Origin of the sequence: Dyadobacter fermentans DSM 18053 (assembly GCF_000023125.1) — a bacterium.
GTDB classification, from domain to species: domain Bacteria; phylum Bacteroidota; class Bacteroidia; order Cytophagales; family Spirosomataceae; genus Dyadobacter; species Dyadobacter fermentans.
On the sequence record NC_013037.1, the window covers coordinates 3,344,950 to 3,460,292 of the forward strand.

At 51.3% G+C, this 115,343-nt stretch carries 92 protein-coding genes and 1 tRNA gene (2 of these 93 only partly in view); 62 read left to right on the forward strand and 31 right to left on the reverse strand.

Annotated features, from left to right (window positions below; all coding sequences use genetic code 11):
• The 8 genes from DFER_RS13380 to DFER_RS13415 form a co-directional block, all read left to right on the forward strand.
• Positions 1 to 433: the 3' portion of an isopenicillin N synthase family dioxygenase gene (locus DFER_RS13380; RefSeq protein WP_015812172.1), read on the forward strand. 524 nt of this gene lie to the left of the window's left edge; 433 of the gene's 957 nt are visible here — the last part of the coding sequence; its start codon lies beyond the left edge, outside the window; it ends in the stop codon at positions 431 to 433.
• Between the two features lie 58 nt (positions 434 to 491).
• The gene (chrA, locus tag DFER_RS13385) at positions 492 to 1,634 is read left to right on the forward strand and encodes a chromate efflux transporter (protein ID WP_050774695.1); all 1,143 of its coding nucleotides are present in this window, start codon (positions 492 to 494) and stop codon (positions 1,632 to 1,634) included.
• 123 nt (positions 1,635 to 1,757) lie between these two features.
• Complete coding sequence (locus tag DFER_RS13390; RefSeq protein WP_015812174.1) at positions 1,758 to 4,736, forward strand: serine hydrolase domain-containing protein; 2,979 nt, start codon at positions 1,758 to 1,760, stop codon at positions 4,734 to 4,736.
• A gap of 66 nt (positions 4,737 to 4,802) precedes the next feature.
• Positions 4,803 to 5,123, forward strand: a complete 321-nt coding sequence (locus DFER_RS13395; RefSeq protein WP_015812175.1) for a DciA family protein — start codon at positions 4,803 to 4,805, stop codon at positions 5,121 to 5,123.
• 54 nt (positions 5,124 to 5,177) lie between these two features.
• Positions 5,178 to 5,396, forward strand: a complete 219-nt coding sequence (locus DFER_RS13400) for a DUF2683 family protein (protein ID WP_015812176.1) — start codon at positions 5,178 to 5,180, stop codon at positions 5,394 to 5,396.
• A 91-nt stretch (positions 5,397 to 5,487) separates the two neighbouring features.
• Positions 5,488 to 5,643, forward strand: coding sequence for a Txe/YoeB family addiction module toxin (locus DFER_RS30550; protein ID WP_229206265.1), 156 nt, complete (start codon positions 5,488 to 5,490; stop codon positions 5,641 to 5,643).
• 54 nt (positions 5,644 to 5,697) lie between these two features.
• Positions 5,698 to 6,630, forward strand: coding sequence for a S66 peptidase family protein (locus tag DFER_RS13410; protein ID WP_015812177.1), 933 nt, complete (start codon positions 5,698 to 5,700; stop codon positions 6,628 to 6,630).
• Positions 6,631 to 6,639: 9 nt separating this feature from the next.
• Positions 6,640 to 7,440 (forward strand): SDR family oxidoreductase, encoded by an 801-nt coding sequence (locus DFER_RS13415; RefSeq protein ID WP_015812178.1) that lies wholly within the window; start codon positions 6,640 to 6,642, stop codon positions 7,438 to 7,440.
• A gap of 2 nt (positions 7,441 to 7,442) precedes the next feature.
• On the opposite strand, the gene DFER_RS13420 is transcribed toward DFER_RS13415, so the two are convergent.
• From DFER_RS13420 to DFER_RS13440, 5 genes are all read right to left on the reverse strand, one after another.
• Entirely contained in the window at positions 7,443 to 8,792 is a 1,350-nt protein-coding gene (locus tag DFER_RS13420; protein ID WP_015812179.1) for an amidohydrolase, read from the reverse strand.
• 85 nt (positions 8,793 to 8,877) lie between these two features.
• Positions 8,878 to 9,360 carry a lipid-binding protein gene (locus DFER_RS13425; RefSeq protein ID WP_015812180.1) on the reverse strand — a complete coding sequence of 161 codons (483 nt, stop codon included), beginning with the start codon at positions 9,358 to 9,360 and terminating at the stop codon, positions 8,878 to 8,880.
• Positions 9,361 to 9,373: 13 nt separating this feature from the next.
• A complete protein-coding gene (locus DFER_RS13430) occupies positions 9,374 to 9,955 on the reverse strand; it encodes a DUF5011 domain-containing protein (RefSeq protein ID WP_229206247.1) in 582 nt (193 codons plus the stop codon).
• 76 nt (positions 9,956 to 10,031) lie between these two features.
• On the reverse strand, positions 10,032 to 11,510 hold the full coding sequence (locus tag DFER_RS13435) for a SusD/RagB family nutrient-binding outer membrane lipoprotein (RefSeq protein ID WP_015812182.1): 1,479 nt from the start codon (positions 11,508 to 11,510) through the stop codon (positions 10,032 to 10,034).
• An 11-nt stretch (positions 11,511 to 11,521) separates the two neighbouring features.
• Positions 11,522 to 14,728: a SusC/RagA family TonB-linked outer membrane protein gene (locus DFER_RS13440; protein WP_015812183.1), complete on the reverse strand. Its 3,207-nt coding sequence runs from the start codon at positions 14,726 to 14,728 to the stop codon at positions 11,522 to 11,524.
• Between the two features lie 810 nt (positions 14,729 to 15,538).
• Between DFER_RS13440 and DFER_RS13445 the strand changes: the two genes are divergently transcribed.
• The 6 genes from DFER_RS13445 (at position 15,539) to DFER_RS13470 (ending at position 27,380) form a co-directional block, all read left to right on the forward strand.
• Positions 15,539 to 18,760, forward strand: coding sequence for a SusC/RagA family TonB-linked outer membrane protein (locus tag DFER_RS13445; protein WP_015812184.1), 3,222 nt, complete (start codon positions 15,539 to 15,541; stop codon positions 18,758 to 18,760).
• 5 nt (positions 18,761 to 18,765) lie between these two features.
• A complete protein-coding gene (locus tag DFER_RS13450) occupies positions 18,766 to 20,232 on the forward strand; it encodes a SusD/RagB family nutrient-binding outer membrane lipoprotein (protein ID WP_015812185.1) in 1,467 nt (488 codons plus the stop codon).
• Between the two features lie 206 nt (positions 20,233 to 20,438).
• A complete protein-coding gene (locus DFER_RS13455; protein ID WP_015812186.1) occupies positions 20,439 to 23,657 on the forward strand; it encodes a SusC/RagA family TonB-linked outer membrane protein in 3,219 nt (1,072 codons plus the stop codon).
• A gap of 31 nt (positions 23,658 to 23,688) precedes the next feature.
• A complete protein-coding gene (locus DFER_RS13460) occupies positions 23,689 to 25,137 on the forward strand; it encodes a SusD/RagB family nutrient-binding outer membrane lipoprotein (protein ID WP_015812187.1) in 1,449 nt (482 codons plus the stop codon).
• A 164-nt stretch (positions 25,138 to 25,301) separates the two neighbouring features.
• Positions 25,302 to 26,546: a pyridoxal phosphate-dependent aminotransferase gene (locus tag DFER_RS13465; protein WP_015812188.1), complete on the forward strand. Its 1,245-nt coding sequence runs from the start codon at positions 25,302 to 25,304 to the stop codon at positions 26,544 to 26,546.
• A 42-nt stretch (positions 26,547 to 26,588) separates the two neighbouring features.
• Positions 26,589 to 27,380, forward strand: a complete 792-nt coding sequence (locus tag DFER_RS13470) for a queuosine precursor transporter (RefSeq protein ID WP_015812189.1) — start codon at positions 26,589 to 26,591, stop codon at positions 27,378 to 27,380.
• A gap of 2 nt (positions 27,381 to 27,382) precedes the next feature.
• On the opposite strand, the gene DFER_RS13475 is transcribed toward DFER_RS13470, so the two are convergent.
• Positions 27,383 to 28,144 carry a TrmH family RNA methyltransferase gene (locus DFER_RS13475; protein ID WP_015812190.1) on the reverse strand — a complete coding sequence of 254 codons (762 nt, stop codon included), beginning with the start codon at positions 28,142 to 28,144 and terminating at the stop codon, positions 27,383 to 27,385.
• Between the two features lie 32 nt (positions 28,145 to 28,176).
• Here DFER_RS13475 and tamL point away from each other — a divergent pair, with 32 nt between their 5' ends.
• The 6 genes from tamL to secG all read left to right on the forward strand — a co-directional run bounded on the left by tamL (position 28,177) and on the right by secG (position 35,326).
• Positions 28,177 to 30,597, forward strand: a complete 2,421-nt coding sequence (gene tamL / locus DFER_RS13480) for a translocation and assembly module lipoprotein TamL (protein ID WP_015812191.1) — start codon at positions 28,177 to 28,179, stop codon at positions 30,595 to 30,597.
• A 93-nt stretch (positions 30,598 to 30,690) separates the two neighbouring features.
• A complete protein-coding gene (gene miaB, locus DFER_RS13485) occupies positions 30,691 to 32,160 on the forward strand; it encodes a tRNA (N6-isopentenyl adenosine(37)-C2)-methylthiotransferase MiaB (protein ID WP_015812192.1) in 1,470 nt (489 codons plus the stop codon).
• Between the two features lie 77 nt (positions 32,161 to 32,237).
• Positions 32,238 to 33,533 (forward strand): sigma-54 interaction domain-containing protein, encoded by a 1,296-nt coding sequence (locus DFER_RS13490; RefSeq protein ID WP_015812193.1) that lies wholly within the window; start codon positions 32,238 to 32,240, stop codon positions 33,531 to 33,533.
• On the forward strand, positions 33,523 to 34,077 hold the full coding sequence (locus DFER_RS13495) for an LptE family protein (RefSeq protein ID WP_229206248.1): 555 nt from the start codon (positions 33,523 to 33,525) through the stop codon (positions 34,075 to 34,077). Before DFER_RS13490 ends, DFER_RS13495 begins: the two co-directional genes overlap by 11 nt.
• 60 nt (positions 34,078 to 34,137) lie before the next feature.
• The gene (locus DFER_RS13500) at positions 34,138 to 34,791 is read left to right on the forward strand and encodes a DUF8458 domain-containing protein (RefSeq protein WP_015812195.1); all 654 of its coding nucleotides are present in this window, start codon (positions 34,138 to 34,140) and stop codon (positions 34,789 to 34,791) included.
• Between the two features lie 127 nt (positions 34,792 to 34,918).
• Complete coding sequence (secG, locus tag DFER_RS13505; RefSeq protein ID WP_015812196.1) at positions 34,919 to 35,326, forward strand: preprotein translocase subunit SecG; 408 nt, start codon at positions 34,919 to 34,921, stop codon at positions 35,324 to 35,326.
• A gap of 61 nt (positions 35,327 to 35,387) precedes the next feature.
• On the opposite strand, the gene DFER_RS13510 is transcribed toward secG, so the two are convergent.
• Positions 35,388 to 36,095 (reverse strand): hypothetical protein, encoded by a 708-nt coding sequence (locus tag DFER_RS13510; protein ID WP_015812197.1) that lies wholly within the window; start codon positions 36,093 to 36,095, stop codon positions 35,388 to 35,390.
• Positions 36,096 to 36,321: 226 nt separating this feature from the next.
• Here DFER_RS13510 and DFER_RS13515 point away from each other — a divergent pair, with 226 nt between their 5' ends.
• Positions 36,322 to 36,618: a co-chaperone GroES gene (locus DFER_RS13515; RefSeq protein WP_015812198.1), complete on the forward strand. Its 297-nt coding sequence runs from the start codon at positions 36,322 to 36,324 to the stop codon at positions 36,616 to 36,618.
• A 57-nt stretch (positions 36,619 to 36,675) separates the two neighbouring features.
• The gene (groL, locus tag DFER_RS13520) at positions 36,676 to 38,307 is read left to right on the forward strand and encodes a chaperonin GroEL (protein WP_015812199.1); all 1,632 of its coding nucleotides are present in this window, start codon (positions 36,676 to 36,678) and stop codon (positions 38,305 to 38,307) included.
• A gap of 360 nt (positions 38,308 to 38,667) precedes the next feature.
• Here the strand turns inward: groL and DFER_RS13525 are convergent, their stop codons facing one another.
• Entirely contained in the window at positions 38,668 to 39,339 is a 672-nt protein-coding gene (locus tag DFER_RS13525) for an ABC transporter ATP-binding protein (protein ID WP_015812200.1), read from the reverse strand.
• Between the two features lie 85 nt (positions 39,340 to 39,424).
• Between DFER_RS13525 and sucC the strand changes: the two genes are divergently transcribed.
• From sucC to DFER_RS13540, 3 genes are all read left to right on the forward strand, one after another.
• Entirely contained in the window at positions 39,425 to 40,648 is a 1,224-nt protein-coding gene (gene sucC / locus DFER_RS13530) for an ADP-forming succinate--CoA ligase subunit beta (RefSeq protein WP_015812201.1), read from the forward strand.
• 89 nt (positions 40,649 to 40,737) lie between these two features.
• Positions 40,738 to 41,145, forward strand: coding sequence for a HEPN domain-containing protein (locus tag DFER_RS13535; RefSeq protein ID WP_015812202.1), 408 nt, complete (start codon positions 40,738 to 40,740; stop codon positions 41,143 to 41,145).
• Entirely contained in the window at positions 41,118 to 41,447 is a 330-nt protein-coding gene (locus DFER_RS13540) for a nucleotidyltransferase domain-containing protein (protein WP_015812203.1), read from the forward strand. Before DFER_RS13535 ends, DFER_RS13540 begins: the two co-directional genes overlap by 28 nt.
• Here the strand turns inward: DFER_RS13540 and DFER_RS13545 are convergent.
• The 3 genes from DFER_RS13545 to DFER_RS13555 all read right to left on the reverse strand — a co-directional run bounded on the left by DFER_RS13545 (position 41,439) and on the right by DFER_RS13555 (position 45,120).
• A complete protein-coding gene (locus DFER_RS13545; protein WP_015812204.1) occupies positions 41,439 to 42,773 on the reverse strand; it encodes a GntP family permease in 1,335 nt (444 codons plus the stop codon). The genes DFER_RS13540 and DFER_RS13545 overlap by 9 nt on opposite strands.
• 8 nt (positions 42,774 to 42,781) lie before the next feature.
• Complete coding sequence (locus DFER_RS13550; protein ID WP_015812205.1) at positions 42,782 to 43,930, reverse strand: alpha/beta hydrolase family protein; 1,149 nt, start codon at positions 43,928 to 43,930, stop codon at positions 42,782 to 42,784.
• A gap of 287 nt (positions 43,931 to 44,217) precedes the next feature.
• Positions 44,218 to 45,120, reverse strand: coding sequence for a diacylglycerol/lipid kinase family protein (locus DFER_RS13555; protein WP_015812206.1), 903 nt, complete (start codon positions 45,118 to 45,120; stop codon positions 44,218 to 44,220).
• Between the two features lie 45 nt (positions 45,121 to 45,165).
• Here DFER_RS13555 and DFER_RS13560 point away from each other — a divergent pair, with 45 nt between their 5' ends.
• The 6 genes from DFER_RS13560 to DFER_RS13585 all read left to right on the forward strand — a co-directional run bounded on the left by DFER_RS13560 (position 45,166) and on the right by DFER_RS13585 (position 54,179).
• Complete coding sequence (locus tag DFER_RS13560; RefSeq protein ID WP_015812207.1) at positions 45,166 to 46,203, forward strand: App1 family protein phosphatidate phosphatase; 1,038 nt, start codon at positions 45,166 to 45,168, stop codon at positions 46,201 to 46,203.
• A 106-nt stretch (positions 46,204 to 46,309) separates the two neighbouring features.
• Positions 46,310 to 46,996, forward strand: coding sequence for a response regulator transcription factor (locus tag DFER_RS13565; protein WP_015812208.1), 687 nt, complete (start codon positions 46,310 to 46,312; stop codon positions 46,994 to 46,996).
• Positions 46,997 to 47,003: 7 nt separating this feature from the next.
• Positions 47,004 to 48,371: a HAMP domain-containing sensor histidine kinase gene (locus tag DFER_RS13570; protein WP_015812209.1), complete on the forward strand. Its 1,368-nt coding sequence runs from the start codon at positions 47,004 to 47,006 to the stop codon at positions 48,369 to 48,371.
• 116 nt (positions 48,372 to 48,487) lie between these two features.
• Positions 48,488 to 49,735: a TolC family protein gene (locus DFER_RS13575; RefSeq protein ID WP_015812210.1), complete on the forward strand. Its 1,248-nt coding sequence runs from the start codon at positions 48,488 to 48,490 to the stop codon at positions 49,733 to 49,735.
• 50 nt (positions 49,736 to 49,785) lie between these two features.
• Positions 49,786 to 50,874 (forward strand): efflux RND transporter periplasmic adaptor subunit, encoded by a 1,089-nt coding sequence (locus tag DFER_RS13580; protein WP_041735088.1) that lies wholly within the window; start codon positions 49,786 to 49,788, stop codon positions 50,872 to 50,874.
• Between the two features lie 209 nt (positions 50,875 to 51,083).
• A complete protein-coding gene (locus DFER_RS13585) occupies positions 51,084 to 54,179 on the forward strand; it encodes an efflux RND transporter permease subunit (protein ID WP_015812212.1) in 3,096 nt (1,031 codons plus the stop codon).
• A gap of 12 nt (positions 54,180 to 54,191) precedes the next feature.
• Here the strand turns inward: DFER_RS13585 and DFER_RS13590 are convergent, their stop codons facing one another.
• The 5 genes from DFER_RS13590 to DFER_RS13610 form a co-directional block, all read right to left on the reverse strand.
• Positions 54,192 to 55,622: a hybrid sensor histidine kinase/response regulator gene (locus DFER_RS13590; RefSeq protein ID WP_015812213.1), complete on the reverse strand. Its 1,431-nt coding sequence runs from the start codon at positions 55,620 to 55,622 to the stop codon at positions 54,192 to 54,194.
• 21 nt (positions 55,623 to 55,643) lie between these two features.
• Positions 55,644 to 57,104, reverse strand: a complete 1,461-nt coding sequence (locus DFER_RS13595) for a sigma-54-dependent transcriptional regulator (RefSeq protein ID WP_015812214.1) — start codon at positions 57,102 to 57,104, stop codon at positions 55,644 to 55,646.
• Between the two features lie 31 nt (positions 57,105 to 57,135).
• A complete protein-coding gene (gene rpoN, locus DFER_RS13600) occupies positions 57,136 to 58,518 on the reverse strand; it encodes an RNA polymerase factor sigma-54 (RefSeq protein ID WP_229206249.1) in 1,383 nt (460 codons plus the stop codon).
• A 531-nt stretch (positions 58,519 to 59,049) separates the two neighbouring features.
• Positions 59,050 to 59,355 carry a hypothetical protein gene (locus DFER_RS13605; RefSeq protein ID WP_015812217.1) on the reverse strand — a complete coding sequence of 102 codons (306 nt, stop codon included), beginning with the start codon at positions 59,353 to 59,355 and terminating at the stop codon, positions 59,050 to 59,052.
• Positions 59,356 to 59,366: 11 nt separating this feature from the next.
• Positions 59,367 to 59,651, reverse strand: coding sequence for a YtxH domain-containing protein (locus DFER_RS13610; RefSeq protein WP_015812218.1), 285 nt, complete (start codon positions 59,649 to 59,651; stop codon positions 59,367 to 59,369).
• 376 nt (positions 59,652 to 60,027) lie between these two features.
• On the opposite strand from DFER_RS13610, the gene DFER_RS13615 reads away from it, so the two are divergent.
• The gene (locus tag DFER_RS13615; protein WP_015812219.1) at positions 60,028 to 60,405 is read left to right on the forward strand and encodes a response regulator; all 378 of its coding nucleotides are present in this window, start codon (positions 60,028 to 60,030) and stop codon (positions 60,403 to 60,405) included.
• Between the two features lie 125 nt (positions 60,406 to 60,530).
• Here the strand turns inward: DFER_RS13615 and DFER_RS13620 are convergent, their stop codons facing one another.
• The 3 genes from DFER_RS13620 to pgmB form a co-directional block, all read right to left on the reverse strand.
• Positions 60,531 to 62,807 carry a tetratricopeptide repeat protein gene (locus tag DFER_RS13620; protein WP_015812220.1) on the reverse strand — a complete coding sequence of 759 codons (2,277 nt, stop codon included), beginning with the start codon at positions 62,805 to 62,807 and terminating at the stop codon, positions 60,531 to 60,533.
• A 140-nt stretch (positions 62,808 to 62,947) separates the two neighbouring features.
• Positions 62,948 to 65,263, reverse strand: coding sequence for a glycoside hydrolase family 65 protein (locus DFER_RS13625; protein WP_015812221.1), 2,316 nt, complete (start codon positions 65,261 to 65,263; stop codon positions 62,948 to 62,950).
• Positions 65,260 to 65,910 carry a beta-phosphoglucomutase gene (gene pgmB, locus DFER_RS13630; protein ID WP_015812222.1) on the reverse strand — a complete coding sequence of 217 codons (651 nt, stop codon included), beginning with the start codon at positions 65,908 to 65,910 and terminating at the stop codon, positions 65,260 to 65,262. The genes DFER_RS13625 and pgmB overlap by 4 nt, the downstream gene beginning before the upstream one ends.
• A gap of 132 nt (positions 65,911 to 66,042) precedes the next feature.
• Between pgmB and DFER_RS13635 the strand changes: the two genes are divergently transcribed.
• The 3 genes from DFER_RS13635 to DFER_RS13645 all read left to right on the forward strand — a co-directional run bounded on the left by DFER_RS13635 (position 66,043) and on the right by DFER_RS13645 (position 69,817).
• The gene (locus DFER_RS13635) at positions 66,043 to 67,782 is read left to right on the forward strand and encodes an alpha-amylase family protein (RefSeq protein ID WP_015812223.1); all 1,740 of its coding nucleotides are present in this window, start codon (positions 66,043 to 66,045) and stop codon (positions 67,780 to 67,782) included.
• Between the two features lie 129 nt (positions 67,783 to 67,911).
• Positions 67,912 to 68,730, forward strand: coding sequence for an N-acetylmuramoyl-L-alanine amidase-like domain-containing protein (locus DFER_RS13640; RefSeq protein WP_015812224.1), 819 nt, complete (start codon positions 67,912 to 67,914; stop codon positions 68,728 to 68,730).
• 7 nt (positions 68,731 to 68,737) lie between these two features.
• Positions 68,738 to 69,817, forward strand: a complete 1,080-nt coding sequence (locus DFER_RS13645) for a mechanosensitive ion channel family protein (RefSeq protein WP_015812225.1) — start codon at positions 68,738 to 68,740, stop codon at positions 69,815 to 69,817.
• Positions 69,818 to 69,948: 131 nt separating this feature from the next.
• Here the strand turns inward: DFER_RS13645 and DFER_RS13650 are convergent, their stop codons facing one another.
• From DFER_RS13650 to DFER_RS13660, 3 genes are all read right to left on the reverse strand, one after another.
• Positions 69,949 to 71,319: a HAMP domain-containing sensor histidine kinase gene (locus tag DFER_RS13650; protein ID WP_015812226.1), complete on the reverse strand. Its 1,371-nt coding sequence runs from the start codon at positions 71,317 to 71,319 to the stop codon at positions 69,949 to 69,951.
• Complete coding sequence (locus DFER_RS13655; RefSeq protein WP_015812227.1) at positions 71,316 to 71,993, reverse strand: response regulator; 678 nt, start codon at positions 71,991 to 71,993, stop codon at positions 71,316 to 71,318. Before DFER_RS13655 ends, DFER_RS13650 begins: the two co-directional genes overlap by 4 nt.
• A 212-nt stretch (positions 71,994 to 72,205) precedes the next feature.
• Positions 72,206 to 72,766 carry a DinB family protein gene (locus DFER_RS13660; RefSeq protein WP_015812228.1) on the reverse strand — a complete coding sequence of 187 codons (561 nt, stop codon included), beginning with the start codon at positions 72,764 to 72,766 and terminating at the stop codon, positions 72,206 to 72,208.
• Between the two features lie 229 nt (positions 72,767 to 72,995).
• Between DFER_RS13660 and DFER_RS13665 the strand changes: the two genes are divergently transcribed.
• The 3 genes from DFER_RS13665 to DFER_RS13675 are packed head-to-tail and all read left to right on the forward strand — an operon-like array spanning position 72,996 to position 76,450.
• Positions 72,996 to 73,607 carry a DUF4136 domain-containing protein gene (locus tag DFER_RS13665; RefSeq protein WP_015812229.1) on the forward strand — a complete coding sequence of 204 codons (612 nt, stop codon included), beginning with the start codon at positions 72,996 to 72,998 and terminating at the stop codon, positions 73,605 to 73,607.
• Between the two features lie 4 nt (positions 73,608 to 73,611).
• Positions 73,612 to 74,271 (forward strand): hypothetical protein, encoded by a 660-nt coding sequence (locus tag DFER_RS13670; protein WP_015812230.1) that lies wholly within the window; start codon positions 73,612 to 73,614, stop codon positions 74,269 to 74,271.
• 10 nt (positions 74,272 to 74,281) lie between these two features.
• Positions 74,282 to 76,450, forward strand: coding sequence for a hypothetical protein (locus tag DFER_RS13675; RefSeq protein WP_041735092.1), 2,169 nt, complete (start codon positions 74,282 to 74,284; stop codon positions 76,448 to 76,450).
• A 72-nt stretch (positions 76,451 to 76,522) separates the two neighbouring features.
• Here DFER_RS13675 and pheA read toward each other — a convergent pair whose 3' ends face one another.
• Positions 76,523 to 77,596: a prephenate dehydratase gene (gene pheA / locus DFER_RS13680; RefSeq protein WP_015812232.1), complete on the reverse strand. Its 1,074-nt coding sequence runs from the start codon at positions 77,594 to 77,596 to the stop codon at positions 76,523 to 76,525.
• Between the two features lie 124 nt (positions 77,597 to 77,720).
• Positions 77,721 to 79,592 (reverse strand): DNA topoisomerase IV subunit B, encoded by a 1,872-nt coding sequence (locus tag DFER_RS13685; RefSeq protein WP_015812233.1) that lies wholly within the window; start codon positions 79,590 to 79,592, stop codon positions 77,721 to 77,723.
• A 276-nt stretch (positions 79,593 to 79,868) separates the two neighbouring features.
• On the opposite strand from DFER_RS13685, the gene DFER_RS13690 reads away from it, so the two are divergent.
• The 18 genes from DFER_RS13690 (at position 79,869) to nagA (ending at position 99,530) form a co-directional block, all read left to right on the forward strand.
• The gene (locus tag DFER_RS13690) at positions 79,869 to 82,409 is read left to right on the forward strand and encodes an SLBB domain-containing protein (protein WP_015812234.1); all 2,541 of its coding nucleotides are present in this window, start codon (positions 79,869 to 79,871) and stop codon (positions 82,407 to 82,409) included.
• A 2-nt stretch (positions 82,410 to 82,411) separates the two neighbouring features.
• Positions 82,412 to 83,503, forward strand: a complete 1,092-nt coding sequence (locus DFER_RS13695; protein WP_015812235.1) for a GumC domain-containing protein — start codon at positions 82,412 to 82,414, stop codon at positions 83,501 to 83,503.
• Positions 83,504 to 83,505: 2 nt separating this feature from the next.
• The gene (locus DFER_RS13700) at positions 83,506 to 84,339 is read left to right on the forward strand and encodes an ABC transporter permease (protein WP_015812236.1); all 834 of its coding nucleotides are present in this window, start codon (positions 83,506 to 83,508) and stop codon (positions 84,337 to 84,339) included.
• 17 nt (positions 84,340 to 84,356) lie between these two features.
• On the forward strand, positions 84,357 to 85,616 hold the full coding sequence (locus DFER_RS13705; RefSeq protein WP_015812237.1) for an ABC transporter ATP-binding protein: 1,260 nt from the start codon (positions 84,357 to 84,359) through the stop codon (positions 85,614 to 85,616).
• The gene (locus tag DFER_RS13710) at positions 85,609 to 86,691 is read left to right on the forward strand and encodes a DegT/DnrJ/EryC1/StrS family aminotransferase (protein ID WP_015812238.1); all 1,083 of its coding nucleotides are present in this window, start codon (positions 85,609 to 85,611) and stop codon (positions 86,689 to 86,691) included. The genes DFER_RS13705 and DFER_RS13710 overlap by 8 nt, the downstream gene beginning before the upstream one ends.
• A 4-nt stretch (positions 86,692 to 86,695) precedes the next feature.
• Positions 86,696 to 88,744 carry an ArnT family glycosyltransferase gene (locus DFER_RS13715; RefSeq protein ID WP_015812239.1) on the forward strand — a complete coding sequence of 683 codons (2,049 nt, stop codon included), beginning with the start codon at positions 86,696 to 86,698 and terminating at the stop codon, positions 88,742 to 88,744.
• A gap of 8 nt (positions 88,745 to 88,752) precedes the next feature.
• Positions 88,753 to 89,451: a WbqC family protein gene (locus tag DFER_RS13720; protein WP_015812240.1), complete on the forward strand. Its 699-nt coding sequence runs from the start codon at positions 88,753 to 88,755 to the stop codon at positions 89,449 to 89,451.
• A gap of 2 nt (positions 89,452 to 89,453) precedes the next feature.
• A complete protein-coding gene (locus tag DFER_RS13725; RefSeq protein ID WP_015812241.1) occupies positions 89,454 to 90,110 on the forward strand; it encodes an acetyltransferase in 657 nt (218 codons plus the stop codon).
• Between the two features lie 29 nt (positions 90,111 to 90,139).
• The gene (locus DFER_RS13730) at positions 90,140 to 91,360 is read left to right on the forward strand and encodes a glycosyltransferase family 4 protein (RefSeq protein WP_015812242.1); all 1,221 of its coding nucleotides are present in this window, start codon (positions 90,140 to 90,142) and stop codon (positions 91,358 to 91,360) included.
• Positions 91,357 to 92,340: a glycosyltransferase family protein gene (locus DFER_RS13735; protein ID WP_015812243.1), complete on the forward strand. Its 984-nt coding sequence runs from the start codon at positions 91,357 to 91,359 to the stop codon at positions 92,338 to 92,340. Before DFER_RS13730 ends, DFER_RS13735 begins: the two co-directional genes overlap by 4 nt.
• The gene (locus tag DFER_RS13740) at positions 92,340 to 93,095 is read left to right on the forward strand and encodes a DUF5672 family protein (RefSeq protein ID WP_015812244.1); all 756 of its coding nucleotides are present in this window, start codon (positions 92,340 to 92,342) and stop codon (positions 93,093 to 93,095) included. The genes DFER_RS13735 and DFER_RS13740 overlap by 1 nt, the downstream gene beginning before the upstream one ends.
• Positions 93,096 to 93,101: 6 nt before the next feature.
• The gene (locus tag DFER_RS13745) at positions 93,102 to 94,055 is read left to right on the forward strand and encodes a hypothetical protein (RefSeq protein WP_015812245.1); all 954 of its coding nucleotides are present in this window, start codon (positions 93,102 to 93,104) and stop codon (positions 94,053 to 94,055) included.
• Positions 94,056 to 94,065: 10 nt separating this feature from the next.
• Positions 94,066 to 94,953: a glycosyltransferase family 2 protein gene (locus DFER_RS13750; RefSeq protein WP_015812246.1), complete on the forward strand. Its 888-nt coding sequence runs from the start codon at positions 94,066 to 94,068 to the stop codon at positions 94,951 to 94,953.
• Positions 94,950 to 96,296, forward strand: coding sequence for a hypothetical protein (locus DFER_RS13755; protein ID WP_015812247.1), 1,347 nt, complete (start codon positions 94,950 to 94,952; stop codon positions 96,294 to 96,296). Before DFER_RS13750 ends, DFER_RS13755 begins: the two co-directional genes overlap by 4 nt.
• A 50-nt stretch (positions 96,297 to 96,346) precedes the next feature.
• Positions 96,347 to 97,396 (forward strand): acyltransferase family protein, encoded by a 1,050-nt coding sequence (locus DFER_RS13760; RefSeq protein ID WP_015812248.1) that lies wholly within the window; start codon positions 96,347 to 96,349, stop codon positions 97,394 to 97,396.
• Positions 97,397 to 97,487: 91 nt separating this feature from the next.
• Positions 97,488 to 97,784, forward strand: a complete 297-nt coding sequence (gene trxA, locus DFER_RS13765; protein ID WP_041736444.1) for a thioredoxin — start codon at positions 97,488 to 97,490, stop codon at positions 97,782 to 97,784.
• A gap of 15 nt (positions 97,785 to 97,799) precedes the next feature.
• Positions 97,800 to 98,363, forward strand: coding sequence for a pentapeptide repeat-containing protein (locus DFER_RS13770; protein WP_015812250.1), 564 nt, complete (start codon positions 97,800 to 97,802; stop codon positions 98,361 to 98,363).
• A gap of 57 nt (positions 98,364 to 98,420) precedes the next feature.
• On the forward strand, positions 98,421 to 99,530 hold the full coding sequence (nagA, locus tag DFER_RS13775) for an N-acetylglucosamine-6-phosphate deacetylase (protein WP_015812251.1): 1,110 nt from the start codon (positions 98,421 to 98,423) through the stop codon (positions 99,528 to 99,530).
• Between the two features lie 3 nt (positions 99,531 to 99,533).
• On the opposite strand, the gene DFER_RS13780 is transcribed toward nagA, so the two are convergent.
• Positions 99,534 to 101,732 (reverse strand): B12-binding domain-containing radical SAM protein, encoded by a 2,199-nt coding sequence (locus tag DFER_RS13780; RefSeq protein ID WP_015812252.1) that lies wholly within the window; start codon positions 101,730 to 101,732, stop codon positions 99,534 to 99,536.
• Positions 101,733 to 101,833: 101 nt separating this feature from the next.
• Here DFER_RS13780 and DFER_RS13785 point away from each other — a divergent pair, with 101 nt between their 5' ends.
• From DFER_RS13785 to DFER_RS13795, 3 genes are all read left to right on the forward strand, one after another.
• Positions 101,834 to 102,598 (forward strand): Fic family protein, encoded by a 765-nt coding sequence (locus DFER_RS13785; RefSeq protein ID WP_187293465.1) that lies wholly within the window; start codon positions 101,834 to 101,836, stop codon positions 102,596 to 102,598.
• A gap of 3 nt (positions 102,599 to 102,601) precedes the next feature.
• A complete protein-coding gene (locus DFER_RS13790) occupies positions 102,602 to 102,949 on the forward strand; it encodes a PIN domain-containing protein (RefSeq protein ID WP_222837333.1) in 348 nt (115 codons plus the stop codon).
• Between the two features lie 429 nt (positions 102,950 to 103,378).
• Positions 103,379 to 104,776 (forward strand): purple acid phosphatase family protein, encoded by a 1,398-nt coding sequence (locus DFER_RS13795; protein WP_015812256.1) that lies wholly within the window; start codon positions 103,379 to 103,381, stop codon positions 104,774 to 104,776.
• A 52-nt stretch (positions 104,777 to 104,828) separates the two neighbouring features.
• Here the strand turns inward: DFER_RS13795 and DFER_RS13800 are convergent, their stop codons facing one another.
• Positions 104,829 to 106,700: a CocE/NonD family hydrolase gene (locus tag DFER_RS13800; protein WP_041735096.1), complete on the reverse strand. Its 1,872-nt coding sequence runs from the start codon at positions 106,698 to 106,700 to the stop codon at positions 104,829 to 104,831.
• A 119-nt stretch (positions 106,701 to 106,819) separates the two neighbouring features.
• Between DFER_RS13800 and DFER_RS13805 the strand changes: the two genes are divergently transcribed.
• Positions 106,820 to 107,926, forward strand: a complete 1,107-nt coding sequence (locus tag DFER_RS13805; RefSeq protein WP_041736446.1) for an MBL fold metallo-hydrolase — start codon at positions 106,820 to 106,822, stop codon at positions 107,924 to 107,926.
• A 71-nt stretch (positions 107,927 to 107,997) separates the two neighbouring features.
• Here the strand turns inward: DFER_RS13805 and DFER_RS13810 are convergent, their stop codons facing one another.
• Both DFER_RS13810 and DFER_RS13815 read right to left on the reverse strand, forming a co-directional pair.
• Positions 107,998 to 110,175 carry a T9SS type A sorting domain-containing protein gene (locus DFER_RS13810; RefSeq protein ID WP_015812259.1) on the reverse strand — a complete coding sequence of 726 codons (2,178 nt, stop codon included), beginning with the start codon at positions 110,173 to 110,175 and terminating at the stop codon, positions 107,998 to 108,000.
• A 403-nt stretch (positions 110,176 to 110,578) separates the two neighbouring features.
• Positions 110,579 to 110,650, reverse strand: a tRNA-Glu gene (locus DFER_RS13815).
• Between the two features lie 255 nt (positions 110,651 to 110,905).
• Here DFER_RS13815 and DFER_RS13820 point away from each other — a divergent pair.
• The gene (locus DFER_RS13820) at positions 110,906 to 113,395 is read left to right on the forward strand and encodes a M14 family zinc carboxypeptidase (protein ID WP_015812260.1); all 2,490 of its coding nucleotides are present in this window, start codon (positions 110,906 to 110,908) and stop codon (positions 113,393 to 113,395) included.
• Between the two features lie 106 nt (positions 113,396 to 113,501).
• Here the strand turns inward: DFER_RS13820 and aroQ are convergent, their stop codons facing one another.
• Positions 113,502 to 113,918, reverse strand: coding sequence for a type II 3-dehydroquinate dehydratase (aroQ, locus tag DFER_RS13825; protein WP_015812261.1), 417 nt, complete (start codon positions 113,916 to 113,918; stop codon positions 113,502 to 113,504).
• Between the two features lie 33 nt (positions 113,919 to 113,951).
• Between aroQ and xerD the strand changes: the two genes are divergently transcribed.
• A complete protein-coding gene (gene xerD / locus DFER_RS13830; RefSeq protein ID WP_015812262.1) occupies positions 113,952 to 114,848 on the forward strand; it encodes a site-specific tyrosine recombinase XerD in 897 nt (298 codons plus the stop codon).
• A 4-nt stretch (positions 114,849 to 114,852) separates the two neighbouring features.
• On the opposite strand, the gene DFER_RS13835 is transcribed toward xerD, so the two are convergent.
• A complete protein-coding gene (locus tag DFER_RS13835) occupies positions 114,853 to 115,059 on the reverse strand; it encodes a hypothetical protein (RefSeq protein WP_143828733.1) in 207 nt (68 codons plus the stop codon).
• A gap of 1 nt (position 115,060) precedes the next feature.
• Positions 115,061 to 115,343, reverse strand: partial view of a SixA phosphatase family protein gene (locus tag DFER_RS13840; RefSeq protein ID WP_015812264.1) — the 3' portion only. 224 nt of this gene lie beyond the right edge of the window; 283 of the gene's 507 nt are visible here — the last part of the coding sequence; the start codon falls outside the window, past its right edge — the gene reads right to left on this strand; its stop codon occupies positions 115,061 to 115,063.

Below are 115,343 nucleotides of genomic sequence, written 5' to 3' on the forward strand. Positions count from 1 at the left end.
ACTGCATTACTTCCCCATCCCGAATCCAGAACTCGTGCCGGAAGGTGCCGTGAGGGCAGCTGCGCACGGCGATATTAACCTGATTACATTATTGATGGGTGCCAGCGCCGAGGGCCTCGAAGTGCTGCGCCGCGACGGCCAGTGGATCGCCATTACTGCCCTGCCCGACCAGATCGTCGTGAATGTGGGCGATATGCTCGACCGACTTACAAACCACAAGCTCAAATCGACCATTCACCGCGTAGTGAATCCGCCGCGCGAGAAAATGGGCACATCGCGCTATTCAATTCCCTTTTTCATGCACCCGCGCGCCGATATGGACCTGACCAGCTTGGAAAGCTGCATTACTTCGGAAAACCCGAAATTGTACACCGACATGACTGCCGGGGAATTTCTCGATGAACGCTTGCGGGAGCTCGGTCTGAAAAAATAAAAGTACCCTCAGCTTGTCGTATCCACCCATCCGCCGATTTCGTTACATCATTTACCTGATGGACATCCTTTTGCTGTCACTCACGGCATTTGGAGGGCCACAGGTGCACCTGATGATGATGATCGAACGGCTGGTGCACAAGCGGCGCTACGTCACGGAGGAGGAGTTACTTGAATTACAGGCCCTTTGCTCTATTCTACCCGGTCCAAGCTCCACACAGACCGTCACGGCGATCGGCCTGAAAATCGGCGGGCAGCCGCTCGCCTACCTGACGCTGCTGGTATGGTCGCTGCCTGCGATGGCGCTCATGACGCTCGCCGCGATCGGCATCCATTACCTGGAAAGGAATGCTATTTCGCTCAATTTCACGCGGTTCGTGGGGCCGATGGCCGTGGCGTTCCTCATGTATGGAGCCTCTTCCATTGCCCGTAAAGTGATTCATAACACACAGGGATGGACGTTTCTTGTCATTTCTACCATCCTTGCCTATCTCTACCCCTCGCCCTACATGACGCCCGTGCTCATTGTGTGCGGCGGAGTGGCGGCTTCGCTCAATTTTAAGAAGCATGAAAAAATGGAGAAAGCTGAGATCCGGGTCAAATGGCGGCCGATCATTTTCTGGATTTCGGTGCTGATCACGGCGGCGGTGATTGGTAAGGTCACCAACTCATTGCCCGTGCGGCTTTTCGAAAACTTCTACCGGAACGGCAGCCTCGTTTTTGGCGGCGGGCAGGTGCTGATCCCCATTCTTTACAACGAATTTGTTGAATTTAAGCATTATCTCACCGAGCAGGAGTTCCTGGCGGGCATGGCGCTCACCCAGGTGGTACCCGGACCTGTGTTCTCGATCGCCACGTTTGTGGGAAGCGTGTCGCTGCAATCGCACGGCTGGTTTGGTCAGATCGTCGGCGGGTTTGTAGCCACGGCAGGCATTTTCCTGCCAGGGACATTCTTCATCTTTTTTGCCTACCCTTTCTGGGACCAGCTGAAACGCTACCGCGGCATCCGCGCCTCGCTCGAAGGCATTCACGCGGCGAGCTGCGGCCTTACCATCGCGGCTGCCATCGCGCTCTTCCAGCCGATGATGACCAGCATCCCGTCGGTTGTGACGGTAATCGCCACACTGGTTGTGGTGGCCTTCGGAAAGGTGCCCTCGTATCTGATCATCCTCGCGGGGTTGCTGCTGGGGCTGGTGTTCTGATCCTGGATTTATAGGAGAACGGGAAAGGTTGTGTATATTTACTTATACTTCGAACGTCAGTCCAAAGCGTACTCAAAGATCATAAATGAATAAACAATACCAAGAATAAGCATTCCAACCCCAATGACCAGACACCACCTAGCCCTGTTTTCATTACTTTTTCTAATCACATTCACTGCAAAAGCCCAGATCAGCACGCCGCCCGGCTTTTTACAAAAGAATAATACGAATGCATCGCGGCAATGGGTGGATTCTGTTTTTGCGACGCTTACGCCCGATGAACGCATTGCGCAGCTGATTATGGTCGCGGCGGTGTCGGATACCAAGCGGGCGCTGATTGACCCGAAAACGAGTGACCCGACCGTTGTAGAGAAGCTGATCCGTGAAAACAAGGTGGGCGGAATCGTGTTTTTTCAGGGCGGGCCGATGCCCCAGGCGCGGCTGACCAACTATTATCAATCCATTTCGAAAGTGCCTTTGCTGGTCGCGATGGACGCGGAATTCGGGCTGGCGATGCGGATCGATAGCACCGTTCGCTACCCGTATCAAATGACTCTGGGCGCCATTCAGGGGAATAATGACCTGATTTACGAAATGGGCGCGCAGCTGGCGAAGCAGGCGCGGCGGCTTGGCATGCACATTAATTTTGCCCCGGTAGCGGACGTGAACAACAACCCTGACAACCCGGTGATCAGCTTCCGGTCGTTTGGTGAAAACAAATACAAAGTGGCCGAGAAAGCCGTTGCATACATGCGCGGAATGCAGGATAACGGATTGCTAACCAGCGCCAAACATTTTCCGGGCCACGGCGATACCGGCACCGACTCGCATTACGACCTCCCGCTGATCCCGCATTCAGCACAACGCATTGATTCCCTGGAACTTTACCCGTTCCGCGCGCTGATCGACAACGGTTTGAGCGGGATGATGATCGCGCATTTGAGCATTCCTGCGCTCGATAAGACGCCTAATCTGCCTTCTACCCTCTCCAAACCCATTATTTCAAACCTGCTCCGCCACCAGCTGGGATTTGAAGGGCTGATTTACTCCGACGCAATGAATATGAAAGGAGTTACCAAATATTTCCCTAACGGCAAAGCCGATGCAATGGGACTTGAAGCGGGAATGGACCTGCTGGAATTTACCGAAGATGTCAACAAATCCATCGCCGAGATCAAAAAGAGCATTGCAGAGGGTAAAATCACCCAGGCGGAGATCGATCGGCGTTGCCGTAAAGTACTCGAAGCCAAGGCCTGGGCGGGACTTAACCATTACAAACCCGTTGATCTCAACAACTTATACGAAGACCTGAACCCCAAAGCAGCCGAACTAACCAACCGGTTGCTCACCGAAAAAGCCCTTACTATACTTAAAAATGACAACAGCATTCTGCCGCTGCGCGAACTGGACACATTGAAAATCGCCTCCATTTCCTTGGGCGCCGACACCATCACCACTTTCCAGAATACGCTCGGCCTTTATACCACCGTCGACCATTTCCAAATCCCCGCGAAAGCCACCGCTGCTCAGATTGAAGCAGTGCGTTCCAAGCTCAATGCTTACAATCTCTTGCTCGTCGGCGTGCATTTGGGCAGCATTTCCCCGCGCACCAGCTATGGCCTCACCGAGCCGATGAGCGCCGTTTTGCAGGAACTGATCGCGACCAAAAAGGCGGTAGTTTCCGTTTTTGGCAATCCATATGCATTGAATAAAATGCCTAAAACGGACGACGCGAAGGCGCTGGTGATGGCCTACCAGCTCACACCTTACACGCAGGACCTGTCGGCGCAGCTGATTTTCGGCGCCATTCCCGCGCTGGGCAAGCTGCCGGTGACTGTGAATGCGCAGTACCCTTATCACGCAGGCATCGAAACACCCGCATTGGGCAGGTTGAAATACACCATTCCCGAGGAGCTTGGACTGGATTCGAAGGTTATCACATTTAAAATAGATTCGATCGCCAACATGGCTGTCGCGCAGAAAGCGACGCCCGGCTGCGTGGTGCAGCTGGCGAAGGACGGCAAGGTGTTTTTCCGCAAAGCCTACGGCAAACACACCTACGAAGGCAGCCAACCGGTAAAAGTGACGGATTTGTACGACCTGGCTTCTGTCACGAAAATCACCGCGTCCACCCTCGCGCTGATGAGCCTCTGGGACCAGAAAAAATTCGACCTCGACGCAACGATGAAGGATTACCTGCCAGATTTCGAAGGTTCCAACAAAGCCGACCTGCAATGGCGCCGCGTGCTAACCCACAGCGCTCGCCTGAAAGCTTTTATTGTTCTTTGGAAAGAAGCACAAAATGCGGACGGAAGCTGGAAAAAGAAGACATTCAGCACAAAGCAATCCAAACGCTACCCTACTTCGGTGGTCGGCGACAGCCTTTTTATTTTCAAAAACTATGACAAAACGATCTTCAAAGCGATCCGTAACTCGCCTTTGAATGAAAAGGAAGGCTACGTGTACAGCGATCTTTCATTCATTCTCTATCCTCAGATCGTGAAGCGGCTGAGCGGCGAAGGTTTTGAAGATTATCTCAAAAACCATTATTATCGCAAGCTTGGCGCTAATACGCTCACATTTAACCCGAAACGCTTCTACAAACTCGACGACATCGTACCTACCGAGCGCGACACGTTTTTCCGCATGACGCAGCTGCACGGCCAGGTGCACGACGAAGCCGCAGCCATGCTGGGCGGCCTGAGCGGCCACGCGGGGCTTTTCGGCACCTCCAATGATGTGATGAAAGTTTGGCAAATGTATTTGCAGGACGGCTACTATGGCGGGCAGCAGTTGCTGAGCAAGGATGCATTGATCGAGTTCACGCGCTACCAATATCCGGAAGAAGGCAGCCGTCGCGGAATCGGGTTCGATAAGCCGACTTTCAAATACACGGGTAATGCGCCGCGGTATGCGAGCCCGTCGAGCTTCGGGCACACGGGTTACACGGGCATTATGACGTGGGCCGACCCGGCGTGGGGGCTCAACTACGTCTTTTTTTCAAACCGGGTATACCCCACGCGCGACAACAACAAGATTTCGGCTATGAACATCCGTACTTCGATCATGGACGTGGTGTACGAGCAGCTCTTAAAAAAGTAACCCCGGTTACTCGCCCCGAACCCCGAACTTGGCTACCTTTGCATATTCACGAATCAGGTTATTATTATGTACTATCGGTTTGACAAGGAAAAAGCATCCCGAAGGCCCGGCGTGACGCCGTTGAAGGAGGCTATTGATCAAATGCTCGACCGGTACAAGCTACGTAGCCGTTTCGACCAATCCTATGTAGTAGCGCATTGGGACAAGATCATGGGTTCGGCCATTGCCACCCGCACCAAGAAGGTATATATCAAAGACGGCATCCTGTTCCTGCAAATCGAATCCGCACCACTCCGCAACGAGCTCTTCCGGGCAAAAAGCAAGATCATTGAGCTGATCAACCGGGAAATGGGGAGTGCGTTGGTTGAGGATGTGATTTTTGTATGATTTCTTCCCGGCGGAAAAATGTGTAACTTCAATCCATAATAACATTTGAAGAATATGACTACGCTGACGATAAAAACTGAAAACCAGGAAGTGATGAAGGCTGTGAGAGCACTTTCACGCGGATTTAAGGTGGCATTCGAAGAAAAGGAAGACAAACCGTACGACCCCGAATTCGTGGCCATGATCAAAGAAAGCGAGCAACAAATCAATGAAGGCAAAACCGTTCAATACGAACCCGGTACTAACGTATGGGATCTGGCAAATTCAAAATAGCATTTACGGAAAAAGCAATCACACACTTGTCATTTTGGAATAAATCCGGCACAAGGCTATCATCAAGAAAATAGAACAGCTACTCGAATCCATCGCCGACACGCCAACGGAAGGGATCGGAAAACCAGAACTTTTGAAATATGAACTGGCCGGAAGATATTCCAGAAGGATCAGCCATGAACATCGTATCGTGTATAAGATCGTTGACGACACGATATACATTCTTTCTCTGAAAGGCCACTACTAATTCCCATCTTTCCTTCCGAATAACAGCAACCGGAGGCATTGCTTTAATATTTGAATGAACCCAATCCAATTTCCTGCATTTCTGAAACCCGGCGATCGCGTTGGGGTGTTGGCTCCGGCCAGTATTGTGAAGTATGATGATATTGTGCCCGGCATCAAGTTGTTCCGGGAGCAATGGGGGCTGGAAGTGGTGGAAGGCAAAACTTTGCACACTTCGTACAATCAGTTTTCGGCCTCCGATGCGGATCGCCTGGCCGATGTGCAGGAAATGCTGGACGATCCGTCCATTAAAGCCATCATCGCAGCCCGCGGCGGATATGGATGTTCGAGGATTGTGGACAAACTTGATTTCGGGCAGTTTCTTCAAAATCCGAAATGGATCGTGGGTTTCAGCGATCTTACCGCGTTTCTTTCACGCACTTACCAACTCGGCTTCGCAAGCATTCACGCACCGATGGCCAAGTCCATTACCTCGGCCGGCTCGGAAGTTGCGGCGGAATCGCTCCGGCAGATGCTATTCGGCGAATTGCCTGAATACTTCGTTCCCAGTCACGTGCTCAACCGCACAGGACAAGTGTCGGCGCAGGTGGTGGGCGGAAATCTCTGCCTGCTCGCGCATTTGATCGGCTCCGAAACGGAGATCGATACCAACGGCAAGATTCTCTTTATCGAGGATATCAACGAATATTTATACAACCTGGACCGGATGATGATCCAGCTGAGACGATCAGGCAAGCTGTCTAATCTCGCCGGACTGATCGTGGGGCAGTTTACCGATATGAAGGATAACAGCAGTCCGACATTCGGCAAGGATTCCAACGAAATTATCGCTGAACACGTTGCGGAATTCGGCTACCCGGTTTGTTTCGACTTCCCGGTGGGCCATGTGGGCGACAACCGCGCCATGGGTGTGGGCATGCATGCTGCCCTGAATGTGACAGGCGATGGCGTGCATTTAAAATTCCTTTCGCATTCCGCACTAGTTTAGCAAATCATTATGACAAATTTCAAAGACAAGGTCGTGTGGATCACAGGCGCATCTTCGGGTATCGGCGAGGCATTGGCGATGGCTTTTGCCAAAGAAGGCGCTAAACTCGTGCTCACGGCCCGCCGGCGCGAAGAGCTGGAACGGGTGAAGCAACAAACCGCATTACCGGCCGCCAATGTGCTGGTGTTGCCTCTGGATGTGACGCAGCTGGACCAGGCCCAACCTGCCGCCGATCAGGTGATCGCGCATTTCGGGCATATCGATATTATGGTGCACAATGCGGGCGTGAGTCAGCGCTCTTATATCAACGACACCGATCTGGAAGTGTATCAAAGCCTGATGAACGTCAATTTTTTCAGCACGGTGGCCATTACCAAGGCGGTTTTGCCGCATATGATCGCCCGGAAATCGGGGCATTTTATTGTGATGAGCAGCGTTGCAGGTAAAATCGGTACCATCATGCGGTCGGGATACAATGCTGCCAAGCATGCGCTTCAAGGGTTCTACGACTCGCTGCGGGCTGAGGGTTATCAGCATAACATCAAAGTCACCACCATTTGCCCAGGCTACATTCGCACCAACATTTCACTCAATGCGCTGGATGCGGCGGGCGATAAATTTGGAAAAATGGATAGCAATCAGGCCACGGGCATACCGGCCGATGTTTGTGCACAAAAAATCCTGAATGCGGTGAAAACCGACAAGAAGGAGATTTATATCGGTGGTTTTAAAGAAGTGGCCGCCATTTATCTCAAACGATTCTTCCCGAGCCTCCTGTTCGATCAGGTCAGGAAGAACATTCCGGAATAGCCTTACTTCGCTTTCGTTTTCGCCTTTTCGAGGTAATCGGTGGCTAGCCGCGCGATGGACCGCACACCGAGCACAAGACTGCCCTCGTCCACATAGAAGTCGGGCGTGTGGTGCGGGGCCGCTTCCGACACCTTTTTACCCTTCGGCATTCCTCCCAGAAAGAAGAAGAAACCCGGCACTTTTTGCTGGTAATATGAAAAGTCTTCGGCGCCGGTTTTCGCCGGAATCACATTCACCTGCTCTTTTCCAGCCACATTTTCGAGCGTACCGATCATTTTGGCCGTCAGCGCCTCGTCGTTATAGGTAACCGGGTACATGACATCGATATCCACTTTGGCCGTGGCACCGGCACTTTCGGCAATGTTGGTCGATATGTCGTTAATGCGCTTGTGTACAAATGAGTGCATTCCCTCGTCAAAAGTCCGGATCGTGCCGATCATTTTCACCGATTCGGGGATGATATTCTGCCGCACGCCGCCGTGGATGGCACCGATGGTCACCACAGCCGGTGCCTGCGTGAGGTTGAGGTTGCGGCTTACGATGGTTTGCAGTGCAGTCACGATCTGCGACGACGTCACAATCGGGTCAACGCCCGACCACGGGTAAGCGCCGTGCGTCTGTTTCCCTTTCACATCAATACTGAAAAAATCGACCGCCGCCATCGTCGCGCCGGGCCGGTAGGCAATCTTGCCGACTTCGATCTGCGAATCGATATGCAGCCCGAATATCGCCTCGACTTTCGGATTTTCGAGCACGCCCTCTTTTACCATCAGCTCGGCGCCTCCCTCCTCGCCTTGCGGCGCACCTTCTTCCGCAGGCTGGAATATGAACTTGACCGTGCCCGGAAGTTCGCTTTTCATCGACGCCAGCACTTCTGCCACGCCCATCAGGATTGCCACGTGCGTATCGTGCCCGCAGGCGTGCATTACGCCCGTAGTTTGTCCGTTGTATTCGGTTGTAACTTGTGATTTAAAAGGTACATCCACGCGCTCGGTCACCGGCAGCCCGTCCATATCGGCCCGCAATGCCACCACAGGGCCGGGTTTGCCGCCTTTGAGCAGCCCTACAACCCCGGTATGCGCCACGCCCGTTTGTACTTCAATGCCCAGCTGTTTCAAATGATTGGCCACCTTTTCGGCGGTTTTAAACTCTCTGTTGCCGAGTTCTGGGTTCTGGTGAAAATCGCGTCGCCATTCGACCAGCTTTTTTTCCAATGCCGGCGATTTTTGATCGATCGATTTGGCCAATGGTGACTGCGCGCGTGCCGACAGGCTGGGTATTGCGGCGATCAGCGCCGTCGCGGAGATTTGGAGGGCTAATCTGGAAATGCTTTTGGTAGAAAGAATTTTCATAGGTAATGGTGAAGTGACAATCGTAAGTTATAAAAAAAGGCCTTACCCGCAATGGATAAGGCCTTGATGTAGCATTAGCGCTTGATCAGTGTTCGTCTTCGCGGAAACCGGTGCGACGGTAGCCGGCATATTCGTATTGAGTTCCTGCATCATCCGAAAACTCGAACTTTACATATAGGGAGTCCGTCTTGTTGCCGCCTGGTGTCGTAGCTGCACCTTTCAGAATCTTACCCTCTATTAACGATACTTTGATATCGGAATCGTATTCATTAGAGAGGTCTGGTGTTGCGTTGAAGGTCATTCCGGCAAGGTTCACCTTTGTAACAATCTTGGCGGGCCAAAGTCCATGGTCATCCAGAATGAGATCCGTTTCGTTGTTGGCCGCTGTATTGGCAGTGGTAACCAAATTAAAGCCGGCGCCAATATCTTCACCATCTACCAACACATTGATCCACCATTCACCGCACATTGCCTGTAATTTCGTACCCTCTATTTCAGGTTCATTTCCGAGGTCGCACGACAATAGTCCAAAAACCAGCGCTATCAGGGAATACTTTATATATTTCATAAGTGTTTCGATATTAAAGTTTTTCAAAAGTACGCAATGCGGTACCAAATAGTGGGTTCAGCACGATCCAGCTATACGATACGCCCTCTTTGATGGATTCGCTTTCGCATTCAAAAGAGTTTCCGGGCGTAAGCTGGTAGGGACATTCGATTTTACCTTTGTCGTAATAGTAAAAGTAAACCGTCTCACCTGCCGCCGGCGCCAAAACACCTCCCACGTTGTCCGTTTTGTAAAGATTACCTTTCACCCTCGTTACGGTGGAAACACCGAATGCACCGGCATTACGCTGGTATTTTCCGGAAATGTCCACTGCGGCAGCCGCAGCCGAAATAACGCCTACGTAGCGATAATCGACAGACGAAAATCCGTCTTTGTTAACCGCCTGGTATTCGAGAATGTATACGCCGGGTGTCTTGGTATCCACCGTACCCACAACCTTTACGGCAATGTCCTGGCCGCCCTCGGTTGCGGTCGCTCCGGCATCGGTGAAGGTGCCGCCTACATTAACCACATTCCATTGATCACCCTTTATGGTGATGATGGGATAATTGGTAATGCTGGATATCCCCTCTGTCGTTTTGTCTTCGCAGGACATAACTGCAAACAAAGTCAGGGCTACTAATATTAGCTTGATTCCTCTTTTCATATTGTTCGTGATCAATAACCTGTGATTACTTCATCCACCAAATTTTTTCTGTAACCGGAACTGCCGCCGGCGCATTCGGATTGACGTCGCGCGAAGCGGCTGTGTAAGGGAGCCGCTTTGGCAATGCCCTTCCGGGGGTTACCGCATTCACTGCCGAAGTCCACTGGCCCGGAACGTAGTTCTGATCGGTGGCAGCGACCGGCGATTTTTCGGGATAACCAGTACGCGCCTGATCCCAGAACGACTCGTACCCCTGACGGAACATCGCAACCCATTTTTGGTACATGATCGCTTTTAATTTTGCCTCGGTATTACCAGCCGACGGATACTCATAAACACCACCTTTGGCAATTTTTTTTGCATCAAACGTAATATTGAATTTCGCGTATGCTTCCGTTACAGCCTTATCATAAAACTCTTTTGCTTTGGCATCGTTGCCTAGGCGCAGATACGACTCCGAAAGGATAAAGTATATCTCGTCGATGCTGAAAAAATAGAAGGGATCGGTAGGCAACATTCTGGCGACGCTGGGAGTTGTTACCGCGACTGTAGTTAGGTAATCCCCTTGCACAATGCCATACTGGCCGGTAGGGCCAGGTGCGAAGTAAGCGGCCAAACGAGCATTGTCATTATTCTCTTCCAGATACAATTGCAATGTGCGACTCAAACGGAGGTTGGTCCCAGTGCCCAATTGACGAATATTGTTTTCGTAAAGCGGGTTACTCTTGTTGGGCTCGTCCACAAACTTTGTGATCGCTGCATCGTCTTCCAGCAAAGGGGTATTGGCATCCAGCATGGCTTTGATAGCCGCCAAGGCCTGCGTTTTGTTAGCGCTCTCAGTCTGGCGAAGGTACATTTTCAGTTTCAGCGTGTTCACGAACCGCTTCCAGAGATCAATTTGCTCAGCTGAACTGGATCCGCCCCAAATCAGGTCCGATCCTACCGCCGTAGACGTTCCATTGTTAAAATCCAGCGCCAACGCGGCATCCAGTCGTTTCAACAGTTCGGCGTATACCGCAGGGCCATCGTCGTATTTTGGTGTTTTGATGGTTTCTACCTGCAATGCCTCGGACAACGGGATCTTATCAAACCAATCGGTCAGCGTCAGGTAAGCGTAAGTTTGCCCGGCGATGGCCTGCAACAGCATATTGTTGTTGCCGGACTCGGTCGCCTGCCTTTTCACGTCCTCAAAATCGTTGATGGCACTGGCATACAATTCGGTCCACGCGATATTATAATCGGCGGGTGTGAGGTCGTACGAATCGATATTGCGGTACTGGTTCGCCGAGTTGGACTGTGTCCAGTGCTGTGACCACATCCCTCCGATGATCGCCAGATCACCGCCGACGGTACCTGCCAGGGAAGCCTGCGCTGCCGGCAAAACGTATTCCGCAGGTACGGTCCTCGGATTGTTGGGATCTTCGTTCACATCCAGCCAATCGTTGCAAGATCCCAGCGAAAATGCTGCAAACAGCAAAAAGCCGTTCTTTATAATTCCTTTCATTTGAATCCTTATTAGAATGATAGATTTAACTGGACACCATAAGTAGCCGTAGACGGACCAGCGGCAAATTCACCGTAGAGGTTTTTCAGACTGGTACCAAACGTGTTGGCTTCCGGATCCACATAATGGTTTGCCTTAGGCGTCCACAGGATCAGGTTCCTTCCGAAAATACCGATGGACGCGCCGCGGACGGGCAATTTTTCCAATGATTTTTTCGGCACGGTGTAAGTCAACGACACGTTTCTCAGCTTGAAGAAGGTCCTGGGCAGCACATGATTGAATTCGTTGGCAGACGTTTGTCCTCCGTAGTAGGTGAATACATCGGCTCTTGAAACCGGCGTCGTGTTAGGGATAAAACCGCCATCATGCTCCACCACCGAGCCTGGAACTACAAACGGCTCTCTGTCATTATATTGCGTATTATAGGCGTTTCCATTGAAGTAGTTAAGGCGGGCTGTGTAAGAGTAGAACACACCACCATTACGGTAATCACCATTTGCACTCAGCCTTAAACCTTTGAAATCCAGGTAGGTCGACAAGCCGAGCGTGTAATTCGGATTGATCGAGCCCCGGTATGTTTCTTCGGAGCTTACCAGCGGCAGACCGGTTTCAGGGTTTACGATAATGTTTCCGTTTGGATCACGACGTGTGTCTGGTGAGTAGATTGAACCCAGCGGCTCGCCTACTTTGGCACGTAATTTCACATTGTAGCTGCTGTTCAACAGGATATTACCCGATCCGCCTTCCAATCCCAGGGATTCGACCTTATTCCAGATCTTGTTATAATTGAAAGTAACACCCCATTCAATTTTATCCGTACGCACCGGCACCAGGTTAAGGGCCAGCTCTAACCCTTTATTGCGCACGCTTCCCAGGTTAACCGTTTGCGTGGTTACACCCGTAGCCGGTTCCAGGCTCAGGCTGATGATCTGGTTCTTGGTCAGCTTATTGTAATAGCTCAGATCGAGCCCTACCCTTCTTCCGAAAAAGCCCAGTTCAAGCCCTCCTTCATATTCGTTTGAAATTTCAGGTTTCAAAGCCTCGTTTCCACGGTTGTTGGAAACTTCGTAGGCGTTGATCCCGCCGAATGGGAACACAATATTTCCGAAACCACCCGCGCGCACATCACCCGGCACATACACAGAATAAATTTGGTAAGGATCCGCGTCGTTACCCGCGGAAGCGGCGGCAAAACGTACTTTTACGAATGGGATTTCAGCAGGAAGTTTGAAAACATCGGACAGAACCGCGCTAATGCTGGCGCTCGGATAGAAATACGAGTTTTTGCCTTTTGGAAGTGTACTTGTCCAGTCGTTACGTGCCCCTACGGTCAGGTATAACCAGTTATCAAATCCAAATGTCGCTGAACCATATACACCTACCAGGCGTCGTTTGCTGGTTGTGCCGAAAGTAATCGGTGTCACCGAGCTGTTCGACAGGCTGTAAAAGCCCGGCAAATCGAGGTTGGTCACTTTGGAAAAGTGGGTAAGTGCGGTTCTTTCATTCAGGTTGTGCCCAAGGAAAGCCTGTACATCGAATCTTGATCCGAAATTGTGTTTATAATTTAAGATTAGATCGCTGTTGAATTGGCGATTCTGTCTCCCGAGTTGTGAAACGGCACCAAATACATCGTTGGCAATACCGTAATTCGGTGAACCTTCCGTAATCCGGCCTACATTACCCCAGTCTTTCTGAAATGCGTCCGAATAGTCGCCCCCCAGCCTCCATGTCGCACTCAGCTCTTTCAGTATCTGATAGTTGAATTCCAGATTACCATAGATACGGTCTTCGTCGTAGTTGTTACCCTGGTTATAAAGCGTCCAGTAAGGGTTTTGGGCGTATGGTGTAAAATACGTATCCAACGTCATGTATTTGTAAAACGGATTGCTCGGATCGAGGATAGCTTTCGAGTCCACAATCGAGTGGTCTCTCGGGATCTGGATCAGCTCTTGCCACAGCACTTTACCACCTCCCGCATCATCGCCCTGGCCGGTAGCTACCGCTTTCTGATTTTTGTGTACATAGTTGATGTTGGCATTTACCGAGAACTTGTCCAGCTTCAAACCACCACTCAGGCTCAGCGTATTACGTTTGTATGAGTCCGCGTTGGTAGGTACAACACCATCCGCGGTCGCGTTGGAATAAGCTACGCGGTAGTTAGCCGTTTCGGTACCGCCAGATACCGCAATGTTGTTATTCCATTCGTAGCCTTTATCGAAGAAGTCCTTGATATTGTCTTCCTGTGCCGAGAACGATTTCAACATCTGTGCATTGTCGATCACATTGCCCCATACACGTGGCTGGCCGTCGAGCTTCGGTCCCCATGAACCGTTTTCGAGGCGATCGAATATGCCGCTCCATCCTTGGCCGTACGTATTTTGCAGGTGTGGTACGCGAAGTATTCGGGATTGCGCAAATGACGATGAAATGTCAACCTGTGTCTTACCGGATTTTCCTCTTTTGGTAGTAATCAGGATCGCACCGTTGGCTGCGCGGCTACCGTATAAGGCGGATGCCGAAATGCCTTTCAGTACGGTAATGCTTTCAATTTCGTTAGGGTTGATGTCGTTCATCTGGTTACCGAAGTCCATCGAACGGTTGAAATCATCATTGCTGTTTTGCGCATTGGTTGATGAAGTGTTACCGCGGTTGTTCATCGGCACGCCGTCGATGACGTAAAGCGGCTGGTTGTTCCCGGTCACGGAATTGAAACCGCGGATGTTCAGGACGGTCGACGCACCCGGTGCTCCTGACGCCGTGTTTACAGACAGACCGGGCACGCGCGCACTAAGCGCATCGAGCGGGCTGGTGTTACGGGCTTCCGTGATGGATGTGTTTGAAATGGTGGCGGTGCTGTAACCGAGCGACTTACGCTCACGCGAAATACCGAGCGCGGTTACGACCACCTCGCCCAGCTGCTGGGCATCCGACGCCAATGTTACGTTGATCGTCGATTTCGAGCCGACCACGATGCTCTGGCTGATGTAACCCACGAACGAGTACACCAATGTTCCGGAAGAGGGGGCCGAGATAGTGTACTTTCCGTCGATATCGGTGGTGATACCTCGGGTCGTACCTTTCAGGGTGATGTTTACACCGGGGAGCACGCTACCGTCGTCGGCGGTAACAACTCCCGATACTTGTTTATCCTGGGCAAATGCCTGCCAGCCAGGAATCAATAAGCACCCTAAGAATAGAAACAGTAGAGTCTTTCTCATACAAAGGATTTAAAGTTTGTTTATTGGGTTAATTGCGTCAAGGTTACAAAACTAATTGTTGTTTCAATCAATTACAACGCCCTGCAAATCAATGTCCAGAATATAATTTGGCAGAAACGGGCTTTCATTGCCAGTTTGTTAGCAGGAAGCGTAAAAAAGGTTGCATAAACGTATTTATTAGAACTTCACGCGTTTTGCGGTATTCGTCGCCAAAATTTCAACACTACCAACCTTTCCTTAGACGATTTTCAAACAATTCTAATATTAACTAAATGTGATGTGGAGGGAAAAGTGCGGATTCGAGGCCTGAAAAACGCCCGTTTAAAGGCTCGAAAAATTTGATTCAAAATACAAACAATATTAAAAAAATGCAAATAATTAATAAAAATTCCTTCATCCTTTCCATTCAGAAAATCACGCCGTTGGCTGCGGCCGCTTCTATTTAGATTCTTTCTTAAAACGAGCTACGTATATAGCCGACGTATACTAAAACCGTCGATTGGCCCAAATATGGGCTGATTACGCCAAACGCTGCAAAATCCTCAAAAAAAGGGCATAATCATTAGCATTTGCTTAAAATCACGCAATTTTTCGGAAATGAGTCATATTTGAAAAAATTGCAAAAAACATTCCTTTGCAAGTATAATATTTGCCAAATCAGTCACAAAAACCAAAGCAAATTTTGAAGATTAGCAATAACCGGGTTGTAATGGTCAAACTAATAGTTATTTTTGCAACAGTATGTTTACATAACAAACCTAACTTTAAGATTAATTTATGAGGAAGATTTTATGCTCCCTAATGGGGTGTATGCTGCTATTTCTGACGCAGCTGCACGCCCAGGATCTCGCCGTGACCGGTACGGTCACCGCGGACGACGGCTCGATACTTCCGGGCGTGAACATTTCTTTGAAAGGTACTACTCGCGGTACCACCACCGATACCGACGGAAAGTACTCGATATCGGCCGCTTCCGGCACTACGCTCGTGTTCAGTTTTATCGGTTTCCAGAGCCAGGAAGTGGTTGTAGGCAGCCAGTCGGTGATCAACGTCTCCCTGAAAAACGATGTAAGCCAACTTCAGGAAGTAGTTGTAACCGCCCTTGGACAGGAGCGGAAGCGCAATGAGCTCGTGTATGCAGCCCAGCAAATCAATAATGAGCAGATCGTACAGGCACGTAACCCGAACGTGATGAACTCGCTGGCAGGTAAAATTGCCGGTCTGGATATCAAAACCAACAATAACCTCGGTGGATCGACCAGCGCGGTGATCCGTGGTTACAAATCCATCACCGGTAACAACCAGGCATTGTGGGTGATCGACGGCGTGCCGGTGACGAACGCCAACAACAACTCGTCCGACCAGCAGACCGGCCGCTCCGGCACCGACTACGGTAATGCCGCCTCCGATATCAACCCGGACAACATTGCCTCGGTGAACGTGCTCAAAGGCGCCGCTGCGACAGCCCTCTACGGCTCACGCGCAGCCAACGGGGTAATCCTCGTTACCACCAAGCAAGGCCGCAAAAACAGCTTCGACGTGACCGTCAACAGCGGCGTTACCTGGGGCAAGATCGACAAAAGCACGTATGTGAAATACCAGAAAGAATATGGAGCAGGTTATGGCGGCGACGGCTCGGCCAACAAATTCTACCGCGGTAACCTGGGCTCAGGCGAAGGCGACATCGCGATATTCGACGCCGATGCCTCTTACGGAGCGAAATTCGATCCCAACAGAATGGTATACCAATGGGATGCGCTTGACCCCTCGTCGCCGACCTATGGCCAGATGACCCCCTGGGTAGCCGCCAAAAACGGCCCTGACGCATTCTTCCAAACCGCAGTTACGTCCAACCAGAGCGTAAGCATCCTGGGCGGAGGCGAAAACACCACTTTCAAGGCCGGTTTTACCCGCAGCGACGAAAAAGGGGTGCTTCCGAACAGTAAACTCGGCAAAAACCTGTTCAACTTCTCGGCGTCGTTCGACCTGACCAAGAAGCTGACGATCTCCGCCAATGCGAACTACTCGCAGGTGAAAGGCGTGGGCCGCTACGGAACCGGTTATGACGGCAAAAACCCTAATCAGCAGTTCAGACAGTGGTTCCAGACGAACGTCGACATTCTCGAACAGAAAGCTGCGTATTTCAGGAACAGACAGGATGTAACCTGGAACTGGGGCGATCCGCGGGCGCCATTCGATCAGAACGGCCCCATTTACTCCGAAAACCCATATTTCTCCCGCTACGAAAACTTCTCGAACGACTCTCGTGACAACTTCTTCGGCTATGCCGCGGCAGTTTACAAAATCGCACCGTGGGTTGACCTCACCACGCGTTTCGCCTACAACGGCACGCAGGATATGCAGGAAGAGCGCATTGCATTCGGAAGCGCCGATCCGGCTCAGTACAAACGCTTTAACAGAGGTTTCAACGAAACGAACCTCGACGTGATCTTCAATTTCCGCAAAGCCATTACGAAGGATATCAACTTCTCAGGTTTGGCGGGTGGAAGCATGCGCCGGTCGACTGAGAACTCGATCCGGGCACAGACAAACGGCGGAATGGTTGTACCAGGGCTTTATTCCCTCTCCAACTCGGCCAACCCGATCGAAGCGCCTGTTGAAACTTACAGAAGAATCGGCGTGGACGGTTTGTATGCACAGGCTTCATTCGGTTACAAAGATCTCGTAAACCTCGACCTGACGGCGAGACAAGACAAATCGACGACGCTTAGCAAGGACAACAACACCTATTTCTATCCTGCAATCGGTGCCAACTTCAACATTTCGAACCTGAATGCTTTGAAAAGCCTGGGCTGGCTCACGATGGCGAAATTAAGCGCCAACTATGCCGAAGTAGGTAACGATGCGCCATGGGGAAGCACGATCGACGTGTACGACAAGCCAACGGGTATCGGCAATGTGCCTTACTTTACATTGAGAAATACCAAAAACAACCCGGACCTGAAACCGGAAAGAACCAAAAGCTATGAATTCGGTCTGGAAAGTGCATTCCTGAACGACCGCGTAGGCTTCAACTTCACCTATTACCGTTCATCTACGCTGGATCAGATCCTGCCCGTTTCGATCACTGCCGCTACCGGTTATGCATTCCGTTATGTCAACTCCGGTGAGGTACAAAACAAGGGTATCGAAATTTCCGCCTACGTAACGCCGATCCGTGTGCAGGACTTCTCCTGGACCGTGAATGTAAACTTCGCAAGAAACCGCAACAAGGTGATCAGCCTGTATGGTGAAGGCGAAACGGAGGTAACCAACGTTACCATCGCCAGCTTGCAGGGCGGGGTGTCTATCAACGCTGCCAAAGGCCAACCATTCGGTATTATCCGCGGTACCAACTTCGTTTACCACGAAGGCACCGGCCAGAAAGTGGTGAAAGCCAATGGTATTTATGCAGCGACTTCGAGCTCAGCCGAAATTATCGGTAACCCCAACCCCGACTGGATCGGAGGCGTGAGCAATACATTGAAATACAAAACACTCTCGCTGAGCTTCCTGCTCGACATCCGTCACGGCGGCGATGTGTGGTCACTCGACCAATGGTATGGTGAAGGAACGGGCCTTTACCCGATCACAGCCGGCCTGAACGAACTGGGCAATCCTAAAAGATCTCCCGTTTCAGAAGGCGGCGGCGTGCTCTTCCCGGGTGTACAAGCAGATGGAAGCCCTAACACCGTGCGCGCGGCTAATGTGGACGGAAACGGTGCTACTGCCTACGGCTACCCAGGCAACCCGCCGAGAGCCATGTACATCTACGACGCGAGCTATGTAAAATTGAGAGAAGTTGCCCTTACTTACGCACTTCCGCAGGCGATCGTGAGCAAGCTGCGTGCATTCAAGCAGATCGACGTTTCGCTGATCGGCCGTAACCTGTGGATTCTTCACAAAAACATGGAATTCCAGGACCCGGAAGAAGGCCTCGGCTCAGGACTGCTGAACGGCGCGGGCGGTTACCAGAGCGGTGCTTACCCGGCTGTAAGAAACTATGGCTTCAATGTTAAATTCCGTTTCTAAGCGATATGAAAAAACTAATCATTCTTTTCCTCCCGTTCCTGTTGCTGACGGCCTGCGTCGATAGCCTGGACGAGTACAATGTGGATACCAAGCGTCCCTCGACGGCACCGCCTGTTACCCTGTTCTCCAACGCGTTGAAAGGTCTGGCCGACACGCTCACCAGCCCCAACGTTAATGTAAACAACTACCGTCTGTACGTTCAGCACTGGACCACCACCACTTATCTGGATGAGCCGCGCTACAATGTAACAGCCCGCATTATCCCAGAATCATTCTGGCGCGGACTGTACAAAGGTGTGATCTCCGATTTGAATGAGTCGAGAAGGCTGGTCAATGCGGATGAATTCATCAGCCAGGAAACGAAAGATGTGCAGCTGGCGCAGATTGAAGTCGTGGAAGTGCTTACCTGGGCTGCTTTGGTAAATACATTCGGTAACATCCCTTACTCGGAGTCGATGAACCCCGAAAACCCGCTGCCGAAATACGACGATGCCAAAACGGTGTACGACGCCATTCTGGCCCGGCTCGACGCAGCCCTTCCGAAACTGCAATCGAAAGGAACACCTTTTTCCGACGGCGACCTGCTTTACAAAGGCAATATGGCGCAATGGGTGAAATTCGGCAACTCGCTGAAACTGAAACTTGCCATGATCATCGCCGACAGCGACCCTGCCAAAGCGAAGACAATGGTAGCCGAAGCCGCTCCGAACGTGTTCACGAGCAATGCGGACAATGCAGCATTCCCCTACATCTCGACCCCGCCGAACTACAACGTGATCGCACAGAACCTGAACCCGCTGTACACCAGCCGCCAGGATTTTGTAGCGTCGGAAACAATCGTCAACCCGATGAACGAACTGAACGATCCGAGAAGAGCGCAGTTCTTTACGCCGGTTGGGGGCAAGTACGTGGGTGGTAAATATGGCATGCTCAACACTTACGCCGACTTCTCGCACGTAAGCGACCTCATCATCGAGCCCGACTTCGAAGGACTGCTCCTCGATTATTCCGAAGTGGAATTCCTGCTGGCCGAGGCGGTGGAAAGAGGCTTTATCGCCGGCAATGCAGCCAACCACTATAACAAAGCCGTAACGGCATCCATCGTGTACTGGACCTCACAGGACCCCGATACGGAAGTTGCCTCGCAAGGTTCAGCGCGCGCAGCAGCCTATCTGGCGCAGCCGAAAGTGGCCTACGCAACCGCAAAAGGCAATTGGAAAGAAAAAATCGGTTTCCAGAAATGGCTCGCGCTTTATAACAGAGGCTGGGAATCGTGGGTTGAATGGAGAAGGCTGGATTTCCCGAAACTGTCTCCACCGTCGGGCGGAAACGTGCCTGCCGGCCTGGCGATCCCTGTTCGGATGATCTACCCGATCGTAGAGCAGACGCTCAACGGATCTAACCGCGCCGCAGCCGCAGACGCAATCGGCGGCGACGAGCTGACGACGAAGCTCTGGTGGGATAAATTCTGATAGCGTGAATTGAAAATAGCAGGAAAGGCGGGCTTCGGTCCGCCTTTCTTCGTTTACAAAAATCCCACTCCGTTCAAAGACAGTATACCGGTTAAAAGCTGAGCGCTGCCGGATGCTGGATACATTCCTTTCACCAGGATGCTATGATTGTAAATTCAGAGTCATAAGGTTTTCGAAAACCCTTCAACTACAAACCTGACTTTTGGATGAAACAACTACTACTCACACTCGGAGCCGGTATCATCGTGCTCTTCTTTACCCCTGCCTATGCGCAAACGCGCGAACTAACCGGCCAGGTCACGGCCGAAGACGGATCGGTGTTACCCGGTGTCAATATTTCGGTAAAAAACACGACCAAGGGCTCCATTACCGACAATAACGGCCGATACACCATCAACGTAGAGCCTGGTAATATTCTCGTTTTCAGTTTCATTGGGTTTAAAAGCAAGGACGCGCAGGTGGGGAATCAAACCAGGCTGGACGTCGTCCTGACGAGCGATGAAACGCAACTTCAGGAGATTGTCGTCACATCGCTGGGCATTGCCCGGGAGAAAAAAGCGCTGGGTTATGCCGTTCAGGAAATTAAGGCCGACAAACTCACACTCGCCCGCGACCCGAATATAGGCAATGCACTCGCCGGGAAAATTGCCGGTGTGCAGGTACTCGGCCAGTCGGCTGCAAAATTCGGGACGCCTACCATCCGGATCAGGGGTATCAACTCGCTCGCAGGCAGCGATCCGCTGTACGTTGTGGATGGTACGCCCACGGATATCAGCATGGTCAATATGGATGACGTGGAATCGCTTACAGTCTTGAAAGGGCCCTCCGCGACGGCATTGTACGGCAACCGCGCATCAGCCGGTGTGGTGGTGGTGACGACCAAACGAGGAAAATCCGGCGAGACATCCTTAAACTTCAACCATAGCATGACTATGGACCAGGTTTCGCTGCTGCCCAGGTATCAGAATGAGTACGGCGGAGGCTATTCTCAGGAATGGGAAACCTTCAAATTCAACCCGCAGATCCACCCGGCCGCCTGGGCATCTTATGAAGGCCAGCGCATCCTGGACTACTCGGCAGACGAGAGCTGGGGGCCGAAACTGGACGGCCAGATGCACCGGTCCGCATTTTCGTGGCAACCGGGCGAAGGGTTCGGGAAAGAAACCCCATTCGTAGCACACCCGAACAATGTGCGTGATTTCTTTGAAAAGCCGGTCAGCTATAATTCAAACATCGCTTTTTCAAAGGCCGGCGACAGTTACTCGTCACGCATTTCCTACACGCACATTGTCAACAACGGCATTGTTCCGAACAGCCGGCAGCTTCGCGACTATATCAGCGCAAAAACGTCGATCAGCTTTGCTAAAAAACTGACGGCGGAACTGAACGTAAGTTACACCGGAACCAAAACCGACAACGCCCCAGCCGACCGCTATGGCAGCTCGGGCGGCACCGGTACGGGCACTGCGCTTTTTAACACCAATAATGCCACATTGAACGGCTACAATCAAACGACGGGGTCATTTAACCAATGGTTCCAGCGCCAGCTGGACATCAAAGACCTTCAAAACTATAAAAATCCCGACGGCACGTTCAGAAGCTGGAACATCGGAAGCCCGACAGACGCCCGACCCAAATACTGGGACAGCCCGTACACGCAGGCGTACGAAAACACGAACGTAAACCGCCAGCAACGCATTTTCGGCGATGCAGGGCTTACCTATCAGGTTACCGACTACCTGAAAATCACCGGAAAAGTCCGCCGCGACTATGGCACCTTCTTCATGGACGGCCGCGTTGCGTCAGGAACTTTGAATGCTGGTGGATTGGGGGCTTACGCCTACCTCAGCGGAGCCATATCAGAAAACAACTATGAAACCATTGCCAGCTTCGGCAAGGACATTCAAAAGATATCGATACTGATCAATGCGGGGGGAAACATACGTTACAACCGTACCGAAGGCACATTGCAGGCCACTGTCGGCGGCCTTACCACACCTGGCTACTATAATATTGCCGCCTCCAAAGACCGCCCTTTGACGGCAAACTACCTTTTTGAGAAGCAAGTAAACAGCGTATTTGCAAACGCCAGCGTCGGCTACGGAGACTTCCTTTTCATCGAAGGTTCGATACGAAACGACTGGTCATCCACACTCCCGCCGTCGAGCAATAGCTATCTGTACCCCTCCGTTTCCACCAGCCTCGTGTTTTCGGAGTTTATTCCGGCCAACCGCGTGCTGTCGTTCGGAAAGCTGAGAGCCGGCTATGCGCAGGTCGGCACCGATCTCGGCGCATACCAAACCGCCCTTAGTTATAATGCCGGAAGCGTTTATGGTTCAAATCCTACGATGACATTGCCCGGTATCCTGCCCAATTCCAGCCTGAAACCCGGCATGTCGTCGTCCTACGAGGGAGGGATCGACCTGCGGTTTTTCAGCAACCGCCTCGGACTCGAATTCACAGCCTACAACAACGACAACAGCAACCAGATTATCCCGCTCGCCGTCGCTTCCACGAGCGGTTATAACAATGCCGTCGTAAATGCTGGAATGATCACAACAAAGGGCCTGGAATTGCATATTTCGGCCCAACCGGTTAAAACCGGCGAGTTCCTTTGGGAGCTGGACATCAATGCAGACCGCAACGAATCGAAAGTGGTCAAGCTGACGGAGCAAAGCGACAATTACCGCCTGGACGGACCGCAGTGGCGCGCGTTAACGCTCAATGCACGCGAGGGGAAAGACTGGGGAATGCTGGAAGGCGTCGGCATCAAGCGAGACGAACAGGGCAACAAGGTGGTCTATTCCCCGACGCCCGAAAACATTAAAGCGGGAAAAGCAGGTTTGTACGTGAAGGAAAACAATGTGAACCTCGGCAATGTGTTACCGAAATTCAAAGGCGGGTTGATCAATGCATTTGAATACAAAGGGCTGACATTGCAGCTGAGCACCGATTTCGTGGTAGGCGGTAAGTTCTTTTCGGTAACCCGCATGTTCAATGCCGGTTCCGGGTTAGCCGAGGAAACAGCCGGCAACAACGAGCTCGGCAAGCCTAAACGCGACGATCCGGCGAATGGCGGCGGTGTGTTGCTCGATGCGGTGACGGAAGACGGCCAACCCAACACCTACCGGGTAGACACGCAAAACCTGTATGAAAACTGGCTTTTCGCACTCAATGAGCAATGGATTTACGATAAAACCTACGTCAAGCTCCGCGAAGTGTCGCTCGGCTATAAAATCCCGAAAAGGCTTTTGGGCAGACATCTGAAATCGGCTTCCGTATCGCTGATCGGCCGAAACCTCCTGCTGATGTACAGCGCAATCGGTGGCGGAATCGACATTTCAGAAACAGAAACGCTCTGGTACGAAGGTGGGCAGCTCCCGCCGGTCAGGTCAGTCGGCGCCACGCTCAGAGTAGGTTTTTAAGCAAAAACATTTACCTCAAATCAGTCCGATCATGAAAAAACGCTGGCATATATCCGCCATCGCACTCGCCTTGCTGGCCTTTGCACCAGGATGCAGTGACTTTGGAGACATGAACCTGAACCCCAACAACCCGTCCTCGCCGAGCACAGCGGGCCTGCTGACCGGCGCGTTGCGCAATGTAGGCACGATCAACGCGCAGGTAGGCCCCGGCGGAGCGAACATCGTTCCGGCTATGTATGTGCAACAATTCGGCGATGTGATTTACATCGAGGATTCGAAGTACAAAACGATCAATTTCAACTACAATGGCTGGTATGCCGGCCCGTTGATCAACCTGCAACACGTCATTGAACTCAATACCGGTGAAAACACCAAAATCGCTGCGTCCGCATTCGGGTCAAATGCCAACCAGATCGCCATTGCGCGAATCCTGAAAGCTTATTTCTTCCAATGGATTACCGATCGCTGGGGCGATATTCCTTACTCGGAAGCATTGAAAGCCGACGCCGACTTCACACCATCATTCGATAAGCAGGAAGCGATCTACACCGACCTTTTCAAAGAATGGAAAGAAGCAGCAGCGCAGTTCGACGAAGGGAAAACCGTTCAGGGAGATATTCTTTTGAATGGGAATACACTTAAATGGAAGAAGTTTGCAAACTCACTTCGCCTCATAGCAGCGCTGCGCCTGTCGAAAGTGAAGCCCGAAACGGGTAAAATGGAATTTCAGGCTGCCTTGCAGGACGGTGTTATGACTTCCGCGGACGATAATGTGCAGTACAAGTTTTTGTCGGAATCAAATAATGAAAACCCGGTTTACACCAACTATGTGGTTAGCAACAGAAAAGACTATGCACTCAGCGATGTGTTCGTCAACTACCTGAAAAAAGTATCCGATCCCCGGCTCCCCTACCTGGCGGCGAAAAACATCTCCGGCGAATACACAGGCGTCCCCTATGCGGTAGGCGGTTCAAAGGCGCAAGACCTCTCGCTGATCGGATCGATACTCTCGCAGCAGAACTCGGCCGTGAATGTGATGACATATGCGCAGGTACTCTTTGCCCAGGCCGAGGCCGCGGCGCTCGGCTGGACGAACGGCGATGCCAAAATCCTCTACGAATCGGCGGTGGCGGCCTCGTTGCAGCAATGGATGGGAACAAACTACACCGACGCCGCACTGAAAGCCTACCTGGCTCAACCCGACGTTGCATACACTGCCAATGCGGCCATCGAAAAAATCAGCGTCCAGCGCTGGATTGCACTGTTTTTCCAGGGAACAGAAGCCTGGTCGGAATGGCGGAGAACCGGCTTTCCGGTGCTGAAACCGGCCGCAACCACCCTCAACGGCGGTTCTGAAATCCCTCGCCGGCTTGCTTACCCCGTTACCGAAAACAACCTCAACAAGGCAAACTATCAGGCCGTACTTCAAAGCCAGGGCAAGGATGACCACTATACCCGCGTATGGTGGGACAAGCCCTGATCACAACTTATTACAAGTTTCCCAATAGTTTATTTTCAGCCATGCGATTTGCGTGGCTGAACTTTTTTCACCAAAAATCCAGTCAAAGCATTCAAAACAATGCCTTTGTAGCATTGCATCGTTTGATTTTCTTTAACTTTGAGGGTTATCCAACTCTTGAAAAAATGGAATTTCTAAAAAGCGACCGCCTGAATCATCTGAAATACGAGATCCGCGGGGCTACCTACCAGAAAGCGTTAGAGCTTGAAAGCCAGGGCTACAAAATCCATAACCTGAACATCGGTAACCCCGCACCGTTCGGTTTCGATTCGCCCGACGAGATCGTCCACGACATTATCATGAACATCCGCAATGCGCAAGGCTACTCGGATTCACGTGGATTGTTCGCGGCGCGTAAGGCAATCATGCACTACACGCAAACCATTGGTATTCAAGATGTTGAAATCAACGACATTTTCATCGGAAACGGCGTAAGCGAGCTGATCCTGCTCTCGATGCAAGCATTGCTCAACCCCGGCGACGAAATACTGGTACCCTCGCCCGACTACCCGCTCTGGACCGCGGCTATCTCACTCAGCGGCGGCACACCGGTACATTATATTTGCGACGAACAAGCCGATTGGAACCCCGATCTGGACGATCTGGAAAAGAAAATCACTTCGCGCACCAAGGGGATTGTAATCATTAATCCAAACAACCCGACAGGCGCCGTTTACGACAAGGAAGTCCTCGCCCGCATTGCACGCATTGCGGAAGAGCACGGGTTGATCATCTTCTCCGACGAGATTTACGACAAGATACTTTATGACGGGGCCGTTCACCATCCAATGGGCTCGTTTGTGAACGATACATTATGCATTTCCTACGGCGGATTGTCGAAAAACTACCGGTCGGCGGGCTTCCGCGGCGGGTGGATGATCCTCAGCGGCGCTAAACAGAAGGCCAAATCCTATGCCGAAGGCCTGCTGCTGCTCGCGAGCATGCGCCTTTGCGCGAACGTGCCTACGCAATACGCGATCCAGACGGCATTGGGCGGTTATCAAAGCATTAAAGAACACGTGGTGCCCGCCGGCCGGTTGTACAAGCAAATGAATCTCGTTTATGACAGGCTGACGTCCATTCCAGGCATCACCTGCGTGAAACCGAAGGGCTCCCTGTATGTTTTCCCAAAAATCGACCTGAAAAAATTCGGTTTTAAAGCTGACGATCAGTTTGTGTACGAGCTGCTTTCCGACCAGAAAGTGCTCGTTGTGGCGGGAACGGGCTTCAATTACCATCTGGACCCGCATTTCCGCATTGTGTTCCTGCCGACGATCGACGAGTTGAACCAGGCAATGGACAAGCTGGAATTTTTCCTGACCAACCGACGCATCATGTCCACGCGCACCGTTGAAGATATGATTGCGTAACAAAAATTAACCTAAACCTCCACTGAAAGTACTTTTCGCCCGATGATCCAACCCGACAGAACCATTCAGGAGGCCAAACGCCAGCGGCTGTTCCTTCTCCTTTGCGGTATCTTTCTCACCAACGCGCTCATTGCGGAAATCATCGGCGGCAAAATATTTTCAGTGGAGACACTTTTGGGCATTGCCCCGGCGCAGCTGCCGATCGGCGGCCAGAAGCTGGATTTCAACATGACGGCGGGCGTAATCAGCTGGCCCATCGTGTTTATCACTTCCGACATTATCAACGAGTATTTCGGTCGCAAGGGCGTAAAAAGGATATCCTACCTTACTTCCGCGCTGATCGTGTACACGTTCGTGATCATTTACGTCGCCACGCAGCTTCCCCCCGCGCAATTCTGGCTGGACCTGAACAATACCGACGCGCAAGGCAATAAATTCAACATCAACGACGCCTTCTCGAAAATTTTCAACCAGGGATTAGGCATCATGATCGGCTCGATCACCGCGTTCCTGCTGGGCCAATTGCTCGACATCCTTGTTTTTTCATGGCTTCGCAAAAAAACCGGCGGCCGCTACATCTGGCTCCGCGCAACGGGTTCGACGATGTTCTCGCAGCTTGTCGACAGTTTCGTCGTGATCGGCATTGCATTCTACGTTTTCGGCAACTGGGATTTGAAACTGGTTTTCTCGGTAGGGACCATCAATTACCTCTACAAGGGCGTGGTGGCGATTCTGCTGACGCCGCTGCTGTATGTAGCGCACTATTTCATCGACAATTATCTCGGCAAAGACTACGCCGAAGAACTTTCGCATCAAGCCGCGCACGAATCGTAGCCTCAGAGCGGCACCTGCCTGCGCATATTATCGAGCATTACGGCCGTCGCAATGCCGACATTCAGCGATTCCGCCGCTCCGAAGCGCGGGATCATGATTTTGTTGGTCACAAATTGCTCAACCTGCTCGCTAATCCCATTGGATTCGTTGCCCATGATGATGATTCCGCCATCGGCCGGGTACTCAAATTCATATAGCGAATCGCCTCCGAGAAATGCGCCGATTACCTGGCGGCCCGTGTCTTTTATTTCTTCAAAATATTGGATCAAATCGGTGTAATAGAGGTTTACGCGGGTGAAAGAGCCTTTGGCGGCGGCGATTACTTTCGGATTGTAAATGTCGGTCGTATCGCGGGAACAGACGATTTTGGTGATGCCGTACCAGTCGGCGATGCGGATGATCGTGCCCAGGTTTCCCGGGTCGCGGACGTCGTCCAGCATCAGTATATATTCCTTCGCAGCCGGAGACAAAAACGCATTCTCCTTCGTTTTAGCCACAGCCAAAGACGAATCGTTGGTCTGGAAAGATCCCAGCCCTTCCAGCTCCTGCGCAGTAACCGTTTCGACGGACACGTTATGGCGGGTTAAAATACTTGAGTATTTTTGCTGAAATTCCGGTGTTACCAGTACAAACTCGATTTCAAAATCAGAGTCAAGCAATTCCAGCACACTTTTGGCGCCTTCCACCATAAATGCCCCGTGCAGCTGCCGGTACTTCTTGATTTTGAGTGAGTTGATATACTTGATACGATTTTTTGACAACATTGAATATTAATTGTAGGATTATATATGGCTGGTTGATTTTCCTGGTTCTCACGGGATTATTTTCCTGCGCCCCCAAACCTACCTCGAAAGGCTTTCTGCTCGGCAATTCCTCCATCAAGGGAAATCGCATCGTCCCCGATTCGGAGCTGGACGCATTGATTCCGCAGCGGCCCAACCGCCGCCTGCTTGGTTTCCCGATCTTCCCGTATGTGGGCCTCTACCGTTTCGGAGAGCTGTTTTACAACCGGGAGGAACGACAACGCAAGGTGATTGAGGTGACACAAAATTATCAGAAAGAATCCCAGGAATTTGCAGATTCTCCCCGAAAGCTCGAAAGAATCCAGCGCCGCTACGCGAAAAAGCTTGAAAAAGCACAGGTTCGGGCCACGCAGGGCAACTTCTGGATGCGCGTGCTGGGCGAAGCGCCCGTGTATTACAGCCGTGCCGACGTGGTGCAGAATGCCGAGAAAATGCAGAAGTATCTTTATAACAATGGCTTTTTCGACGCAAAAGTGGCATTTGATCCCGACACGATATTCAAGCGAATCCGGGTCAATTACCTCGTCACCGAAAACCGGGCGACGATGATCCGCAACCTGCATTACCAGATCAACAACGAGCTGGCCGACAGCCTTATAAAAGCCGACTCGAAAAATGCCGCATTGCAAATCCGGAAACGCTACGACGGCGACGCGTTTGAAGAAGAGCGCATCCGCATTGAAACCCTGTTGCGGAATGAGGGCTTTATGGGCTTCTCGCGGCAGAATATCAGCTATGTTGTGAACGATACGATTACCAACAGGCTTACCGACAGCCTGTTCAAGTCGGTGGACGTGAAGGTGCGGGTGGATATGCCGGCACCCGCGAATAAGCGCTATTCCGTCCATTCGGTCAATTTTGAGGTGCTCCCGCCGGCCGGGATACCGGATTCAGTTTTCCGGAAAGACACCAGCATGTTCGCAGGTATTCAATATGTGTTTTCGGATAAAAAATTCTCGCGAAAAGTGCTGGATACCAAAATGCAGCTTCGCCCCCAAACCTGGTACAGCCAGAAAAAGGAACGCGATACGCAGCAGCAATTATCGCTCACAGATCAGTTCCGATTTGTGAATTACAGTTACACGCTCGATTCCACCGGCCAGGGAATCAACAGTTACTTCAAAGCCATTCCGCTCGATAAGTACCAGATTTCCACGGACCTCGGCTTGAATGTGATCCAGTTACAGGGCACGCCGGGGCCATTCGCCAACTTGTCTTACAAGATCCGCAATGTGTTCAATGGCATGGAAAACTTCGAAACCAACATTCGGGGCGGCATTGAGCTGGTGCCCAATTTTGTAGGTGACCGGCAGATTTATAAGAGTGAGGAAATCGGTGTGAGTGCGTCGCTTACATTTCCGCGGTTGCTCACACCGCAGAATTTATTTAAACGGCAGACGGCTAACAACAACCCGCGCACACAGCTGAGCCTAGGGTATAACTATGTCAACAGACCTGAGTATACCCGTACCAATGTAAAAATCAACACCAACTATTCATGGCAGCCCACTCCTACCACACTTTTTAATGTATCGCTGGTTGACCTCAACATCCTGAATACCACCTACCTCCGCTCCGACTTCGACTCCCTTCTTCAGGTACTTAAAGATCAGGGCAACAACCTGATTTACAGCTTTAACCGATCGTTCGTATCCGATCTTAATGCCAGTTTTGTTTACAATACCAATTCACTCGTAGGGCCGCCCAAAAACGCCCATTACTTCCGCATTGCCCTCGAATCCGGCGGTACGTCACTGAATATACTGCCCAGGCAAAAAGAGCTGATCCGCAATGTGTTCGGTAGTGATCTTCAATTTTATAAATACTTTCGCTGGAATGCCGACTACCGGCGCTATTGGGCCACGGGCAGGCGGTCGTCTTTTGTGGCGCGCGTGAATGCAGGTGCTATTTACAGCTACGGCGATAGCACCAGGGTGCCGCCTTACGAGAAGTATTTCTTTGCCGGAGGATCAAACAGCTTGCGCGCCTGGCTGCCACGCCGGCTCGGGCCGGGCTCATCGCCACCGGTGACTTACAATAACCTATCTATCGAGTCGCCAGGAGAGCTCCTTCTCGAAGGTAACCTCGAATGGCGGGGGTTTCTGGCCAAATTCTTCGGTGATATTAACTATGCGTTGTTTGTGGATGTCGGTAATGTCTGGCGGCTGGGCAATGCTACTTCGGATGATCAGAAGTTCAGGCCGGAAAAACTCCTGAGCGAGATGGCCGTAGGAACCGGTTTCGGTATCCGTTATGACCTATCATTCTTCATTCTCCGCTTCGACTTCGGTGTGAAAGTGTATGATCCGGCATTGCAAAGGTTCGTGCTCGACGAACTTCGCTTGAAGCACCTTTTTAGACGCACTGAGGCCAATTCGCTGAATATCAACCTGGGCGTCGGGTATCCGTTCTGAGCGCATTCGGGCGGCGTCGGATGTATGACAGTTTGTCAGTTTTTATCCGAATTTTCCTATATTTGCGTTTTGAGCGTTTAAGAATTCCTTCTCATGGAGCATAGAATTGCAGATTCATTAAAAATATTGACCGAGGCGGACAAGGAAGCGTGTGAAACCGTGCGCGTATCGGAAAACGAACCGCTTTCAGGAAAAAAAAGGCTTTTTATCGAAAGCTACGGTTGCCAGATGAATTTTTCGGACAGTGAAATCGTGGCTTCCGTCATGCGCGATGCCGGTTTTGCAACCACTTCCGACGTGAATGACGCCGACCTCATCTTCCTGAACACCTGCGCGATCCGTGACAATGCGGAGCAAAAGGTGCGGAACCGCTTGAAACAGCTCAATTTTCTTAAGAAAAATAAACCGGGAATGCTGATCGGCGTGCTGGGCTGCATGGCCGAGCGCCTCAAAACCAAATTCCTGGAAGAAGAAAAAATGGTCGATATCGTGACCGGCCCCGACGCTTACCGCGATTTACCGAGGCTTGTAGACGAAGCCGAAACCGGCCAGAAAGGCGTGAATGTTTTCCTTTCCCGTGAAGAAACCTACGCCGACATTTCCCCTATCCGACTGAATTCCAATGGCGTAACCGCATTCATTTCGATCATGCGCGGTTGCGATAACATGTGCAGCTTCTGCGTGGTGCCTTTCACTCGCGGACGTGAGCGCAGCCGCGACCCCTATTCGATCGTCAAAGAGGCCGAAGACCTTTTCCGCGACGGCTACCGTGAAGTGACGCTGCTCGGACAGAATGTGGACAGCTACAAATGGAAACCGGAGGCAACCGCAGAAGGTGGATTAACAGGCGAAACCATTGTGAACTTTGCCCATTTGCTCGAAATGGTAGCCAAAGTAAGCCCCGAGCTGCGCATCCGTTTCAGCACATCGCACCCAAAAGACATTACCGACGAGGTGTTGTATACCATGAAAAAGTATGACAACATCTGCAAATACATTCACTTACCCGCGCAAAGCGGCAATACCCGCGTGCTGGAAATCATGAACCGCACCTACACCCGCGAATGGTACATGGAACGGATCGACGCGATCCGCCGGATCCTGGGCGACGAATGCGGTATTTCGCAGGATATGATTGCCGGATTTTGCACGGAAACAGAGGAAGAGCACCGCGATACCCTCTCGCTGATGGAATACGCGAAGTTCGACTTCGGATTCATGTTCGCCTACTCGGAACGGCCGGGTACGCTTGCGGCGAAGAAATTCAAGGATGATATTCCCGAAGACGTCAAGAAGAGAAGGCTTGCGGAAATCATCGAGGTGCAGCAGCGCCTTTCGCTCGCCCGTAACCAGCAGTTGGTAGGCACCATTCAGCGCGTGCTCATTGAAGGAACCTCGAAACGTTCCGACGACGACCTCAGCGGCCGCAATGACCAGAACAAGAAGGTCGTATTCCCGCGCGAAAACTTTGAGAAGGGCCAGTATGTGGACGTACTGATCACCGAATGCACCACCGTAACGCTGCTGGGCCACGTGGTACAGCCCGAGCCGGTATTGCGATAATGCCCTGATTGAGCCTTTAAGAAACGTTTTGACAATTAACTAAGGCTTTCGCTCAGCCGCAAGCCCTCAGATATTTCATGGATTCATCGGAAATACAAGCCATAAAAAACCGCTTCGGGATCATCGGCAACTCGTCGGGCCTGAACCACGCGATCAACGTCGCCGTGCAGGTCGCAGCCACTGACCTGACGGTTTTGATCACCGGTGAAAGCGGAAGCGGGAAAGAATCGTTTTCCAAGATCATCCACAGCCTCAGTTCTCGCAAGCACGGGCCCTTCATTGCCATCAACTGTGGCGCGATACCCGAGGGAACCATCGATTCGGAGCTGTTTGGCCATGAAAAAGGTGCATTCACCGGCGCCCTCGACGCGAGGAAAGGATATTTTGAAACGACTAACAGCGGCACGATCTTCCTCGACGAGGTAGGCGAAATGCCGCTCGGCACACAGGCGAGGTTGCTGCGCGTGCTGGAAAACGGGGAATATATCCGAGTGGGCTCGTCCAAAGTTTTAAAGACAAATGTCCGCGTGGTAGCGGCCACGAACGTGAATCTGCTGGACGCGGTGAACCATGGGAAGTTTCGTGAGGACTTGTATTACCGGTTGAACACGGTCCCCATTTACGTGCCGCCCCTGCGCGACCGTGGCGAGGACATTCTGCTGCTTTTCAGGAAGTTCACCAATGATTTCTCCGAGCGCTACCGCACCAAACCCGTGCGGCTGGATGCCGAAGCGCGCGATCTTTTGATCCAGTATTCATTTCCAGGCAATATCCGCCAGCTCAAAAACATCGCCGAACAGATCACCATTCTTGAAACAGATAAGGAACTGCCGATCAGCATCGAAACGCTGAACCATTACCTCAACCCCGTGCAGCCATCGAGCCGGAAGGCATTGGTGCCGCTGCGCTCGGGCGACGACAATGCGACTTCGTTTTCGGAGCGGGAGCTGTTATATAAAGTACTTTTCGATATGCGGCGCGACATGACGGAGTTGAAAAAGCTCGTCAGGAATGTGCTAGAAAATGAAAAATATGGCGGCGATATCCTGAAAGACCACCAGGAGCTGTTCAGCTCGCTCAACAACGCCGAGCCGGTAATCACCACGCCCACGCTCGAACCTGCCCGCCTGCTCTCGCCGCCTCCCTCGCGCACAGTGGACCTGGACCGCTATTCCGACGAGCGCGACGAAATAGAAGATGTGACGCACGTGACGGCCGAAGAAGAATCGCTTTCGCTGGAAGATAAAGAGAAGGAAATGATCATCAAGGCACTTCGCAAGAACAACAACAAGCGAAAATATGCCGCCAACGCATTGGGCATTTCCGAGCGTACGTTATACAGGAAGATTAAACAATACGACATTGAAGAATAGATTTCATGCCGCGCTTCTTGCGGCATCCGGCCGGAAGGCCAGTTGGAAAATGTGGGCCCTGGTGCTGCTGATTTGCCCGGTTTTCATGTCGGGCTGCGGGGTGTACTCATTTACAGGCACCAACCTTTCGCCGGACATCAAGACATTCAGCGTGCTGAACTTCACCATGGGCACAGCGGGCGGGCCAGCCGACCTGCCGCAGCGCATTACGGAAGACCTGAAAGAGTATTTTCAAAGAAATACCAGCCTGGTAAGCCAGCCCGGCGGCGGCGACCTTGTGCTCGAAGGCTCCATAACCGGCTACGACGTAACGCCCGCCGCGCCGACGGCAAACGACCAGGCCGGCTTGAACCGCCTGAACGTGACGGTACAAGTGCGTTACACCAATGCAAAAGACGAGACGAAAAACTTTGATCAGTCGTTTACCTACTACGCCGACTTTCCTCAGGATCAGACACTTAACCAGAACGAAGCACGCCTTTTACCTACCATCCGAGAAAACCTCGTGCAACAGATTTTCAATAAATCCGCGGCCGACTGGTAGGAAAAGCCTTGCCCGAGCTTTCAATTTTTACAACCCGAATTACTCAATACAACCCTGAATATGGCGCTCATCGATAAGGAAACATTTGATCAGCTGGTGAAAAACCCGGCCCTGATCACGGCAGATGTGATCCCGCAGCTGGAAGCCACGATCAAGGCATTTCCGTATTGCCAGATCCCCTACTCGATACTCGCGAAGGCATCGAGCCTTGCCGGTACCGAAAAACTGGAAGAAACCCGCCCGCGTGCGGCCGCATACGCGCTGAGCCGTGTGGCACTGCAGCAGCTGGTAGAAAGCGACAATGAGCGCTACGACGCCACTGTGGACGTGGACGACATTCTCGAACCGCAGGTAACTCCCGAGCCGCTCGATAGCGACGACATCCTGATCAGCACCGTGGAGCAGCAGGCATCCGCCGAATTACAGCGCACGGAAGAGCAGCGCCGACAGCAGCAGATCATTCAGGGTTTTATGAAAAAGAACCCGCGCATTGCCCGCCAGGACAACAACCTGGAGCCCCTCAATATCGACCTCAGCAGCCGCCTGGCCGGCAACTCTGACAGCGGCATTGAAACCGAAGCATTTGCGAAGATCCTCATCCGCCAGGGCAAAATTGAAAAGGCGATAGACGTCTATCAAAAATTGATTTTGAAAAAACCGGAAAAAAGGAATTACTTTGCGAAAAAATTGAGCGAATTATACGCACGGGCTTAATAAGTTCAGGAATTCAAAGTCAAGGAGTCATTAGGTCAGGAATTGTAATTTCATTCACACATTCACACATTCACACATTCACACATTCAATCATTCACTCATTCAATCATTCAAAATTCATTAAAGCATGTATTTGGGTTTAATTATTCTGGTTGCCATTGTTGCAGTATTGTTGATTTTGGTCGTTTTGGTCCAAAATTCAAAAGGAGGAGGGCTTTCAAGCGAGTTTAGCGGCGCAGGAACTACCCAAATGTTTGGTGTTAAAAAAACCACCGACCTGCTCGAACAGATCACGTGGGGCTTGGCTAGCGCGGTGATTATCATTTCACTCGCGTCATATGTGATGGTTGGCGGTTCTGATTCAGGTGCAGGCATCAACAGCATCAACGTGGAAAGAGCTCAAAATGCAGTGGTACCAGGCGGCAAAATCGCTCCTGCACCGGCTGCGGAAGGTGCGGCACCCGCTGCTGGCGAAGCTCCTGCGGGCACAACCACTCCCGCCGGAACTGCAACACCTGCCGATACAACGAAATAATAAGGGCATACGCCTGACATAAAAAAATCCTGCGGCGAACATCGCAGGATTTTTTTTATGCTCATGCCACATTGATTTCCCGCAGCATCAACCGCTCGGCCACGGGCAGCAGCGTTTCCTGCAAGGGATATTCATATTTCGATTCTACTACATAAGTTGCGGGATTAGGCAGGGCACGGTTCCGCTTCGTCAGGTCGACTTTGATCTGGGAAACCGTGTTACCCACGCCAATGCGCACGGTTTCGATGAACTGCGTTTTCAGATAGCGCTCTTTCAGCGCATTGTACAGCGCGAGCTGGTATTGAAAGACACTCACCAGCGGCTGAAATCTGTGCAAAAACAGCAGATAACCTTCCTGCAAACGCAGCGGCACAATGCCGACGGGCGACACTTTTACATTCTCCTCTACCTCCGAAAAGCGTTCGGAACCCTCCGCAATCGACCTCGAAAAGCGCGGGATCGCGAAGTCGAGAATGTAGTTCAGGTCCGACATGTAGGAATCGTCCTGGTGCGTTTCCTCGTATTCCAGCTGCCAGGTTTTCACATCAATGCCTGTCAGCGTTTTGGGTAAACTCGTCCGGATCTTGCTTTTACTAGTCTGGATGCTGACACACGCGTCGAGGTGCGACTTCAATTCTGGCAGACACGGGTGTAAGCGATTGTGTGTGAACTGGTCACGAACGTGCTGAAAGTAGCCCATCAGCACATATTTTTTGTACTCAAAATCAAAAATTCCTTCGGTGAGCCAGTTTTTATCGAGTTCTGACATAGGGTTTTCAATTTGGTGTCCATAAAATTTAGTGAATTCCGTTTCTGAATGCAAGAATTCAGCATTTCTGACACGCAAATGACATAATAATGCTATAACGACATGCCGGAATACAAATTTGTCACACTAGCCGGAAAAAATGTCAGAGCAATGCCGCTGGCACAGATTGTGCTATCGGGATGGGAGTCTAATCATTACTGACAATTAAAATAAACGTTTAATATTTATGTCAACTTTAGCAGAAATACAAGTGAATGTACAACCGCTAGCTGACCGCGTTCTGATCGAACCTGCCCCAGCCGAAGAAAAAACAGCATTTGGTATCATTATCCCTGATACTGCAAAGGAAAAGCCGCAGCGTGGAACCGTATTGGCGGTAGGCCCCGGTAAAAAAGACGAGCCGCTTACAGTAAAAGTTGGAGATACCGTATTGTACGGTAAGTACTCAGGCACTGAATTGGCATACGAAGGAAAAGACGTCCTGATTATGCGCGAGTCGGATATCTACGCTATCGTAGGATAATCTAAAACACTCAGATTCAACAGTTTCTCTTAAAGTTTTTTCAAATTATTAACAGTTATGTCTAAGAAAATATTTTTTGACACAGAAGCACGCGATAAAGTAAAACGCGGTGTGGACACCCTGGCTGACGCCGTTAAGGTTACATTGGGCCCACGTGGCCGTAACGTGGTAATCGACAAGAAATTCGGTTCTCCAAGCATCACAAAGGATGGTGTTACTGTTGCCAAAGAAATCGATCTGAAAGATCCTATCGAAAACATGGGAGCTCAGCTGGTGAAAGAAGTGGCCTCCAAAACTGCTGATTCGGCAGGTGATGGTACTACTACTGCTACCGTTCTGGCACAGGCGATCTACTCGATCGGTGTAAAAAACGTAGCGGCTGGTGCTAACCCAATGGATCTGAAACGCGGTATCGACAAAGCCGTTTCAGTGATCACAAAGGATCTGGAAGCTCAGAAAAAGAATATCTCTACTTCCAAAGAAATCGCGCAGGTGGCAACTATCTCTGCTAACCATGACGAGGAGATCGGTAACATGATCGCCGAAGCGATGGAAAAAGTAGGTAAAGAAGGTGTTATCACCGTTGAAGAGGCTCGCGGAACTGAAACAGAAGTTAAAACTGTGGAAGGTATGCAGTTCGACCGCGGTTACCTGTCTCCATACTTCGTAACCAACACTGAGAAAATGGAAGCTGAACTGGAGCGTCCATTCATCCTGATCTCTGAGAAGAAAGTATCTTCTATGAAAGAGCTTCTTCCTGTGTTGGAAGCAGTTGCGCAAACCGGCCGTCCTTTGCTGATCCTTGCAGAAGACGTTGACGGAGAGGCGCTTGCTACATTGGTAGTAAACAAAATCCGCGGTGCATTGAAAGTAGCGGCTGTTAAAGCTCCTGGTTTCGGTGACCGTCGTAAAGCAATGCTGGAAGATATCGCGATCATCACTGGCGGTACCGTTATCAGCGAAGAGCGTGGTTTCAAACTGGAAAACGCTACTTTGGACTACCTCGGTACTTGCGAAAAAGCGATTATCGACAAAGACAACACAACTTTGGTAAACGGTAGCGGTGCATCTGAAGACATTCAGGCACGTGTAAATCAAATCAAAGCGCAGATCGAAAACACTACATCTGACTACGATCGCGAAAAATTGCAGGAGCGTCTTGCCAAATTGTCCGGCGGTGTAGCTATCCTTTACATCGGTGCTGCTACTGAGGTTGAGATGAAAGAGAAAAAAGACCGCGTTGACGATGCGCTTCACGCAACCCGCGCTGCGGTTGAAGAAGGTATCGTTGCAGGTGGTGGTGTAGCATTCATCCGCGCAACTGCTTCTCTCGACGACCTGAAAGGTAACAACGACGACGAAACAACTGGTATCAACATCATCCGTGCTGCTTTGGAAGCTCCATTGCGCACGATCGTGTCTAACGCCGGCGGCGAGCCTTCAGTTGTGATCAATAAAGTGAAAGATGGTTCAGGTGCTTTCGGTTACAACGCGAAAGACAACACTTACCAAGACCTTCTTGAGGCTGGTATCATCGATCCTAAGAAAGTATCTCGTCTGGCACTCGAAAACGCAGCATCTATCGCTGGTCTGTTGCTTACAACAGAATGCGTAATCGCTGACGAACCAGAAGAAGCTCCTGCGGCAGGTGGCCACGGCCACGGCGGCGGAATGGGCGGCATGATGTAATCAAGCGTCCGTTTCTTCGGAAAATATAAAAAACGGGTTGTCAGGAAACTGGCAACCCGTTTTTGTCTGGCCGCGGAGCGGCCTTCCGTTTATAGAATAGTATCTGTGATTTTGGTCAACGCGGCCACGGAGTGGCCTCCTGTTTGTAGAGCACGATGGCGAATTTATTGCCAAGGCCGCAGCGCGGCCTCCTGTTTATAGGAATGGCCGCGTAGCAAATCAGTTATCGTCTCCGTAGGAGACTCCTACCGGAGTCGGCGTTAACCCGCGATTGGAACGTTGCTATAAACAGGATTCTCCTCGCGGAGCGCCGCTGCATCTGTAATGCGATTTTCTATAAACAAGCCACTCCTACCGGAGTCAAACCGAATGCTGAATCATCAACCCGTCCTGCATTACCAAACGACGATCGGCCATTTCGGCCAGCTCTTCATTATGGGTCACAATGATGAACGTCTGCCCCGTCTCGTCGCGCAGCTTGAAGAATAACTGATGCAAGTCCAATGCATTATGCGAATCCAGATTGCCGCTGGGTTCGTCGGCTAATACAATGGCAGGTTTGTTGAGCAATGCCCTGGCGACGGCTACGCGTTGCTGCTCACCGCCGGAAAGCTCCGATGGCAAATGATCCATCCGACCGCCTAGCCCTAGCAGTTCGAGCAGTTCTTTGGCACGAGCCTGGATGTCCTTTTCATTCACATTTCCGTTGATATAACCCGGCATACACACGTTTTCCAATGCGGTGAATTCCGCCAGGAGGTTATGGAACTGGAAAATGAAGCCGATCTTTTCATTACGGAAACGCGCGAGGTCTTTGTCCTTTTGGGTGAAGACATTAATGCCGTCGATGAACACTTCGCCCTGCTCCGGCCGGTCGAGCGTTCCGAGGATGTGGAGAAAGGTACTTTTACCCGCTCCCGACGGCCCGACGATGGCTACTACTTCCCCCTTTTTCACTTCGAGATCAATGCCTTTCAATACCTGCAATGAACCGTAAGTACGCCTGATCCCGCTCGCCCGAAGTAGCTCCATAATGAAAAGATAATTGCGCCTAAAACGCGCCCGTTTTGATTAATTCCTTAATTTGCCGTGAAAATACCAATTTACTTTTATACTCATGAATATTCACGAATATCAAGGCAAAAGCGTTCTTAAAAAATACGGTGTGCGTATTCAGGAAGGCCTCGTAGCCGACACTCCGGATAAAGCTGTGGAGGTTGCACGTGAGCTCAGCCAGCAGACAGGCACCAAGTGGTATGTTGTAAAATCCCAGATCCACGCAGGTGGCCGCGGTAAAGGCCGCATCGTCGGCAGCGAACAGCGCGGTGTGGCATTGGCTAAGTCGGTTGAAGATGTCAGGACCATCTCCAACAACATCCTGGGCAAAGTATTGGTAACGCACCAAACCGGTGCAGAAGGCAAGCGAGTAAACAAAGTCCTGATCGCAGAAGACGTATACTACCCAGGCCCAAGCGAGCCGAAAGAATATTACCTGTCGATCCTGTTGGATCGCGGCAGAAACTGCAACGTGATCATGGCCAGCACCGAAGGCGGTATGGACATCGAAGAAGTGGCAGAACGTACTCCCGAGAAAATCATCAAAGAATGGATCGATCCGAAAGTTGGATTGCAGCCGTTCCAGGCACGTAAAGTGGCATTCGCGCTGGGCCTGGAAGGTGATGCGTTCAAGGAAATGGTGAAATTCATTTCTGCATTATACAGAGCTTACGCGGAAAGCGATTCGTCGATGTTCGAAATCAACCCGGTTTTGAAAACATCCGACAATAAAATCCTAGCCGTTGATGCCAAGGTGGATTTGGACGACAATGCATTGTACCGTCACCCTGAGCTGGCTGAAATGCGCGACACCAACGAAGAAGATCCTTTGGAAGTGGAAGCGGGTGCCAACAACCTGAACTACGTGAAACTGGACGGAAACGTGGGTTGTATGGTAAATGGAGCCGGTCTCGCGATGGCTACCATGGACTTGATCAAACTGTCGGGCGGTGAGCCTGCCAACTTCCTCGACGTAGGCGGTGGCGCGAACGCACGTACGGTAGAAGCAGGTTTCCGTATCATCCTGAAAGATCCGAACGTAAAAGCGATCCTGATCAACATCTTCGGCGGTATCGTTCGCTGCGACCGTGTTGCTGCGGGTGTGGTAGAAGCTTACAAAGCGATCGGCGAAATTCCAGTGCCGATCATCGTTCGTCTGCAAGGCACCAACGCCGAAGAAGGCGCCCGCATCATCAACGAATCCGGCCTGAAAGTATATTCAGCGATCGAATTCAAAGAAGCTGCGGCGAAGGTTTCAGAGGTTTTGGCTGAGCTGGGCGTTTAAGAAGCAATTGCCTATAAACGAGAGGGTAGCCGTTCAGGCTACCCTTTTTTGCTTTTGCCGAATACATAAATAAATCTATATTTTTGTAAATGGACGAAGCTACTTTCGACAAAGACAAAGTGATGGCGTATTGGGTCCAAAGCTCGGACGAGGACTTTGAAACCATGCTGGTGATGTTCAACAGCCGTCGACATGCATGGAGTCTGTTTGTCGGACATTTGATGATTGAGAAGCTGCTGAAAGCGTTGTTTGTAAAAGTCAACAATGCGTTTCCGCCCTTTACACATAATTTGTTAAGGCTTGCCGAAAAAAGCAATATGGAACTGACCGAAGAAAATAAACTGTTTCTAGTGTCAGTTACCGCCTTCAATATCAATGGGAGGTATGACGATTATAAAATGAGCTTCCAGAAGACTTGCACACCGGACTTTACCAATGCATGGGTTGAAAAGCTGAAAGAAAACAGGTTATGGATCAAGGAATTAATCAATCAATAGCGCGTTTTGTCGCTTCGGCTTCGAAAAACCAGCCAGGCCTGGTGGCCGCCTACCTCTTTGGTTCTTATGCGCGAAATGATTTCCGGCCCGAAAGCGACATTGATATTGCCTTAGTGATCGATAAATTAAATGATAGCGAGCGCTTTGACACGCAGGTCAGACTCATGATGCTGGCTTCCCAATTCGATTCCAGGATCGAACCGCATCCTATTTCCAAGCAGGACTTAATGTCTACCAGCAATCCATTTGCAGCGGAAATCCTGAAAAACGGCATTGAATTCGAACTCCGCCCATCAGCCTAAAATCCAATACAAAACCATCGTAGCCCCAAAACTCACAACACCCTGCAACCCCGTGAGCACGGTGTGCGTGCGGTAGGTGTCTTTGGCGGAGATGCCAGTGAATTGCGACACGACCCAGAACCAGGCGTCGTTCGTGTGCGAGACGATCATGGCACCGCTTCCTACGGCCATGACGACCAGCGTTATTTGAACCGGCGTTACAAAACCGAGGGAGGCGAGCAATGGTGCCAGAATGCTGGTAGTGAGTACCATCGCAGAAGTCGTTGATCCTTGTGCTGTTTTGAAAAAAATGGCGATCAGAAATGCGATCACGAGCAGATAAGCACCGGACATTTCGTTGTGCAGCAGCCATTCGCTTACCATATCTTTCAATGTAGTTTCTTTTAGAATCGCGCCGAATGCGCCTCCTGCGCCTACGAGCACAAGCGTGGTGCCGCAATGCTCAATGCCGCTTTTGAAACATTCCATCATGCGCTGGGAAGCATTCGCAGGAAATAAGGAATAGCTGAAAAATATCGCCAGCAGGAACGATACCAGCGGACTTCCCAGGAAGTTTAACCATCGCGTCAGTTCTTCCGGGAAATGCAGGATTTTGGCAAAAGAAGCCAGCGTAATGAGCAGGATAGGCAGCACAATGGGCATGAACGCCTTCCAGGCCGGCGGCAGCAAGTGTTCGTCAATCATTTTCGGTTCCTCAACGGCCGCGTCGTCCACCAGCTGCAAGTTATGCGCATATTTCCCCGCAAACCAGGTCGACAGGAAAAGGCTGGGAATGGAAACGATGAGCCCGATCAGGATTACTAATCCAATGGAATCCGGAATGCCGAGGTTACCGGCAGCGGACAGTGGCCCCGGCGTGGGTGGTACCAATGTATGGGTAGCGAATAAGCCGCCGGATAGCGATAATGCAATGGTAGCCAGTGGCTTGCCGATACGTTTCGCGACAATCTGGTTTAGTTTATGCAAAATAATAAACCCTGAATCGCAGAACACCGGAATGCCTACAATGCCGCCGATGACCGACATCGCAAGTGCAGGCCGCTTCTCACCGAACAGCTTCAAGATCACATCCGCTACCTTGATCGCCGCACCGGATTTGTCCAGTATCGCGCCGATAACGCAGCCTAGAATGACCATCAGTCCAATCTTGGACATTAACTCGCCAAAACCTTTACCGATCGTCTCAGCCAATTTATCAATCGGCAAACCGGCGAATACTCCGACACCGAGCGCCGCCAGCAGCAGCCCCACCAGCGGATGCATTTTCAAAACCGTCGAACTGAGGACAATAAAGGCAATAGCGGCCAGTACGATCACAAATATCATGGGTGCCGCTATAAAAGTTGAAGCACCGCTTCGTCGCCCATCACCGCATTGGCTGGACGCGGGTGACTGTTGTCGAACACGGCCAGGTCTTTTTGTTCCAGGACTTTCGCCGGCTCTTCGTCGATTTGCCCGTCGCGGGTGACCGCTTTCAGGTCGAGGTCGAGATGCTTGGCCATGAATGCATACATTGCCTTGCGCTTCGACGGGCCGTAATCGTGCTTTTCGTCGGCCAGATGGACGGCTTCGAGGTTGTCCTTCGCATTATAAAGCGCGTAAATCTTCTGCATGAAAGGATATTCCACTTCCGGCGTGTTTTTGGTCCAGTCGCCGCCGTCGGAAATCATGATCATCGGACGGGGAGCGGTTAATGCGGCTATTTCTACATTATTGGTTTGATAATTGCCTTTTTTATGGATCGGCAGTCCGCTTTCGCACACGCAGCCACCGAAGAAATAGGAAGACACCATCACCACCGGCACCGACACCTTCACGCGGTTATCCAGTGCGGCCAGCAGGAACGTCTGCGTTCCCCCACCCGACTCGCCCGTGCAGGCAACGCGCTTCGGATCCACGCCCGGGATGGACAGCAGGAAATCCAGCGAGCGGATGCTGTTGATCGTCTGCAATTTCAATGCTTTGGCCATTTTGTGCCCGCATTGTTTGGCATCGCCCTGGCCTACCATGTCCCACACAAACACGATCGCGCCCATACGTGCGAGCGTCGCGCAGCGCTTCTGCGTCTGCTCGCGGAAGCGCCCGTGCGGGTTCTCGCCATGCCCGTGCGGCGCAAGAATCGCGGCGTAAGATTTCTGCTGCTTTGTCGGCCGGTACAAATTGCCGGTGACGTAAATGCCCGGCATGCTTTCGAATGCGACATTCTCGATGGTATAACCGTCCATTTCCTTTTTGGAATGGATAATTGGTTTGGAAGCCGGCTTTTCGGGTAATGTTTGCAAATCCATTCCGTTCCGGATCTGCTGGCGGATTTCCGCGGCACGGGCTTCCCATTCCACTTTGGATGCCGGGACGTGGCTATCGAGGAATGCTTTGCCCTGTTCTTCTGTAAAGTGTGCGCCTTGGCAAAGTTCGGCTTGCTGGGCGAATGATGTGGATGCGAGGCCCAGCAGGCCTGCGAGTATGGTATATCGGATTTTCATAGAAATTGCGGTTTTTTCAGAAAAGCAAAGCAGTTACAGAGATTACTGTTACAATACCCTTATAATTGGCCCGAAGGGCCATCCTGTTTGTAGTAAAACAGGTTACCGTATGCGAGTTTTCCACCCCAGCGGGGTATCCTGCATCATTGCGAAAGGAGGCCCCTCCGGGGCCAAACCGTGGATAATGCAATCGGATTTGCTATAAACAGGAGGCCCCTCCGGGCCAAACCGTGGATGACACGATCGGGGTTCCTATAAACGGGACGCCCCGCCGGGGCGGAACGATGCTACTCCGCGTTTGCCTCCCGCAGACCTACCGGAATGGCGATGCGAACGTAGCTGGGTAATATCACCGCTTCCAGCTCTTTTACGAGCCCTTTATATTCCCCGTCGATCTGGAAATGCGCTGCTTTTTCTACGCATTCGATTTTTGCCTTTTCTACTGAGATCACTTTCATGATTTCGGGATTGAAATCGGTGCTGCCGGCGAGAATTTTGGCGGTTTCGATGAAATCGAGCTTTTTGGCAATTACCAGCTCGAAAAAGCCGTCGCACATGTCGCCAATCGGGTTGATACTTACACCCGTGCCGTATTTTTGGGCATTGGCGATGATCACGATCAGCGCTTCGGTTTCCAGCACTTCGTCGCCGGCGGTGATCCTGACTTCGAAGTTCTCGTGTTCGCTCAGCGTCCTCAGCATTTCCCGTGCATAGCCGAGCTTGCCGCGGGTGTCGCTGTCTTCGTAGTTTTTGACCAGCAATGCATTTAACCCGATGTCTGCGAGATGCAGACTGATTTCCCCATTGATCGACACCGCGTCGATGGCGGAAACTTCGCCATTGAATGCTACTTCCAGCGCCTGGTCGATGGAGCCCGACAGTCCGAAATCGACCGAAAGGCCATTGGCCGATCCCGCCGGGATAATGCAAAGTATCGCCTCGGTGCCATGCAATGCCTGCGCTACCATGGAGATCGTGCCATCGCCGCCCGCTACCAGCACGCGCTCCGGCCTGATATTTTCAACCATTTCGCGGATGGTCTGCTGGTCGTCCTCGCCGGTGGTGTTGTAAATGCGCAGGTCGCAGCCCTCGGATTCCGATTTTTCAATAACCCTTTCAAAAATTACATCCTTGTTCACGTCCCCGGAAATGGGATTTACTACCAGCAAAACTTTCGGTTGTGAAGACATATTCGATAAATTAGGGACCTGATGTCGTAGAGGATAAAGATAGTTATGAAACGTTGTGACTTAAAACTATACCGTGGCTACGCCAATAAAAAGGAACTTGTCGTGTTTGGCCATGTGGTGAAAAAATACCCCTCCGGTGACCGGAAATATACCAGACGCGGGTTTCGCTATGCAAAGACCATCATCGAGCTATTCTCAATTAAAACCATTCCGTTTTTGAAGATTACGCTGCACCTGGGCGACCAAACCTTCGAAACAACCGCAGAAACCGATGGTTACTTTCGTTTTCAGGTCCCGCTCGCGGCCGATATGCCGAGCGGATGGCATACCTACCGTGTAACAGTAGACGACGAACATCACGGCAAAAAGTACCATGCCGAAAGCTCCGAAGAGTTTTTTCTGCCCTACAAAAGCTCCTACGGCGTCATTTCGGATATCGACGATACATTTCTGATTTCGCATAGCCGTCGTTCGTTCAGGAAGTTATTTGTGTTGTTATCCAAAAACGTGCAGGCGCGCAAGCCTTTCGATGACGTGGTGAAGCACTATCAGCTGCTTTCGTTCGCCAGCCGCACGCACCCGCACAAGGACAGCAACATTTTCTTCTACGTGTCGAGCAGCGAATGGAACCTCTATGACATGATCGTCCGATTTGCCGAACTGAACGGGCTGCCGAAGGCTGTTTTGAAACTCAAAAAAATCAAGTCGGGCCTTGATGATTTCGTGATGACCGGGAGCGGATCGCACGAGCATAAGTTGCGGAAAATCCACAATATCATCAATTTCTATCCCGAATTGCAGTTTATTTTACTCGGCGACGATTCTCAGAAAGACCCGGAAATTTACGAGGAAATCTGCCGGACGTTCCCCCAGAGCATCCGTGCCGTGTACATGCGCCAGACGCGCCGGCGGAGCAAGCCGCACGCGACCGCATTGCTCAAAAACATCCAGGACCTGGGCATCGACACCTGCTATTTCGCGCATAGCAACAAGGCGATCATCCATTCGCTCGACACCGGCATCGTGTTCCAGACGCCAGCCGAACCGGAGGTGAAGGAAATTGTGGGCAAAGCGATTTCATGACCTTTCCTGCGGTGCGGCTGGTTGCTCCAACGGCTCACCGACCGCAGCAGTTTGGGCAAATAACCGCACTTTCGTAACTTGACCGTCCCCATTATTTGGAATAACCATGAAAAAAATCCTTATCGTTGAGGATGACCGCCGTATTGCCCAGAACATTTTCCGCGGGCTGGCCGCCGAAAATTTTGAAGCCGAAATCGCCTACGACGGCATTACCGGCAAGCAAATGGCCCTGGAAAAAAAATTCGACCTGGTACTGCTGGACGTGAACCTACCCGGCATGAAAGGCTACGACGTGTGCCAGCAACTCAGGGTCTACAAACCGTCGCTGCCGATCATAATGCTTACAGCATTCGGGGAAATTGAGGACAAAGTGGAAGGATTGAACAGCGGCGCCGACGATTACATTGTTAAGCCATTCGATTTCAGGGAATTGCTGGCCAGAATCTATGCCGCATTGCGGGTTTCTGACCTAATGCACCCCGAAACTTCCGATAAAATCCTCCGCATTGCCGATCTCGAAATGAACCTCGGAACCAAACAGGTGCGCCGGGCCGGCCAGGTGATCGACCTCACGGCCAAGGAATTTGCATTGCTGGAATACTTCCTGCTCCACCGCGGGCGCGTGGTTTCCAAAATGGACCTCGCAGAGCACGTGTGGCACCTCAATTTCGACCCAGGCACCAATGTAGTGGAGGTGTATATCAATTATTTACGTAAAAAAGTGGATAAAGACTTCCCTACGAAGCTCATCCACACCCGGCCGGGCATGGGTTACATTATGAAAGAAGAATAGGCTGCACATGAAGATCAAAGACCGTATCGCCCTCCAATTTACGCTGCTGGTAGCGGGGGTGCTGCTGGTATTTTCCATTGCGATTTACAGCGTTTCGGAGCATTACCGCCAGGAGGAATTTTACGACCGCCTCCGCGGCCGAGCCCGCACGACCTGCCGGCTGCTCGTGAAGGTGAAGGGGATCGATAAGGATTTGCTCAAAGCGATCGACCAGAACACGCTGTCGGAAATGCTTGATGAAAAGGTGCTGATTTTCGATTCGCGGAACGAGCTGATCTATTCCAGCGTCGACGACAAGCTGCTCACTTACCACGCATCGCTGCTGAATGAGGTACGCCAGAAGCAATACATGGAGTTTCACCAGGGCGAGAACGAGGTGATCGGGCTGCTGTACCAGGAAGGGGACGATCCGCTGGTGGTACTGGCCTCAGCCTATGATACTTTCGGGCACAGCAAGTTGCAGAATTTGCGCAGTACATTGGGCTGGGGATTGCTGGCGGGAATGGCGGTTACCGTCGGGCTGGGTATTTATTTTGCAGGAAATGCCTTGAAACCCATTAGCCGCATCAACGCGCAGGTATCGCTGATTACGGCCCAAAACTTGTCGCAGAAACTGGATGAAGGCAACCGGAAAGATGAAATTGCACAGCTAGCCATCAATTTTAATACCGTACTCTACCGGCTCAACAAGGCATTTGAACAACAAAAAAGCTTTGTTTCCCACGCTTCCCACGAGCTCCGGACGCCCCTTGCAGCACTGAAATCGGAAATCCAGCTCGGCCAGCGGTTCAATAAGAATAACCCGGAGATCGAAGAGGTGTTCGCCAACCTGTTTTCGGATACCGAACGGCTTATCAGCATTACCAATAACCTGCTCTTCCTGGCGCGCTCGTATGAGAATATCGGCAGCATGAAGATGTCGCAGATACACATCGAGGACCTGGTTTTTCTTGCCAAAGAAGAACTGCTCTCCTCCCACCCCGATTACAACGTCGTGATCGACTATGAGACGATCCCCGAAAACGAGAACGAAACTGTCGTGGAAGGCAATGAGGAGCTGCTCAAAAGGGTGTTTTCCAATCTGCTGGATAATGCGTGCAAATATTCGTCCGACCATCGTGCGCACATTCTCATTTCATCGGACGATCGGGAATGCGTTGTAAAAGTCCGCGACCAGGGCATAGGCATCAGTAAAGATGATCTGCCGCACATTTTCAACCCGTTTTTCCGGTCTTCGAACGCCACCGAGCTGCCCGGGTTCGGGATCGGGCTTTCCATTTGCCAGCGCATTACGGAGCTGCACCACGGGAGCATTTCCGTGCAGAGCGAAATCGGCCGGGGAAGTGAATTCCGCGTGGTCCTGAACCACGTTTGAGGCATCGGTTAGCCGCCTCTTGCTAGCCCGCCGGGCTTTCTAATTTTTTTCTAAGCTTTTTTTAAGGCTGGTGTAATACCGGTGTCGGAATATCGCATCATTCTAACACGGAAATTATGCGAACCTACTTCACCGGGCTCTTCGTTTTGCTAGCCACGGCCCTACACGCACAGGACACGCTGCGCCTTTCGATACGGCAGGCCGACAGTCTTTTTTTACAACACAACCTCGAAATCCTGGCAGAAAAATACCAGATCGACATTGCGAAGTCGATCGAGGTCCAGGATAAGCTTTGGAACAACCCCACTTTCGGCGTCGAGATCAGCGCCTACAATCCGTCCCGCGGGGCATTCGATGTCGGCAGGAATGGGCAAAAAGCTTTCACGATCCAGCAGCTGATCACCCGCGCGGGCAAACGTAACAAGCAGGTAGCGCTCGACGTCGAATCGACGCGTAGGAGCGAGTATCAGTTCTACAACCTGATCCGCACCTTGAAATTCGAACTGCGGCAGATCTTTTTCGAGTCATATTACCTCGAACAGACCATCGCATTGTATGATAACCAGATCGCGACGCTCACCACGACCGTCAGTGCATTCGACAGGGAATACAATCGCAAGAATATATCGCTCAAAGAGGTTGTGCGGCTGAAAGCGCTGCTATTCGAGCTCACCAATGAGCGCGCTAATATCCTTTTCGAATTACAGGAAAACCAGCGCGACCTCCGCACGCTGCTGAGCACCGAGCAGCCCGTGCAATCGATCGTTGACAGCACCGAAATCCAGCGCTACCATCTCGACCGCTACAACATCGCCGCGCTGAAAGAAAAAGCACTGCAAAGCCGGGCCGACCTGAAAGTGGCGCAATCGGAGACGAAGCAGGCGGAATTAAACTACACCCTGCAAAAAGCCCTGGCAGTACCCGATATCCAGGTAGGCGCCGTGTACGATCAGGCTAGCAACTACCAAAACAACTACTTCGGCGTAAATGCGACCATCGACCTGCCGTTCTTCAACCGGAACCAGGGCAACATCCGCGCCGCCAAAAGCAGCATCAGTTACCATAGAACGGCCGAAAATGCCAAGCTGAATGCGGTAAATAACGAGGTCGACGCGGCGGTGCAGAAGGTTGGCATTGCCGATAAAGCCTTCCAGAGCGTCGAAAGCCAGTTTACCGACCAGTTTCAGCTGCTTAGCAAAGGCATTTACGACAATTTCCAGAAACGGAACATCACGCTGCTCGAATTCATCGACTTCATCGAGACTTACAACGAGAGTATCAAGGAGTATAACCGCCTCCAAGCCGACCGCATTAAGGTGTACGAGGAGCTGAATTACGTCGTCGGCGAAGAACTATTCAATTAAACCAAACTGAACACAACTTATTCACGGCTAAGCCATTAATGCATTTCCCAATGAAAAATACAATGTATGTCGTAACGCTGGTTGCTATGGGCGTGTGGCTGGCATCTTGCGGAACCAAAAAGATTGAAAACGAGGAATCGAAGGCATTTATGCTTTCGGATACGATGATGAGCCGCATTAAAATCGACACGGTACGGACCGAGCCGGTGCGGAATGAACTGACGCTCGTCGGCAAAGTGGTGCCGGACGAAAACCAGGTCATTAAAGTGTACCCGCTCGTGGGCGGCAATGTGGAAGAAGTGGATGTGGAACTGGGCGATAATGTGCGGAAAGGGCAGAAACTCGCCACGATCCGTTCCGGCGAGGTGGCCGATTTTGAGCGGCAAATGATCCAGGCGCAGTCCGATCTCCTGATTGCCCGAAAAAACCTGTCGTCGACCGAGGATTTGTTCGAAAGCAAGCTCGTACCCGAGCGCGATGTGATTTCGGCGCGGCAGATTGTGGATAAAGCGCAAGCCGAGCTGAACCGCGTGAAGGAAGTGTTTTCCATTTATGGTTTGGGCAAATCCACCAATTACACGGTGAAATCGCCCATTAACGGCTTCATCATCGACAAAAACGTGAACCGCGGCATGCAGCTGCGCTCCGACAACTCCGAAAGCCTTTTCACGGTCGGCCAGATCGCCGACGTATGGGTAATGGCCAATGTGAACGAAAGCGACATCCCGCGCATCAAGCTCGGCATGCAGGCGGAAGTGCGCACGATCAGCTTTTCGGACGAAGTTTTCAAAGGCAAGGTCGATAAAATCTACAACGTCCTCGACCCGGACACAAAGGCAATGAAAATCCGCATTCAATTGCAGAATGTAGGTTTCAAACTCAAACCCGAAATGCACGCGACGGTGACGCTTAATTTCGAGGAAGGCGAGCAAATGCAAGCTATCCCGTCCCAATCCGTTATTTTCGACCGCAGCAAGAACTGGGTAATGGTATACCACAGCCGCTCCAAAATCGAAACCCGCCCGGTTGAAGTCTATCGCTCCCTCGCGAACACCACCTACATACGCGAAGGCCTCAAACCCGGAGAAGCGATCATTTCCAAAAACCAGCTACTCGTTTATGACGCGCTGAATGATTAATGTTGAATGATTGAATGATTGAATGACCGAATAGGGCAATCTGCTCGCCCACAAACACGCATTCGCAAATTCCCCGTTCCAAAGCGGCACATTAACGCAATCATTCAATCATTCCCCGTTCCGCGGCGGCTCATTCAATCATTCCCCGTTCCACGGCGGCTCATTCAATCATTCAATCATTCAATCATTCAGTCATTAATCATTGACCAATGAACAAATTCATCCGAGGCATCGTGGGCTTTTCGCTCAAGAACCGGTTCTTCATCTTCTTCATGACAGGCCTGCTGATCGTTTCGGGGGTTGTCAGCTACCAGCATACGCCGCTGGAAGCGTTTCCCGACGTGACCAACACGCAGATCATCATCGTTACGCAATGGAACGGACGCAGTGCGGAGGAAATCGAGCGGTTTGTGACCGTGCCGATCGAAGTCGCGATGAACTCCGTGCAGCAAAAAACCAATGTGCGGAGCACGACCATGTTCGGGCTGAGCATTGTGAAAATCATTTTCGATGATAATGTCGAGGACTTTTTCGCGCGGCAGCAGGTCAACAACCAGCTTCGCACGGTATCGCTGCCCGACGGCGTGGAGCCGGACGTGCAGCCGCCCTACGGCCCTACGGGTGAAATTTTCAGGTTCACATTGCAAAGCAAGGACCGCGACAGCCGCGAGCTGCTCACCTTGCACAAATGGGTGATCGACCGCCAGTTGCGCAGCGTACCGGGTGTAGCCGACGTGGTGGCGTTCGGCGGCCGCGATAAGATTTACGAGGTGCAGGTGAACCCTACCAAGCTCGTGAAATACAACATTACTCCGCTGGAAGTGTACCAGGCTGTTACCAAAAGCAATATCAATGTCGGCGGCGATGTGATCGAAAAGAACGGTCAGGCATATGTGGTGCGCGGGATCGGGCTTTTGAACTCCATCCCTGACATTCAAAACATTATCGTCGAATATGTAAAGGATTACCCCGTGCTCGTAAAAGATGTGGCCGATGTGAAAGAATCCGATATGCCGCGTGTGGGACAAGTGGGGCTGGATGGGAATGATGACGTCGTGGAGGGCATTGTCGTACAACGAAAAGGCGAAAACCCGAGCGAGGTGCTGGCGCGTGTGAAGGATAAAATTGAAGAGCTGAACACGAAAATCCTGCCGCCGGATGTAAAAATGGTCACGTTCTACGACCGTGATAACCTTATCGAATTCTGCGCGCATACCGTAAAGCATAACCTCGTCGAAGGCATTGTGCTGGTGACCGTGATCGTGTTCCTGTTCATGGCCGACTGGCGCACGACAGTGATCGTGTCCATCATCATCCCGCTCGCATTGCTTTTCGCATTCATGTGCCTGAAATTGATGGGCATGTCGGCCAACCTCCTCTCCATGGGCGCGATCGACTTCGGGATCATCATCGACGGTGCGGTGGTGATGGTGGAAGGCATTTTCGTGGCGCTCGACCATCTCGCGCACAAAAATGGGATGGACCGCTACAACAAACTCTCGAAACTGGGCCTCATCAAGCGCACCGGCGGTGAGCTCGGCAAAGCGATCTTCTTCTCCAAACTCATCATTATCACCGCGCTGATCCCCATTTTCAGTTTCCAGAAAGTGGAAGGCAAAATGTTTACGCCGCTTGCTTACACGCTCGGTTTCGCGTTGCTTGGTGCGCTGCTGTACACCCTCACACTGGTGCCTGTGCTTTGCTCTATTTTGTTGAAAAAGAATGTGCGCGAGAAGAGCAACCCGGTGGTTCGCTTCTTTGATAAAACTGTGGTCAGGGGATTTGAATGGTGCTATGCACGTAAAAAACTGAGCGTGGTGCTCGCAACTGCATTCTTGGGGATTACCCTGTTTTCCGCCAAATTCCTGGGCACCGAGTTCCTGCCAACGCTCAACGAAGGCGCATTGTGGGTGGAAGCCAAAATGCCGATGAGCAGCTCCCTGGCCGAAACGGTGAAGATGGTAACCACCCTTCGAGCCAAACTCAACGAATTCCCGGAAGTGAATGGGGTGTTATCTCAAACCGGCCGTTCCAACGACGGCACAGATCCGTCCGGCTTCTATTATGTGCAAATGCAGGTAAACCTGAAACCGAAGGCGGAATGGAAGCGCAAGATCAGCCAGGACGAGCTGATCGAGGAAATGGATGCGAAACTGAAACAATTCCAGGGCATCAACTACAATTATTCACAGCCGATCATCGACAATGTGGCCGAGGCTGTGGCAGGTATGAATGCCAGTAATGCAGTGAAAATCTACGGCGATGACCTCGAAACCCTGAATGCCAAGGCCAATGAGGTACTCGAAAAAATCCAGAACGTGCCTGGTATCAAGGATGTGGGCATCCTGCGCAACATCGGCCAGCCAGAAATCAGTGTGATCCTCCACGACCATAAAATGGCGCAATACGGCGTAAGCATTGCCGATGCCCAGGCCGTGATCGAAATGGCGATCGGCGGTAAAACTGCCTCTATTTTGTACGAAGGAGAGCGGAAATTCGATATCCGGCTACGTTATGAGGAACAATACCGCCGCACCGTCGATGACATTCAGCAACTGATGGTGCCTACCCTCACGGGCGGTAAAATCCCGCTGAAAGAAATCTCCTCCATCCGCACGGTTACCGGGCCGGCATTCGTGTACCGCGACAATAACAAGCGCTTCATCGGGGTGAAATTTTCCGTCCGCGAGCGCGACCTCGGCAGTACCATCGCCGAAGCGCAATCGAAGGTGAAACCGCTGCTTGCGTCGTTACCGAAAGGCTATTCGGTGAGCTGGTCGGGTGAGTTTGAAAACCAGGTGCGGGCTACGGCGCGTTTGGGCCAGGTGGTGCCGATCAGCCTCGTAGGCATATTCATCCTGCTATTCATCATGTTCAGCAATGCGAAGGATGCCGGGCTGGTGCTCATCAATGTGCCGTTTGCATTGATCGGCGGAATACTCGCGCTGCACATCACGCATATGAACTTCGGTATTTCGGCCGGCGTCGGTTTTATAGCCCTTTTCGGCCTCTGCGTTCAGAATGGGGTGATATTGATTTCAGTATTCAACAAAAACCTGGCTGCAAGAATGACACTCGACGAGGCGATACGGGAAGGTGTGAAGTCACGGATCAGGCCGGTGATCATGACGGCACTGATGGCGGCCATCGGGCTGCTGCCGGCGGCTATTTCCACCGGCATCGGCTCCGAAACTCAGAAACCGCTGGCGATCGTCGTGATCGGCGGGCTCATCACCGCAACCGTGCTTACGCTGCTGGTATTCCCGATCATTTACGGGTTTTTCAACCGGAAAATCCGGGCGTGAGCCCGGTAGCGGCTATTTGGCGGATTGAAAGCTGATGGTAAATGTAGTACCCACGCCGAGCTCCGATTGCACTTCGATACGGCCATGATGCGCGTGAATAATGCTCATGGTCGTCGACAGGCCGATACCCATTCCGTTGTTTTTGCCGGTAAAGTAGGGTTCGAAGATCTTGTCCATGTGCTCCTCGCTGATGCCCGCGCCATTGTCGGTAAACATCACCTGGATCTGGTCGCCCTGGCTGCGGGTGGCGATGCGCAACACGCCCCGGTCCTCTTCCATCGCCTCGATGGCATTGGTAATGAGGTTAAGAAAAGCCATTTGCAACGAAACCTGATCAAGCGGCAACGCAAGTTCGTCGCTCGCGAATTCGTTCACGATCTGGATTCTTTTGAGCTGCACGCGGTCGAGCGCCGCATTAATGGCCTGGCTGAGCACCGAATGCACGGAGCTTTCGATCAGCTCGATGTCCTCCGAAGTGGATGGTTGCAGCAGCTGCGTAATGAGGTCGTTAATGCGCGTGCAGTTGCGTTTGATGATTTGTGTGTAAAACTTCTGGTCTTCGTCGGCCAGCTCCATTTCGAGCTGCTCGGCCGAGAGGTTCACATTCGTGAGCGGGTTGCGGACTTCGTGCGCAAGCATGCGTACGAGCCGACCGGTAACCGCCATTTTTTCTGAAAATAACCGCTCTTTTTCCGACTGCTTGCGCGCAGTCATATCATGCAATCGGCCCTGAATATACGGATGGTCGTCGTCCACTTCTACCGATGCCGAAAACAGGCAGTACCGCTTTTCGCCTTCCTTGTTGAGCAGACGTACCTCGTGGTCGTGAATGGGCTGCTCGGCAATGTCTTTCCAGAGTGATGCGAACAGCGGGTCCTCGACGAGCTCTGTAATCTTTTTTTCCTTCAACTGATCACCCGAATAGCCCGTCAGCTGGCTGGCGGCCTCGTTGAAATCGATGATATTGCCTTCGAGGTCACTGATGAACAGGAAATCGTTCGATTCCTCGAACACGCGCCGGTAGCGCCGCTCGCTATGCCGCAATGCTTTCAGCACCGAGGTGCGTTCCAGTGCGTAGCGGATGCTTCTTTCCAGCTTTTCGGCGTCGAGCTCGCTTTTGATCAGGTAATCGGCCGCTCCGAGGCGCAATGCTTCCACGGCGATCTTAGTATCGCCTTTGCCGGTGAGCAGGATAATGGGCTCCTCGCATTCGAAGCTGCAAGCGAGTTCGATCAGGTCTATACCAGTGCTCTCACCGAGAAGGTAATCAAATAGGTAAAGATCGAACTTGTTGTTGCGGATCTGTATTTCGGCTTCCTTGAAAGTGGCACACCAGGTAATATCGAATTTCCAGTTGACAAGGTCCTGAAAATACTCCCGGGTCAGGAAATAGTCATCCTCATCATCATCAACCAAAAGTACCCGGATCAATTTATTGTTCATTCCTCGCTAGCCGTTCCGGTGTCAGATATCAAATTGTTTCATTTTGTTATACAGCGTCTTCCTGTCGATGTTCAATAAACGAGCGGCTTTGCTCTTATTGAAATTAACATCCCGAAGCACCTGCATGATCATATCGTATTCGGCTTCGTTGGCCACTGTTTTCAGGCTGGGCTTGGATTCCTCGCCATCGACATTGTCGGACAGCAGCGAAACTACCGAGCTTGCAGCCGGCGCCGGCTCGTCGTCCAGATCTTTCAAGCGCTTGTAGTTGACGATCTCGAACGGCAATGCCTTTTCCTCGATCAGTTCACCGTCGGAAAGTAGCGTCGCGCGCTTGATCACGTTTTTAAGCTCGCGCAGGTTACCCGGCCACGAGTAGTTGAGGAAATCGTTTTTGACCTCTTCCGAAAACCCTCTTACATTCTTGCCCAGTTCTGCATTGGTGTTTTCAAGGAATGCGCCTGCGAAGAGCATCAAATCGTCCTTGCGGTTCCGCAACGCCGGCACTTCGATCGTAAATTCGTTGAAACGGTAATAAAGGTCTTCGCGGAATTTCCCGTTCCGCGCCGAATCGAGCAATCGCTCGTTACTCGCAACGATGATCCGCACGTCGAGGTCGATCTCTTTTGAGCCGCCGATGCGTCGCATTTTGCGTTCCTGCACCACGCGCAGCAACGCCACCTGGATTTCGTAGGAAAGGTTGGAAACCTCATCCAGAAACAGCGTACCGCCGTTTGCCAGCTCGAAATGCCCGATTTTGGTTTGCAATGCACCCGTAAATGAGCCTTTCTCATGCCCAAACAACTCGCTGCCAGCCAGTTCTTTCGAAATAGCACCGCAGTCCATCGCTACAAACGGCATGTCTTTGCGTTTCGAGCGGTTGTGGATTTCCTGGGCGATCGCTTCCTTACCCGAGCCGCTCTCCCCGTAAATAATCACGCTGAAATTGGTCGGCGCAACCAGGTCCACTTGCCGGAAAAGGTTGTCGGAAACCTCGCTGTTGCCCATCACATAACCTGCCTTCGTGCGCGACTGGCTCTTGCGGGCAGGCTTGGGGGCCTCCGCCATGCCATCGGACGACGCCGGGGCAATGTAATGCTGTTCGTCGTTCTGAGCGGCTTCCGCGTCGGCGATTGCCTTCTTCACCGTCACGAGGATCTCGTCCGGGAAGAGGGGTTTTGTAATGTAATCGTATGCACCCAGTTTCATCACATTCACGGCCACCTTAATGTCGGAATAGCCGGTGATGATCAGTACGGGTACGTTGGGTCTTTTGGATTTGATGGTCGTCAGCAGCTCGGTGCCTGTAATATCCCCGAGCCGGAAATCGGTCATGACCAGGTCCGGCGAAATGGACTCTATCAATGCCAGGCCGTCCTTACCATTCTGGGCAGTTTCTACTATAAAATCATTTTTTGACAAAAAACGCTTCAAAAGGAAGCAAATATCCGCTTCATCATCAACAACAACTATTTTTTTCATGCCGGGTACAAGGGCTTAACTTTGGTTTGCTTTAAATAGTAACTCTCAACCTCGCGGTAGGTATATTCAACTGCTCGCGGTACTTGGCCACGGTCCGTCGTGCAACGGAGTAGCCTTTCACTGCCAGCATATCTGTAATCTGTTGGTCATTATAAGGGTGCCGCTTGTCCTCTTCGCTGACAATCTCGCGGATCGCCTCCTGAATCTCGCGGTTCGAAACTTCGGTTCCGTCCTCATTGGTAACGCCTTCGGTGAACAAGTCTTTCAGCAGCACAATGCCGAATGGCGTCTGAACATATTTGTTGGTCGTTACCCTAGATACGGTAGAAATATCCATATCGATGATTTCCGCCACATCTTTCAAAATCATCGGGCGCAGCTTCTTGATGTCGCCGGTCTGGAAATAGTCGTATTGAAGTTTCACAATGGCTTTCAGCGTGTTCAGCATCGTGTTTTCGCGCTGCTTGATGGCGTCGATAAACCACTTGGCCGAGTTCATTTTATTTTTCAGGAACTGGTTGGTGGCTTTGTCGCGCTTTTCTTCCGCCATTTGGGTGAATACCTTATTCAGCTTCAATGCAGGACTGTTGCCCCAGGTGAGCTGCACTTCGATCTCTCCGTCTTCGGTATACCAAAGCATGAAATCGGGCTTAATGCTTTCGTTCACGATGGCATCGTTCCGCAGGCCCGAGGCCGGTTTCGGGTTGAGCGTCGTGATGAGCTGTATGGCCTTTTTCAACGACTCCTCGTCCAGGCCGGTAATGCGCATAATCTTATCGTAGTTCCGCGAACCCAGTTCGTCGAATGCGTCGCACACGATCTTGTATGCCCATTTCCAGGTATCGTTCTGGTTATCCATCCGGTTGAGCTGGATGAGCAGACATTCCCGCAGGTCACTGGCCGCAATTCCAGGAGGATCGAGCTGTTGGATCACTTTCAGCATCGTGTTCACTTCGTCGGTATCGATAAACATGCTGTTCGCAAATGAAATATCGTCCGCAATTACATCGCTTTCGCGCCGGAGGAACCCGTCTTCATCCAGTGAATCGAGGATGAAGTCGGCGATTAGTTGCTGACGCTCATCCAATTGCAGAAAGTGTACCTGCTGTTTGAGGTCATCCCGGAACGAAATGGCCTCCACCATCGGCCGGGTGTAAAGTTCGTTATCGGCCGACTGGTTGTTTGCATAAGTTTTGTAGTCGGGAATATCATCGTCACGGAACTCATCCCAGTCATAATAGTCCTGAACGGTATTATCGTCGCCACCCGATGAAATATCCGCATCATCGAACTCTTCGGGCGCTTCCTCAGACGTACTATCCTCTTTCCCTTCTTCCAGTATCGGATTTTCTTCCAGCTCCTCCTTAATCCTTTGTTCAAGCTCCATTGTAGTCAGGTGCAGTAAATTCAGCATCTGAATTTGCAAGGGAGAGTATTTTAAAGTCTGTCTCTGCGTCTGCGTCTGTCTTTGCATATAGCAACTAAGGGTAAAATTGATATTCTCTTGGTGCTTTAAATTTACGACTCTTTATCTAATGTTGACTCAACGAAAAGCCGCCTGGCCGAAGATTGCGTAGTTATTTCCACATACTGAGTATTATAATTCAGAATGTAGAGCGAATCCACATTCATGAAACCTTTTACCAGCGCTCGAACCCGTTTTTCCTCGCACCGGTTACACTTTCGTTCTGCCGTCCGGACAGGGCGGAGCTGCCTCCGCGACACGATCCGAACGTCTTGCCATCTCATTGAAAATCAAAAGAAATCGGCATTTCCTATGCTCCGGTCGTGCCATTGGCTTTCTTACTCTGACACATTCGGGAAGCACCGGCGGCGGCATTTGCCCATAGAAAATTCACTATACGAAATGCAAAACCCTTGCCCGCCTGTATACGACAAAACCCTCCGGTTACAGAGGGTTTGCCTTATATCAGATATTCGCCGTTCAGGCCGGCTGCACTGGCTTGTCTTCGGTCGCGTTTTTGACCCAGTACAAACCTTTCAACAGCAGCTCGCGGCCTTCTTCGGCCCCGTATTTCATAATGACCTTCTCCACAAGCAGCGGGGCCACCAGGTTGAGTGGCGTAGGCAGGCGTTTCAGAAACGTGCGCCCGAGCAGGGCACCCACACCTATTTCCACGCCGCGGCCTGCGACTCCGCCCGGCCCGGCGGCCATCAGATCTTTGAAATAACCGACCGTTCCGGAAACCGTTGGCTTCCGTGATGTTGCCGGATCAGTTGCGGGTTCCATGGCAGCGCGACTTAAATGTTTCCTACCTGATGACGGGCCGAATCCACATATTCTTCGGCTTTACCAGCCGCTTCGTTTGCGTATGCTTTGCCTTCCTCTTTAAGACCGGCGGCTGCATTGGCTGCCTTTTCCTTGCTTTTTTCAAGGGCGGCGATCAGGTCTCCGGCTAGGTTGTTCGTTTTCTTTTTCAGCTTTTTGAAAGTCCTTTTGCTGTCTTCCGGGGCGATGAGCAGGCCGATTACAGCACCGGCTACCGCAGCTGTCACTATTCCTAAGATGATTTTGTTCGTCGACATAATTTACTGGATTTTAATGTTGATCTTTCCTTTTCCCCAAATCCGTCGAAAATCCTGTACCAGCGCAGCGAGGCCATTTTGACAACTCACACAAATACCTGTTAATGAGCATATTATTAGTGAATTTAATTTTTACAAAATCATGCACTCCCCAGACGGCACTGTAAAAAATGCGCCCTAAACGGTGTAAAAATGTTACATCCCGCTCCTCGCCGGAGCCTCGAAAATGTGCCCGAAAATACTTTTTTGAAATAGCAAATGGCAGGATTATTGCCTAGTCAACCCAAAGGTTAGTTCGTAATCCCAACGCTGCTTGAAAGCGCCGGAAAATACCTCCACTACCGATGGCTGAAATTATTACTTCTCACACAGCGCTATGAAAATTGTTATTATCGAAGATGAAAGGGATTTGGGAGTGTTGATGCGCAATTTTCTAGTAAGACAACTGAATATTAAAACACCGGAGGGATCGATCCGGGTGGTGGCTTCATTAACGGAGGGTCTCGATTGTGTCAGGGAGATGAATCCCGATTGGATATTCATAGACAATAACTTACCCGACGGAAAGGGCGTAGAGGCGATCCGCCAGTTGCGCGATGTACACCCTGGCAAACCTGCAAAAGTGGTGATGATGAGCGCCATGACCAACTTAAGAGAAGAGGCATTCAGAAACGGGGCCGACTACTTCCTGGACAAACCGATCAGTTTTGTCGAAGTCAAGAATATCTTCACAAAACTCACCGGCGATATCTGAAACGCGATTATCTGGCATTGATTAAAATAGTGGAAAAACTTTCATCAGTTGGGGATTTCACCTTGCCTGCCGTGGAAAATTTTGCTCAAAACGTGTTATTTGGACAGTTTAGTCGAGGTTAACTTCTAAAACAGGATCGGACATTTGGTTCCCGATCGGCCCCTGCTGCCCGGCATCCGGACCTTCTGACTGTGGTAACGCACACGCTTCTTTTTAACGGCCGGCACCTTCTTCTTCTCATAAGGCACCAGTTTGAAGTCATATTCAGGGATAAAGTAATCTTCCTTGTATTCGGCCACGGGCAGTGGCATGTAATGCCTCCCCGGGAAAGTCAGTACGTCATATTCGTAATCATAGAGATAGATCGTCACAAAACCGTCACGGCTGTATTTAATGCCGATATCGGAAAACGGGCTGTTTTCGTCGGACGACGCCACCAGCCGCATCATTTCCTTCTGCTTGCCTTTCACCAGCACCGACATATTGTATTGAAAAACCCGGTGCAGCGAGTCGATCTGGAGCGCGACGCCGAGGTAGTATTTGGCATCTTTGAGGCGCTCCTGGCCTGCGTACATCACCGCAGTGTTGTTCAGCGCGCTTTTGTCCTGATAGCTCTGGTAACTTAGTTTGGCATCGTCGTACCGCTCCATGTACCGATACACATTGCCCTGGTTCACATTGTAAAACTTGCGTCCCGGCGCGGCGTCCATCGCGAGCTTAAAGTCCTCAAACGCACCGTCGTACCGCGTGTTCGCTTCGTTCACCTGGTGTTTCTGGTCATGCCGGTTACCGATATATGCCTGAACGATCCCGTGATTATTATGCAGGAAAGGCAGCTCCGGCTTCTCGCGCACGAGGCTGTCGAACACCGCCATCGACTTGTCGAGCTGGTCGTTTTCAAGCAATGCAATGCCCCAGCCATTCTGCGCATTTACGTTGGACGGATTGAGCGACACTGCCTTTTTAAACACCTGATACCCTTTTTTGTACATATCAAAATGCAGTAGCAGGTTGCCGTAATTGCTCCACATCAGGTCGTAACCCTGTTCATATTGCAGCGCCCTGGCCAGGTATTGCCCCGCTTCGGAATACCGCTTCGAATCGATCATGATGCCGCTCAGCCCGGCCAGCGCCTCGTAGCGCGCGGGGTCGAGTTTGATCGCTTTCTGGAAATCCTCCTGAGCCTGGGAGGTTTGTTTGAGATAGTATTCGGAAAAAGCTTTGGTTACGAACAGGTCCGCGAAGAACTTATTGTCCTCGTTCAGCGCCTTCTCGCCCTTCTTGAAATCCCGCAATGCGAGGTCGTACTTTTTCTGCCCGTAGTAAGCGACCGCCCGGCCCAGGTAAGCCGGCAGGTAGGTAGAATCTTTCTTGATCACCCGGTCGAAAAGGTTGAAGGCCGTCTGGTACTCGTGTTTGGACAAATGCGTGTTCGCGATGCCCGATTGCAGCGCGGGCGTTTCCCTTTTCAGCGTCGAGGCGAGCTTATAGTACCGCTGCGCCTCGCCGGTTTGTTGCAGGCCGTAGCTCGAATGCGCCATACCCAGGTAGGCGTCGCCGCGGAATGTGCGGTCGTCGGTTTCGAGGTATTTTTCAAAAACGGCTTTCGCCATGCCGAACTGGTTGAGCGAAAGCAATGCATTGGCGTAGCGGATCTGCGCTTTTGGGTGCGTGCGGGCCACCTTCTCGAAATCCTTCACGGCGCGTTTCTCATTGCCGGTCCGCATCAGGATATCGCCTCGTTGAAGGCGGTATGCCATTTCGTCCTTTTGCCGGATCGCCGTGGTGATCTCGGCCACGGCCTCTTCCATGCGCCCGCCGTATTTGTGCACCATCCCGATGTTGAAGTTCCATTTCCCGCCGGTGCTTTTGGCCGAATTGTCACTGGCAAATTGCTCCGCCTCCTGGAATTTTTTCTGCCTTGCTAATGCAACAAGCGTGTTCAGCTTAGCCTCCGAACTCCCCGGCGATTGTCCGAAATCGTTCCTGGCCGCATCGAATTTCCCCGAAAGCAATGCAAAAAGCCCGCGGTTGTAATGCATTTGCTGGTCCGACTCGCCGAAATCCAGCGCTTCCATGATGTGCAACGCCTTTTGGTAATTGCCTGAAAGCGCCAGGATCACTGCCTCATTATTCATTCGCTGAGCGGAATCGGACGATTGGAATGCCTGCTTATGGTAGAGGGCGTATGCCGCCTGAAGGTTACGGATGCCGCGCTGATATTTCTCGTCGCGGAGCAACGCAGGATTATTATCCTCGAATGACTTGTTGAACGTAGGTAGAAGTTCTTTTACAATCCGCTGGCACTCACTAAAATCCTGCGCTGACAAAGGCTGGGGCGATAACGCCTTCAACATCAGCAACATACCTGTCAATACAAGTAAGCGGATTTTCTGTACCATGGGGGTGCTTAATGGTTCAAAAGCCACTAACCTACAAGTAATCAGGGAAATTTACAATTATTGCTATGACCGTTTGCTAAATTTCAATTAAAATATAATTTTTTGAATAAATAACATCATTTTAAGTAAACCATCGGTGATTAAAGTTGCACAGAAGCCAGCGCATCCACAAACACCTTCTGATCATTCACCAGCACTGTAATGCCGCTATCTGACACATTTTCAATTGAAACGCTCCCTTTCGACACCGAAACTTTCAACAAACTCCCCCGAAACCCGATCCGGAACGAGTAGCCCTGCCACTGTTCGGGAAGATAGGGCTTGAACGACAGCACTCCGTCTTTCACGCGCTGGCCCGCGAAGCCTTTCACGACGCTCATCCAGGTGCCGGCCATCGAAGTAATATGCAGGCCGTCCTCGGTATCGTTGTTGTAGTCGTCGAGGTCGAGGCGCGCGGTGCGCAGGTACATTTCATAAGCCTTCTCGCGCAGGCCCAGCCCGGCGGCGAGGATTGAATGTACGCAGGGTGATAGCGACGATTCGTGGACCGTCATGGGCTCGTAAAAGTCGAAATTCCGGCGAATGGCCCCCGCATCAAATTCGTGTTCGAAGAAATACAGGCCTTGCAGCACATCCGCCTGTTTGATAAAGCACGACCGCAATATCCTGTCCCACGACCACCGCTGGTTGATCGGCCGCTGGTCGGCAATGTCCGTTACGGTGAGCAATTGCTTGTCCAGGAATCCCTGCTGCTGCAAAAACACCTGCCGGTTGGGATCGAACGGGTAATGCATGTTGTCGACGATATGCTTCCAGTCGGCAAGCTCGGTGTTAAGTTGCAGATTGGTTTTGAAAATGACCTCGTTCAGTTTCCTGGAATCTTGTTTCCACAGCTTGTCGATCACCTCGAGCGTGTAACGGAGCGTCCAGCAGGCGATGTAATTGGTATACCAGTTGTTATTGACATTATTCTCATACTCATTAGGCCCCGTCACACCCAGCATCACATATTGCCCCTTCTCCTCCGACCAGTTGACCCGCTGCTTCCAGAACCGCGAAATGCCGATGAGCACTTCCAGGCCCCGATCCGTCACGTAGCTTTCATCTCCGGTGTAGCGGGTGTAGTCGTAAATGGCGTAGGCAATGGCCCCGTTCCGGTGAATTTCTTCGAAAGTGATCTCCCATTCGTTATGGCATTCCTCGCCATTCATGGTCACCATCGGGTAAAGCGCCGCGCCTTCGGAAAAGCCAAGTTTGGCTGCGTTTTCAATGGCTTTCTGCAAATGCTTGTAACGGTAAACGAGCAGGTTGCGCGCCACTTTGTCATCGGCCGTGGAGAGGTAAAACGGAATGCAGTATGCTTCGGTATCCCAATAGGTGCTGCCGCCGTACTTTTCCCCGGTAAAGCCTTTCGGACCGATGTTCAGGCGCTCGTCTTCGCCGGTGTAGGTTTGATTTAAATGAAAGATATTGAAGCGGATACCCTGCTGCGCGGCCACGTCGCCGGCGATGGTAATGTCGTTTTTCTCCCACTTGCCTGCCCACGCCTGCACATGCTCCGCGTACATGCGGTCGAAGCCCTTGTCGGCAATGCGGGCGATGTAGGCTTTGGCTTTGGGCAACAGCTCATCGTGCGCATAGTTTGCCGACGACAGGTTGACCGCATATTTATAGATCGTAAGCTCCTGCCCTTCCTTCACTTCCAGCTGCGTGCTGCCGTTCACATATTTGTCCTGCGCTATATATTGCACAGCCGGCTCGGCGGGCATGCCGTTCAGTTTAAAATCGAACTTCATTCCCGTAGCGACGCGGAATTGCTCCACCTGGTAGGGATTGCTTTTCGTTTCGAGCACCAGGTAACCTTCGCAGGCCTGCGCCTCGTGCGCGATCCCGTTCCAGAACGACTCGTCGTAGTTCGAATCGCGGTTGCGGATGTTGCCGTCGAGGAAAGGGGTAATGCTGAAATGGTCGGTAAAATTGAGCGGCACCATGCTGTAACTGATTGCTCCGGCCTCGTCGTCGGCCATGCTGCAAAAACGCTTGGAATGGATGCGCAGCTTCCTGCCGCCGGAGAGCGTCACTGTGGCAGTGCGGTCGAGCACGCCTTCCTTCATATTGAGTACCCGCTTGAAATCGTCGATTTTGCAGGTATTCAGGTCGAGCAAATCGGCACCGATGCGGATTTCGATGCCCGCCCAGTTACAGGCATTGAGCACTTTGGCAAAATAATCGGGATACCCGTTTTTCCACCAGCCTACCCTTGTTTTATCAGGAAAATACACCCCTGCCACATAGTTACCGAGCAGTGTTTTGCCTGAATACCCTTCTTCAAAATTACCCCGCTGGCCCATGCGGCCATTGCCGAGGCTCATCAGGCTTTCTGTGATTTCGTTATGTTCGGGGTGAAAACCTTCTTCTACGATGCACCATTCATCGTGCGTAATGTAATTCTTCATATGTTTTCCAATTGCGGCAAACCAAAATTTTCAAAACCGGGGATCACGATATCGGCTTCCGTGAGGATGGACGCCTCCCCTATTCCCACTGCGAGCATTCCGGCCGCTTTGGCGGATTGCACACCAGCCACGGCATCCTCGAACACCACGCAATGCGCCGGCGGTACATTCAAATCGGATGCGCCCATGAGGAACACCTGCGGGTCGGGCTTGCCTTTTGTAATGCGGTTGCCGTCCACAATCGTATCGAAGTAATGCAGCATGTTTATCCTTTCGAGAATCACTTTGGCATTCTTGCTTGCTGAGCCCAAGCCGCTCGGGATGCTGTTTTGTTTCAGCTCGTCGAGGAAACGGCGCACGCCGGGCAATGCGTCGTCGGGCGTCATTTGCATGCATAGTTCGAGGTAGCGGGCATTTTTGGCGGTGGCCCTGCGGATTTTCTCCTCGTCGGACAACAGGACGCCGCCGATGGACAACACGATATCGAGCGATTCCATGCGGCTGATCCCTTTGAGTCGTTCGTTTTCTTCACGTGTGAGGTCGAAACCGAGGTCTTGCGCCATCTCGCGCCAGGCAATGTAATGGAACTGCGCAGTGTCCACGATCACCCCGTCGAGATCAAAAAGGCAAGCTTGTATTGAGGGCATATCATTTCAATTTTAATATCTTGCAAAATAGTAAAAATTAGCAATTTGCTGCGCCAGGGCCGAAATACGGGCTTTCACGCCCCGCCAGAAGGCGCTGCCGACTTTCCTATTACATTCATAAAACAGAAAGAGATGCCTGCCGTCAACAAGGACAAATTCGTTATATACCAGATATTTACACGACTCTTCGGCAACCGGAACACGACCAACAAGGTGTACGGGACGATCGAAGAGAACGGGTGCGGAAAATTCAACGACATCGACGATACCGCACTGGCCGCATTGAAGGATTTCGGCGTCACGCACCTTTGGTACACCGGCGTGCTCGAACATGCCACGCTCACCGATTATTCGCAATTCGGCATTAATCCCGACCATCCGCTGATCGTAAAAGGCATTGCCGGCTCGCCTTATGCCGTAAAAGATTATTACGATGTGGACCCCGACCTCGCCGTGGAGGTGCCAAACCGGATGCAGGAGTTCGAAAACCTCGTCGCGCGTACGCATTCCCACGATTTGAAAGTAATCATCGACTTCATTCCGAACCATGTCGCCCGGCAATACCAGTCCGACGTCCGCCCCGAGGGCGTGCGGGATTTTGGTGAAGATGACGACGACACGGTTGATTTTAGCCCTTCCAATAACTTTTATTACATTCCAAACCACGACTTTGTGGTGCCCGAAGGCCACAAACCGCCGCTGCCCGTGACAACGCCCTACCACGAGCGTCCCGCCAAAGCCACCGGCAACGACGTGTTCCAGGCCCAGCCGAGCCAGTACGACTGGTACGAAACCGTAAAACTGAACTATGGCGTGGATTACCTCAACGGCCGCGCATTGCATTTCGACCCTGTTCCTTCCACCTGGCTCAAAATGCGAGATATCCTTATTTACTGGACGCGCAAAGGCGTGGACGGTTTCCGTTGCGACATGGCCGAAATGGTGCCGGTGGAGTTCTGGGGCTGGGTAATCCCGGAAGTGAAGCACGAAAATCCTGCGGTGATCTTCATCGCGGAGATCTACAATCCATCCGAATACCGGAATTACATCGAGTCGGGCAAGTTTGATTACCTGTACGATAAGGTGGGGCTGTATAATTCGCTGCGCCGGATCGTGGAGGGGAATGGAACGGCGGAGGACATTACGCGGGTATGGCAGCAGGAGTCGGGCGATTTCAGCGAGCATATGCTGCGGTTTCTGGAAAATCACGACGAGCAGCGCATTGCGTCGCGCTACTTTGCCGGGAACCCGTGGACGGCCCTGCCTGCGATGGTATTGAGCGCCACACTGCACACGGGGCCGGTAATGCTCTATTTCGGACAGGAATTGGGCGTGGACCCTACCGAACAGGAAGGTTTCCAGGGTGAGGACGGCCGCACCACCATTTTCGATTACTGGGGCGTTCCCGAGTTTCAGCAATGGGTGAATGGCGGCCGGTATGATGACGCGCTGCTCACGACCGAGCAGAAAACGCTCCGCAGCTTTTACAAAGATTTGAATGAATTTGTATTGAAAAACGAAGCCGTGTATGCCGGCGGATTCTATGACCTGCAATATGTGAATGCTTATGGGCAGTCTGCCAACTACGACAAAACAATCATTTACAGCTATTTACGCCACACAGCTAATCAAAAATTGCTGTTTGTGTACAACTTCCACGAATCCCGCACCGTAGAAACGACAATTAAAATACCGCAGGATGCCTGGGCCAATGTGCTGAAACTGGGCAAGACCGGCTCGTACAAACTTCGCCCCGTGTTTCCCGTCGGAATGGTGCAGGTGCAGCTTCGGACGGCCGATATTACTTCCACGGGCGTGGGCATCGAACTCCCACCGATTTCCGCGTTTGTATTCGAGATTGTGGCGAAGTAACCCGGCCAAAGGCGCCGCGCCCGTTGCAAAACGGGCCTTTGATCACTAATTTTACATAATCCGCCAGTTTCCCGCATGGCCTGGCAATGATTTTTTGACGTAAACGTACCCTGGTTTAAAGACATAAGTATGATCAGATTTGTAGTGCTTTCCATTTTGATGCTGGGTGCTGTGGCCTCGTTCGGGCAAGCCAGCCTGCAAAAGACCTTTGTGCAGAAAATGGAGCTGCCCGCCAGTCCGGACATCGGTACGCAGGTCCTGCGGATCAGCGAATCATTCCTGGGCACGCCCTACGTGGCCGGCACGCTGGAAGGTAACCCGACAGAGCGGCTCGTTTGCAAGTTCGATGGCCTCGACTGCACTACATTGGTAGAAAGCGTGATCGCACTGGCGGTTGCCAAAACGGAAAATGCGACTTTTGAAGAATACAAAAATGAACTGACCCGCCTGCGCTACCGCGAAGGCATTATCGACGGCTACCCCTCGCGGCTGCATTATATCCTCGACTGGATGTACGAAAACCAGAAACGCGGGCGCCTGGAAAACATCACCGCGAAAGTAGGTGGTGTGCCTTTCAACAAGGAAATCAACTTTATGACCACGCACGCGAACCTTTACCCCTCTCTCGCGCCCAGCGACGTGTATGAAAAAGTGAAGGAACAGGAAGCGGTGATCAATTCGCGTGAACACCGGTATATTCCTAAAAATGCCATCCAGAAAGCCGAACCAATGCTGCACGACGGCGACATCGTCGCGTTCACCTCGTCGGTGGAAGGGCTGGATGTGAACCATATGGGCATTATTTCGAAAGTTGGCAGCCGCGCGTACCTGATACACGCTTCGCTGACTGGCAAGAAGGTGATCATGACGAGCGTGCCCCTGGCGGAGTATGTCGCTTCGGTTCCGAAACACACGGGCATGATCGTGGCCCGGCTCAACGATATCTGATTAGTGAATGGATTTTATCGACCTTATTAATTACCGCAATTCTCCCTGGCTCTTGCTGCTGCTCGCCGGCACCATCGGGTTGGTGATCAGCATTATTGTCATCAGCCTTATCCGGGTTACCGCTTCGAGACGGGACTGGACCGTGGTGCGCGCCATCCGCGAGAACCTCACCAGCGTGCTGCATTTCTTTGTGCCGATCACGCTCATTACGGCTACCGCCAAAACGTATACTTATTCCAATCCGGAATACGACTGGGTTTTCGCATTGAGTAAAACCGCGCTCATCGGCATTACGACCTGGCTCATGGCCCGGATCGTGATCATCGTGGAGCGCATTCTGATCGATAAGCTCGATTTCAACTCCCCCGACAACAACCAGGCGCGGCGGCTTTTTACGAAGATCAAATTCGTGAAACGCATTGTCGTGATCATGGTCGTGACGATCGGCGTTTCGATACTGCTGCTCAGCTTCGAAAGCGTGCGGCAATATGGCGTGGGAATACTCACTTCCGCCGGTATCGCTTCGGTGATCATCGGTTTCGCGGCGCAGAAATCGCTGGCCAACCTCATGGCCGGTATTCAGATCGCATTTACGCAGCCAATCAAGATCGACGACGTGGTGATTGTGGAAGGCGAATGGGGGCGCATTGAGGAAATTAACCTGACTTACGTGGTCGTTAATATCTGGGACCTGCGGCGCATTGTACTTCCGATCACCTATTTCATCGAAACGCCGTTCCAGAACTGGACCCGGAATGATAGCGCACTTACCGGCACTGCATTCTTTTACCTCAATTACCACACGCCCGTCGATAAGCTGCGCGCGAAACTGAAAGAGGTGCTCGACAGCACACCGCTTTGGGACGGACGTGCGTGGGCATTGCAGGTTACCGATACGCAGGGGCAACTGATGGTGATCCGCGCGCTGATGTCGGCCAGGAATTCGGGCGAGACGTTCGACTTGCGTTGCCTGGTGCGAGAAAAGCTGATCGAATTTATTTCCAACGAGCACCCGGAGGCATTGCCCGCTACGCGCGTGGAAGAACAGACGCAGACGAAATTCCGGGTTTCGGAAACGGGTATTTAAAAAATTGGCCTCCGGAAGCTCCGAAGGCCAGTCTTTTCTTACTACTCACCTAACTCAATTTAACTCAATGCGATTACTGCAAAAGAGCTTTTCCCTTGTTAAAGAGGCATTAACGCTGTATTAAAAAGGAGTTAAAAAGGTGGGAATTTCAAAATGAATGTCGTGCCGCTGCCTAGTGCCGACTCTACTTCAATGCTGGCGCCCTGCATATTGATGATCCGCTTCGTAAGTGCCAGCCCGATGCCATACCCCGCCTTGCTGATCGTGGACTGGCTGCGGTAGAATGTATCGAAAATGTACGGCAGCTCTTCCGGGGCAATGCCGATTCCCATATCGCGGAAGTAAATGATGATCAGCCTGTTTTTGATTTCCAGAAAAACGTTGCAGGTTTTATCGGGCGAGTATTTGCAGGCATTGTCCATCAGGTTCAAAAATGCAGTCCTGAGCAGGCTTTCGTCGCCAAAGCGTTTTAGTTGCTCCTCGTCCTCGGGTATTTTGTCGTAATGAATATGCACCTGGTAACCCGGGTTTTTCTGCTGCACCGAGCCTTTTGCATGCCATAATACTTCGTCGATCCGTATTTTCGAGAATGTGCCCTTGAATGTTTTCTCTTCCGTCCGGGCCAGTTCGAGCAGGCGGTTTACGAGCTCGTTCATTTCTTTTGCTTCGGACCATATTCCCTTCAATGCATCCTGGTATTCGGCCGGCGACCGCTCTTTCATCAGGCTCAGCTCGGCTTCGCTCATGATGAGCGCCAGCGGCGTGCGCAGCTCGTGCGACGCGTGCGACACGAAGTTTTTCTGGGCCACGAATGCGATTTCAAGGCGGGTCAGCATTTGGTTGAACGTTTCCGCGAGCAATGCTAGCTCGTCTTTTTCACGTCCTACCCGCACTTTTTCATGCAGATTACCGGCTGAAATGTTGTTGACCTGGTCGATAATGTCCGCCACGGGTTTGATGGCGTCATTCGAAAATTGCCAGCCGGCCACGCCCACCAGGATCATGGACAGCAACCAGCCTACGAGCAGGATTTCGCGGAGGCGGTTGAGCTGATTCATGCCCAGGTAGTCGTTCGCGATTACCACGATCACCCACGGCTTCCGGTGGTCCTGCAAAATGTGCCGGATGATGATGACTTCCTTTTTGTTGTGTTTCGTATGGATTTCCTTGCCGGCCCGCGCCTCGGTGAGCATGGTTCTCGACAGCGTGAGGTTTTCTTTTCCGCTCACGAATATGATTGAGTCGGAGCCGTCGTAAATGGTGATTTCTTCGTCGAGCAGGATCGTTTTGTTCTCTTTCTCGATCTTCTCGATATCCGCCTTGCTGATGCCGTGGCTGGCTTCTACCAGCTGGGCGATCGTCTGGCCGCGCTCGTTCAGGAAAGAATAGAACTGCTTTTCGCGGTATTGATCGTAAAAAAAGTAAATGGCCAGACAGAAAAGCGCCATGATGGAGCCTACCAGCATGGTAAAAAGCATCGTCAGGCGCGATTTGATATTCATTCTTCCTTGAAAATATATCCCATACCTACCACTGTGTGTATCAGCTTGGTAGGATAGTCTTTATCGACTTTTTTGCGGAGAAAATTAATGTAAACGTCGATTACGTTGGTGCCGGTATCGAAGCGGATGTCCCACACCTGCTCGGCAATGTCCACCCGCGAAACCACGCGCCCGCGGTTGCGCATGAGGTATTCGAGCAATGCGAATTCCTTGGCGGTGAGGTCAATGCGGTTGCCGCCTCTCCGGGCTACTTTTTCGTCGAGGTTCAGTTCGAGATCGGCCAGGGTGAGTACCTGGCTGGATTGCTCGCGAACGCTATTGCGCTGCGAAAGGACTTTGATGCGCGCAATGAGTTCCCGGAATTCGAACGGTTTGACGAGGTAGTCGTCCCCACCGGCTTCGAAACCGTCCAGCTTGTCGTCGATCGTGCCCAATGCGGTGAGAAACAGGATCGGGGTGGTGAGGCCGTCGGCGCGGAGTTGTTTGGCAAGGTCGTAGCCGTTGAGGAGCGGCAGGTTCACATCCAGGATGATTACGTCGAATCGGTAATTGGAAGCCATTTTCTTACCGACTTGTCCGTCATAAGCCAGTTCCACCTCCCAGGACTGCTCTTCGAGCCCTCTTTTCAAGAATCCGGCGAGTTTCGGTTCGTCTTCAACGATAAGTATTTTCATAGGAAGATCGGGCGGTTTAAAGTGCCAAATGTTGCACAGATTTTTTGCTTAAAAAAAGGCTGTCCGAAATATCGGGCAGCCTTTTTGTCTATATCCACACCATTAGAACGTTGGCATTTCTCAATATCCATCGCTCCATTGTAATGCAAAATATACAATTTCTATTATAAACAATAGGTGCGAGCCTATTTTTACAGAATTTCATGCAAGTTTCAGTAATAATCTGCGGAATTGTCGTAGTCCGAACGGTCGCCGTATGCGCCGTAATCGTCGTCTTCTTCCAGGCGCATGGCCTTTGCTGCTTTTTTAATGAGTCCGATCTGCCCGGCGTGGTAAACGTCGTGCTGGATCACCCCATGGATCATGGTGTAGTAAGAATAGTCGCGGCCCGGCACGAACTCTTCCAGGAAGCTGTCATCCGCAACCTTTTCCAGCTCCGATACCAGCTCTTCCTGTGAAAGGCTCAGCTCCATCTGGATTGCCTCCCATTCAAACTCGTCCACCACGGGGAATTTCTTCCAGTCCTTATCCTGCGTTTTAATATCAAACTCGGCGTCGCCCTGCAATTTCCGCACGGCAAAAATCCGCCAGGTGGTCATGTGGTACACGATTTCAGCAATAGAATGCGTGTTGGCGCTCAGGCGGGTTTCTGCCATTTTAGGCGTTACATCGCGCAGCGCTTCCACCACCGACGGGCCATACCAGGCCTCTTCGCTTTCGTAGGTGTCGTTGAGTACATCTATGATCCTTAAAATCTCTTCTTTTGATTCCATATGATTAAATTAAACTGCTGCAAATTTACGGGGATTCGGACGAACATTGTCCAAATGTGTTTTCAATATTAAAGAGACAATTTCCCTGTTTCCATACTCTCCTGACGCTCTGCGGGAAAGATGGCCGTTCCAACCAATCGCCGGATGATGCGGTCAGAGTTTATGAAACGCTAAACTATTCGGCTCCAAAGTTTCGTTTATTTAACAAATTTTAAAAAGTCATACTCAAATGTTCAAAAAAGCCTCTTTCCTCTTACTGATAGTCGGCCTGGGGTTCATGTCGTGTTCCAAGGACCCGATCAGCGACCTTTCTAACGAAGAATCGCTGGTATACATTACCAACCACGACAAAGCTGCCAATTTCAGTCAGTATAAAACATTCAGCATCGTGGATTCGGTGCTCGTTGTCGAAAATAACCGCGCCGGAACGTCACTGGACGACATCGACCGTGCCATGCTGCAACGGCTGATCACCAACATGCAAAACATGGGTTACAAATACGTAAGCCGGACACAGAACCCCGATGTGGGTATCAACGTTTCGTGGATCACCAATACGTATCTCAATGTGGTGTCCCAACCGCTCTCTTCTTATTATGGAGGCTATTGGGGCGGTTACGGCTATGGTTTCCCGAGCTATTACGGCTATTACCAAACCAGCGAGAGCTCCTGGCTGATTTCGATGCTCGACTTCAAAAACCCGCAAACGACTCCTTCCGGTAAAACTTTCAACGTGATCTGGGATGCGCAAATCCGCGGCTCGGCAATCGGCGACCAAGCGCTCGTCGATAAAATGGCCGACTCTATTTTCGGACAGTCCGAATACCTCAAAATCAAGTAACCAAATGAAAAGAATCATCATTATTGCCCTTTTCCTTGGAAGTGTTCTGCCTGCATTGGCTCAGGAAAAACCAAGGTTATATACGATTGCATCCCCTTTTGAACGCTACACCCATTACCTGGCTACTGTCCGCTACACGGCAGCAGTGCCGATGGGCTCTTTCAAGGATAATTACATCGACAAATCCTCCTTTCGGAACGCCTCGGTCTCCATCGAATGGGTGCTACGCAATGCACCGTTGTCGATAGGCGGCGAGATCGGCTCCTCGTATTTCGAAAAACGCGTACCGAGGGCGTTATACGATGGACAGGACGGCACGATTTCCGCCGTTCAAACGCGCACCGTTTCGCAATACCCGGTGGAACTGTTTGCCAACTACCTTTTTCTGCCGCGGACTTCGCAGGTTCAGCCTTACATTCAGATCAGCGGCGGGGGAAGTATTCTGGATTACACCGTATATTACGGCACTTTGTCGTCGCAGGATCAAAAAATACGCTTCAAATACGGCATCGGGGCCGGTTCCAGATTTTTCTTCAAGAAGGACGGGACGTTTGGGCTCGATGTGCGTGTCAAATATGATGGCACGGCATACAAATATGACTACATCGACAAAGGCATATCATCCGTGAACGGTTCGATAGGCCTTTTCTATCGTTGGTGGTAAACAATGTATCGTGACACATAAAAAGAAAGTTTTGACCAAAACATCGCTTATCTGGATAGGTGGCATTCTCGCATTTCTGATCGGTTCCGGGCTTTGGGCCTGGAACCGTTTCGGTCCAAGCGGCCACAAGACTTACGTGCAAGTGACTGAGGGCTTCCCGATGGCCCGGACGCTCGATTCGGCATCCCATGCATGCGACCTCACGATCCGCCGCTACCGGCAGATCGGCCGCGAAATGCAGTTCGAGCTCGCCGCCAATGCAGGCGGGCTTTCTCCCTACGACGTAAAAATCACCCAGAACGGCCAAACACAAACTTTCCAGGCGGTTGCGCACCGGTACGGCACGTGGCTAACCATCCCGGATGTGCAGATCAATGGCGGCGAAGCGCAGATTAGTGTGCTAAGCCTCGGCCAGCAAGGCTGCCAAACAACCGCTGCATTCAACTTCGAAACGTCGGTAGCCAACGAGGTGCTCGATGCGAAGGAATGGATCAGACAAGGGAGCAAGGACACCTGGCTGGACGTCCGGCCCGTGCGGAAGGACGGCAAGCTCTACCTCCGCGACTTTGCAAACTACAACGATAACCGCACGAAGGTCGTGATGATCGACGGCATTGTGGTGAACGGGCTGGAAAACGGCATCGAGGTGAAACCGGGATTTCTGTATTCGGTCACCGCACGCTGGATCGACGCGCCATATAACGACTGGTGGAATGCCGCCAGAAACCGCACCGTGCGCCAGCAGAACATTTACCTCGCGGGCAACGCGGGCCAATCCGCCTCCGGCCCGCTCACGCGGATCGCGATACCCGACTGGTTCTCCCCTTCCCGCACCATCAATGTCGATTTCGACACCAAATTTCCGGAATTCGAACCCGTGAAGGGCAAGCTGGTGATGCAGTACCGGCTGAACAACTATGTTCCTTCGGACAATTACTATAAAAGAGGGATCGGATATTTGTCCAATACTGAAAAAGAATATCCGTCGGAAAAGCTGCATTACACGGCCACTCCCAATTACTTCGGTGATAAGGACGAAAAATGGTTTGCGAGCCTTTCCAAAGAGCAGGTCGAAGCGCTGGCGGGCGTGCCGGGATTCGGCGTGTACGCCTACGATTTCGAGTTTTGGAGCCAGCATTATCCGAAGGAGGTCATTCAGCGGCTGATCTGGTTTTCGAGGGTGGTTAGAAAAAATCACCCGAACATGCATTTGATGGACTATTGGGGCGGCGGAGCCTATACCAATCCGCACATCAACACGGTGGGAGGCGCCGATCCGAAGAAATTCATGGGAGAATACGCGAACCCCAAATCCAATAACCCGAATTTCGATCCGCTGCCGAATGGCGATAGCTTCCGGGAAGTGTTCAACACCGTACCTATCGACGTGTACCCGAAGCCCATGTTCGCAACGGACCAGGCTGGTAACTCGCCGAATAACTTTGTGCTGCTGTCGGCGATCCATTCGCTGCGCATCAATAAGCTCCTGCCTTATCAGAAAAACAACAAGTTCATTTTCTACGGCTGGAACCGCTACATGCCATTGTACAAAGACCCGATCGTGCCCTGGAACTACCAGCTCACCGATCCGAAAGGCGAACTTATCATGAACCAGCTCGAAATGATGCCCGCCAGCCAGGCGCTGAGCTTCTCACTGTTTTCGCTGATCCTGTTCGACGGCTACTACCTCTGGCACGACGGCGCCCCGAGCGCCCGCAACCCAAATGCCTACAAGCTGTCGAAAGACATGTGGGGCTGGGGCTACGAATGGTATCCCGCCGATGGCAAGACCCCCGAAAACGAAGTGGGCCGCAACACCTCCGGCGGAACCGCGGCACCGTACTGGGATTTCCCTACCGAATATTATGCACTCGGCAACTGGATGGCGAAACAGGTGGAGGACGTCCTCACCGGCGGCACCAACCAGGACCTCGCATTCCAGCTCAACGGGCAGTGGGTTCAGCCCAAGAAAGAGCAGGTGCTGCTGGCGATCGACGGCAAGCAGCCATTTGTAACATCTATCGTAAAAGGTAACCAGATTGTCGTCTTGGCGGTTGATTCGTTCCAGCAGCCTTCTGCGGAGCGGAAAATGAAGGTGAGGTTACCGGATGGCGTCGAAACGGAGATCGAGCTTTATGGCAACTGGCCGTCGCTCTACCGCGGGACTTTGAAGAAATAATCTCGCCATTTTTATAAACGAAGAGAGCTCGCTGCAATGGCGAGCTCTCTTCGTTTTATATGCGACTCAATGCTAGGCAACTTTCACGTAGCTTCCGAGCCATTTCAAATGCGTGCCGTACTTATGCATGATCTCGCGCACTTGCGGGTCGTCCATATGTCCGAGGAACTCCACCAGGAACCACGCGCGGAACGACGCCTCGCCGCGTAACGGCCGGCTTTCGATCTTGGTGAGGTTAATGCCCCGGTCGTTGAAGTCTTTCAGGAATTCGTAGAGCACACCCGGGCGGTTGGTGTTGGGCAGGTTGGCGATGATCGTCGTTTTGTCGTCGCTGCTCTTCACATTGGTAAAGTCTTTCGCGAGGATCAGGAAGCGGGTCTGGTTCTGATCGCTGTCTTCGATATTGTCGAAAAGAATGGGTACGCCAAACAGCCGGGCCGAAATGGATGAACAAATAGCCGCTGCATCCGGCTCTTCCGAAGCGAGTTTCGCGGCTTTGGACGTAGAATCCACAGGAATGAGCTCGATGCCCATGCCTTCGAGGTATTCGCTGATGAACTTCCCGCATTGCCGGAATGCAATGTCTTTGGAATAAATCCTTTTGATGGATTTCAGGGTATCGGATTGCGACGCGAATGTGAAATGCACTTTGAGAAGCATTTCGGCCACAATGGACAAGTTCTTCTCACGCAAGAAATCCACTGTTTCTACCACAATCCCTTCCTGGTTATTTTCGATCGGCACCACGCCGAATTTGGCACGGCCGGTTTCTACACTTTCAAAAACCGAATGGATGGTAGGCAAAACCAAATATTCGCTCATGGCGCCGAAGCGGCTTTCGGCCGCCTGGTGCGTAAAGCTACCTTCCGGCCCAAGGTAGGAGATCCGCTCAGGCAGTTCCAGGTTGCGGGATACGGCAAAAATTTCGAAGAAAATGGCGTCGATCGCCTGCCGGGAGAGTAACCCGTTGTTATGCTGCGCGAGCCGGTCGAGAATTTGCTTTTCTCTTTCGGGGCGGTAGATGATCGACTGGGAAGACCGTTTCAGCTCGCCTACTTTTTTGACAAGCTCCATACGCTCGTTCAAAATGCTCAGCAGCTGGTCGTCCAGCCCGTCGATTCTGTTTCTTAAATCTTGTAATTCCACAAATTCACTTTGATAATGATGATCAGAACCGGGAGGTGCATTCCACTGTTCATTAAAGCCCCTCCCGGTTCAATATTACTTGACCGGCCCAAAGATAGTGCGCGGCATGCAATGCGTCACCGGTCTATCCGGCGAGCGCAAGTTCGTCAACGTTCTTCTCTACTTTGAGGTTGTCGATGATAAACCGCTGTCTTTCAGGCGTATTTTTACCCATAAAATAACTCAGCAGTTTTTGAATGGATGTTTCTTTTTGCAGGATCACCGGCTCCACACGCATGTCTTCGCCGATAAACTTGCCGAATTCCTCCGGTGAGATTTCGCCCAATCCTTTAAAGCGGGTGATTTCCGGCTTGTTGCCCAGCTTGTCGATCGCCGCCTGCTTTTCCTCCTCGCTGTAACAATAGATGGTTTCCTTCTTGTTGCGGACGCGGAACAATGGTGTTTCAAGCACAAACAAATGCCCGTTCCGCACCAGGTCGGGGAAGAATTGCAGGAAAAAGGTCATCAGCAGCAAGCGGATGTGCATTCCGTCCACATCGGCGTCGGTCGCGATGATAATGCGGTTGAAGCGCAGGTTTTCCACACCATTTTCCACATCCAATGCATGTTGAAGCAGGTTGAATTCCTCGTTTTCGTACACGATCTTCTTGGTAAGCCCAAATGAGTTCAGCGGTTTTCCGCGCAAACTGAACACGGCCTGCGTCTGAATGTCACGCGACTTGGTGATCGAACCGCTGGCCGAATCTCCTTCGGTAATAAAAAGCGTGGTTTCGTAACGATTGTCGCTTTTCAGATCGGTGAGGTGAACGCGGCAGTCGCGAAGTTTCTTGTTGTGCAAATTCGCTTTTTTCGCCCGGTCGTTGGCAAGTTTTTTAATGCCTGCCAGCTCTTTCCGTTCCCGCTCCGACTGCTCGATCCGCTTCTTCAATGCGTCGCGCGATTCGGGGTTCATGTGCAGGAAGTTGTCGAGCCTTTCCTTTACGAAATCGTTAACAAATGTCCTCACAGTGGTGCTGTTAGGATCTGGCGTGATGGTGTTGGAACCGAGTTTGGTTTTGGTTTGAGACTCGAAAACAGGCTCCTGGACGCGGATTGCAATGGCGCCGATGATCGATGAGCGAATGTCTTCCGGCGCGTAATCTTTCCCGAAATGTTCACGCACCGCCTTCACAACCGCTTCCCTGAATGCAGCGAGATGGGTACCTCCTTGTGTCGTATACTGACCATTCACAAAAGAGTAGTATTCCTCACCATATTGATTGCCATGAGTCATCGCCAGTTCAATGTCCTCTCCTTTGAGATGAATGATCGGATAACGCAGCGTTTCGGCGTCGGATTTGCTTTTCAGGAGGTCGAGCAGGCCGTTTTGGGAAAAGTATTTCTGCCCGTTGAAATTGATCGTCAACCCGGCATTCAGGTAGCAGTAATTCCAGATCATGTTGTCCAGGTACTGCGGAATGTACCTGAAATTCTTGAAAATAGTGCCGTCCGGCTCAAACGCCACGTGCGTGCCATTGCGCTGGCTGGTAGTGCCTTCCGGCGATTCGTTCAGCAATGCGCCCTGGTTAAACTCGGCACTTTTGGTCTTGCCGTCGCGGTACGACTGCACCTTGAAATGGCTCGAAAGCGCATTAACCGCCTTGGTACCCACGCCATTCAGGCCGACCGACTTCTGAAATGCGCCCGAATCGTACTTCCCGCCGGTGTTGATCTTCGAAACGCAATCCACCACCTTGCCCAGCGGAATGCCGCGGCCGTAGTCGCGCACTTCCACGCGGTGCTCGGAAATCTTGATTTCAATCGTTTTGCCATTGCCCATCATGTGTTCATCGATCGAGTTATCGACCACTTCTTTCACAAGAACGTAAATTCCATCGTCCACCGACGAGCCGTCGCCGAGCTTTCCGATGTACATCCCGGGCCTCAGGCGGATATGTTCTTTCCAGTCAAGCGACCGGATACTGCTCTCGTCGTACTGAACATTTGTACTTTCCATATTTATAACTATTCTTTTAGGAGTATTAGCGGTTTCAAAACCGGTATTTTAATAATTTGAATCTTTTGTCGTTACCCTGTTATAACTTTGCGGGGCTTCCGGGGAACCGGCCCCCGATTAATAGAAATTCTTTAAAAATAGGAAAAATCTAATTTACTTTGCCATGATATACACTACCACAATATTGCGTGTACTCGAATCCCAAATTCAAAAATACTAGTCTTATACATAGTTTTAATGAATTTTCAGACTTTCAATAGTACAATAATTCTTCTTATGAACAGATCCAGGTTGGCTAAAAGTTATAAATCTATACTTCCCTATTTCCTGAGTTTAATCATTTCGTTACCCGCTTTTTCACAGGTCATTGCTCCAACGGCCCCTTCGGGAGCTGGTCCTACGTCGACCGGCGCGCAAGGTGTTCCGCAATCGGGCCCGAGAGGCACGGGCACTACCGGCACGGGTAACACGCAATCGGGCCCCGGCGGCCAGCAAGGCACCGGCCAGCAGGGTGCCAATCAGCAGGGAGGCAACCAGCAGCAGGGGAATCAGCAGCAGGGAAATGATGGCCAGGGAGGCGATAAAGGCAAAAATGCCGCCAACCAGAACGGCCAGAATAGCGAAGGTGGTGAGCAAAGCAAGATTAACACCAGCACCAGCACCACCCTCACCCCGGAAGAGCAGGCCAAAGAAGCCATGCGCCAGAAGATCTACGGTTATTCCATTTTCGCAGATAAAAATCTGGCACCAATCCCTGATTTACAGATCGTTACACCTACCACTTATGTAGTAGGCCCCGGCGATGAGATGAAAATCTACCTGTACAACTACGCCGAAAGCACTTATGAGGTGGTCGTCAACAAGGACGGTTTCATCAGCATTCCGCGTGTTGGTAATGTGATGGTCGCTGGCCGCACCATTGAAGAGATCAGAAAAATCCTGATTGATAAATTTGCCAAATTCGTGCCGGGAATGCTCGGCGGCGGCGGCGAAACGGCCCGTACCAAACTGATGGTAACCCTCGGCGAAGTGCGTTCGGTAAAAGTATTTGTAACCGGAGAAGTAATCAACCCCGGAACGTACACAGTATCATCGCTTTCTTCCGCTTTTAATGCGCTTTATCAGGCCGGCGGACCTAACGAAATTGGATCTTTCCGCGAAATCCGGGTAGTACGCCAAGGCAAGGTAGTATCGAAAATGGACATTTACGACTACCTGGTAAACGGCAAGATCGACGGCGACATCCGCGTGCAGGAAAACGATAACATCGTGGTAGGCTACTACCTGAAACGCGCCGAAATTGCAGGAATGGTGAAACGCCCGGGTATTTATGAACTGACGCCCGAAGAAAAGCTGGGAGACGTACTTCGCTACTCCGGTGGATTTAACGACAAAGCTTACCGCGCACGCTTGAAAATCCAACGCATTACCTCGCGCGAACGCAAAATCCTCGACGTACCTGAAACACAATATGATACATTCGAGATGGCGACCGGGGACTCCATTACCGTAGAAACCGTGCTCGACCGCTACGAAAACATCGTGACGATCCAGGGAGCGGTAATGCGCCCGGGTGAATACTCGCTCGACAACAGCCCGACTTTAAAGCAACTCATCGAAAATGCACAAGGCATGCGTGAAGACGCTTTTGTAGGCCGTGTGAATGTGCTGCGCACCCGTGAAGACCTTACCATCCAGACCATCCCCATTAACTACACCGACGTGCTGAACGGCGTAACGCCCGACCTCGTACTCACACGCCTTGACGAAGTAATCGTTCCGTCGCGTTTCGAAATGGCTGAAACGGCGTTCGTGAGCGTGGAAGGTGAAGTTAACAACACCAAAATCGGTGAAAACGAAGGAAAATTCCCCTACACGACCGACATGACGCTCGAAGACGTACTCGTGCAGGCCGGTGGTTTGAAAGAATCGGCTTACACTTCCGAAATCGAGGTGGTACGCCGTAAAAGAAACTCGGTGGCCGGTGCAGCGAATGCGCAGATTTCGGAGGTCTATAAGTTCAATGTAAACCGCGACCTATCCCTGAATGCGAAAGCGACCAATTTCGTCCTGTTCCCATTCGACCAGGTAATCGTTCGCAAATCGCCTAATTATGTGGAGCAGCAAACGGTATTTGTAGAAGGCGAAGTGCTGGTGAACGGCCCTTACACCATTATCAACAAAAACGACAAGATCAGCGATATTATCAAAAGAGCCGGCGGCCTTACCGAGCTGGCATATCCGGAAGGAGCGACCCTCCTGCGTCGCACGGTTGTGAAAAACCTCGACGAGCCGGTAGATTACGAGCAGGTGCAGCAAACTGAAAAGCGGATCAAATCAGGCACGCTTACAGGCGACCTGCCGAACGTGAAAGAAGAGAAAATTGGTATTGTATTGAAAAATATCCTGAAAAACCCGGGATCGTTTGAAGACCTCGTGGTGCAGGAAGGTGATATCATCCGTATTCCGAAACGTCTGGAAACCGTTCAGGTGACTGGCTCGGTGTTGTACCCAACTACCGTGAAATACGGCAAAGGCATGAACTTTACGGATTACATTTCGCAATCGGGTGGTTTTACGGTGCAATCGCTCAGAAAGAGCTCATATATCAAATACCCGAACGGCAATATCGACCGCACAAGAAGATTCCTGTTTTTCAATGTGTACCCGAAAGTACAGCCGGGATCGGAGATTTTCGTTCCAACAAGAGCCGCTCCTGCGCTTAACCCGCAACAAACTATTGCTACCGCTACCGGTTTGCTAGGTTCGGTAATGTCATTGATTTTAGCAGTATTGGCTTTCCGTTCAATTAACTAACCATGTCGACGACCACACATCAAATCCCGGAAGACGAACTATCCCCGAAGGAAGTCGTTGAGAAAGTACTGGTAATCAAAGATGCACTGATCCGTAACTGGAAATGGCTCTTGCTTCTGCCGGTTGTAGGTTTCGGTATCGGCTATGCCATGGATACTTACGAGAACAAGCCGCCGACCTACGAGGCCAATGTGGTGTTTAACCTCGGTGCCGCGGGCGCCAGCTCAGGCATTGGCGACGTAGCAGGCCTATTGGGCCTGGGTGCTCAGCCGGACGCGAATATCTTCACCGGAGAAAACTTTTTTTACTTCGTGAAATCGCGCCCCGTCTTGGAGCGCAACCTCATGAAAGAGGTCGAGATCAACGGTAAAAAGCAGATCCTCGCCAATTTCTACATCGATTCCAGCGGCATTAAGACTTCCGACTGGGCCGATTATCCGGACTTGCAGAAATTCCAGTTCGCGACGAACGATCTGAAAAAGATGGATATCAACTCCCGGATCAACCTCAATGCGATCGTGAAGCGGTGCGCGGAGGCAACGGAAATCGCGTCGCTCGACCGGAAATCGTCATTTACATCGCTCTCCACCAAAATGGAGAACGAACACCTCGCCGGCCTTTGGGTAACTACCCTGCTCGAAACCGTGGAGGAAATGTATACCGAAAACCAGACGCAGAAAACACGGAAAACGCTCCGCCTGCTTCAACACCGCGCCGACTCGCTGGCGGCTGTATTGGGCATTGCCGAACACAAACTGGCCAAGCAGCTCGATTACAGCCAGCAGATCATGATGCCGGAAGCGAAAGTATCGGCCAACAGCATGGAAAGAAAATCTTCATTCCTGCAACAGCTGTACTACGAAGCGATGGCCAATGCGGAGAAAATGCGGATTTCACTCGTGAAGGAAGCCCCGCTTTTCACAGAGATCGAAGGTATCAAAGTGCCTTTGGATGTTAAATATGAAGACAAGCGCAATGCCAAAATCGGGGCACTGGCGGGATTGATGATTGCACTGATCCTTGTGTATTTCAGAACAGTGTTTTCCACCCCTACCACCACCACTACCGTACGTAAGGAAGTAGTAACGGCATAATCATGGCAACTCAACACTCTATTACTATTAAGGCCGGCGGGTCTGAAAAAGATTACTGGAAAGACCTTTGGCTGAACAGGCAATTGCTGTGGATTCTTTCTAAAAGAGATATTTCCGTTCGTTATAAGCAAACACTCCTCGGCGTGGCATGGAGCGTGCTGCGGCCGCTGATGACGATGGTCGTAATGGTGTTCGTATTCAGTTACCTGGCCAAAATCAAAAGCGATCCCGGTGTTCCCTACCCTTTGATGGTGTTGAGCGGGCTCACAATCTGGACTTTTTTCGCCAACACGTTTACGCAGATCAGTAACAGTATCCTGATCAACTCCAACCTGGTTTCTAAGGTTTACTTTCCCAGGCTGCTCATGCCGCTCAGCTCTATCGCCGTAGGTTTCGTCGATTTTTTGATCACATTCGGGATATTCCTGATCCTGACAGCCGCCTTCCAGCACCCGATCAGCTGGCAGATTGTATTTCTTCCTTGCTTCATTTTACTTACATTTATTACTTCAATGGGCTTTGGCCTGTTTTTTGCGGTATTAAATGTACGGTTCCGCGATATCGGTCAGCTGATCCCGTTTCTGGTCCAGGTTGGTATGTACGCCTGTCCGGTCGCTTACAGCAGCACACTGGCGCAGGGCACATGGTTTGAAAAATATTATAACCTGAACCCGCTCGTAGGTATTATCGACGGTTTCCGCTGGTGCCTGTTGGGGGACAAAGCCTACTTCAATCCGGAGAGCTTGTATTCCACCGCGGCGATATCAACGATCATACTGATCATTTCGCTGATCTATTTCCGTAAAAAGGAGAATACGTTCGTAGACCATATCTGAAACAATCACACTTGGGCATGTCTGTAATAGTAGCTGAGAATATCAGCAAGAAATATATCATCGACCACCAGCGCAAAAACGGCTCGTCCGGTTTGCGCGACATTGTTTCCGACACGGTCAACAAGGTTCTTTCACGCAAAAAAAGCGGTTCGGACTTTGCTGAAAAAGAGGAGTTCTGGGCTCTTCAGGACATCAATTTCAGCATCGATAAAGGCGACCGCATCGGGATCGTGGGCCATAACGGGGCGGGAAAATCGACCCTGCTCAAAATCCTGAGCCGCATTACCGAACCTACCACCGGCCAGATCAAGATCGACGGCCGCATTGCCAGCTTGCTGGAAGTGGGTACTGGCTTTCACCCCGAACTCACCGGCCGCGAGAACATTTTCCTCAACGGCGCCATTTTGGGTATGTCAAAGGGCGAGATCCGCGAGTCGTTCGATGCGATCGTGGACTTTGCGGGCGTTGAGAAGTTCCTTGATACGCCGGTAAAAAGATATTCGTCGGGGATGTATGTGCGCCTCGGTTTCGCGATTGCGGCCCACCTCAATCCCGAGATCCTGATCGTAGACGAAGTACTCGCCGTAGGTGACACCGAGTTCCAGAAGAAATGTCTCGGTAAAATGCGCGATGTTTCCGAAAGTGGCCGCACGCTGCTTTTCGTGAGCCATAACCTCACCGCCATTCAGGCTCTTTGCAACAAATCGTTTTATTTCGAAAAAGGCCGCCTGATCGATCAGGGCGAAACTTCGCACATTGTTACCAACTACCTCAGCAAAGTTTCGCACAAGTCACTGGAAAAGCATTGGGATAACATTGAATCCGCTCCGGGCAACGACCAGGTGCGCGTGAAGAGTTTCAAACTTTTTCCGGAATACCAGGACGATCTCACGCACATCGACGTCCGCACGCCGATCAACTTCCAGTTTGAATTCTGGAACCTTGTGGAAGGCGCTTCGCTGAACCTCAGCATGCACCTGTACACTTTCACGGGCGAATGTATTTTCAATGTAGGCACCCAGGCCGAAAATTTCGCAAAAGGCCTTGTAAGCGGCACCTGCGAAATTCCGGGCAACTTCCTTAACGACGGTTCGTACGTGGTGTCGATGATGATCGTGAAAGACACGAGCACCGTGCTGTACAATATGGAAGAAGCCCTGGTATTTGATATTGAGGATTACCGCGAAAATGTGACCTGGTATGGCAAATGGCCCGGCTATATTCGCCCTCAGCTCAATTTTTCCATTCGCCAAACTGAACACGTAGTGAATGATTAACGTCACTAAAACCTTTCTACCCGATCAGGAAGAATATCTGCAATATGTCCGTGGAATCTGGGAACGTGGTTATCTGACCAACAACGGACCACTTTTACAACAGCTCGAAGGACAGCTGAAAGAATATTTGAACGTAGATTACCTTTACTTCTGCGGTAATGGAACGATCGTTCTGCAAATCGCGATCAAGGCGCTGGAACTGAAAGGCGAGATCATCACGACGCCCTTCTCCTACTGCGCCACTTCCAACGCGATTTTGTGGGAAAACTGCACGCCTGTCTTTGTAGACATCGACGCGGCGACATTCAACATCAATGCAGAACTGATCGAAGCGTCGATCACCCCGGCGACGTCGGCCATTCTCGCTACACACGTGTACGGCAACCCCTGCGACGTGGAAGCGATCGAGGCGATTGCACAAAAGCATAACCTGAAAGTGATATACGACGCCGCACACGCGTTCGGCGTTACCTATAAAGGCAAATCCCTGCTTTCCTACGGCGACCTGAGCACATGCAGCTTCCACGCTACGAAAGTGTTCCATACCATCGAAGGCGGTGCTTTGATTTCCAACCATCCTGAACTCGACCGCAAGCTGCATCTCCTGCGCGCATTCGGCCACCAGGGCGACGAGCATTATGAGTTCGCCGGCATCAATGGCAAAAACTCGGAATTTCATGCGGCCATGGGATTGGTGAACCTGCCGCAGGTACCGGCCATCATCCAGGCACGCAAGGAAGTGTTCGAGGCTTACGATAGCCTGCTCAACTGGGATATTCTGTTCAAACCGACGCTTAGCGCCGACATTGAGTACAACTACGCCTATTATCCGGTAGTATTTCCTTCGGAAGCGGTGATGTTCAGGGTAATGGAAGCGCTGAAAGTCGGAGAAATCATTCCACGCAGATATTTTTATCCCTCGCTGAACACCCTTTCTTTCATGCCGAGGCAAATTGCCTGCCCTGTTTCTGAGGATATCGCGGCAAGAGTGTTAAGTTTGCCATTATATGTAGGGCTTCCTTACGAGGACATCGAAAGGATTTCCCGCATGATCAACGGTCATTTATCACCATAATCGCATGGTCATTTTTTATTGGCTAACCTTTTTCCTGTTTTTATACGGTATCAGCTTCGTCGCAAAAAAAATTGCTCAACCATCCCTCACGGAGCTGATCATTTCATTCTTCCTTCTTTTTGTCGGTAGCATTATCCCTACCGGCTTTGTACTGTCGGCGCTGGACCTTACCGCGAACGTGTACGCCTGGATCGCCGGGACTTTTACCGTGCTTGCCTTGCATTATGTGCTGTGGACGCGGCTTGTGCCCGTGAATGCGGCGTACTCTATTCGCGGCCTCATCGCCAACCGGCTTTCGACGTTCAGGCTGTGGACCAAGGAGTTATCGCCCTACCTGAAAGTGATTTTCGGGGCTATGTTCCTCACATTCGCGATCGTCGGAATTACCAACCTGATCCTCGTGCTCTTTACAGCGCCCAACGAATGGGACAGCATGACCGGGCATTTGAACCGGGCCATCCGCTACATTCAGCGCGGTACGATGGAGCATTTCGGTGGCGCCAACTGGAATATGGATACCTATCCGAAGAGCCTCACCACGATCCATATTTACTCCTACCTGATCAGCGGCGATATTGAGAATGCATTCAAACTCATTCATCAATTGTCGTTTTATGTGACGCTCGTGTCGGTTTTCGGGATCGCGCAGCGGATTGGGCGGAACCTCTCGGCCAGCTTCTTCTGTGCGCTGGCTTACAGCATGTTCCTCGATTTCCTGATGCAGGCCGTAACCACCGAAACGGATATCGTGCTCACGGCCTATCTGAGCTGCCTGCTGTATTTCATTTTCACCTATTATACCAGCCGCGACAACCGCTACCTGTACCTGGGCGGCATGACGTTCGCGATCGTGACGGGCCACAAGGCGACATTTGCATTGCTCATGCCATCGGTGTTTGTGATCATGATCTACACCGTCTTCCTGGCGCCCGATTTCAAGGTGTTTTTTGAAAGAACCCTGCGGCTAGGCATCGCTATTGCACTTTTTGCATTGATTTATACCATTCCAACTGGCTATATCCGCAATATCCAGGTCTTCGGCCATCCTATTGGTCCTCCTACGGCGCGCTACCATCAGTCGTACGAGCGGGCGGGCGGCGCGGCGAACCTCTTTGAGCAGGGCAGCCGGAATGTGATCCGTTATACCTACGATTTTTGTAACCTCGACGGCATCCGGAATGCGCAATGGGGCTACGACCTCAACACCGTCATCCGCAAGCCGCTCGTGCTGCTGGAAGACAAGCTGCGCATGCGCCTGGACGAGGAAGCAGATTTTACCATCGTGCCATTCTCGTTTCAGCGCGGGTTTTATTATTACAATGCAAACCCTTACTGGGGCGTATTCGGCTTCGCATTGATCCTCCCGATCATGCTGCTCGTGCTGATCCGCGTTTTCCGGTCGCGCGTGCATTTTTTCCTGGTGATCGCATTCTGCCTGAACCTGGCCGCGATCTCCTATTCCGCGGCTTATGATCCGTTCAAAGGGCGGTATTTTATGGAAGCGGGACTTTTTGGGGTACTTTTCCTGCTCCTGCTGTTTTCGCACCACCGGCTGTCGATTATCAAGCCGCGGCGTAATGTGTGGAAGGGATACATTATGGTCATCGTGGGGCTGGCCTGTATTTCGGCGGTGATGGCTGTTTATCTCAACATCCGCTGCCTTCCGCTGCCTTCGTTCGGCATGGAATCCGCATTGACGATGGACCGCATTCCTTATCAGACATTCGCGCGTCCGGATATCACCAAAGCCTACGTCCGCTTCGACTCCATCGTACCCGAGAATGCGACCGTAGCGCTCGCGACCGTGAACAGCGATTTTGAATACCCGCTTTACGGAAAAGACCTTACCCGGAAACTGATTTCCATCAACCCGTTTGAAGAAGGCCTGCGCCCGATTCCCGAAGACGCGGATTACCTGTTCTATGCCCGCAAGGTCATCAACGACACCAGCAAGATCCGCGCATTGCCTACCGACATCCGGCTGGGCTCCGACACCACCATGACGGGCCTGATCGAAAAGGGGGAAGATTATTATCTGCGAAAACTCAAATAGCCCAAGCCATGACTATTGCCATCATGCAGCCGTATATTTTCCCATATATCGGCTATTTCCAGCTGATCGCTGCCGTGGACAAGTTCATTATTTACGACGATGTGAACTTTATCAACAAAGGCTGGATCAACCGGAACAACTTGCTCGTGGGTGGAAAACCGCACCTGTTCACCATCCCGCTCAGAGACGCCAGCCAGAACAAACTGATCCTGGAAGTGGAACTTGCCAAACATGAGCAATGGCAGAAAAAGTTATCCAAGACCATTCAGCAGTCATATCAGAAGGCTCCCTGTTATCAAAAGGTTTTTGAACTGATCGAAGAAATCGTAAATTTAGAAGTTGATACAATCAACGAACTGACTATATACGCATTGAAAAAAACCTGCGCGTACATGGGCATAGGCACGGAGATTGTTCCCTCTTCAACGATATATAACAATAAACACCTGAAAGGCCAGGACCGCATTCTGGATATCTGTAAACAGGAACAGGCAAACCACTACATCAATCCGATTGGCGGGGTGGAGCTGTACGACAAAGGGCAATTTGAAAAAGAGGGAATCAGACTGGACTTCATAAAAAGTATAGCGAGCCCGTACCCCCAATTTAAAAATGCTTTCGTACCTTGGTTGTCTGTTATAGACATTCTGATGTTTAACGGCCCGGACGATATCAGGAAACAATTAGAGGCATACGAACTAATTTAGTAATGGCGAAGATTATCGTTTTTGGAGTACTCGACACCGCAGAACTAGCGCACTATTATTTAACCCATGACTCTGAGCATGAGGTTGTTGCATTCACCGTCAATCGCCAATACATCGAACATGACAATTTCCATGGCTTGCCCGTGGTAGCATTCGAGGATGTGGAAACCCTTTTCCCGCCTTCGGAATACAAGTTCTTTGCACCTATGACCGGCCGCAACATGAACCGCAATCGCGAGGCTATTTACAACCACGCCAAAGCGAAAGGTTACGAATTCATTTCCTATATCAGTTCCCGTGCGACGCTCTTTAACAACGAGATCGGCGAGAACTGTTTTATCCTTGAAGACAATACGATTCAGCCGTTCACCACCATTGGCAACAATGTAGTGCTATGGAGCGGCAACCATATCGGCCACCACGGGCAGATCAAGGACCACGTATTCTTTACCTCGCATGTGGTGCTTTCTGGGCATTGTGTGGTGGAATCGTACTCCTTCTTCGGCGTGAACGCCACCATCCGTGACTATACGACCATCGCGCAGGGCACATTGGTGGGAATGGCTTCGGCTATCACCAAAGAGACCGAGGAATGGGGCGTGTATGTCGGAAATCCCGCGAAAAAAGTACCCGGAAAGATGAGTTACGAAGCCTACTGAGTCGGATTGAGAGCTAGCTAATATCGGTAATGGAGCAGAAGAAGATACTTTTTGTGAGTCACGACGCCAACAGGGCAGGCAGCCAGTTGTTGCTGTTGCAGCTGTTGCGGCTTCTGAAAGAACGTGGCGTTCCGATGCACCTGCTGCTCTGTAACGGAGGTGAACTCGAATCGGAATTCGAAGAAGTAGTCGGCGTAACGCGCCTTTACCATAAAAAGATTACTACGCCGCCATTAACCGGCAAAATCCTGCGCAAAACCAACCTGCTGAAAATGTACGAGGAGCGCTCGCTGCAAAAAGGCAACGAACGGATCCTGGCCGAGCTCGAACAACAGAACATCGGCCTGATTTTCATCAATTCCATTGCCAATGCGGAAGTTTATTACGATTTCCTGAGGCCGTTCCATCAGTTGCCGCTGGTGCTGTTTGTGCATGAGCTGGCCATGTCGGTGAAGATTTACACCCAGGAAAAGCAGCTCGCCTACCTGCTCAAAAAAACCGATCACCTGATCGCCGTTTCGAATGCAGTAGCCGATTATTACATCCGCAAATACGACTTCCCGGGCGCACACGTGAGCACATTTACGCTCATCGACCACGAGCACATTGATCAGCGCCTGGCAGCCGTGCAGCACGACATTCTCGAAAAAACCTATAAAGTGCCCGAAGACGCGATCGTGATAGGCGGTTGCGGAAATGCCGAATGGCGCAAGGGCAATGATATTTTCAACTGGATCGCCAGCCGGGTGATCCGCAAAACGCAGCCGCTGCCGGTCTATTTTGTATGGGTAGGCGCCGGCCCGCAGCACGAAATTTACGAGCTCATCGCCAGCGATATCCGCCAGATGGGCCTCAGCGACAAGATCATTCTCATTCCGCCGACGCCGCGCGCGCTGGATTATATCAACCGCTTCGATGTACTGCTGCTGAGCTCCCGCGAAGACCCCTACCCGCTCGTGGTGATGGAAGCCGCATTGCAGGAAATACCGGTTGTTTGCTTTGAAGACGCCGGCGGCGCACCCGAACTCATCGAGGCCGATGCGGGATTTGTGGTTCCTTATATGGATATTTCCGCTGCATCGGACGCGATCATTCAGCTGATCCTCGACCCGTCACTGAGAAATACCATGGGCCAGAATGCCCGCAGAAAGGTTTTGGAAAGGCATAATACCGACAAAAGCGTCGCCAGTGTCGAAGCCATTATTCAAAAGTACTTACCTTTGCAGGTTTCGGAACAGCACAATCAATGACCATTGCCTTTACCATTTGCTCCATCAATTACCTCGCGCAAGCCCGGACATTAGGAGATTCGCTCAAAGCGACCAACCCGGATGTCCGGTTTTTCATTGGTCTGGTGGACACGCTTCAAGGGGTTGCATTTGAAGATTCGTACGCACCCGCGTACCCGATGATCGAGATCGACAAGATCGAAATCCGCGATTTTCAGGAAATGTGCGCCCGGTATAACATTACAGAGCTCAACACGGCGGTAAAACCGTTTTACTTCACCTATTTTTTCAAACATTATCCGGAGGCGGACAACGTCATCTATTTTGACCCGGATATCATTGTTTTCCAGCCGCTGACCGAACTTAAAAATTCCCTGGCAAAGCACCGCGCCGTGCTCACGCCGCACATCAACACGCCGATCGACGACCGGCTGACGCCCAACGAGCTGCACCACCTCAATACGGGTGTTTACAATCTGGGCTTCGTGGCATTCAACCGTTCCGAAGAAAACGACCGGTTCATTTCCTGGTGGGAAGAAAAATTGCGCTACGAATGCCTGATAGACCTTTGCAATGGCCTTTTTGTAGATCAGAACTGGATGAATTTCCTGCCTGTATTTGTGCCCGATACGCATATCGAGCGAAACCCCGGTTACAATGCGGCGTACTGGAATTTGCACGAACGGACCTTTACGAAGCGCGACGGACACTGGTATGTGAATGAAGAAAATCCGTTGATATTCTTCCATTACAGCGGCTATGATCCTGCCAAACCGGATATTTTGTCGAAATATCAGGACCGCTTCGAGCTCAGCCGGCGTACCGACCTGACGGACCTATTTGCATTGTACAAAAACTGCCTGATCGACAACGGGAACGCCTATTACCGCAAATTCCCCTGCTCGTACATCAAGCCCGCGCCGGTGCGCCGGTACATGCGTGTGCGGAAATATCTGAAAATGCCTGTCAATTACCTGATCGGCAAGCTGCAAACGATCTGATGAAAGAGCTGGTTACCGTAATCATTCCCATTCTCGAACCCCAGATCAACCCGACGGAGGAAAAACTGCTGCACCACGCCCTGCATGTGCTTTCGGGCCACCCGATCATTTTTGTGGCGGGTGAGGGTGCCGATCTTTCCGTCGTGCGCGAGCATGCCGAGCATATCGACGTAGTGCATTTCCCGAAACGGTTTTTCGAATCGCGGGAGCATTTGGGACAACTCCTGCTCATGTCCGATTTCTACGACCGCTTCAACTGGTGCGATTTTCTGCTGATCCATGAATTGAATAGTTGGGTGGTCAAAGATGAGCTGCATTACTGGTGCAAGCAAGGCTACGATTACCTCAAAGCAGGGCCTGCATTGCCTGATCCGGGCGCCTCGCCGGGCTTCCTGAAACGCATTTCGGGGTTGTCGGATGATGAAAAACGAGTAATCGGGTCGGGTTATACGGATAACGGGCTTTACCTTTGCCGGATCGAGCGGATGACCGCCGCTTTGAAAAGTAAGAGAAGCGTGGCGCATCAATACCGCCATTCTGCCGGTCTGCCGTATGCGGATTCGGTGTTCTGGGAGCTCGAAGCGAACCGTTTCCTGCCCCATTTAAGAAAACCGACGGAAATCGTACGCAGCCATTTTGCGCAATATGGTGTCCGATATCAGGACGGCGGCACGTTGCCTTTTGCGCTCACGGGCATTTCCCGGAACAATATTCAGGACATACCCTATTTTAAAAATTTGCCCGAAACGGAATAAGCATTCATGAATATTATATACACAGTTTGTAACCGAACCAATCTGGCGCACGCACTGGCTCTGGCAGATTCTGTGATACAGCACCAGCCCGGCTACATTTTTTACCTCGGACTCGTTGATTCCATCAGCACCGAAGTCCTGCCACAGCATGTAAAGCCGCTCCTGGCAACTGAACTCGCCATCCCGGGTTGGGACAAAATGGCTGCCGATTACTACGATTTTGAGATCGTGCCCGCCTGCCGCCCGTGGTTTGCCCTGGAAATCCTGAAAAAACACCCGGAATGCGAGCAACTTACTTTCCTGGCGCCGACGGTATTTCTTAAAAAGTCGTTCGACGGCCTGCTGGATGCCGGCTCGGAGATGTTTTTGACGCCCAATATTTCAGCTCCGTTGAAATCGTCGCCCATTTTGGATGACAAACGCATTCTGAATGCGGGCATGTACCATTCGGGAAGCTGGACATTGCGGCCGTCGGAAAAAACGGTTGCCATGCTCGAATGGTGGGCGCACCGGACGATTGATCGGGCGCATTTCGACCTTTGCAACGGCATGAACACCGACCAGCTCTGGCTGAATTATGTGCCCGTATGGGTGCCTGCCACCACCACATTGCATTATGCAGGCTGGCACTATGGCCTGAATGCGGTTCTGAACAAAAACCTAGTCACAAAGGGCAGCCAGCACGAGGTGGACGGCCAGCCGCTCATTTCGCTCGATTTTGCCGGCCTCGGGCATTTCGACCCGATCTGGTCCGATCATGCGCCGCTGGTGACGGAAAACAAAGCATTTCAGGCATTGTTTATGGATTATCAGCGCATTGTCATGAAAAAGAAATACGAACTCGAACTCACCGGCGAGCCGGCTTTCGGCAAATATGCGAACATCGCCCCCAACCGCCTGATGCGGAAAGGCATTGCCGCGAAATTGAAGGGTTTGACCACATTTATCGATCAGTTTTAACCAGGATTCCATGCATTTTTTAGAACAAACCACACAGGACCTGAGAAACTTCGTATCGGCTTTGAAACCGGGTGCAACGCCTGCCGGCAATGCGCAGCGCTATCCTAAACTCACGATCATTACGCCTTCTTACAACCAGGCGGCGTTTTTGGAACGGACGATCCTGAGCGTGCTCAATCAGAATTACCCGAACCTGGAATATATCATCGTCGACGGCGGCTCGAACGACGGGAGCGTCGAGATTATCAAAAAATACGAAAAATACCTGTCGTGGTGGGTTTCCGAGAAAGACCGGGGCCAGGTTCATGCCATCAACAAGGCGCTGGAACGGGCTACGGGCGAGTACATCAGTTTCCAAAATTCGGACGATGTATATTTCCCGGGCACTTTTACGCGTTTTGGAGAAGCAGCTTTGAAATACCCGGTCGATATCCTGTATGGCGACCTGTACATGATCACCACCGACGACGAAGTGACCGAAATCCTCAAAACAACTTCCTACGACTTCGATTGCCAGATTCTGGAAGGCATGCAGATCCACAACCAATCGCTGTTTTTCAAGCGGAAGCTCGTGGAAAAGTACGGCCTCTTCGACGAATCGTTCCGTTTTGCATTCGATTACGATTTCATTACCCGGTACACGTCGCACAAAACGACTACGACCAAAAAAATCGACGGGCTAGGCGGCGCATTGCGCGTGCATGCGGAAGCGAAGTCGTCGACCATCGCCACGACGATCGGCCGGGAGGAACATGCGAGGGTACAAAAATTGTACATTTCAACGAACACATCCCCGGCGGTAAACAAAATCAAGTATCTTTGGTGCCGTGTTCGTAAAATCGCCTATTTCATTCTGCGGTTCGATATTCAGTACATCAGATTCAGGCTTTCCAGATGAATTGGAGCTTATTTAATGTAGCCAATAATTTTAACTATCTCCGGTATTCGGTGGGCATCGCGATGATGTTCAACGGGTTTCCGCTGATATTTTTTATCCGCGACACACTCGGTGTAGGGCCTGCCAGCAGCGTATTTACAGCCATGTTCTTTTCGTTGGCGCTAATCCTGATGGTTCCGCCTACGCTTTTTAAACGCATTTACAAACCCAATGTCATCCTGATCAACCTTGCATTGGGATTTCTGCTGCTGACGCTCTGGTACTTCATTTTTATGAACCACCAGGGAAAAGCCGTAGCCGACGTGGGTAACTTCGTGTTCACATTCGGGTTCCTGGCGCTGCTCATGCACGTACCTAACGACGTGAAAGACACGCTGATACAGGTACTTTTCCTATTTTCATTTTTTACCAACATTACCCTCGTCTACTCGCTCATCACCGATCCGAACTGGACGCCGGGGATGCGTGCGGCCGTGAGTTTCGCCAACGAGGGCGCCCAACCGGGCGGTAACCCGCACATTACGGCCCGTAACGGGGTGATTACGCTCCTTTCTGCGATCGTTTTGCTGGGGAATACCAAACATTTGCTTACGCGTTTGTTCCTCTTCTTCTCGATTTTGTTCGGAATGGGCGTGGTGGTGTTATCGCTGGCGAAATCCAGCTATCTCGGTCTGGGCATTGCATTTGGTGCTTATTTCCTCTTCCATTTCAAATTTTCGGACCTTACTTCGGGCATCGCCAATGCATTCAAGTTCAGGAATATGGTGTTTCTGGTATTGATATTGGTGGCTATCAACTACTTCCTCGCGCGCTACGGGAACATCCTTAACCTGCTTCTGGGCTACTGGGATATTTTCGAAGACCGGATCATGAACGTAATCTTTACCTCTACCGGGGTGAGGCTTTCGGAAGAGGCCGACGTCGATTACTCGGCAATGGGACGCGTGAGCGGTTTTGGGGAATTTTTGGAAACACTTTACTCATGGGATATTTTCCTCGGCCGGGGTTATAAAAACGATTATCTCGACGTGCCGCTGCTGGAATCGTGGGTGAACCACGGGATTTTCGGGTTCATCTTTTTTACGAGCTTCAATTTCTTCATGCTACTGTACGTGATCCGCGAAGTGCGCCGCCATACCAACCCGCTGACGACTTTCCTCGCTTACTTTTTCCTGTCGATGATGGTGCTGCTCTTCACCGGCGGCCGGCCGTACGATATCGCATTCTGGTTCCCCTATTCGGTGATGATCCGCTTTTTGGGCATCAAATACCTGGACGCTATCCCGCGGTTCCGCAAAGTAGCACGGCCCAAACCACAACCCATTAGCACCGTAACCACCTGATACGCTCGCCAGAGCCGGGGGACCTCCGCGAAGGCCCCGCCATTCCGCGCATGAAGAACAGAGTTGAACAACTGGATGGATTACGGGGCATTTTTGCCGTTCTTGTCATTGCCCACCATCATAATGCATTCAAAGAGTCGATTCTTTACAACAACTTCTTCGTCATCAACGCGAGCTTGTTTGTCGATTTCTTCTTCGTGCTCAGCGGCTTTGTGATTGCATTAAACTACGTCGATCGCATTCAGACCACCGGCGATTTCCTGACATTCCTGAAAAAACGGTTTATCCGCCTTTACCCGCTGCTTTTTTATACCGAGGTTGTTTTCGTGATTGCCAACCTGCTCGGTGAGAAGAGTGCATTCAAAAATGTGGGTGGAATGGGCCTGGGTTATTATTTGTACACATCGCTGGACGCGCTCACGTTCATGGGTTCCAGCACGGTGTTCGGCGGCTGGATCAGCAACAACTACCCTTCATGGTCCATTTCCGCGGAAATGATCTCCTACGTGGTGTTCGGACTGGTGGTGCTGGCGCTTCCTCGGCTCAAATACCCGGCATTTGCGCTCATAGGGCTGCTTTCCGCAATTTTCATTTATTCAAGAGGCGAATACCTGCTTGCCTATGACTACGGTTATGTGCGCGGGCTGCTTTGCTTCTCACTCGGGATATTCACCCACAGGCTGTTAAGAGAAAAAACGTATCAGCTGTCGGCATTCGAAATCCCGTTCCTACTCTTTTTGATCCTGGCCATGTATCTGGTACATCTTTGGGACCTGAACCTCTGGAAGCTGGCTTTTCCATTCATTTTCTCGATCGGCATTGTCATTTTTGCAAGTTCAAGCGGCGTTGTGACGCAAATGCTGAGCAGCAAGCCTTTTCAATACCTGGGCAAAATTTCCTATTCGATTTATCTGAACCATGCCATCGTGCTGATATTTGTAAATATCGTGTTATTCAGGCTGCTTAAATCTCCGGAAAACGAAGGCATGTTTGCCGTCTCACTCCTCTCGTCGATCGCACTCACGATCTTTTATTCGCATTTCACCTATGAATTTGTGGAAAAACGCGTGGGTAAGTTTCTGAGGGACAAGTGGAGATAATGGCATGATCTTTACCGCTGCTTTTCCGGCAGGAGAAGGTAAACCTTTCTGCTCCCGGAAGGGTTATCATTACAGACAAAACAGCAGCATCATGGCAACATTCTCAGAATTGATCAACAGCGACAAACCGGTTTTGGTGGACTTCTCGGCCGAATGGTGCGGCCCTTGTAAAATGATGAAGCCCATCCTCGAAAAGGTGAAGGCCGATCTGGGCGATTCCGCGACCATCATCAAAGTGGATGTGGACAAAAACCAGTCCGCCGCGCAGGCTTACCGCATTCAGGGCGTGCCTACGCTGATCGTCTTCAAAAACGGCAAGCCGCTCTGGCGTCAGTCGGGCGTGGTGCAGGCCGACCAGCTGAAATCCGTTATCCAACAATACATTTAATTTCCCATTGCCTCAATGCGTAATTCCCGCAATTTCGACATTATAGAAAACAAAGATTTTAGCATTGAGCCATTGCTGGAAAGCAGCTACGAGCAGGTCCGGTTTGTTCAATGCAGCTTCCCGGACCTGTCCGGTATCGACTTCATCGACTGCGTTTTCCAGGATTGTAATCTGAGTAATGCGTCGGTGAAAAATTGTAAAATTTCCGATGTCGAGTTCATCAACTGCAAGCTCACGGGTGTCAATTTTTCCGAAAGCAAAGACTTTGCATTCGCAGCTATTTTTGAAAACTGCATTCTCGATTACGCCATTTTCGAAAGGAAGAAGCTGAACAAAACCGGATTCAGCAACTGCAAAATTCACAATGCAGATTTCACGCAGGCCGACGTTTCGAAATGCAAAGTGCATAACTGCGATTTCTGGGACGCTGTTTTCGATGGCACCAACCTCGGCGGAGTCGATTTTTCAACCAGCAAAAACTTCACGATCGATCCCACGGCCAACAATATCCGCAAAGCGAAATTCCTGTCGTCGGACCTGGCCGGGCTGCTCACGAAATTTGATATTATTATCAAATAGTGCTTTGAACGGCTCTGCGTTTTTCGTTTCTTGGACGCTTCTAAACCAAGCCTTGATATGTCCACGAAGTTCTTCGCAGAAAGAGTTTTCACAGGAAAAGAAGTCCTTTTTAATCAAATAATCGTCGTCGAAAACGGCCAGGTCCGAAGTGTCGAAAGCGGAACGCCTAAAACCGGTATGCCGCAGGTAACTAACCTCGCGCCGGGGCTCTTCGACAGCCACATTAACGGCGGCGAGCAGTTCTACTTCACCGAACGCGCCGACGAGGAAACGATCGACGATATTTACCAGGCAAGCGTCGCGACCGGTACCGCCTACGTGCTTCCCACGCTCATTACTTCCCCGCACGATAACATCCTGAAAGGCATCGAGGCAACCCGCAGCTACATGAACAAAAATGCCAATTCGGGCGTATTGGGCATGCATTTGGAGGGCCCGTTCCTGAATCCGATCAAACGCGGCGCGCATTTGACCGAATTCGTTCGCAAGCCGACGGACGCAGAGCTGGAAGAGATTATCCATTACGGTAAAGGCGTGATCCGGCTGATGACGATCGCCCCCGAAATGTTCACGGAAGACCAGCTGCAAATGCTGCTCGAATCGGGCATTACCATATCTGCCGGCCATTCTAATGCCACTTACGCGGAAGCGATGACGGCTTTCGACCGGGGCATTCAGCTGGTAACGCACCTGTACAATGCAATGTCGGCCTTCGGGCATCGCGCGCCGGGGCTGGTAGGTGCTACTTTCGATACCGAGTCGGTGTACGCGCCGATTATTATTGATGGCGTGCATTGCGATTTTGGAGCGGCAAGTGTGGCTTATAAGATCAAGAAAGACAAGCTGTTCCTCATTTCGGACGCGTTATTTTTAGGTCAAAAAGTGACGGAGTTCAAATGGGGAGAATTTGATGCTAACCTGAAAGACGGGAAGTACGTTAATTCAGACGGCAATCTTGCGGGCGCCACGATTTCACTCGGTGACGCGGTACGCAATGCAGTGGAAATCATCGGAATACCTGTTCAGGAAGCGATCGAAATGGCAACGATCCGCCCCGCTGCCGCATTGGGCATCGAGGATAAGATCGGCAGCATTGCCGCGGGTTACCCCGCCGTTTTCACCACATTCGACGACAATCTCGAAACATTCGAAGTACTCCGCTACTAGCATTTACAGCACCAGCATACCACCGTTTTTCAACTCCTGCCATGTGCGGGAGTTGAGAAATGTCTCGAACTGCCCGAGGCCCGCCGTTTCGAAATCATTTTTGAACTGCTCAAAAGGATAAGGCTCCGGGTTGGCGATCAGGAGTTTCGGCAGCATTTCGGTAAGCCACTCGCCTATCCCGACCTCCGCTTCCACAGCCCATTCTTTTTTCTTGTTGTAAAAAACGAGTTCGGCTATTTCATGCACTTTTTTGCCCTTTCTTTCTTCAAAAACGGCCATTTCCGGTAAACTTCCCGTCCAGACGATCACCGCATTCGGCCGCGCGGCCAGTTCTGCGGGTGCGTGGATGGCTTTTTCAAGGTAATTCGGTGGAATGGAAGTCGGCGGTGTCCTGAAATCGAACCATTCGGATAATGGGAAGTCGAGGCAGACGCCGTGCATGTAGTTGAAAAGCGATTTGCGCAAACCTTCGGCAAACCGGTCATGATCGGCCCCGAGCGGGTCCTGGTGTTCGAGGTCGTTATTGGCAAATGTACCCGTGTCCGGCCCGAGGCGCATCACGTCGAATGCTTCGGGATGCAGCCCGACGGGACTGTGGGCCGTCATCGCAAACCGGTGCCAGAACCCCGACTGCACGATGCCCAGCTGAAACATCTGCCGCACCATTTCCAGCGAATCGATTGTTTCCTGGGCGGTTTGGGTCGGGAAACCATACATCAGGTACGCATGCACCATAATGCCCGCCTGCGTGAATGCATCGGCTACACGCGCCACCTGGGCCACGGTAACGCCCTTTTTCATGCGGTCGAGCAGCCGGTCTGACGCTACTTCCAACCCGCCGGAAATCGCTATACAGCCCGACGCTTTGAGCAACAGGCACAAATCATGCGTAAAATTCTTTTCGAAACGGATATTCGTCCACCAAACCACCGTGAGCTTCCTCCGGATGATCTCCAACGCGAGGTCGCGCAGCAATGCGGGCGGCGCGGCCTCGTCCACGAAATGGAAGCCGTTCTGCTGTGTTTGTGCGATAATTTCCTCGATGCGGTCGCACAACAGCGAGGCCGTCATCGGTTCGTAGCGGCGAATGTAATCCAGCGAAATGTCGCAGAACGAGCATTTACCCCAGTAGCATCCGTGCGCGAGCGTGAGCTTGTTCCAGCGGCCATCGCTCCACAGCCGGTGCATCGGGTTCACGATCTCGATCACAGAAAGGTAGTCATGCAAAGGCAGGTCACTGTAATCCGGCGTGCCCGTTTCGCGCTGCGGCACGTCCTTTTCCTTCGCGCCGTTATGATACACGACGGTGCCGTCCACCCGCGAATACACGCGTTTCAGACCGGAAAGTTCGCGCTCGCCGTCGAGATGTTCCAACAGCGACATGAGCGGCGCCTCGCCGTCATCCAGGCACACAAAATCAATATAATTGAACACCCGCGGCTCTTGGAGCGAGCGCAGTTCGGTATTGGCAAAGCCGCCGCCCATCACGATCTTGATGTGGGGATAATTCTTTTTAAGAAACTGGCCGCATTTGAATCCGCCATACAAATTCCCCGGAAAAGGCACCGAAATGCACACGATATCAGGGCTATACTGCTTCACTTTGCGTTCGAGCACATCCTTCAACGTTTGCGAAAGCAGCGTATCCGGCGTTTCAAGCGCCGCCTCCATTTCATCAAAACTCGTCGCCGAACGCCCCAGCCGCTCGGCATACCGGCTGAAACCGAAATGCGGGTCGATGGCCTCCTGGATCAGATCGCCCAGGTCTTCGAGGTACAAAGTCGCCAAATGCCGCGCCTTATCGTGGATTCCCATCGTACCGAATGCCCAATCCAGGTCTTCGAGCTGCTGGAAACGGCTTGCTTCGGGCAAGTACGTGCGGTCGCAAATGCTGTGTGCTAATGTGGGATTGCTGTTTTTGAGAAAACGGATCACCGGATCGATCGTCGAAATGTATTCGTCCCGAAGCGCATAAATCCGGAAAGCATTGTCTGTCAGCTCAATATCGGACGCTTCGAGCATTTCGAAAAGCCGTTTTAATCCTTTGGAAGAAAACAATTCCAGGATCACATCAATCCCCAGATCGGCCTGATACGACTCCCTTCCCAAAGTGTTCAAAAAACCTTTCAGGTATGCGGTGGCTGGGTAAGGCGTATTGAGCTGGGTAAATGGCGGGGTAACGAGGAGTATCTTCTTTTTCACGGATGCACGTTTTCTACGGTGCAAAGGTAGGGGTTTTGGATTTGAAAGAATACTGGTAACTTGGATGTCTGCCGAAAGCGCCACGCCTGCCCATGAACATCATGTCGGACCTTTTATTGGATGATTACCGGAAACAACTCGGAACTGACCTTCACACAGCATGGCAGCAGCTCCGTGAAACCTTCGTCAGGGCCGATTCCTTCGATTTTTATACGTCAGTCGCCGTCATCACCTCTTCCAAAATTGAAGGCGAGCCGATGGACGTCGACAGCTATATCAAGCATAAAATCCAGCAGATCGAATACCTTCCTGAGCTCACCCAAAAGCCGAATGACCTCTTCCGGGCATACATTTACGCAAAAGAGAACCGGCTCAGTCAGGAGCATTTTGCGCAGGCGCACCGGATGATTACCGAGCACCTCCTGCCGGCGCATTGGCGCGGCGTGTACCGGCGTGGTGCGATGGTCGTGATGGAGCACAAAACGGGGCGCATTCAGTTCGAAGCGGCGCCTGCACATCTGCTGGAAACCGAAATGCGCAAGCTTTGGGATGATATCGGTGAACTGCTCAGCCGCGACCTCTCGCTGGAAGAGACATTCTACTACGCTTCGTTTATCCATTTGCTGTTCGTGTGCATCCATCCGTTCAACGACGGAAATGGCCGGGCAGGCCGCCTGCTTGAAAAGTGGTTTCTCTCGGATAAACTTGGCGCCGCCGCATGGCACGTTCAATCGGAGCAGCATTATTACCGGCACGTTGACGCGTATTACCGGAATTTGAACAAAATGGGACTATTTTACGAAGAATTGGATTTTACGAAAGCAGAGCCATTTTTAGGCATGCTGCCGGATGCGTTAAATAACTGAAAAGTGTCGTTGGAGAATTTTGTCTCTCCGAGAAATCCTGTGTTGTTTAAGTTCAATGTGATTTCAAAAACATTGGAACTTGCCACACACTTTTTTATGCCACCTCGCTACTATCTCGACACCTTGGTTTTTGGAGGTGTTTTTGACGCCGAGTTTGAAGTGGAGAGCCGACGCATTTTTGAACTCGTGAAGTTTGGCGAGGTCATTTGCATATTGTCCGAGGTTACTCAGGGCGAGCTAGCCGACGCTCCCAAAAGAGTCAGACACTTTGTTCAAAGCATCATGGGTTATTTTATTGAAGAAATTCCGCTAACCGACGAATCCATTCTCCTTGCCGAACTGAAACTATGAAATCGAAAGATAAGAGGGAAAAGGAGTTCGACGCTATCAGGATGACGCGCGAAATCAAAGAAAGAATATCCCGTGAAATTGAGGGAATGGATGTAGACCAACTCAAAGCTTATTTTGCTGAAAGAAGAGCTAAGCTATACTCGGGTTTTTGAACTAACATCGTAAATACCACTCCGGTAAGTGAATTTCCCTTCGGACATGAAGGCGCTGTAAGAGCTGAGCCCGCAATTTTCCTTTCTGATACCATTTTGAACCAGCAGCCTTCAAGCCGTACCACCCTTTGTCGATATACGAACCATTCTGGCAATTTGCATTCATGCCGGCGATCCCGCTCGTATGCAGTGTTATCAAAATGTAAAATTAAAGATAACAACTAGTCCGAATGCTTTCCAAACGGGTAATATTGTAACCACAATTTGCCACGAGTCTATGCAATCTTTCAGTCGTTTATATTCCAAATTCCTCTTTGCCGGAATCCTGCTAACTGCGGGTGCTGTGCAAGCCCAGCAAAATAAAAGCTACCCGGCTTCTGCATTCCCCGATCGCGTGATCCTAGGCTACAAAGGTGATCCGGCCACTTCGCAAGCCGTGAACTGGCGCACAGACTCCACGGTGACTACCGCCGTTGCCGCCATTCATGAGGCCGATCCTTCGCCGGATTTTCCTGCCAAAGCCCGCATTGTCCAGGCTGCCACGCACAAACTGGTGCTGGACGGCAAAACGGCGCATTACCATGAAGCGAATTTTGGTGACCTGAAACCATCGACGCAATATGTCTACCGGGTCGGTGACGGGAAATCGTGGAGCGAATGGTTCCATTTCAAAACGGCGTCGGACAAGCCGGAACCGGTGTCGTTCCTCTATTTTGGGGATGCACAAAACGATATTCGCTCGCTGTGGTCGCGGGCCGTGCGGGGCGCGTTCACAACTTTGCCCAAAGCCAACCTCATGATCCATGCGGGCGATCTGATCAACAATGCGAATGCGGATTATCAATGGGGCGAATGGTTTGAAGCAGGCGGCTGGATCAATGGGATGGTACCCAACCTGACCACGCCGGGGAACCACGAATATTTCCGCGACGAAAAACGGACTCTTTTCGTATCCAAACATTGGAGACCGCAGTTCGCATTGCCCGAAAACGGGCCGGAAGGCCTTTCAGAAACGGCCTATTACATCGATTACCAGGGAATCCGGTTCATCTCACTCGATTCGCAGGCAGCCATCCTCGATTCCACGACATTGAAAAGGCAATCTGAATGGTTTGAAAAAATCACCACCGGCAACCCCAACCGCTGGACGATCGTGATTCACCACCATCCGATTTACTCCACCAAAAATGGCCGCGATAACGACGAATGGCGCAACACCATGGAGCCGCTGTACAAAAAACACAAGATTGACATCGTACTCCAAGGCCACGACCACACCTATGGTCGCGGATTGAACATCCCGATTGGACAGAGCCGCAAAAAGCCCGACGGACCCATTTACGTGGTGTCGGTAAGCGGCCCGAAGATGTATGATATCGGGCTCCAAAACTGGATGGACCGCGCCGCTTCGAACACGCAATTGTACCAGGCCATTACTGTCGATCGCAACAAGCTGTCTTTCAAAGCATTTACGGTCAACGGCGATTTGTACGATGCATTTGACCTGAATAAGGACAAAAACGGTATTAATACATTGGTAGAGCTTTCGAACACGCTAAACACGCAGGAAAGGCTCGATTTGCCCGCCAATTATTTGAAGAGTTTCAAAGACGAAGAGCTTAAAGAATACAACCAGCGATACCAGGAGTATAAAAAGCGCAAAGGCATTAAGTAAGTTTCCCTCGCGAAAAACTCGCCAGGGAAACGAATGCGGTGCAGTGAGCCGGTCAGCGCAGGACAGGCAAAGTAATCCTGCTCGGGTTGTCGGCATTGTGATGGATCGAAATCTCCGACTTCTGAAAGTCAGATTCCGATGCCTCAAAAATGTTCATGAATTTCTGCGGATTGCGATCCACCAGCGGGAACCAGCTGCTTTGTATCTGCACCATCACACGGTGGCCCTTTTTGAATGTGTGCGCGACTTCGTTCAGTTTGACCGTAACCTGCTCGATCTTACCTTTTGCAAACGGTTCCGGCTTCGAAAAATTATTCCTGAACTTGCCGCGTAGTACTTCCGCACGCACCATTTGCTGGTAACCGCTCATATCAACGGCCTTTTCCCCTTCCTTAACTGCTGTTACGGATGAGCCTGCGGGCCACACGTCTATTACTTTCACGATAAAATCGGCGTCGGAGCCGGTCATGGACACCATCAGGTCCGCAACGATTTCGCCAGTTAGAGTGAGGTCTTCCGATAATGAATCCGTTTGAAAACTGAGCACATCCGGTCGCTGTGATGCGAAACGCTGGTCCTCTGCCATATATTCGTTGTTGCGATGCCCGCTAGTTACGCTGGTGTAAGGCACCGGGTTCGCAGGATCGCTTTCATAGTTGGTTAGGCTGGTGCTGGGAGTGGGCTTTTCCACCGCTAATTTGCCATTTGGCCCGAAATAATAGGGCGTTGGCTTGCTGTTTGCCGGCGGCCAAACGTCGTAGTGCTTCCATTCATTTGATCCTGTCTCAAAAACGGTAACCTCCGGCTGCTCAAAAGTGCCTTTTCCTTTGAGGTAGTGATTGAAAAACTTCGTTTCGATCTCCTCCTGATAGTATTTGTTCACATCCGCGCCAAACTGATAGCGGGCAAAGCCCTTCCAGGCAGGCGCCGCCCAGCCTCCGTGCGTCCAGGGGCCCATTACCAGCCGGTTGTTGTTGCCCGGGCTTTGTTTCTCAATGGCCGCATAGGTTTTCAATGCACCATACAAATCCTCCGCATCAAACCACCCGCCTACCACGAGCACCGCGGGTTTGATGTTTTTCAAATGTCTTTTAATGTTCCGCGACTGCCAGAACTCGTCATACACGGGATGGGCCGTCGTTTGCCGCCAAATGCTGTTCGGATCGGCGAAATAGGGCGCGGCATTGGTCTTTTTCAACGCGCCGAGTTCGAGAAAATATTTGTAAGCGTCTTTATATTCTACGCTAAAATGGCTTTGATAATTGGTGCCATCCTTGCTTTTGAGGCCGTCAAAACCGCTGTAAAAGCCGAAATTGTCCATGAGAAAGAATGCGCCGTTATGGTAGCAATCGTCGCCGATGAATTCGTCCGACATCGGCGCTTGCGGAGACACCGCTTTCATCGCCGGGTGGGCATCCGGCAGACCCGCCGACGAGTAGTAGCCAGGAAACGAAATGCCCCATTGGCCCACTTTCCCATTGTTTCTGGTATTTTTCAAAAGCCACTCGACCGTCTCATGGGTGTCGCTCGACTCGTCCACGTCCTTGCTGCTCTTCTTGTTCGGGATCGCGGGCGTCATTTCGCGGAAAGTGCCTTCGCTTTTGTACCGGCCTCGGGCATCCTGATATACAAAAATGTATTTCTCACGCATGAGGTGCACATTAGGCCCGAGCGAACGGCGGTAATTCCCCTCGCCATAAGGCCGCACCGAATACGGCGTGCGCTGCATGATGATCGGGTAGGTTTGAGAATTGTCCCGGGGCGTGTAAATGGCGGTAAATAGCCTCACCCCGTCGCGCATGGTAATGTATTGCTCTGTTTTGATGTAGTTCGCCTTGATCCAACTCGTATCCGGGGCCGGGTTCTGAGCGATGACCGCCCAATGCAGAAGGCATAGCAAACACAGCAATACATTTCTTTTCATGACTTTGGTTTTGTTTGGATAAGTAAATTCAAAAATACGCAAGAAAGCGTACATTCGTCCACTGCTAACTTTCACCCCCTCCACATGCTATGACAAAACGGATCATTAAACTTTCCTTCATGACTTTCTTCATCATTCTGGCTGTGGTAGTCATTGCCGCGGTCATATTCATGCAGCAACCGCTATTCGGCAAGCAACCGTCCGGTGCGAGGCTCGAAAGGATCAAACAGTCGCCGCATTACCGCGACGGACAATTCCAGAACGAGCATTTCACACCCGATCTCGCCGAGGGAAATAGTTATCTAAAGGTTTTCACAAAATTTTTCTTCGGTAAAAGCAAATACAACATCCCCGGCGCATTGATCCCTTCGCAAAAAACGGATCTGCTCCACCTGAAACCGGACGAAAATGTGCTGGTGTGGTTTGGGCATTCGTCGTATTTCATGCAGATCGACGGGAAGACAATGCTCGTCGACCCGGTTTTCAGCGGCAGCGCGTCGCCCATTTCATTCACCACGCCGAGCTTCAAAGGCACCGATGTTTATCAGGTGGAAGATTTCCCGTCAATCGACTATCTGTTCATCTCCCACGATCACTGGGACCACCTCGATTACGAAACGATCCTGAAACTCAAACCGAAGGTCAAAAAGGTCATTACCGGCCTCGGAACCGGCGAACACCTCGAATATTGGGGATACGACATTGCCCGCATCATTGAAAAGGACTGGAACGAAAGCGCCGACCTGGGCGACGGCTTCATGGTAAACCTTACACCGGGGAGGCATTTCTCGGGCCGCGGTTTCAGCCGTAACCGTGCCATGTGGGTGTCGTTCGTGCTGCAAACCCCCACGAAGAAAATCTTCATCGGCGGCGACTCGGGTTATGACGATCATTTCAAAAGAATCGGCGCGAAATTCGGGCCGTTCGACCTTGCGTTGCTGGAATGCGGGCAATATAATGAAGCCTGGAAATACATTCACATGATGCCTGAAGAAACCGTAACCGCTGCCCGCGAGCTGGGCGCAAAGAAGCTGATGCCGGTACATTGGGCCAAATTCGCATTGTCGATCCACGACTGGAACGAGCCGATCCTCCGCGCCAGCGCCGAAGCTCAGAAGCAGAATATGCCGCTCGTAACGCCTCTAATCGGACAAAAAGTGGATTTGGACGGCGACCAGACGTTCACACAATGGTGGAAAGAGGCGCGGTTGCAGCCGGAAGAGTAAGTATCAGAAGAGCTACAAAAAATAACGGCCGGGCATGTAGCCCGGCCGTTTCTATGCTCAATGAGAACGAATTAGTCCACTTTGATGAATCTCAGCTTCGTGTCGTCGCCTCCGTGGCTGACCTTCATGAAGTAATGTCCGCTACCGAGCTTTTTCACATTAATGCGGTGCGTGTTTTTACCTTCCGAAATACGGATGGTTGAGCTGCTCACCGGCTGTCCGGCCAGGTTGTAGATCGTCACGTCCGATGTTCCTGCCTTGCGCGATGAGAACTGGAAGTTCACAAAATCCTGCGCAGGGTTTGGCGAAATAACAGAGCCTACCAGCACGTCGGGGTTCACCGCTACGATTTTGCTTTTGGTGAAAGTACCGTCGATGTCGATCTGCTTCAACTGGTAGTAGTTGATACCCGGCAGTGGATTTTCGTCAAGGAAGTTGTATTTGCCAACACGCTGGTCGGTGAGTGACACTTTTCCGAGTGATTTCTCACCTTGCATGCGGTCGTCGAAACGAAGCACTTCAAATTCTTTACCATCTTCCTCCGCAACCACGTTCCAGCTAAGCTCTACGCCTTTTTCAACTGCTTTTCCTTCAAAATTCGACACATAGATCGGCAACTGAACGTTCACACCGAATGCAGCGATTGTAGGAGTGGACTTGCAGCTACCTCCCTGGATTTCCAGCGCATAAGTACCTGATTCCAGCAAATTATAGTCAATGTAAGGCGTATTGCTTTGAGGAGCCACGCGGTTCTGGCGGAGCGTAACACCGTCCTTTTTAATTTTCCAGTCAATCGCGTACACTTCGTCGCCATCGAAAAGGAATGAAAGACCGGTTTCACCTGCCGATACCACTGATTCCAGTTTTGGCCCGCGTTTACATGAAGTGCGGGTGTCTGTTGCTGAAACATTAAAGCTGCGTGTTGCTACTGCTGGTGCTATACAATCCTCCGCTTTCAGCTCGAAAGTATAGGTTCCGTTTTGCAGGTAATTGAATGTAAGGTTGGTAGTGTTAGAGGTCAGTGTGCCTGTTCTGCCGCTCGCTACCGGGGAACTGCCTTGCAGAATCCGCCATGAGAATACGCGCAGGTTGCTTCCGCCGTAATTGATCGTAGCGCTGCTTGGTGTAATTCCCGTGATGCTCGTTACCGACGGGCCGTTCTCACAATTGGGAACAACTACAACCGGTTCATTAACGGTGAACGAACGGCTGCTCACACCCGAAGTACAGTTATTTCCTTCGATTTCGAGGGTATAGCCGCCTGGTGTCAGTGAGTTGTATGAAAGATTGACTGACGTAGCGCCGCCAAAATCGTTGGTCGTCCCCGAACGAACTTCCGTTCCGCCGGACTTGATGCGCCATTTCAGGCTGTTCACGCCGGAACCCGTGAATGCAACGGTCAGGGCCGTCTGGGTGATGTTGGTGATGTTGCTGATGGCCGGGCCGGATGCGCAGTTATTGTCGGGCAGCGGAGTGGCTGTCTTTGGAGATGTAGGCCAGAAACAACCGTTCACCATGTCGGGCGTCAGTACATTAACCCATTTCGCGTCCATGTAGCTTCCGTCCCTGCGCTGGATTGTCTGAACGAGCAATTCCATGCTGTAATTTTCTTCCCGGTCATCGGTCTCACCCTGCTTGATCTTTACGCGCAGCAGGCCGTCCACATACTTAATGAACTGGTAAGTGTTACCAGTAGGACCGACGAATACGCCCAGACGCTCGCCATTCGGCATGGCAACGCCGTTACAGGTGATTTGGCCGCTGCCGTTTGTTCCCAGGAGGTTCATAGGACCGGTGCTGGGGTCAACCGGGTTGATACAAGACTGGATCAGCGTCGTTGTCGCCGGATTCACAGGAAAAGTACCTTCTTTGAGCGAGTATAGAATGTCCAGGTTATCAGCGATGCGACCGTTCCAGTTCAGATAAATGCGGTTGTCCTTTAGAAGAACATTCACCGGCTGATCGTCACCTGTCCGTCCCAGGTACTCACCGTGTGTCCAGGTCCTTCCTCCGCAGGAAACGCGGGTAGCCAAAGGCGCAGCTGGTGCAGCGGCAATGGTAAAAGGCTGGTCTGCAGACTCTGCATAGGGATTCCTGATTTCGTAAGAACCATTCAGGGCACCAGCAATACTGCTTTCGACATTTACATCGTCGGCAAGCGGCAGCATGCCTCCGGCGTCATTGTTTGGAGCCGCTGCCACCGAGCTTACTACTCCTCCCGCAAAAATAAGTTTTAGTAAAAATTTCATAGAGCGTATAAAATAAGTGGGCGATATGGATTATGTGACCGATCTAAGCTATTTAGAATCAACCGCATCGTCCGTTTCAAATATACTACAAACACCTAGAAAAATTTTTATTGTTGGTAGAATAATAATGCCTGCTTAATCTAGTTAAACCGACCCTTGCGCATAAGTAAGTTTATAAAAACGCTTTCCATTCGTTTCTACCCGGCTTTGACACGAACTTAATGGAGAATTGGAGGGGTGATATAAAAAATATTTCGAGAGGAGCAGTAACTGAAATAGCTACAATTGTAGAATAAATACTACTATCACACTTACATGTAGAAGAAATGCGTCAGAAACAAAAAAACCGCTCAAAAAAAGTGAGCGGTTTTTGAAATGATTGAAAGTGCTTCGCACGGTTTTGTGACCCATAGGGGAATCGAACCCCTGTTTCAACCGTGAAAGGGTCGTGTCCTAACCGCTAGACGAATGGGCCGACTGGTCTCCTACTTCGCGCGTTTTTCTAGCACTTTCTTTCACTTTTCGTTTCCCTGTTCCGAAAACGTGGTGCAAAGATGCACGGTCAGATTCAAAAAAGCAATAGCAGGTCAAAAATAAAAATCAATTAATTTTTAGTTAACTCATTTTCAGAAGATTCAAATTGAAAGTTTTTTTTATCAATCTGGCGGCCGCTGTTAATTCCGGCAACTTTTTAAATTTGGGTTTAACAGACTCCATCATTCCACTTCCCATGACCAAACTGATCCGCTGCCTGTTTTTCCTGCTTTTCGTTCAGCCCGCGTGGGCGCAAAATCAGACACCCGATCAGTTCCTGGGCTATCGGCTCGGCTCGAAGTTCGCCTATCATCATTTGATCGTGGATTATTTCAAATCCATTCAGGCAAACAATGCCGACCGGATGAAACTTATTCAATACGGTACAACTTACGAGGGCCGTCCGCTGATGCTCGCATTTATTTCATCGCCCGAAAACATGGCGAAGCTGGAAACGATCCGGACTAATCACTTAAAGAGCATCGGTTTGCTGCCCGGCAAGCCCGATGCCGGCGTTCCGCCTATCGTGTGGCTGAGTTACAATGTGCACGGAAACGAGGCCGTTTCGGCCAATACAAGCATGAAAGTGCTTTACGAGCTATTGAATAAGGGCAATGCGCTCACGCAGCAGTTTCTGAAAGATATAGTGATACTCGTGGACCCGTGCATTAATCCCGACGGCTACGAGCGCTACACGCAATGGTACAACCGCGTCCAGAACGCCACGCCCGACGTGACGCCATTTGCCCTCGAACACGACGAACCCTGGCCCGGCGGACGTTTTAACCATTATCTTTTCGACCTGAACCGCGACTGGGCCTGGCAGACGCAGAAAGAAACGCAGGAGCGCATTACCCTATACAACCAGTGGATGCCGCATTTCCACGCCGATTTCCACGAAATGGGGCCGTCGAGGAGCTATTATTTCCCTCCGGCTGCAAAACCCTACAACAAGGATGTGACCAGCTGGCAAAGGGAATTTAACGAGCTCATCGGCGAGTATTGCCGCAAGTATTTCGATCGGAACCATTGGGCGTACTTTACCCGCAATGATTACGACCTGTTCTATCCCAGCTACGGCGATACCTGGCCCACCGCAAATGGCGCCATAGGCGTTACCTACGAGCAGGGCGGCGGCGGACGGGCGGGCCTCGCGCTCGAACGCGCCAGCGAGCACGATACGCTCACGCTCGACAGCCGCATCGCGCATCATTACGCGAGTACTCTCGCTACGCTGGAAGCGGTAATGTCCCGGAAAGAGAAAGTGGTGAGTGAGTTTATCCAATTTCACCAGGACGCGGCCGCCGCGCCGTTGGGAAGTTTTAAGACTTATGTAATTAAAACAGGCGGGCAGGCCCGGAACGCCCGGGCATTCGGGCAGTGGCTCGACAGGCAGGGTTTCAGCTACGGCGTGGCGGGCAAAGCCATGTCTGCAAAAGGCACCGAACTCACGTCGCTGAACGAGCAAACCATCCGCATAGAAGATAACGACTTGGTGATCAGCGCCTATCAACCGAAATCCAACCTGCTCCGCATTCTTTTCGATCCCAAACCGGCGCTGGAAGACTCTGTCACTTACGATGTTACCAGCTGGGGCTTGGCCTATATTTTCGGTTTGAAAGCTTATGGTTTAAAGGAAAAACTTACTCCCGCCGCCGTACGTCCCGCGGCTTCCGACAATGCTTTGCCGGAGTCGTCGCCATATGCATACCTGGCCAACTGGTCGGAGTCCGGCGATGCGGCATTTCTGGCAGAACTTTTAAAAGAGGGAGTGCTCGTGAAGACTTCCAACACGGCATTTGAAATGGACAAAACCAGTTATTCGGCAGGGACATTGATCATCCCCAAAAAAGGCAATGAAGGCATTCCGTTCGATAAACTGGTCACATCGCTTGCCAATAAGCATTTCGTAAGGCTCACGCCCGTAAAAACAGGCTTCGTCAGCAGCGGCCCCGACTTCGGTAACGACAATGTGGTGGCATTAAAAGCCCCGAAAGTGGTTGCCGTCGCAGGCGACGGCATTTCGGCGACGGCTTTTGGGGCTATCTGGCATTATTTCGAACAGCAGATCAAATACCCGGTGACGATCGTGAATGCCGCTAAACTGAATACGCTACCCTGGAATGAAATAGACGTCCTGATCCTGCCCGATGGGAGGTATAACGACATCATCGGCGAAAAACAGCTCGAAGGCATTCAGAACTGGGTCAAAAACGGCGGCAAGCTCGTTGCCATGGAGCGTGCCACGGATGCATTCGTGAACAAGCCTGGATTCGGGCTCACGAAGAAGTTTTCCGATAAAAGAAGGGATGACGACACGTTCAAAAAATTCGGCGAGCAGCAGCGCGAAGAAGCCAGCGACTCATCGCCCGGCAGCATGTACCAGATCACTATGGACCGCACGCATCCGCTCTCATTCGGCTGCGGCGACGAGTATTTCACCATCGTCCGCGACGCCTACGAGCGCGATTACCTCAAAGAAGGCTGGAACGTCGGCTACCTGAAAGACGACAATTACAAAGCAGGGTTCGTAGGTTCCAAAATGGCGGGCAAGCTAAAAAACACCCTCATCATCGGAGCCCAGGAAATGGGCCGCGGCCAAGTCATCTACCTCATGGACGACCCCATCTTCCGGGCAATGCTGGAAAAGGGGAAGATGCTGTTTGGGAATGTGGTGTTTAGGTAATGAGTGAATTTCGAATGAGTGAATGAGTGAATGCTGAGAATATTCACACATTCACTCATTCACACATTCACACATTCACTCATTCACTCATTCACTCATTCACTCATTACAAGAAGTACCGCACCGCCATCTCATACCCCCTAAGCCCCAGCCCGGCAATAATCCCCTTGCAGCGTGACGTAAGGTAGCTGTGGTGACGGAATGCTTCGCGGGCGTGGATGTTCGAAATGTGGACTTCGACGGCCGGTGTGGTAACCGACGAGAGGGCATCGGCCAATGCGACGGAAGTATGCGTGTAACCGCCTGCATTGATGACAATGCCGTCGAAAGAAAAACCGGTTTCGTGGATCTTGTCGATCATCGCACCTTCGTGATTCGACTGGAAATAATGCAGTTCAACGTCGGGGAAAGCTGTTTTCAGCGTACCGAAATAGTCTTCAAACGATTGGTTTCCATAAACGCCCGGCTCTCTTTTGCCCAAAAGATTCAGGTTCGGGCCGTTCAGAATCATTATCTTTTTCATTTGCTTTGTAGCATTCATTAGTCGTCCTTCGATATGTGGCAAAGCTACATTAAACATTTTAAAAATTACCTCCGCCTCGAACGCTCGCTTTCCGGCAACTCTGTGGAAGCCTATGTGAGGGATGTGGAAAAACTGGAAGAATATCTGGAATTGAGCAAGGCCGACCTCGCACCGGCGCGCGTGCAGGAGGAACATTTGTCGGCCTTCCTGAAATACATTGCCGAGCTGGGCCTCGCAGCACATTCGCAGGCCCGGATGCTATCGGGCATCAAGGCGTTTTTTAAATACCTTTTGCTGGAAAACGAAATCACCGAAGACCCTACGGAGCTGCTCGAATCGCCACGCCTGCCGCGCAAGCTGCCCGATGTGCTGTCTTACGAAGAAATTGAAACAATGCTGAGCGCCATCGACCATTCCACTCCCGAAGGAACCCGAAACCGGGCGATTATGGAAGTGCTCTACAGTTCGGGATTGCGCGTTTCGGAGCTAACGGATTTGCAGCTCACCAATTGCCATTTCGATATTGGCTTCCTGCGGATTCTGGGGAAGGGTGATAAAATGCGGCTGGTGCCCATCGGCAGAGAAGCCATTAAATACACGCAAATCTACCTCGATCACATCCGAAATGACATCGCGCCTCAGAAAGGGAGCGAGGATATTGTGTTTCTCAACCGGCGGGGCGGCCAGCTGTCGCGGGTTATGATTTTCCTGATGATCAAGGATACAGCCGAAAAAGCGGGCATCCACAAGAACGTGAGCCCGCATACGTTCCGGCATTCGTTTGCGACGCACCTTATCGAAGGCGGCGCCAGCCTGCGCGCGGTGCAGGAAATGCTCGGACATGAGTCGATTACCACCACTGAAATTTACACACACCTCGACAGGGATTATCTGCGGCAGATCATCACCGAGTTTCATCCGCGCAGCTAGGCTCCTATTCTTCCACCTCTTTCAGCAACGAATCCAGTTTCAATGAATCCGAATCCGGCGTGGCGCCGGGCAATGCTCTTTTGAGTTGCTTCGGTTTGTTCCAGGGGGCCGTTGTACGGCTCGACATATCGTAAGAAATGTAGGCGAACAATGCCACGAACGCGACGAAAACAACGACAAATATCTTTTTGTTACGATTTGATTGCTCCATTTTACTCATCTTCTCTGATCTGCTTCGGCGTCTTGTACAGCACCAGATCGCCCGTTTTTGCAGATATTTCTTCCCACTTTTGATTTTTAAATTCTATAAAAACAGCACTTCCCTTCTTCATCGACCCGATGCTCGCACCGCTGAGGTATTCGGCAAAATAGGTAATGTCGGGATTATGCCCGAAAAGCATTAAGGTCGAATGCGCTTCCTGCACCGTTGTGACCGCCTGCAAATAGGCCCTCGGGCCGCCGTCGTAAATGCCGGCCTGCGTCTGGATTGCATCC

Coding starts and splice junctions, on each gene's coding strand:
- DFER_RS13750 (WP_015812246.1), top strand. CDS start 94,066: ATGCATTTTTTAGAACAAACCACACAGGACCTGAGAAACTTCGTATCG.
- DFER_RS13720 (WP_015812240.1), top strand. CDS start 88,753: ATGACTATTGCCATCATGCAGCCGTATATTTTCCCATATATCGGCTAT.
- DFER_RS13745 (WP_015812245.1), top strand. CDS start 93,102: ATGAATATTATATACACAGTTTGTAACCGAACCAATCTGGCGCACGCA.
- DFER_RS13545 (WP_015812204.1), bottom strand. CDS start 42,773: ATGATATTTGTGATCGTACTGGCCGCTATTGCCTTTATTGTCCTCAGT.
- DFER_RS13615 (WP_015812219.1), top strand. CDS start 60,028: ATGAAAATTGTTATTATCGAAGATGAAAGGGATTTGGGAGTGTTGATG.
- DFER_RS13795 (WP_015812256.1), top strand. CDS start 103,379: ATGCAATCTTTCAGTCGTTTATATTCCAAATTCCTCTTTGCCGGAATC.
- groL (WP_015812199.1), top strand. CDS start 36,676: ATGTCTAAGAAAATATTTTTTGACACAGAAGCACGCGATAAAGTAAAA.
- trxA (WP_041736444.1), top strand. CDS start 97,488: ATGGCAACATTCTCAGAATTGATCAACAGCGACAAACCGGTTTTGGTG.
- DFER_RS13450 (WP_015812185.1), top strand. CDS start 18,766: ATGAAAAAACTAATCATTCTTTTCCTCCCGTTCCTGTTGCTGACGGCC.
- DFER_RS13730 (WP_015812242.1), top strand. CDS start 90,140: ATGGAGCAGAAGAAGATACTTTTTGTGAGTCACGACGCCAACAGGGCA.
- DFER_RS13575 (WP_015812210.1), top strand. CDS start 48,488: ATGCGAACCTACTTCACCGGGCTCTTCGTTTTGCTAGCCACGGCCCTA.
- DFER_RS13740 (WP_015812244.1), top strand. CDS start 92,340: ATGAAAGAGCTGGTTACCGTAATCATTCCCATTCTCGAACCCCAGATC.
- DFER_RS13550 (WP_015812205.1), bottom strand. CDS start 43,930: ATGAAAATCCGATATACCATACTCGCAGGCCTGCTGGGCCTCGCATCC.
- DFER_RS13810 (WP_015812259.1), bottom strand. CDS start 110,175: ATGAAATTTTTACTAAAACTTATTTTTGCGGGAGGAGTAGTAAGCTCG.
- DFER_RS13770 (WP_015812250.1), top strand. CDS start 97,800: ATGCGTAATTCCCGCAATTTCGACATTATAGAAAACAAAGATTTTAGC.
- DFER_RS13460 (WP_015812187.1), top strand. CDS start 23,689: ATGAAAAAACGCTGGCATATATCCGCCATCGCACTCGCCTTGCTGGCC.
- DFER_RS13435 (WP_015812182.1), bottom strand. CDS start 11,510: ATGAAAGGAATTATAAAGAACGGCTTTTTGCTGTTTGCAGCATTTTCG.
- DFER_RS13670 (WP_015812230.1), top strand. CDS start 73,612: ATGAAAAGAATCATCATTATTGCCCTTTTCCTTGGAAGTGTTCTGCCT.
- DFER_RS13535 (WP_015812202.1), top strand. CDS start 40,738: ATGGACGAAGCTACTTTCGACAAAGACAAAGTGATGGCGTATTGGGTC.
- aroQ (WP_015812261.1), bottom strand. CDS start 113,918: ATGAAAAAGATAATGATTCTGAACGGCCCGAACCTGAATCTTTTGGGC.
- DFER_RS13605 (WP_015812217.1), bottom strand. CDS start 59,355: ATGGAACCCGCAACTGATCCGGCAACATCACGGAAGCCAACGGTTTCC.
- DFER_RS13510 (WP_015812197.1), bottom strand. CDS start 36,095: ATGTCAGAACTCGATAAAAACTGGCTCACCGAAGGAATTTTTGATTTT.
- pgmB (WP_015812222.1), bottom strand. CDS start 65,910: ATGCCCTCAATACAAGCTTGCCTTTTTGATCTCGACGGGGTGATCGTG.
- DFER_RS13760 (WP_015812248.1), top strand. CDS start 96,347: ATGAAGAACAGAGTTGAACAACTGGATGGATTACGGGGCATTTTTGCC.
- DFER_RS13625 (WP_015812221.1), bottom strand. CDS start 65,263: ATGAAGAATTACATTACGCACGATGAATGGTGCATCGTAGAAGAAGGT.
- sucC (WP_015812201.1), top strand. CDS start 39,425: ATGAATATTCACGAATATCAAGGCAAAAGCGTTCTTAAAAAATACGGT.
- DFER_RS13610 (WP_015812218.1), bottom strand. CDS start 59,651: ATGTCGACGAACAAAATCATCTTAGGAATAGTGACAGCTGCGGTAGCC.
- miaB (WP_015812192.1), top strand. CDS start 30,691: ATGGAGCATAGAATTGCAGATTCATTAAAAATATTGACCGAGGCGGAC.
- DFER_RS13695 (WP_015812235.1), top strand. CDS start 82,412: ATGTCGACGACCACACATCAAATCCCGGAAGACGAACTATCCCCGAAG.
- DFER_RS13820 (WP_015812260.1), top strand. CDS start 110,906: ATGACCAAACTGATCCGCTGCCTGTTTTTCCTGCTTTTCGTTCAGCCC.
- DFER_RS13525 (WP_015812200.1), bottom strand. CDS start 39,339: ATGGAGCTACTTCGGGCGAGCGGGATCAGGCGTACTTACGGTTCATTG.
- DFER_RS13660 (WP_015812228.1), bottom strand. CDS start 72,766: ATGGAATCAAAAGAAGAGATTTTAAGGATCATAGATGTACTCAACGAC.
- DFER_RS13490 (WP_015812193.1), top strand. CDS start 32,238: ATGGATTCATCGGAAATACAAGCCATAAAAAACCGCTTCGGGATCATC.
- DFER_RS13650 (WP_015812226.1), bottom strand. CDS start 71,319: ATGAATATCAAATCGCGCCTGACGATGCTTTTTACCATGCTGGTAGGC.
- DFER_RS13715 (WP_015812239.1), top strand. CDS start 86,696: ATGGTCATTTTTTATTGGCTAACCTTTTTCCTGTTTTTATACGGTATC.
- DFER_RS13500 (WP_015812195.1), top strand. CDS start 34,138: ATGGCGCTCATCGATAAGGAAACATTTGATCAGCTGGTGAAAAACCCG.
- DFER_RS13590 (WP_015812213.1), bottom strand. CDS start 55,622: ATGAACAATAAATTGATCCGGGTACTTTTGGTTGATGATGATGAGGAT.
- DFER_RS13685 (WP_015812233.1), bottom strand. CDS start 79,592: ATGGAAAGTACAAATGTTCAGTACGACGAGAGCAGTATCCGGTCGCTT.
- DFER_RS13805 (WP_041736446.1), top strand. CDS start 106,820: ATGACTTTCTTCATCATTCTGGCTGTGGTAGTCATTGCCGCGGTCATA.
- DFER_RS13705 (WP_015812237.1), top strand. CDS start 84,357: ATGTCTGTAATAGTAGCTGAGAATATCAGCAAGAAATATATCATCGAC.
- DFER_RS13655 (WP_015812227.1), bottom strand. CDS start 71,993: ATGAAAATACTTATCGTTGAAGACGAACCGAAACTCGCCGGATTCTTG.
- DFER_RS13665 (WP_015812229.1), top strand. CDS start 72,996: ATGTTCAAAAAAGCCTCTTTCCTCTTACTGATAGTCGGCCTGGGGTTC.
- DFER_RS13395 (WP_015812175.1), top strand. CDS start 4,803: ATGTACTATCGGTTTGACAAGGAAAAAGCATCCCGAAGGCCCGGCGTG.
- DFER_RS13415 (WP_015812178.1), top strand. CDS start 6,640: ATGACAAATTTCAAAGACAAGGTCGTGTGGATCACAGGCGCATCTTCG.
- DFER_RS13645 (WP_015812225.1), top strand. CDS start 68,738: ATGGATTTTATCGACCTTATTAATTACCGCAATTCTCCCTGGCTCTTG.
- DFER_RS13585 (WP_015812212.1), top strand. CDS start 51,084: ATGAACAAATTCATCCGAGGCATCGTGGGCTTTTCGCTCAAGAACCGG.
- secG (WP_015812196.1), top strand. CDS start 34,919: ATGTATTTGGGTTTAATTATTCTGGTTGCCATTGTTGCAGTATTGTTG.
- chrA (WP_050774695.1), top strand. CDS start 492: ATGGACATCCTTTTGCTGTCACTCACGGCATTTGGAGGGCCACAGGTG.
- DFER_RS13835 (WP_143828733.1), bottom strand. CDS start 115,059: ATGGAGCAATCAAATCGTAACAAAAAGATATTTGTCGTTGTTTTCGTC.
- DFER_RS13465 (WP_015812188.1), top strand. CDS start 25,302: ATGGAATTTCTAAAAAGCGACCGCCTGAATCATCTGAAATACGAGATC.
- DFER_RS13640 (WP_015812224.1), top strand. CDS start 67,912: ATGATCAGATTTGTAGTGCTTTCCATTTTGATGCTGGGTGCTGTGGCC.
- DFER_RS13700 (WP_015812236.1), top strand. CDS start 83,506: ATGGCAACTCAACACTCTATTACTATTAAGGCCGGCGGGTCTGAAAAA.
- DFER_RS13470 (WP_015812189.1), top strand. CDS start 26,589: ATGATCCAACCCGACAGAACCATTCAGGAGGCCAAACGCCAGCGGCTG.
- DFER_RS13755 (WP_015812247.1), top strand. CDS start 94,950: ATGAATTGGAGCTTATTTAATGTAGCCAATAATTTTAACTATCTCCGG.
- DFER_RS13595 (WP_015812214.1), bottom strand. CDS start 57,104: ATGAAAAAAATAGTTGTTGTTGATGATGAAGCGGATATTTGCTTCCTT.
- DFER_RS13560 (WP_015812207.1), top strand. CDS start 45,166: ATGAAACGTTGTGACTTAAAACTATACCGTGGCTACGCCAATAAAAAG.
- DFER_RS13475 (WP_015812190.1), bottom strand. CDS start 28,144: ATGTTGTCAAAAAATCGTATCAAGTATATCAACTCACTCAAAATCAAG.
- DFER_RS13580 (WP_041735088.1), top strand. CDS start 49,786: ATGAAAAATACAATGTATGTCGTAACGCTGGTTGCTATGGGCGTGTGG.
- DFER_RS13725 (WP_015812241.1), top strand. CDS start 89,454: ATGGCGAAGATTATCGTTTTTGGAGTACTCGACACCGCAGAACTAGCG.
- DFER_RS13420 (WP_015812179.1), bottom strand. CDS start 8,792: ATGAAAATTCTTTCTACCAAAAGCATTTCCAGATTAGCCCTCCAAATC.
- DFER_RS13455 (WP_015812186.1), top strand. CDS start 20,439: ATGAAACAACTACTACTCACACTCGGAGCCGGTATCATCGTGCTCTTC.
- DFER_RS13440 (WP_015812183.1), bottom strand. CDS start 14,728: ATGAGAAAGACTCTACTGTTTCTATTCTTAGGGTGCTTATTGATTCCT.
- DFER_RS13430 (WP_229206247.1), bottom strand. CDS start 9,955: ATGTCCTGCGAAGACAAAACGACAGAGGGGATATCCAGCATTACCAAT.
- DFER_RS13565 (WP_015812208.1), top strand. CDS start 46,310: ATGAAAAAAATCCTTATCGTTGAGGATGACCGCCGTATTGCCCAGAAC.
- DFER_RS13425 (WP_015812180.1), bottom strand. CDS start 9,360: ATGAAATATATAAAGTATTCCCTGATAGCGCTGGTTTTTGGACTATTG.
- rpoN (WP_229206249.1), bottom strand. CDS start 58,518: ATGCTGAATTTACTGCACCTGACTACAATGGAGCTTGAACAAAGGATT.
- DFER_RS13400 (WP_015812176.1), top strand. CDS start 5,178: ATGACTACGCTGACGATAAAAACTGAAAACCAGGAAGTGATGAAGGCT.
- DFER_RS13555 (WP_015812206.1), bottom strand. CDS start 45,120: ATGTCTTCACAACCGAAAGTTTTGCTGGTAGTAAATCCCATTTCCGGG.
- DFER_RS13710 (WP_015812238.1), top strand. CDS start 85,609: ATGATTAACGTCACTAAAACCTTTCTACCCGATCAGGAAGAATATCTG.
- nagA (WP_015812251.1), top strand. CDS start 98,421: ATGTCCACGAAGTTCTTCGCAGAAAGAGTTTTCACAGGAAAAGAAGTC.
- DFER_RS13690 (WP_015812234.1), top strand. CDS start 79,869: ATGAACAGATCCAGGTTGGCTAAAAGTTATAAATCTATACTTCCCTAT.
- DFER_RS13735 (WP_015812243.1), top strand. CDS start 91,357: ATGACCATTGCCTTTACCATTTGCTCCATCAATTACCTCGCGCAAGCC.
- DFER_RS13540 (WP_015812203.1), top strand. CDS start 41,118: ATGGATCAAGGAATTAATCAATCAATAGCGCGTTTTGTCGCTTCGGCT.
- DFER_RS13635 (WP_015812223.1), top strand. CDS start 66,043: ATGCCTGCCGTCAACAAGGACAAATTCGTTATATACCAGATATTTACA.
- DFER_RS13800 (WP_041735096.1), bottom strand. CDS start 106,700: ATGAAAAGAAATGTATTGCTGTGTTTGCTATGCCTTCTGCATTGGGCG.
- DFER_RS13390 (WP_015812174.1), top strand. CDS start 1,758: ATGACCAGACACCACCTAGCCCTGTTTTCATTACTTTTTCTAATCACA.
- DFER_RS13570 (WP_015812209.1), top strand. CDS start 47,004: ATGAAGATCAAAGACCGTATCGCCCTCCAATTTACGCTGCTGGTAGCG.
- DFER_RS13410 (WP_015812177.1), top strand. CDS start 5,698: ATGAACCCAATCCAATTTCCTGCATTTCTGAAACCCGGCGATCGCGTT.
- xerD (WP_015812262.1), top strand. CDS start 113,952: ATGTGGCAAAGCTACATTAAACATTTTAAAAATTACCTCCGCCTCGAA.
- DFER_RS13515 (WP_015812198.1), top strand. CDS start 36,322: ATGTCAACTTTAGCAGAAATACAAGTGAATGTACAACCGCTAGCTGAC.
- DFER_RS13445 (WP_015812184.1), top strand. CDS start 15,539: ATGCTGCTATTTCTGACGCAGCTGCACGCCCAGGATCTCGCCGTGACC.
- DFER_RS13785 (WP_187293465.1), top strand. CDS start 101,834: ATGTCGGACCTTTTATTGGATGATTACCGGAAACAACTCGGAACTGAC.
- DFER_RS13620 (WP_015812220.1), bottom strand. CDS start 62,807: ATGGTACAGAAAATCCGCTTACTTGTATTGACAGGTATGTTGCTGATG.